Below are 115,343 nucleotides of genomic sequence, written 5' to 3'. Positions count from 1 at the left end.
AGATTAAGTTCTGGGAGTAACTTGCCTTCTAAACCTTTTCTGGTAACTTTGTCCTTTTTCTTTTTAATCTTATAGTCTGTCTCAAACTGAGCCATTTCTTCCTTAGTGTAAGTTTTTTTTTGTTTGTTTTGACTAAAGCTAATATTGATGGTTAAGCCTATGATGAGTACAATAAATAACTGATGTTTTGTCATAAATTATCCGTGTATGGTTTCTGAAGTACCGTAACTCTTAATAAGCTCACCTTCAAAAGCTACAAGTTCCTTCCATCGTTTATTAACGTCAATATCCTGACCATATTTTCTAGCGTAGGTAATAAAAGTAGTGTAATGTCCAGCTTCACTTACCATGAGATCGTAATAGAATTTTGCAAGTTCTTTATCTTTTATTCGTTGAGATAGCAATTTAAAACGTTCGCAACTTCTGGCTTCAATCATCGCTGAAAATAACAGTCTATCTACCATGCTTTGAAGACGATTTCCGCCTTTATTCATAAACTTATAAAGTTGATTAACGTAATGATCTTTTCGTTCTCGGCCTAGGGTATAACCACGCTTTTTAATGATGTCATGAACCATTTGAAAGTGCTCTAATTCCTCTTTAGCCAATTCTAATAAATCGGTCACGAGGTCTTCATATTGGGGATTATGTGTAATAATCGTAATAGCGTTTGTACAGGCTTTTTGTTCGCACCAAGCATGATCTGTTAAGATTTCTTCTATGTTGTTCTCGGCTATTGTTGTCCAACGTGGATCTGTTTCCAATTTAAGATGTAGCATGCTTTACTTTTTTAGTAAAGATACTGTTTAATATGTTTCCCAATTCTTATTTTCAATATTGTAAACCCAAAAATCTGTCAAAGGTTTGTTGGTAGAATTCCATCCACCAAACAGGATGATTTTTTTCAGGGCATCATGATATATTAACCCCGGTTTTCCTGCTCTTGCTAGTGTTTCGTTTGTAGAGTCTAAAGTCCAATTCCTGCCATTCCAAATTTGTGTATCTCCATAATAACCATTGTTATAACCTCCAAATAAAATAACTTTTTCAATGGTGTGATTATAGACCAAGGCGTGATGATCTCTAGCTAGTTCCTTGGTATTAGATTTTAATGTCCAACCCGTTTTATCTAACTCCCAAGTGTCTCCATAAACATGTTTTTCATTTTCAGTGCGGTTAAATCCTCCAAATAAAACTATTTTGTTTTGCGATGCGTCATATGCGGTTTTATGTTGAAGTCGAGGAGGGGGATCTGTTATGAAATTTAATTGTGTCCACATATTGTGTTTCAAAACCCATGTGTCATTTAAAGACGCTTTTTCAATATTAGATCCGCCAAAAATGTAAATACCATGATCCGTAGAATGATAGGTCATGCTATGCGACTGTCTTTTCGGAGGGCCTTTGATTTTTAACTGTGTCCATTTTTTATTTTTCCATTCCCAAGTATCGTTAAGTAATTCTTGGTTGTCATTTTTTCCTCCAAAGAGAATCAAACTTTGATTTTCACTATTGTAAACCATCGTATGGCCACTTCGAGGTTCTGGAGAGGTTGGTGTTTCTATTTGATTCCAATTCTTACCATCATAAGCCCAGAGATCATTGAGTCTTTTTTTATGTGTAGAGCAGTAGCCTCCAAAAAGGTAAATAATATTATCTGTTTTATGATAAGCAATTACAGGTTGATTTCTAGGACAAGGAGTGTCTTTAAGAGTCTTTTCCGTTGTAAATAAAAATGTACTCAGTATTATAATTAAAGCGATTAGTTTTGTATTCATAACGCTGTTTTACAATTGTGTAACTATTTAATTTATGGTTTGTAATAAGGCTTCAGGAAAGTTAATACAATTTTCCAAGTTTCACTAACATCTTCTTTTACGCGATCACTGACCAACATAGATGAACCATGAACACCGTTTATAGCAATATAAGTTTGATGGTTATGTCCTTTTGCTAATTTAAGCTGGTCAATTGAACTTTGCCTTTCCATTTCTCTTTGAGGTCTTAGTAATAAGAGCGGTATTGATATGTTTTTCAAATACGGATTGGGGTGGCAGTTTTTTACTGCATTACCTGTTGATGGAGAAAATGCCAATATCGCCGAAATGTCATTAGAGCGGTTACTGGCAAGTTGCATGCCTAGAGCAGCACTGTAACTACTTCCCCATAAAATTTTATGTCCGATATATTGGTTTTTTATTAAGTAGTCTAATGCGCCTTCTATATCTGGGTAAGCCTCACAATAGTCAAAATCATTCTTTTTTAAGTTGTCGACAGTTCTGTTATGACCGCCATAATATGATGCACCTCCAACTCTTTGATCTATGGCTAAAACATTAAATCCTTCATTAAGTAATTTAGGAATTATGGTTTGATACTCTCCTTTAGCATTAGAACCTCCTTGATGTGTTAAAATTATTGTAGACCATGCTTTGTTTGTTGTGTACATGTCACCATAAACTGTGATGCTGTCTTTTGTGTCAAAGGTTATTTCTGAATGTACTATTTTGTGATAAACCCTCTGATGAGTTAATGCCCATTGTTTACCATAATCTGTTGAGAGATATGAAGAGAATTCAAAATTATTAGAGCTATTTAGAGTAAGTATATATTTAGATTGTACTTTTCTAATGTCTTTGTTTCTGTACCAGTACGTTGTCATTGTGTCGTTTCGTATGGTGCCTTCCAAGTTGGAAAAAGAACCATGCTCTGAATCTAATGCTATCATTTGAACACGTGTAGAGTCTTGACCGGTAATGACAACTTCACGTGCATAGGGATTGTTTCTATATGTACCTCTGTAGGATTCTTTAATTCCACAACCTTCGATAGAATTTGTAATAATCGCTGTACCATGATTGTCTTCATAGTTTCCAGGCGAGGTACGGTCTTTGGTGGTGACAAACCACGTGCCTGTTGTTGATTTTAAGAAATCGTAATTTTTGTTTTTACACGTGAATTGTGGTTGCTGAGAAATGGCAAAGTGAAACCATAATATTATGGCTGCTTGAAAGATGATTTTTATAGTATTTGGCTTCATAGTTTTTAAAGTTTTAGCTTCCATATTTTTACGTTATTTTCAGGGTGGTCGCCTGCGGTAACTAAAATGCCTTTTGCATATGATATACTGCTCACCCAAGATTGATGACCTTGAAAAGAAGAGATTAATTCTCCAGAATGTTTCCAAACTTTAATTAATTTATCTGCACCGCAACTAATAAAGATATTGTCATTTTCAATAAATATTATGGCACTTACCATATCGCTATGAGCGTTTAAGATACGAATCTTGTTACCGTTTAAATCAAATATTGATATTTTCCCGTCCCTATGACCTGCAAGAATTCTATTCTTTTTAATTGAAATTGCAGCCGTTCTTATCCCTTCTCTATGACCTATTATTGTCTTTATGAGTTTTCCATTATAGTCCCATAGTTTTAAGGAGCCGTCCCAACTAGAGGTTAAAATTCTCTTTTCTTGAGGAATAAATTCAATCGAATTCACTTGTTCTTTATGATCATCAAGAGTGAATTTAAGAGAACCATCTCTATGCCATACTTTGGCAGTTTTATCTCTGCTTGCTGTGCCAATGAAAGGACCATTTTGAGTAATATTTATAACGCCATTTGTATGACCGTTAAACCTGGATAAGATATCTCCATTCATATCCCATAAAATGGCTTTATTATCATAAGCACCTGTAAGGATTGTTTTTGTACTGTCATAATAATGAACCGATGACACCGAACTTTCATGACCTGTTAATTTCAAAATTCTTTTCCCTTCAATGGTCCAAACTGTAGCTGTAGAATCTTTTCCAGCCACAAATACTTGCAGAGCGTCATGAGATATTTTAGCCTTATATGGCGTGTTGCCGAAATCAATAGTATGTATGAGTTCCTGACTAAATGTTTTTGATGCTACTAAAAGTGAGAATAGAATTAAAAGATGTTTAGTTTTCATTTTGTGAGTTTCAAATATTTAGAATAAATGACATCTAAAATGAAAGATTAAAAGCCACAATTTTTGAATTGGTGATAAAAAGACATGTTTTTAACGTTTGTATAACACTAGCGTTATGCCGTTAATAGCATGCTGTTTTTGTATTCGGTAGGCGTCATTCCGGTATGTCTTTTAAAAACACGAGTAAACGTGTTTTTGGTGTTGAAACCAACTTCCATAGCAATACCTAAAAAGTTGAGGTGATCAAAATTTTCATTTTTCATCATGCTTTTTGCTGCTTTGATGCGATAAGAATTTACTAAAAATGTCAAACTGCAGTTAAATTCACTATTTATAATATGTGAAAGATACTTCGAATTTAATTCGAGTTTTTTACAGAAAAATTTAGAATCTAAATGGTCATATTTAAAAGCTTCTTCTTGTTCTAATAAATAAATGATTTCATTCTTAATATGATTGATTTTTTCATTGTTAAGTATGGGTTTGTTGTTTGAATTGGAATTTACGCTTGTAAATTTAGATTCTTTAATAGACCAAAAACCAACAAAATGAATAAGTGTTGAAAATACCAGAAATGTACTTAAAAAGACATTAGAGTGATGATACCAAGAGAAGGATAATATAATAAGTGTTATAAAATAACATACTGAAATAGATGAAAAGAGCCATACATAATGTTTTATCCATTTGTGACTATTGTTTTTGTGTGTTCTTTTATCAACATGACCCAATTTGTCATATACTAATAGTGTAGATTTATAGCTGTAAAAAAGTAAGAGCACCCCAAAACACCAATAGTAAAGACCTTTATATGGGAAGTAATGATGGCCTTCTATGTAGATTGCATACTTCTCAACACCTGATTTCAAATAAAACGGTAAAATTAGTAATAGACTGCCAATTGCTGGTAAAAAATGCAAGTAGTTTGCGGTGTTCCATTTGTTGTTTTTATGAACTTCATATTTAATAAAAAAGTAAAATAATGGACCAATTAAAAAGAGAAGCGGTATTAACGAGCCAATAAGGTGAGGCAATGCCTTAATACTAAATTGTTCAATGAGGTACTGATTAAAAAGAAATCCAGAGATGATAATAAGTAGCGCTCCAAGACATGTGTTCTTATCTAGTTTTTTTGAACTATTTAGAAACAAAATAGTGGCCAGCATAAGACCGTTAAAAGCTCCTAAAAGAAAAAGTGTTGAATACAAAGTCATGAGATAAATATATTTCAAGCATTTAGTTATTCTTAGTTTTTATAAAAAATTTAACGAAAGAAATAGGTAAATGTCTCTTAGAATTTTGGATGACTGCTCACTGTTGATTTGAGATTACAATTAATTGTGTCTCGTATTATAAAAATATGTTAATTAACATTAACGCTTATCACTTTAACAAGATTGTAACACAGCTAGACTTCTTTTGTTTTTAACTTCAATTCGAATTTATAACTAATCAAATCATGAAAAACAAAACAATTACTAAATTATTTATGTGTTTAATGCTTTTTATAAGCGCAGATACATTTGCTCAATTAAACACACCAAGGGGCAGTCAACAAGCTACAGTTGCACAGCGCGTAGGTGTGTCTGACGTTTCTATTACGTATTCAAGACCTAGTGTTAAAGGCCGTGAACTTTGGGGTAAGCTCGTACCTTATGGTATGAATAATCTTGGATTTGGAACTGCAACGGCGGCGCCTTGGAGAGCAGGAGCCAATGAGAACACTACTATTACCTTTTCACATGATGCGGAGGTTGAAGGAAAGTCGATTAAAGCAGGAACTTATGGCCTGCATCTAGAGGTTAAACCCGATAATACAGCGACTTTGATTTTATCTAATGATACTGATGCTTGGGGAAGCTATTTCTATGATAAAAATAACGACGCTTTACGCGCAGATATTACTACCACTTCTGTGCCTCATCATGAGCTATTAACGTTTGCGTTCAATGATGTAAAGGCAAATTCTGCCACAGCGTCTTTGGCATGGGGAGAAAAAGCATTCCCTTTTAACGTGTCTTTTGATGTCACTAATATTGTATTAGACGATTTCCGACAAAAATCTAAAGGTCAAGCAGGATTCCAAAGACAAAACTGGGAGCAGGCGGCTAATTTCGCACTTAATAATGGTGGAGATTATAACGAGGCTTTAGGATGGATTAACAAAGCCATTTCTGGACAGTTTTTTAGCCAGAAAACATTTAATAATGTTGCTATTAAAGCGCAATTGCTTAATAAATTAGGAAAAACAGCAGAGTTTGAAGCTGCTTTAGATGAAGCCGCAGCGATAGCTAATTCCAATCAGTTAAATAGAATGGGATATCAAATGCTTAGCTTGAAAGACAATGATAGAGCCATGAAATACTTTAAAAAGGCCGTAGAGATAGATCCGGAAAATCCGAATGTGTATGATAGTTTAGGAGAGGCTTATAAAACGATAGGTGATAAGAAAAAAGCAATCAAGAATTTCAAAAAAGCATTGTCTATGAATCCTTCAGCTAATGTGAAAGCAAATTCTGAAAAGCATCTAAAAGAATTAGGTGCATTATAAAGATTTCATCAATCAATCAAATCAATAAAAAACATGAATTCATGTTTTCAAGCTCAACTTTTTTAAAGAAGTTGAGCTTTTTTTAACTGAAATTTAACGAGACCAGTTCTTAATACGTTTAAGTTTGTTTTAAAAGTTTGACTATTGTACTTTAAAAAATATATACCGAGTCCATTATTTTCAAGGTTTGTTGATTGTTATTTTACAATGAACATGAATCTTCTAGAAACATCCATTCAAGATCTTGTAATTCCAGATGGTACTTTTGGTCTTATTTTTATTGAAAGCGATGATGCTTTAGGAAGAAGTTTAAGTACATCGACTACAAGTTTGCCATTAAAGCATGCTTCAATATTCGGACAAAAAACTCATGCCGTAAATTATGAGTTAAACTCTGTGAATTCAAAAGTATTTGGACTTAAGATAAAGCCTTGTGGAATATCGCTTTTTACAAAGGATATACGTGTATTGCAAAACACGTTTGCGAATATAGATACCTTAAGCGATACAGATTTATTAGATGTGGAGCACAAGATACTCGAAGCTCAGACTGTATTTGATAAGATTAAACTTATAGAGCAGTATATGTATAAAAAACTTAAAGTATTAGAGTTCAATACAAATTTTGAATTAATGGAGGCTATTGTTAGTTTTATCCATGAAAGAAAGGGGAATTTAAGATTTGATCAATTAACAACTCATTTTGGTTTGAACTACAAGAAAATGGAACGCTTGTTTCTTAAATACCTCGGATTAACACCAAAGCAATACCTTAGAATCATAAGATTTAATGCCAGTATTTCATCTACAATGACTTATGCTTCTGAGAACTTAACTCAAATGGCTTATCGCAATGGTTTCTTTGATCAATCTCACTTTATAAAAGAGTTTAAACAGTTTACATCATTAACGCCGAAACAGTTTTTTAATAAAGACCGTAGCCTTTCTGAAGGCGAGTATTTAAATATTATCAATGATCGCTGGTAAAGTTTCTGATGTCTAAAAATTACAATTCTTTTGCTTTTTAATGATTTATGTTTGGTTTTTAAACTAAACTGTATGAAAAATCATGTAACGTTACTTACTATATTGTTATTAGCTGCAATGTCATGTAATGCTCAAATTGAAGCCCCAGAATCTTTAATTACAGATGAAAATGTTGAAAAACATATTAAGGTTCTAGCTTCAGATGCATTCTTAGGAAGGAAGCCAGGAACAATTGGCGAAGAAAAAACAATACATTATATAAAGTCTCAATTGGAAGAATTCAAGGTGCTTCCAGCGAATAAGGGTAGCTATTTTCAAGAATTCAAAATTCAAAAAGTAAAATCTTCTAATTGCAGTAATATGACTATTAATTTCGAAAATGAAACTAGCGATTATAGTTTTCAAAAGGACTTTTATGCCAAAACGACTTACAAATTAGATGAAACTATTGATGTAAAAGGGGTAGAGATGGTGTATGCAGGCTTTGGTATTGTAGCGCCTCAATTTGGTTGGGATGATTATAAAGATATTGATGTAAAAGGTAAGGTTGTTGTCGTTTTGTTTAGTGATCCTGGATATCATTCAAAAGATCCAAAACTTTTTAAAGGGGAAAATCCAACGTATTATGCAGGTGTAAAGTATAAGAAAAAGGAGGCCGCAAAACGCGGAGCAATTGGTCTTGTAATGATTCATGATGACGCCATCGATTGGGAGGCAGTAAAGGATGATTCTGATGCTCCAAATTTTATAGAGGGTCAACCACAGTTGGCTTCAGATAATTTGAAATTCTCTGGTTTGATTTCTAAACGACTAGCTAATGATCTATTTAAAAACTCGGACTATTATTCTAACTATATTGAAAAAGCCCTATCTAAAGCATTTTCTCCATATCCTTTGAAAGCTAAGGTTTCTTTATCGTTAAGTGCAACATATGAGGATGTAATGCGCACTAAGAATGTTGTAGGAATGATAAAAGGAGCAAAGCGACCTGATGAATATGTATTGTATACAGCACATTGGGATCATGTTGGTTTTAGGGCTGGACATATAGGAAACGATTCGATTTTTAATGGTGCCATTGATAATGCTTCTGGTACAGCAATGCAACTTGAAGTGGCAAGGGCGTTTTCAAAATTAGAGAAGAAACCAGAGCGTACTATTTTGTTTTTGTTTACTTCAGCAGAGGAAATGGGATTATTTGGAGCAGAGCATTATGCTAATAACCCATTGTACCCTTTAAACAAAACAGCATGTGTTATTAATGCCGATGCCAGTTTTGCGGTAGATAAAATGCGTATGGTTATTAATGTTATCGAAAGTCATACAGAAATGGATACCATAGTTAATATGGCTGCATCTAAACTTGGAAGGGAAATTGTTCAAACGAAAGGGGAGAAGCTGCCTGGTAACGTTTTTCAGAGATCTGATCATTATCCATTTGTAAAAAAAGGAGTGCCAGCCGTATGGAATGTTGGAAATTTTGACCCATTAAGTGGTGATAAAAAAGAGGAAGAGAAAATAATGACTTTTGTGACAACGCATTATCATAAGGTCACAGATGAATTTTACGACGGATTTAACTGTGCTAATATAACTTTTGATGCTCAGCTTAATTTTTTAACAGGATTAGAATTAGCAAATTCAACTGCTTGGCCTAACTGGAATGAAGGGTCAGAATACAAAATCGTTAGGGATAAAAGCATGTCTAACAATTAATAACTTGTTTAGACCTGACAATTACATGTTAAGAAATATAATTCCAAATGTTCTTGTATTTACTGAGTTCGCGATAGGTTTTAAGGATAGTTGTATGCTCTGGCAAGCCTAAAGAAGGGTCTTGGTTAAGGATCTGTTTAGCATAAAAACGAGCGCTTTGTAAAATATCTTTGTCTTTAATGATGTTGGCTATTTTTAAATTTAAAACACCGCTTTGTTGTGTTCCCATAATGTCTCCTGGGCCGCGAAGTTTAAGATCAACCTCTGCGATTTCAAATCCGTCACTAGTGCGCGTCATGGTTTCTAACCGTGTTTTACTGTCCTCACTTAATTTGTGACTTGTCATTAAAATGCAATAGCTCTTTTCTGCACCACGACCAACACGACCTCTTAACTGATGAAGCTGCGCTAAACCAAAACGTTCGGCGCTTTCAATAATCATAACTGAGGCATTAGGAACGTTAACACCAACTTCTATAACTGTAGTTGCGACCATAATTTGGGTTTCTCCCTTAACAAAGCGTTGCATTTCATAATCTTTGTCGACAGGTTTCATTTTTCCGTGAACTATGGATATTTGATAGTTGGGCTGCGGAAACTCTCTAACAATACTTTCATAACCGTCCATTAGATCTTTATAATCTAAAGCAGAGCTTTCTTGGATCAATGGATATACAACATAAATTTGTCGTCCTTTTTCAATTTCATCACGCATAAATCGCATAACTTTAAGGCGATTTTTATCATAGCGATGAACAGTTTTTATGGCTTGTCTTCCAGGCGGTAATTCATCAATAATTGAGATGTCTAAATCGCCATAAACAGACATCGCTAAAGTCCTTGGAATTGGTGTTGCAGTCATTACTAAAATGTGTGGAGGAGAGGTGTTTTTTTTCCATAATTTCGAACGCTGTGCAACTCCAAATCGATGCTGTTCGTCAATAATTGCGAGCCCTAAATTTTTAAATTTTACCTTATCTTCGAGCAATGCGTGCGTGCCAATTAGAATCTGTAAATCGCCATTTTCGAGTGATTCGTGAATTTTCCTCCTGTCTGAAGTATTAGTTGAGCCAGTTAACAGTTTAATGCTGATATTCAATTCTTTAGATAAGTCAAGTAATCCTTGATAGTGTTGGACTGACAAAATTTCAGTCGGAGCCATTAAGCAGGCTTGAAAACCGTTGTCAAGCGCCATTAACATTGACATGAAGGCGACTATCGTTTTTCCAGAACCTACATCTCCTTGCAATAATCTGTTCATTTGTGCATTGCTACCTAAATCATGTCTAATTTCTTTTAAAACACGTTTTTGCGCATTGGTTAAATCGAAGGGTAAATTGTTTTTGTAAAAGCTGTTAAAATAATCTCCAACAGATTTAAATGGAAAGCCTTTTATTTTTGATTTATGAATAAGATTTTTTAAAATTAACTGCAATTGAATATAGAATAGTTCTTCAAATTTTAGTCTGAATTCTGACCGCGATAATAGCTTTTGACTTTTAGGGAAATGTACATTAAAAAGAGCATCACTTTTGGGTAATAATTTAAGCTCAGAAATAAGGTGGTCTGAAAGTGTTTCAGAGAAGCGTCCTTTAGTTTCTAAAAACAAACTTTGCATGATTTTCGTCAGTACACGATTTGTGATTCCTTTGTTCGCTAATTTTTCTGTTGATGGATAAACGGCTTGCATTGAAGAGCGAAGACTTTTTTTGTGATCACTTAGCAATTCTAATTCGGGATGTGGCATGTTATAGACGCCATTGAACCAATTAATCTTTCCGAAGATAACATAGGGCGTATTGAGTTTTATACTGTCTCTAATCCATTTTTGCCCACGAAACCATACAAGATCAATTTTTCCCGTATCATCCTGAAATGTGCCAATCAGGCGTTTTCCTCGCTTTTGCGCAACTTCTTTGAACCCTGTAATTTTTCCAACAATTTGAACATCAGCACTATTGCGCTGTAATTCGCTGATTTTATGATATTTAGTGCGATCTAAATAGCGATTAGGGAAAAGGTTGATTAAATCTTGATACGTATGAATTCCAAGTTCGCTGCGAAGTAAATCAGCACGATTGGGGCCAACACCTTTAAGATAATCTATTGGAGTTTGTAAATTAACGCTCATCTAGTCAAAATTATCACTTTTTTCTAATGTATTATTATCAATTTTGCTTTTTTGGAGTTATTATAATCTATACATTGTAGAAAAAAATATTTTAAAGATATGAAAGCCGTTTATTTAAAAAAGAGCCTTGCCTTATTTGCAGTGCTAATTATTGTTTTAATTGTTGTTAATTGTAGTAGTGAAGATGGTTCTGATGGAGGAACAACATCGTCAAATATTGTGATTACAGGTTCTATTGGGGCTTTTGGAGAAGTGAATGTGTTGGCGCATTCTGCCTCACAGAGCATAGAAGTAAGCGGAGATAATTTAAGTGCTAATGTGGCGATTTCTTCTACGGCTAATTTTGAAATCTCTTTAGATGATTCTAGTTTTTCAAACCAGTTGACCATTAGTAAGGATGTAGCGAATGCAGGAAATCAAACACTTTTTGTGCGATTTTCGCCTTCTGCTAGTGCATTGGGCCCTGTTTCGGGAGAGTTGTCTTTGCAGAGTAATTCGGCGACAACAAGAACAATAAGTCTCACAGGTGTTGGTTTGAGTACTGCTCCAATAATTAATATTAATGTTTCTAGTTTCAATTTTCAGGACACACCTATAGCTCAGCAATCTGCCGCTTCAGCTCTTTTTGTTGATGGCAATAATCTTAGTGCTGCAATTAATTTGAGTGTTTCTGAAGGCTTTGAGATATCGCTTGATGGTACGAGTTTTTCCGATGTTCAGCAAATAGCATCAGGAACTGTAAATAACCAAACGACGGTGTTTGTGCGTTTTGCACCTACAGAGTTAGGAGACGCTATGGGAGTTTTGAGTTTGGAGAGTGAAGGTGCAGAAACGGCTGAAGTAGCGTTGTCTGGTACAGGGATTCCTATTGTTCATAATTATCTCACATTCGACAAAGAGCGTTTGGCTTTTGGTGGTGGATTTAATCAGTCGGCTACGCAAACCTTTAGTCTTCATGATGATGTGTCCAATATTGAGACGATAAAAATGTATGTGAAATTAACATGTCCAACTGGAGGTTGCGACGAATGGGACGTGTATGCTAATGTTAAAATAAAGGATGATGCATCTGGCGAGTTGTATGAGTTGGGACGTTACATCACGCCTTATTGGAATGATAATAGTCAGTTAGATAGAGGGTTTGAGTTTGATGTCACCGATTTTAAATCGCTGTTGTCTGGATCAGCAGAATTAAGAATTAGAACAGAGTGCTGGAACGCTAGAGGTTATGAGGTAACTGTCGATTTTGATTTCATCGAAGGGACGCCAGATTATCCATATTATGCGATTTCTAGAGTTATTGCTTATGATGATTGGTCTAGCTCTGGTGTGCCTTATGGCACTGTACATAGTATGGATTTGGATAAAACGATATCGATACCAGCAAATGCTGAAAGTACCCACTTAAGAACTGTTATTTCTGGTTGGGGGCAAGCGTCTCCGGCAATTGGAGGAAGAACTTGTGCCGAATGGTGTTTTAGAACTCATGATGTTAGGATTAACGGCGTGAATACGTTTCAGCATGATATGGGGCCTTTAGATTGCGCATCTAACCCTGTTAATAATCAAGAGCCAGGAAATTGGCAGCCAGATCGTGCTGGTTGGTGTCCAGGTATGGTGGTGCCTTATAGAATTGACGATTTTGCAACTAATATGGCTGGAAATACTTTTGGCTTTGAGTATACTTATGAAGGCGGTTGGACGAATGATGGTCAAAACGGAAACGCTTTTTATGCAACCTCTACTTTTGTTGTTGTTAAAAGTAATACGCCAATTACTAAACCTGTAGTGACCGATTAAACTGGTCTCGTTTTTGCTATATAATACGCATGAGAAAAATAATTCAATGTTTGTTTTTGGTTGCCTTCGGAAATATGTTTGCCCAGCAAACTGAGTATGTGGATTTTAAAACTGTCAAGGTTAATTTGTATAGTGTCAATCATGATTTAGATGAGTTTGGCGGTGAGGCAAATTATAGGTTCGAGATACTTAAGGATGTAGATTCAATTTATCTTGATGCTAGGAATTTTCAACAGCATGCCGTTGCATTGGATGGTAAAACGCGACTACATGAATATGACGGAGAACATATAATTGTCAAAAATAAATTTAAAGCCAATACGGTCTATGAGTTGCAAATTAATTGGGTTGCTCATAAACCTAAAAAAGCGATATATGCCTTGGGTGACCAAATTTGGACTCAAGGTCAAGGAAAATATACAAGTAATTGGTTGCCTAGTATTGATGATGTTAACGATAAAGTTGAATTTGATATCACAATAACATTTGAGAATGATTATGAAGTTTTGGCTAATGGAATGTTAGTAAAAAAAGAGGTTGGAGATGTTTCAACCAAATGGCAATACGATATGAAAAACCCAATGTCAAGTTATCTCGTGGCTTTGGTGATTGGTAAATATGATAAAAAAACAGAGACTTCAAAAAGTGGTATACCTCTAGAATACTATTATTATCCTGAAGATTCGCTTAAAGTTGAACCTACTTATCGCTATACGAAGCAAATGTTCGATTTTTTAGAGGAAGAAATAGGTGTAGCTTATCCTTGGCAAAATTACAAACAAGTTCCTGTAAAGGATTTCTTGTATTCTGGTATGGAAAACACAGGGCTTACTATTTTTTCAGATAGTTTTGTAGTAGATTCTACAGCGTTTAATGATAAAAATTACATTACTGTTAATGCACATGAATTAGCGCATCAATGGTTTGGTGATTATGTTACAGCAAAATCTGGAGAGCATCATTGGTTGCAGGAAGGATTTGCAACATACTATGCTTTGTTGGCAGAACGAGATGTTTTTGGGGACAAGCATTATTATTGGCAGTTATTTGAAAATGCTCAAGAGTTAATTGCACAAGAAACAGCAGGACAAAGTACATCACTGTTAGATCCGAAATCTAGCAGTACAACGTTTTATAAGAAAGGAGCTTGGGCTTTGCATGTGTTGCGAGAGCAAGTTGGTGATGAGGCCTTTAGGGTTGCTGTAAAAGCCTATTTGGAAAAGCATCAATTTGCTAATGTTGAGACTTCAGATTTTATTTCTGAAATAGAAAAAGCTAGTGGTTTAGATCTGTCAGAATTTGTTAAAGTATGGCTTGAAGATGAAACGCTTCCAGAAGATGCTATGGTTAAAAGCCTAAATCAGTCTCCATTTATGCAAGAATATTTTATGGTTGACTGTGAGGCTTATACATCAAAATGCAAAGCATATCTAACATCTTATATTTCGGATAAAGCGAAAGTAAAAGTGATTAGTCAAATTCCAGATAAAATAGAACTTAGTGCTTTTCAAAATGATTTAGAAGTGCGTCAGGCTATTGCTAGGCACGTCGATAAGATTCCTCTAGATTTTAAAGAAGCCTACGAATCACTTTTGGATGATAAGTCTTATATTACCGTTGAAAATGCAATGTATCATTTATGGGCTAGTTTTCCTGAGGATCGTGTAAAATACTTACAGAAAACCAAAGAGATTAAGGGGTTTAATGATCTTAATGTAAGATTGCTTTGGTTGGCGTTGCATTTAAATACGCTTGAGTACCAACCCGAAAACAAACAAGAGGTCTTAAATGAACTGATATCATATAGTTTACCTGGGCAACATTTTGAGTTGCGTTTAAACGCCTTTAATTATTTAAAACTACTTGGAGGTTTTGAAAGAAAATCTATAGAAAGTCTTTTAGAGGCTAGTAAACATCATAATTGGAGATTTTCAAAATATGCTAAAAACATGATTGCGGAGCTTGAGGCAAGTGAGCGTTATAAATCGTTAATTAATACAATAAAAACAAACTAATTTGAGAGCATTGGTTATATCTGGAGGAGGAAGCAAAGGAGCGTTTGCTGGAGGAGTTGCTCAATATCTAATGGAAGGCGAGGGTAGAGATTATGATATGTTTTTGGGAACATCTACAGGAAGTTTATTGGTGCCACATTTAGCGGTGAATGACATTGGGAAGTTGTATGATATTTTTACTAACGTTCAGCAGCATGATATTTTTAGTATTAGTCCGTTTGTCCAAAGGAAAAAAGGAGATCGAGAATTTGTTTCGATAGACTTTATAAACTCGCTATGGCAGTTTATACGAATGAAACGTACGTTTGGAGAGAGTAAGGCTTTAAAGCGAAATATAAAGCAAAACTTTACAAGGGCAGAGTTTGATAAAATTATAAGCACCAAGGAGGATGTCGTGGTTACGGTTTCTAATTTATCAATGAATAGAGTGGAGTATAAATCTATAAAGGAGTATACTTATGAAGAGTTTTGTAATTGGATTTGGATTTCCTGTAACTACATACCGTTTATGTCATTGGCTAAAGTTAATGGTTATGAGTATGCAGATGGTGGCTTGGGCTGTGTAGTTCCTATAAGGGAGGCTATTTTACGAGGGGCAACAGAGGTTGATGCTATTGTTTTAGAATCTGAAACTATGGAGCGAACGAAAGTGTTAGGGAAAAATCCATTTTCCTTAATGCTTAATTTATTTGGACATCTTTTGGATCAGGTTGAAAAAAATGATGTTGTTATAGGGAAGCTTGCTGCAAAAAATAAAAATGTAAAGCTCAATCTGTATTATACGCCGACGAGTTTAACTGAAAACTCTTTAATTTTTAGTAAACGTCTCATGGTGAAATGGTGGGCTCAAGGCTATGACTATGCTAAAGAAAAGCATAGTCAAGATAAGTCTTAAGGATTTGATCTTTACCAGAGATTAGATACTTCTTCTTTGATAAAAGATAAGGCAGCGTCGCTAGGAGCTCTTTTGTCAATCATATCAGTTAATAGCACTTCACGCAGCTTATCTGCCGAATTTACTTTGTCTGACAAGGCCACTTTTCTTATCATTTGAATTGTTGCGTTTTTGGCAGTGGAAGTAATGCTCCAACACTGATCAGTGACATAGACTTGTTGCGCTAAATTATGATCAAATTCCTGTTCAATATTTGCTATAAGTAAAGATTCATAATCTTCTTTTGATGAGGATGTTGGGTTGACTCTAACAAGAAGTTTTGCAGGTTTGGTCCTCTCTAAGAACAATGACAGACGTTCGTAGGCTTGAAGACGCATAGGTAATGCATCTTTTTGTAAATCTTTTTGAATTAAATAGTCTCGTCGTCTACTTTCATTTTCCACATGTTCTCTAAAAAATAAATAGGCAACTGCTCCTGTGATTAAAGACGGGATAATGAACATTAATAGATTGACTAGTTGTTGTTCCATAATTGATTTAATTTCGTTTTAATTGTAAACTTAATTGTTTTTAAATTATTGTTTTAACATTTTCCGCCTAAATACATACAATCTTTCAAATCTTGCATGGATGTATAAGGTACTTTAGTTTTATTATACATGTATGTACTGGACAATTCTTTTGATAAGTTATGATCATCTACATTGACTTCAACATCGTCCATTGTAAATTCGCAAGGATGTTCATATCCAGCGGCATGAGTAATCTCTATAAGCTCTTTTCTGAATGTCTTAAAATATTGGGCTAACCGCACCGATTTCAATGTAGGGTCGATTCCATTTTGTAACCATTTGCTTTGTGTCGCTATACCACTTGGACATTTATTTGTATGACAAATTTGCGCCTGAATACAACCAATGCTCATCATAGCTTCACGTGCAACGTTTATGCAATCGGCTCCCATAGCAAATGCCATAGCGGCCTTTGCAGGAAAACCTAACTTACCACTTCCAATAAAGACAATACGTTCTGAAAGTCCTTTTCTTTGAAATAATTTATATAAATCTCCAAACCCATAGACCCAAGGTAGTGAAACGTGATCGGCGAAACTTGGAGGGGCCGCACCTGTGCCTCCTTCGCCACCATCAACTGTTATAAAATCAGGTCCTTTGCCCGTTTTTAGCATAATATCTGCTAGTTCTTTCCATTGGTCTAATTTCCCTATAGCTGCTTTTATTCCAACTGGTAAACCTGTTTCTTCTGCAATAGCTTCAATAAAATCAACCAATTCGGGAACTGTAGAAAATGCTTTGTGATTTGGTGGAGATAATACTGTTTTACCTTCCTCAACGCCTCTAATTTCGGCTATCTCTCTTGTGATTTTAGATCCTGGTAATACACCTCCTTTGCCTGGTTTAGCGCCTTGTGATAATTTTACCTCTATGGCGCGTACGAAAGGATTGTCCTCAACCAGTTTTTTCATTTTTTCCATTGAGAATCCTCCATCATCTGCACGAACACCAAAATAACCTGTTCCAAAATGAAATACGACATCGCCACCATTACTATGGTAAGGGGATAATCCACCTTCGCCTGTATTGTGATAGGCATGAGCTATTTTCACTCCTTTGTTCAAAGACTCCACAGCCTTAGCAGATAGTGAACCAAAACTCATGGCAGAAACATTAATCACAGATGCAGGTCGATAGGGTCGTTTACGCTTGTTGAATGCTCCCATAACTTTTGCACACGGCAAAAACGATTTATCGATGGTGTTTGGATGCTCTGCTCCAATTTTAAAAGGAAACATGGCATTATTTACGAAAATATGTTGATGTGCATAGATATCTCTATCGGTTCCAAAACCTTCATAATTATTTTCATTCTTAGAAGATGCATAAACCCAGCCACGTTCTATACGATTAAAAGGTAATTCTTCTCTATTATTAGCCACAAAGTATTGACGAATTTCTGGACCAATACTTTCAAACCAGTATCGGATGTGTCCAATAACAGGAAAGTTATGTTGTATTGTATGCTTTTTTTGGAATACATCACGAATGGCTATGAATATAATTATAATTAGAATCCACATCCACCACGATATATTTGAAATAAAATTTAGAAAGGTATCCATTGTATTTAATTAAAGGGTAAAGATATTTATTTTAGTCTAAATAGGTGTCTAAAATATTGATGTCGATTATATTTTTACCAACATAACTTGTTGTATGTTCTGTGGTCTTTATATCCTGAAATATGAGTTTACCAAAATCCTTCATTTGTATAAGAGCATGGTCACTTTCATGCTGTGAATCCACAACATATATGTTGAAAAATCGCAAGCGATCTGCTTTACTAGAGTGTTTGTAAATTCCGTTAAAGGCTGAGAGCCCACCATAATCGCTTACATTTAGAAATTTTCCTCTGTAAAAAATAAGAGAATCTCTAGGTGCAACGAATGTTGTTATTTTACTTCGAGGCCTTAAAAGTGTGCAGTGATTATAATTGTTTTTTCTAAACACAATTAATGATTTGTCTCTATCTAAGTTTTCTATAGTGAGTTTGTGTTGGGACGGAGAGTTCACTTCAGGAAATGGTTTATAAAAAGGGAAAAATATAGAATGCGTAAGTTCACTATTGATGTCATATGGGTATTTGTAGGCTTTCAATATGAGCTGACCCTCAATATTTTTTAATACGCCGTTAGCGTCTCTTGTAATATGCGGCCCATATAGCGTATTAAACGAAGTATAAAAATTATTAACATCTTTTAGAGAGTATGGCTCAACGCGTTCTTTTTCATTAAAATGATTAAAGACCGTTGCACCAATTACAGCTACCAATAAAACGGCAATAGTTAGCAATACCTGTGTGCCCCATTCATTTGGCGTTTTTTTGTCAAGAATAACACGGGAAATATGATTATTTATGTGGGATTCTACAAAGTGATTAATGGCCTCATTATCAGGTTTAGCATTATGAATAGCAACCAAACTCTTGTGGTAATGACTTGCTATTTTAGTTCTTGAATGCACGTGCTTTAATTGCTTAACCAGAACTTCAAGGTATTCCTTGGTAATATCGAGCCCATTATTAGAGACGCTATATGCAATTAAAGCACCAAATCCACTGGATTGAGTATACTTTATGGGTTTTACGTGTTGCTTTGTTTTTAAGAGATGAATTGTTGTTGCTATCTTATGTCGGAGTATATTTTGACATTGAAATTTAATACCTTCTGAAAAGAGCCAATCATTTTTAATTTTATCTAAAACATAAAAAAATTGATTAGCGTTAATGGCATTTTTTAGTTTCGGAATTAAAATTGCATTGAGATAAGGATTTATAAATGTTCTAAAAGCGGCATTATCTATATTTACCGACGCTACAATATCTTGGTCTATTGTTAGTGTTTGAGACTCTAAAAGTTTGCCATTTGATAAAAACGACTTCAGCCTTGGATGTTTCTCAATGATATAAATAAATTTTCGCTTTTCGGAATCTCTGAGTGTCGCAATAATACTGTGGTTTTCGTCAGTTTTAAAATGAGCATCATCGAGCATCGTTTGGGACTTAACAATTTTTTCAAACTTGATAATTTTGGCTTCATCGATGTCCAGCAAATCTTCAGCTGAAATTTTCAGCTTGTCTACAATAGATTGGTACATAAATTAAAGAGGTATTGCCTTTATTGGTTTAAATAGTCTATGGCTAAATTAGTCATGGTTTTTACACCTAATAAAAGGCCTTTGTCATCTATTTTAAAATCTGGTGTATGGTGAGGGAATGCTTCTGTATTTCCAGGAGTCATGCCGCCTAAGAAGAAATAAAAACCAGGGATGATTTCTTGAAAATAGGAGAAATCTTCACCTCCAGTTGTCGCTTTTCTTAATACAACATTTTCGGTACCTGCAACATTTTGAAGTGTAGGTAACATTTGGTCTACAAGTTTAGGATCATTAAAAGTGATTGATGTATTATTTTGGAATGTGATTGTGGCTTCTCCGCCATAGGCCTTCGCTATAGTTTCTACCATTTCTTTCATTCGTTTTTCAATATGAGCTCTCATTTTCGGGTCTAATGTTCTAACTGTACCAATCATTTCGGCACTTTCTGGAATAATGTTAAAGCGAGTACCTGCCGTAATTTTTCCAACAGTTATAACGGCTGCTTCATTGGTAAGTTTAGATTCTCTACTAATGATTGTTTGCAGACCGTCAATAATTTTTGCAGATATAAGAATGGGGTCAACGCCAGACCAAGGTTGAGAACCATGGGTTTGTTTTCCTTTTACGGTAATAACAAAACGTTCAACTGATGCCATGATACCGCCAGCCTTATATTTTATAGTGCCTACTGGTGTTTCAGAATTAATGTGCAATCCAAAAATAGCGTCCACCTTTGGGTTGTCTAAAACGCCCTCTTTAATCATTAATTTTGCGCCACCTTCTTCACCAGGAGGAGGACCTTCTTCGGCTGGTTGAAATATAAACTTAACAGTTCCTTTAATTTTGTCTTTATGTTTTGATAAAATTTCAGCCACACCCATGAGTATCGAAATATGAGTATCATGACCACAAGCATGCATGACGCCAGTTTTTGTTCCTAAGAATTCGGTTTGTACTTCACTTTTATAAGGCAAATCATTGCGTTCTGTTACTGGTAGGGCATCGATATCTGCTCTTAAAGCGACTACTTTTCCTGGCTGGTCTCCTTTCAGGATACCAACTACACCTGTCTTTGCAACACCTGTTTGAACTTCAATTCCCAAGGATGTAAGATGTGCTGCAATTTTTTCTGCCGTTTTAAATTCTCTATTTGATAATTCTGGATTTTGATGAAAATGATGGCGCCATTCAATGACCTTAGATTCGATATCTATAAAATCTTTTTCTAATTGATCTTGAGAAAAAGCCACTAAGTTTCCGAAGAAAATACATAAAACAAATAAGGAACGCATATTGAAAAGGTTAAAGATTATGCTTAAAGATATTCAAAAAATAGTTAAGTAAATTTTTGATTCAAATTGTTTATAATTATTTACAAAAACGTTTACTAAAAACATACAGTTTGGTTAATTTCACGACTTAAAAGTTTTTAGAATTGGAGAAGTATTTAAGTCAGTTAAACGATGCACAATTAGCGCCTACTTTGCAAAAAGATGGACCAATGATTGTTATTGCTGGAGCAGGTTCTGGTAAAACTCGTGTGCTGACATATCGCATTGCGTATTTAATGCATCAAGGTGTAGATCCTTTTAATATTTTGTCATTAACATTTACCAATAAAGCGGCTCGTGAGATGAAAGGGAGAATTGCTGATATCGTTGGTGCAAGTGAAGCTAAAAACTTATGGATGGGTACGTTTCACTCTGTCTTTGCGAAAATATTGAGGTTCGAAGCGGATCGCTTGGGATTCCCAAGCAATTTTACCATCTATGACACACAAGATTCTGACCGACTTATATCTTCAATAATTAAAGAAATGGGGTTAGACAAAGATGTCTATAAATACAAGCAAGTTAGATCCCGAATTTCGTCTTATAAAAACAGTTTAATTACGGTTAAAGCATATTTTCAAAACCCAGAACTTATTGAAGCCGATACAGCAGCCAGACGACCACGATTAGGTGATATTTATAAGAATTATGTTGACCGATGTTTTAAGGCAGGCGCCATGGATTTTGATGATTTGTTACTTAAAACCAATGAGTTACTAACGCGTTTTCCAGATGTGTTAGCTAAATATCAAGATCGATTTAGATATATTTTGGTAGATGAGTATCAGGATACCAATCATTCGCAATATTTAATTGTGAGAGCTTTGTCTGACCGTTTTCAGAATATATGTGTTGTAGGTGATGATGCACAAAGTATTTATGCGTTTCGAGGAGCTAATATCAATAACATATTGAATTTTCAACGCGATTATGACGATGTAAAAGTATTTAGGTTAGAACAAAATTATCGTTCGACCAAGAATATTGTTAATGCCGCCAATTCGATTATAGATAAAAATAAAACCAAATTAGATAAAATTGTTTGGACGGCTAATGAAGAAGGGGCTAAAATAAAGGTTAATCGCTTAATGACTGATGGAGATGAAGGTCGTTTTGTAGCCAGTTCTATTTTTGAAAATAAAATGCAAAATCAGCTTAAGGATAGTGATTTTGCTGTATTGTATAGAACAAATGCACAGTCGCGTTCTATTGAAGACGCTTTAAGGAAACGTGATATTCCTTATCGAATTTATGGAGGGCTATCATTCTATCAGAGAAAAGAAATTAAGGATGTTCTATCATATTTGAGGTTAGTTATTAATCCGGCAGATGAAGAGGCTTTAAAGCGTGTTATTAATTTTCCTAAGCGAAGTATAGGGCAAACTACAATAGATAAGCTGGTGGTTGCGGCTAATGGTTACAATCGTTCTATATTCGAGGTAATGAAACACATTGATAAAACTGAAGTCAATGTCAATGCAGGAACAAGAACGAAACTTAAAGATTTCGTGACCATGATAGAGAGTTTTCAGGTGATGAATCAAACGGCAAATGCTTTTGAATTAGCAGAACATATTACTAAAACGACTGGTATTATAAAAGCATTTAATAAAGAAGGTACGCCTGAAGATATTGCTCGACTCGAAAATATTGAAGAACTATTAAATGGTATTAAAGATTTTGTTGAAGGACAGGTTGAGATAGCAGATGCTACAGGAAATATTGCAGAGTTTTTGGAAGATGTCGCATTGGCAACCGATTTAGATAATGATAAAGGTGATGACGATCGTGTGGCTTTAATGACAATACATTTAGCCAAAGGTCTTGAATTTCCATATGTGTATATCGTAGGAATGGAGGAAGATTTATTTCCAAGTGCTATGAGTATGAACACGCGAAGTGAACTAGAGGAGGAGCGACGTTTATTTTACGTGGCTTTAACTAGAGCCGAAAAACAAGCCTATTTAACCTATACGCTGTCACGTTATCGTTGGGGAAAATTGATTGATGCAGAACCTAGTCGTTTTATTGAAGAGATTGACGACCAATATTTAGATATTATAACACCAGTTCATGAGCCAAGACAAAACCCGATGTTAAGTGCTGATATTTTTGGAGATGTTGAGCCTAATCGTATTCGGTTTAAAAAACCTATAAAACGCAAATCTGACGTAAAACCTGCAAAGTTTGTTGCACCTAAAAACCTAAAGCGCGTCTCTAAAAGTTCGCCATCAGATAATACCAATCTCTTTGATGGTAAACTTACCGTTGGAAATATTGTAGAGCATGCGCGTTTTGGGAAAGGTAAAGTGCTTAAGATAGAAGGCAAAGGTGCAGATGTCAAAGCAGAAATCAACTTCGAAGTAGGAGGTATTAAAAAACTACTACTACGGTTTGCAAAGTTAGACGTATTAGGATAATTACTTGACCATAAAAACAGAATTGATGTTTCCTTTGCCATCATATTCTTTTACTGGATTTTCGGGATCTAGAATCCATTTTCCATCAATAATAAATTTATAGTAATGCTTACCAGCTGGTAAAGGTAGACGATATCTCCAATAGCCATTTTCGGTATGCTCCATTCTAACAGCACTTTCGTTCCAGTCATTAAACGATCCTGATAGAATAACACGTTCTGCATTAGGATGTCCTTTAAGTAGAAAGGTTACATATTTTCCAACGTTAATGAGAGAATTAAATTGACCAAACTCGTTCAATGCTTTTGAGGGATTTGAAGGGTCTTCCATCCAGTTGCCATCAACAATAAATTTATATTCATATTCGCCTGGTTTAATCTCCAACTTAAGCTCCCAACCGTCTTTAGTTTTATACATTTTAAATTCATGCTCATCCCATCTATTAAATGATCCAGCAACTATAACTTTACGGGCATCTTCATAACCTCGAAGTCTAAATCTAACATTCCCCTTTTCATCGGGAATTGCGGCTTTTGTAGACATTCTTAGATTATATACATTAAGGTGAGTTCCTTTTTTCTTTGCGAGCTCAACGTTAGCATCAAACTCAGAAGGTTCTGCCCAATATTTATTATTGACAACAAATTTAAATTCCCAAGTAAATTCATCTCTAAAATTATTGATATGCTTTCTCAATTCATAGGTTGTGTTATTAACCTTCTCCATTTTCCAACCATATTTCGACCAATTATTAAACTCTCCAGCAACAACAACATTATCTATTGTTAAATCTTCAAATTTAATCTTGATATCAGAATCATCTTCGGAAAATTTCTCATAATCAAATTTGTTGAATGTAAACACCACATAATTCCCGTCAAAGCGATAACCTTTATCTTCACCTTGAGCAAAAGACAGTGTTGATGCCATTGCAAGAAGGAATATAATGATATGTTGTTTTAGGGTTTTCATTGCTTATTTATAGGGAATTTTATAAAGTAAAGTTTCTCTTTTTTATAGTTTATAATTGTACGCTGTTGTCTAAAAAACTCATAGCCGAGAACACCATCTAAGGAGGTGCCGAAAGCCTCATTCATTTGATTGAGATTGGTTAACATGGTTTCCATTGGAGCAAAGAATATGTTATCAGACAGTTTTACACGATACAACTTTCCTGCCAGAACTTCAATTTTTCGTCCACTCGCTCCAACCAACATTAATCGTTTTGAAGGATAGAAATATTTTAAGACCTTTTTGCTCGTTCTTTTATTAAGCTGATTGTACTCTGCGCCTGTGTCTAAACCAAATTTTAATTTTTGATCATTTACATAGGCCTCTATGACAATAGTATGCTTTTTTAGTTTGAAATCAATGGTATCAACAATTTTTTCTAGATACGCTCTTTGATCTAGCTTTTGTCCTTTAGAATCTACTCGAGAAAGGGTAATTTGATTAAGATACATATCAACAAAAACTTCATAGTCTTTTAAAATATCAAAACCTATAATACCTAAAAGATGAATTTTTTTGCTGCGTTCAATATGCGATAAATCTATAACATCCGAGTTCGTATCCTCAACAATTAAATCTTTAATGATAAATTCTCTTAAGCGTTTTTCTAATGGGTTGTCTATAACATCAATAACGCCAGATGTTTCTTTCTTTTTATTGTAAAATGGCTGTCTTGTTTTAAAGTGAACTTTATTAAGAATTAATGTTTCAGATCCAGTATCTATTATGAAATTCCCTTTACGATCTAAAAGCTCGGCTTCAATTACTATGAGATTATCTATAAGTTTAAACGGTATCCTAGTTGTATGCTCGCTTAAAATTTCGGCCCTAGGAAATGTAATTACCCGAGGTTTATCCTCTGCAAATAACCGAAAAGAGGTAGTTAATATTACTATGAGAATTAGACCGTTTCGCATATCGTATAGACGCTTATTTTTTCTTATTGTTACAGCTCATTATTCTAAATGAGTTTGAGTAAACGCTTTAAGTTTGGTCCATGTGTCCAATAGCTCTAAGCCAATCCAACCATGACCAGCATTAGGATATAGAGTAAACTGATGGGTAACACCTAAACTGGCTAGTTTGGCTTCCATGTCTACACCTTGACTTGTAGGAATAAGAGGGTCTTGACCACCATAAAACAAAATGGTTGGAGGTGCGTCTGCAGTAACTTGATGATACGGACTTACCTCTTCAAGAAATGTGTTGGTGGTATCAATACCAAATGTATCAATTAACTCCTGCAATACCGGATTTTGATTGTTGAGATAAGCTGGATCTGTGAAATTTGTTGGCCCAACAATGCTCGCTACCATTTTGACATCACTATTAGTATCAAAGGCATAACTCCAAAGCATCGATAAGTGTGCACCTGCACTTGTACCTAAGAAACCAATATCATCTGAAATAACGTAATCATTTTGATTGGTTTTTAGCATATTCACTATGGTTGTAATATCCTCAATTTGCATTGGATATGGTGCATTGTTTTCATCTGCCAATCGATAATTAATGTTCACAATAGCAATGTTTGGTAAATCTTGAAGCATTAAATCCTTTAGCGGATTCATATCTTCTTTATCGCCAGAGGTCCACCCACCGCCATGAACTAAAATCATCACCTTAGTGTTTAAGGTTCTATTTGCAGGTAAATACAAATCAAAAACTTGATCGCTATCGCTTCCGTAAGAAACATTTAATTCTTGACGGAAAGTTAATGGCGTTTCATCTGCTGGACTCTCAGAATTGCTGTCATCTGAGCATGAGATGAGACTAATGGATACAAAAATGAGTAGTAAAGCGTATTTAATAGTCTTCATAATGAAATATTTAATTACTTTGTAAACGCATTTGTAAGATACATATTATGGCTGAATTACTAAGAATTTATGAGGATAATCCCAACCCTAAGGAGGTTATGAAGGTTATTGATGTTCTTAAACGTGGCGGATTAATTATTTACCCAACCGATACGGTTTATGGTCTAGGTTGCGATATTACAAATATAAAGGCTTTAGAAAAAATAGCTCGAATTAAAGGAGTTAAACTTGAAAAATCTAATTTTTCTTTTATTTGTGAGGATTTGAGTAACCTCAGTGATTATGTTAAACAAATAGATACGACCACATTTAAAATTTTAAAGCGAGCTCTTCCTGGTCCTTATACATTTATTCTGCCTGGATCTAAGAGTTTACCAAACCCTTTTAAGAAGAGGAAAACTGTTGGTATTCGTGTGCCAGACAATGCTATCGCGTTGGAAATTGTAAAACAACTAGGTAATCCAATTGTATCTACTTCTATTAGAGATGAGGATTATGTGATTGAGTATACAACAGATCCTGAATTAATTCTTGAGAAGTGGGATAATCTTGTTGATATCGTTATTGATGGAGGTTATGGTGGTAATGAAGCCTCTACAGTAATCGACTTGTCTGAAGACCAACCAGTAGTACTAAGAGAAGGGAAAGGAGATTTAGAAATCTTTTAGACGTATGACAATAAAAAAGCCCAATCATTAAAGATTGAGCTTTTTTAAAAATATGTTTTACTTGACTACTCTTCAGCAGATAAGTTTTTCATTTCTTCTTCAATCATTTCATAAAACTGATCGATTTTCGGCAATACAACAACACGTGTACGTCTGTTTTTTGCTCTGTTTTCAGAAGTGTCATTGTCTGCTAAAGGCACATAACTACTACGTCCAGCGGCAATTAACTGACTAGGATTAACGCCTAATTCTTGTAATACACGAATAATAGATGTAGAACGTTTAACACTTAAATCCCAGTTGTCTACAAGAACACCTTTACTATAAGTACGGCTATCTGTGTGCCCTTCAATCATGGCTTCAAAATCAGGTTTACTTTGAATTACTTTAGCTACTTTGGCCAGTACATCTTTTGCTTTACTTGTTACATTGTAACTTCCACTTTTGAATAATAGTTTATCAGCAATAGAAATAAATACAACACCTTTTTCAACGTTAACTTCAATATCTGGATCGTTAATACCAACAGCTTTTTTCAAACTAGTAACGATAGCTAATGTTACACTATCTTTTTTAGTTAATGCATCTTGTAAACGTGATATTTTTAAATCCTTTTCTTTTAGACTTTCTAACGACTTTTCTAAGTTTTCCGCACCTTTCTGAGTTAATGTCGTCAAGTTTCCTTTAGTATCAATTAAATCTTGATTAGCCTTTCTTAAATCGGCTAATTGCTCTTTCATCGCTTCAACACGTGCCATAGAAGCTGCCTTGTCTGACAAACAACTATTTAATTTAACAGTAGCCGTGTTTAATAAATCTTGAGTCTCTTTTTGTTTTGCCTCGAGCGCCATAAATTCTTTCTTGGACACACACGACGTTAAAATTAACATCCCAGCAACACTTAATAGCATTATTTTTTTCATAATAAAGTTTAATAATTAGTTGTTATTCAACGTACCAAAATTATAGAAAAGAATACACGCATTGACAGTATTTAACTATATTTTTAACAGTTTTATGAACAATTAGTAACGATAACGTTGTCGTGCAAAGTATGACCACACGATAGAGGTCGTTTCATAATACTTTTTTTTCTTTGGAAGTTGTTTGCGCTCTTTTAAAAGCCTAGGTAAATGCTTGTAAAAACTAAAATGTGCTTTTATTATAGCTAAGGTATGACTCAATTTGAATTGAAATATAAATTTTAAACCAGCAATACCATCTAGAGTTAGTCTACTAAGTAGTATTCCAGGAAGAAATCCTTGCGCATTTTTTGTTAGTGTAAATAGGCTATTTCTAAAATTGAGATAGGTTTTTCTTGGATTTGCTGCATTTAAGGTAGCGCCTCCAACATGAAAAACTGTCGAATCGCCAACATATATGGTTTGATATCCAGCATTAAAGGCTCTCCAACATAAGTCAATTTCTTCAAAATGGGCAAAGTAGCTTTCGTCAAATCCGTGGAGCGTTTCAAAGGTTGATTTTCTTATAAATAAGCATGCTCCAGATGCCCAAAAAATAGGTGTTCTATCATTATATTGACCTTGATCCTCTTCAATGCTATCAAAAATACGTCCTCTACAATAAGCGTAACCATACTTATCAATAAAACCTCCAGCTGCGCCTGCGTATTCAAAATATGTTTTCCTTTTGAAGTCTAAAATTTTAGGTTGAATAATGGCAGTTTTTGGGTTACTTTCAAATTCAGAAATAATTGGAGCGAGCCAATTAGCCGTAACTTCAATGTCACTGTTAAGCAAACAAAATAGTGATTCGTTCACATGTTGTAAAGCGTCGTTATAGCCCTTAGCGTAACCCCCATTTGTTGCATTTTTGATAAGTTTTACCTGTTTAAAATGTTGGGACACGTAGGCAATAGAATTATCTGTAGATGCATTGTCTACTACGTATATCACGGCGTTTTCAGAATACTTAATCACTGAAGGCAAAAACTGCTCGAGCAGTTGCTTTCCGTTCCAATTTAGTATGACAACAGCTATTTTCATTTGTATTCAGGGATATCTTTCAAGAAATCATAACGTTCACCCTCAATATCCATCACACAATAATAATGATTAATTCCATTAGTAACCATCAAATAACTTGCATTTAAAACTAAATTATAACGGGCTATTTGGTCAAAGGTGGTTTGGTCGATCTTAATTTTATGTGATTTACATTCTACAATGAGGTGAATGCTGCCATCTGGATTAAAAATAACGATATCGTAGCGTTTTGTTAATCCGTTAACTTTGAGCTCTTTTTCAACATTGATAAGGGATTTTGGGTATTTTTTATACTGAATTAAGTACTGAACACAGTGTTGACGCACCCATTCTTCGGGTTGTAAAATGATAAATTTTTTACGAATCTCATCGAAAATAGAAACTTTATTTTCGTTATTTTTGAAACGGAATGAAAACTTCGGAAAATTGAGTTCTTGCATCAAGACGTAAAGAGATTTTTCTCAAAGTTACTCTACTAAAATTGAAAACCAAAGCCCAATTAGTTTTTTTGGAATTTGTAATTAAAATTTGAAATTTTTCAAGATTTGGATGACGTAAAGCAAATAGTTGCTGATATTAAAAACGGAAACATTAAGCCCATTTATTTTTTAATGGGAGAGGAACCTTATTACATTGATGCTATTTCAGATTTTATTGAAAAAAATGTACTTGCCGAAGAAGAGAAAGGTTTTAACCAAATGGTATTGTATGGTCGTGATGTTTCTGTAGATGATATCATTAGTAATGCCAAACGTTATCCAATGATGGCAGAACGTCAAGTGGTTATTGTTAAAGAAGCTCAAGATTTATCAAGAACTATAGAAAAACTGTCCAATTATGCTGAAAATCCACAACCTTCGACGGTTTTGGTGATGAATTACAAGTATAAAAAGATAGATAAACGTAAGGCTTTATATAAAACCATTAAAAAATCGGGTGTTGTTTTTGAAAGCAAAAAACTCTATGAAAATCAGGTAGCAGATTGGATTCGTCGTGTGTTGTCTGGACAAAAATATACTATTTCCCCTAAGGCATCTCAAATGCTTGTTGAGTTTTTAGGCACTGATCTCAGTAAAATTAACAACGAGTTAGAAAAGCTAAAGATTGTACTACCAGAAGGCACTCAAATTTCTGCCGAACATATTGAGGAGAACATTGGTATAAGTAAGGATTATAATAATTTCGAATTACGCAAAGCTATAGGCGAACGTGATAGTGTAAAAGCCTTTAAGATTATCAATTATTTTGCTGATAACCCGAAGGATAACCCAATGGTAGTTACAGTGTCCTTGTTGTTTAATTTCTTTTCTCAACTTTTACATTTTCATGGGTTACATGATAAGAACCCAAGAAATGTAGCTTCAGCCTTAAAAATCAATCCTTATTTTGTAAATGAATACGTCTCTGCGGCGCGCCATTACCCAATGCGAAAAGTAAGTAAAGTAGTGTCTACCTTAAGAGAGTTCGACGTTAGAGGAAAAGGTGTAAATTCTAATGCTGTACCTCAAGGGGATCTACTTAAAGAACTGTTGGTTAGAATATTTAATTAGCCCAATAATTATTTGCTTTAGCTATAGTAGCAAATTCCATAGCCACTGTTTGTCCAATGGCAATTAGCATAGCTGCATCGTTAGCGTATACAGGACGTAACTGTTCTCTTATTTTGGCATCTGGTTGTGTAATTTTAATACTAAGTCTAGCCATCTTTATGGCCAACGCTCTACCTTCTTCAGGCGTATTGGTGATGAGCGAATTTCCAGGTATTAATTGTGTTTGATTTGACATAATGTTCTTTTATTTAGGTTCCAAAATTAACGAGTTGCCTAATTAAAAACTGTAACATTAGTCACTTTACAGGACTTTTATTTTTCTACCTATTTGAACAACACTATTAGCTGTTCTTAGTTTTTTTAATACTCTAGAAATAACTTCTCTCGAGGTCCCTAAGTCGTTGGCTATGGTTTTATGTGAGATACTTAAAATATTCGATTTTTCCATTTTACACTTTTGTCTGAGGTAATCTAACAAACGTTGGTCTAAATTATAACAAGTAATCTGTTTTGTAGTTTGTAGCAAGTCGTTATAATGTCTTTGATAATCAGATAGTATTAAATTTCCAAAAGATGGATAGGTGTTTAGCCACTGTTTTACCTTAGCTATCGGCAACATTAGTAACTCACTATTGGTTTCGGCTATCGCCGAAAATTCGGCAGGCTGATTATTAAATGTGTGAGCAAAACTATAGATGCACGATTCGCCAGATGAGATATAATATAGTAAAAACTCAAATGCATCTTCATGGCTATATACTTTCACATTTCCTTTAAGTACTATAGGCAAAAATTTAATGTATTTGCCTTGCTCCACAATATGTTCGTTAACATCGAAATATGCTACAGTTGAGTGTTTTTCAATATCTTCGAGTAGCTCTTTTTCAAGAACGGGAAAGCACTCGGCTAAAAAGGAAGTTTTCATAATCTATATAAACACAGTTAAGTTCTAAGTTGAGGCGCATACTTGATTACAATTTAATCTTAACTGTTTTGTCTATTATTTTCATCATTTCTTTAGATTCTGTAGATGCAGTGCCATCGTCATTTTTGGTGTCTTGAAATGATATGAAATGTGTTTTTCCATCATTGGTGTTTAATTCGTAGATGTCATAACTTAGAAGCGTACCAATTAAGCTAATATCTATACGCTTACCTTTAAGCCTAAGTTTGCCCAGCTGCGTATTTTTATCAGATACTTTACAATTATCTTCACCAAAACGCTGTACCATGGCTTCAATAAAAAGATTAAGAGCGATATTTTCTTCATATTCAAAATACATGAATATAAAATCATTACCATCTAATGTCCAGTTTCTATAGCCTAAATCTTTTTCAAATTCATAGGCATAATGTTTTGGGTAATCAAAGGTTAGAGCACCAAAATCAAATGATAGATAGTCCGATGTCTTTGCAGTAATCGTTTTTCCGTCAACCTTGATGGATCCACCATCTTCCACTTGATATTTTTCTCCATTGACTTCAATATCAATTTTGATTGAAGGCGCCTTACTGTCTTGAGCAGTGATACATAGGCTAAAAGCCAATATGCATAAGATGGTTAGTGTGTTTTTGTACATAAGATTTTAAGTTTTAGAGTGTATTATTATGACTTAAGCAATATACTAAATATGCGAGAATTTTGAATGAAGAAAGAAAAGGATTGTACTATGGCTTTTGGTGACACTCATTCACACTCATACCTTTATGTTCAAATATCAATTCTTCGATAGTTATTAAACCGGTATCTTCTTTAAATTTTAAGCCTTTAACTTTTTTAGGAAACGTTTTTGGAATTGTCCATTCTAGGCAAGATTTAAGTTCTGGATCATCAACCTGAATTTTGAGTGTAGCCTTATTTTCCTCTTTTAGGATTTTGTCAATTATCTCCTTTTCAGTTTCAGAAAACGTGTATTTAAAAGTGCCTCCTTTTATGTAAATATAGAGGTAAGGTGTTAAGCCAAGAAGCCTTTTTTTATGAAACTCATTGTCTGCGCCATTTCTATATTCTAAATGACTATCTTCAAATTTTAAGCCTGATACTTCTTCGCCATAAAAATCTAAATCAGAAAAATCAATTCTAATTCTTGGTAAGGTAATAGGACTTCTGGAGGGTTGTGACGGATTCATATGTTCTTTAAAAAAGTTTAACGTCTTATATTATAATTGTTTAGAGTTAGTTTTGCAAGAGAAATAAGTTTTTTAATTATCTCAATGCTAAGTTTGAGAGAAACGTTTGTATTCAAAAGATGACTTAGCAACTCGACATTTATTTTTCAAAAAACTGAATGCGATTTCCGTCTGGGTCTTTAACAATGACCATTCTTTTTCCAGATGTTTTATTGGTTACAACCGTACCATGAAACGCTACTTTTTTTAATTTTAAGTGCTTTATCCAAGCATCGAAATTGTTCATAGAAAAACCAATTTTAAAAAAACCTTCAATACGTGTTTTCGAAGTATAGTTGGGAATAGCATCTTCAACAGCTTGAGCTTTGTCGAGTTCAATGAGTTCAATTAAAATATTTCCGAGCTTTAAGTTGGCTTGTTTAAAACCTGCGTCTGGAGATTCCTGCGTATTTAATATTTCTAGCCCGATAACGTCTGTATACCAAGCTAGTGATACGTCCATGTCATTTACGATTAAGGCAGAAAAGTAGGCTTCAAGAACAGGTGTTTTATCATCTTGAGCAAGACTTAATGCTGGGAGAATACTAATAGCTAAGGTTATAATCAATAGCTTTATAGGTTTGATTCCTAATGCATTTTTGAAGTGTTTTGAATTTATCATTTTATAATGTTTCAATGTCATCAACCATAACGCTATAGTCATACTGAAGGTCTTCATGGAGGTTAAGTATTTTTTTCTTGATCGCAACCATATTGCGTTCATAAATATTACAAAGCGTTGTGTTTCGTTTTATGGAAGGACGCATCGTTTTTAATTTTTTGCAAACGTAAAGCAGGAGTTCTACTTCGGTTTCTTTATTAAGTGAATATCTAATGTATTTTTTTGTATTTCGTAAAATTTTACGAACACTTTTCTTGATATAAAAGTAGCTGTTGGTGTTTATGAGTTCAAACTGTTCGTCTATTTCAGCTTTAACGGTTTCAATATAACCTTCTTCACTATCAGATTCAAAGAGTAAATAGGTGAGGAGTTCTTTGTTTTCTTTTTTGAAACGTGATAAACGAAGACACAATTCTGCTAATTCCTCGTTGGATTTATATTTAAGTTCTTTTCTTATGGTGACAACGGAAACAGCTTTCATGAATTAATATTTGTCGCATTTGTTTGATAGGTCAAGATACTAAAAAAAGGCTACCATTTTGGTAGCCTTTTTTTAGTTTATCTAATACATACAACTATTTACAAGTTGCATATTCATTAATAATTGTTTTAAGGTTTTCGAGATTACTCAAGTCAAACTCGTTGTTATTTAAATCTTCTGAAAGTGATTTACAATTGGATATAAATTTAGCCAAAGCTGCAGAGATTTTCTCGTTTTTACGTTCATCAATCATAAAACCGACCTTTTTGTCGGTAAATTTTAAAACATAAGTATTTGGTTCTCCAGGTTTTGACAGTACCATGTGGCCATTAGAATCGTAGATGATTTCATAGAAATATGAGTTGTCAAAACCTAAACTACCTGCATTAGATAATTTCTTAAGGGCATTTCCTTTGGTTTTCATTCCCATAAAGCACTTCTCTACACCATCATCGCTAGCACAAAATTTAATATTATTTCTGGCAGCAAATTTTTTAGTACGTGGTCTACCTTTATCATTTTTGTATTTAACGCTTACAAATTTTCCAAATTTATCTATGGAATTCATGTCGTATAGGTCACTTTCTTGCTGAGTAGGATCTAGTTGAAGTTTTTCAAAAATCATATAAACCGTTCCAGTATATTTTTTCCCATCATCATCAATTACTGTTCCTGGAACACCATATAGGTTAACGCTATTTTCTTTAGCAACTTTTACTTTTTCTTTATGTAAACGTGCTTTATAGGCTTTAGCCTCACGACCAAGTTTATAGTCTCTTCCCAAGAGTTCCTCAACAAATATTTGTCCGAATGATCTCGAAAAACGTCCAGTCATCATAGTTCTTGAGCCATAATCAAACTCAAACTCTTCATCCGTAAATGTTTTAGCTTTTACGGTTGTACACGTTGAACACCCTTTTGCTGTTCCAACGGTTATGCCATCTAAGTCAATTACGCTGTAAGTATTGTTTCCATAAGACACACGTCCCATGATTTTCGAACCTGTTGAACCTCCAAAAACAATGGTTCCATCGTCTTTTACAAAAGCGTTATATCGTCCAATTTTGGCTTTGCGTTCGGCTTGATCTGCCTTTGCTGAGACCACATTTTTCATGTATTTATCGCTAAGAACTTCACGCTCCTGTGCAAAAAAATCGTCTACTTGTGCCATGTCAATTCCGTTTGAAGTAATCAAGCCGTATTTGGCACTAAGGAGCTTAATAATGAGTTTGGTAGAGCTAAAAGAAGTCATTAAAACCTCATAAGGAATTTCGGTTTTTTGCCCACTGGCAGAAGTTAATTCTAGCCATTGAAATCCTTCTGTATTAGAGGCAGATAATCCTTTAAAAACAACATCAAAGGCCTTCTCTCCAGAAAGTGTTGAAAATAAATAATTGTCGCGTAGTTCTGTATTTACTTTAGCGACTTCTTTGCCATCAAAAGTGACAACCCCTTTTTTGACTTTAATTTTTTGAGCATAAGTTACCATAGGGATGACCATTAAGGCCATTAGGATAATTTTTTTCATAATAGAATTCATTGATTTAAGTAGTGTCTTCTGAAGTGTTCAGAAGATACAGCAGACGAAAATACAATAATTACGCCACAATGATATAGTAATGAGTTTTTTACAAAATCTATTATAAGTTATAATGCTTTCTAATAGTTCTTCTAACCTTAAATAATCTATAGATTCCTATGAACAATAGAATGGCAGACACAATTATTAATATAACGCCATACGACCTTAAGTCTGAAAAAAACTTAAGTTTTAGAATAGTAACTCCGGTTCCCAAAAAAACGAGGAATGTTCTAAAGTAGGCAAGAAAAGTACGTTCGTTGGCGAGTTTGGTACGTTCTATAGCTAACCAATCGCGCGTGACAAGTGTTTTGTTTTCTTCCATTATTTTCTTAATCCGTCTAAAGCGTGTTTACCAGAACCTGCTAAAAATAAAACCAGAAATGCTACCATGTAAAGTATAGCAAGTTCTTTAGTTGCTAAATCATCTTTACCATGAACGATAAAGGCGGCTATCAGCATGGTTAGCGCAGCTGGTATGGCTGCCAATTTTGTTTTATAACCTACAATAATTAGAATAGGCGCAATAACTTCACCAATAAGACATAAAATTAAGGATATTGTAGATCCCAAATGTAATGGATCTGGAAAACCAGAGGGATCAGAGAGCATTTTCAATTTTGGAATACCATGAGTTAGCATAAATCCACCAAAACCTAGTCTTAACAATAGTAAAGCTAAATCTGTATAATTTTTTTTCATAGTTATAATGGTTTGGTTAATTACCTTTTAATAGATTGACACTTACAGTAGCCAGTTCATTGTTTGGGAATTTTGAAGCATAATTTTCATCAGGATATAAACCAGCCTCTTTAGCAACTCGATTGAATACATCAACTTCAAGAATATATTGGTCGCTATAACCATGCGTTGCATCATATGCTGTTGCTGCAGTTTTTCCAATATGACTTGCTACAAGATCAGGTTTTACTGTATGTAATTCAATCATTAATAAACCGAAACGTTCCACATAAGGTTTCCATTTATTGAGATGCTCTAATAACGAATCTTCAACCAAGTTATTAGGTATTCTTTGGCCTGAAGTAGCATAGGCTCCTGTTGAATTGCTTACACGACTTGTTGAATGTTTTGGTGCTTCCCAAATACGATTATGATCCAAGAATGTCCTAACATTAAGTAAGTCTCTAAGTTCAATGTTATAATCTTCTTTTAAATCTTTAGCTAATATATCAGGTCTTCCAATATCGCCCCAAATTACCTTTGCCCAGATATCGGCTTTTATCAAGTTAGCACGAGTTACTTTTAAAGCGGCCTGATTAAAATCTGCACCAACTAAAAGTAATGGGTGCTCATCCAGCATTTTTCCTCTTAATGTTTGATATTCTATAACATCAAATATATGCTGAATAAATGCTCCATTGCCACAGCCCATATCCAAAATACCCTTCGGTTGTTCATCAATTGGTTTATTAAAAAGTTTAATAATGACGCTATCAATAACTTTAAAATAGGTAGAGTGTGCTCCGCCGCTTCCCCAAACATTCATTTCGCGATGAACGTGTTTTTCGGTATCATCTGGAGATTCGGTTTTCAAGATGTTTGCATTTCCGAAGATAAGATCATCCAAATGGATAAATGTTGGTAAATATGAAACAGTAACACCATAAGCACTAGCTCGTTTTGCAAAGAATAAACCTTCGTCTGTAAATTGGTAGGTGTTCTTTTTTTTATTGAACCATCCTAAGTGCGCAAAAAAATCGAGTATTTTTTTAAAACTTTCGGGGTCTTTATGGTATTCTTCGGCAGTAAATGATGCTTCCATAAAATATTTATGAAATAGTCCATTAACACCTAAGAGTACAATAATTGGACCTACAATGCAGCCTTCAATGTGCTTTAAAATTTGATGTTCTACTGAAGTTTCACTGGGACTATTAATTCCGAATTGACGCTCGAACGACTGAAATACTTTTTCTAAGGCGCTAAAGGCATCTGGTCCTATACGTTCTTCCGGGAATCTAACAGAGTAGTGAAGTAAATTAACGGCCTCTTCATATAATGGAACATATTTAAAAGCCTGTTCACTTAGATCGTTTGTTTCAAAAAAGACTTCATTTTTTTCAATGCTTAAATGTTGTGTTAACCAACCTTGTGAGGCTAAAATCCGTAGAGCCACGTTTAGATATCCTTCGTTCGCATTAAATGCTGATGTGAGCGTGCTAAGTTGCACTTTTTTATGTTGAATGATATAATCTAGAACACCTTTTTTATTGAGTGCAAATGCCGAAGTTGCAGTTGCAATACCATCAAGATGTCTGAAAATTGTACCTCTTAGTTGTTCTTTATTTTGTTTTGAAAGCATAGGTTAGTCTCTTTCGTATAAATATAAAAAATCCATTACGAGTGCAATGAATTTTAAACATGTTTTTCCTAGAGTTTCAAACTGTTTTTAGGACCATAATAGAATTTAAGGACTCAGAGGCTCTATTAGCATCAATCATTAAACGGATTACTCCATTTGTTGTTAGTGTAAATGTCACTACCTGCCAATGTTTGAATGAATGCAATTACGGCATCACGTTCATCTTGAGTTAAGTTCAGTTGTTGGCCTATTCCGTTAGGTCTTAATCTAGGATCTAGGTTGTTATTTCCTGCCAAATTAATGTTATCGTAATGATTAAGAACAGTAACTAGGTTACTACTTACTCCAATATGCATAAATTGTCCGTTTGCTGTGCCGTTAGATTTTACCACATCTCTCAAACTAGGAGAACGTGTTACTAATACATCTGCACCAGAATTATCGGCAGAACCAATTACGCCATTGTTAAGTGAGTTTGGGTCAATGCTAAACTCTGGAGCTTGGTGGCATCCTGCACAACCAATACCGCCATCAATTCTTTGGCTTTGATTATTAAAAACTGGAGCTTGCATAAACAACTGTTTACCTAAATTTTCTTGTTGCGTGTAATTGGGAAATGGAGTTCCATTATTATTAACCAAAGATCTGCCTTCATCAAACCTGCTATCAAATGATTGAATACTTCGAATGAATTGTGCTAGAGCCAGTTGGATTTTATCTTCTGATATTGTCGTATCACCAAAGGCCAAATTGAATAGGGCAGGGTAGTAATTGGTGCTTTCTAGTCTGCTAATAAGATCACCAAAATTTAAGTCTCCATTTTCACCACTAAAACCCATTTCTACATGATCTTGAATTGGCATTGTTGATTGCACTTCTAAAGTTTCTGCGCGCTCATCCCAAAAGAATCGGGTTTCATCCGAAAATCGGGCATTTACCAAACGCATAGAATGCCTTCCTGTGACCCCATTTACACCATTACTCACTTGTAGATTATCACTAAATGCAAATTCTTGTTTATGGCAACTAGCACAAGAGACTGTATTATTTGAAGATAGTTGTTTATCATAAAATAATACGCGACCTAGAGTTGCAGCTTCATCTGTAATATTAGAACCGAACGTGGTATTGTCTTTTGTGATATAAGACGGAATAACTTGGTTGCTGTAGTTTGGTAAATTTTCAAAATCTATGGATAAGATATCCGAAAAATTTAAAACGTCGTTTTCTGTAATGGATACCAAATTATCATCATTGCTACATGACAATAGGCATAAGCAAATTATAAGTAGGAGTACTGTTCGCATAAATTAGTTTTGATATTAGACCTTTTTTAGATGAAAAGGTTTAATCAAGACTCTAATTTATTACCCTATATTATCGCAATTCAGGAAAATCAGTTGGATTTACTTCATGCATCACTCCATAAACGGCTTCAAAAATATCTTCTGCTGAAGGTTTTGAGAAATAGTCCCCATCAGTACCATATGCAGGACGATGTGATTGTGCTGCTAATGTTTTTGGTTGACTATCTAAATATTGAAAAGCATTTTGAGTATTTACGATTTCGTTCAAGATATAGGCAGAAGCTCCTCCAGGAACGTCCTCGTCGATGACCATTAAACGATTTGTTTTAGCAACGCTTTTTACAATGTCGTGATTAATATCAAATGGCAACAATGATTGTATATCAATAACTTCGGCGTCTATACCAACTTCCAATAGTTCTTTTGCAGTTTGCTCAACAATTCTTAGGGTAGAACCATACGATACTAATGTAATATCTGTTCCTTCTTTAATCGTTTCTACTACACCAATTGGCGTTTTGAATTCACCTATGTTAGATGGCATTTTTTCTTTTAAACGGTACCCATTCAAACACTCGATGATTAGTGCTGGTTCGTCACATCCTAAAAGCGTGTTATAAAAACCTGCAGCTTTTGTCATGTTTCGTGGTACTAGGACATGAATTCCTCTAACCAGGTTAATAATACCTCCCAATTGAGAACCAGAATGCCAAATTCCTTCTAATCTATGGCCTCGAGTTCTAACAATTAGCGGTGCTTTTTGTTTTCCTTTTGTTCTATATTGTAAAGTTGCTAAGTCATCACTCATAATCTGGAGAGCGTACAGAATATAGTCTAGATATTGAATTTCGGCAATTGGTCTTAATCCTCTCATAGCCATTCCTATACCTTGTCCAAGTATGGTGGCTTCTCTAATTCCAGCATCTGCCACTCGCAATTCGCCATATTTCTCTTGTAAACCTTCAAGACCCTGATTAACATCACCAATATTTCCAGAATCTTCTCCAAAGATTAAGGCTTCAGGATAAGTATTGAAAATGGCATCGAAATTATCTCTCAAGATTAAGCGCGCATCAACTAACTCTGAATCGTCCGAATAGGTTGGTTCGATTTCCGAAGCATTTAAAACAGATTTTTTGGATTCACTATATAAGTGTGAACTATATTTTGGTTGTACAGTTTCGATATAAGCATTGATCCAATTTTGAAGCGCCACTTTTTCAGTAGATGTTTCACCAACAAGATAACGTAATGTTTTTCTAGCTGCAGAAAGAATGTCTTTTCTACCTGGCTCGCTTATGTCCTTTAAATCGTTTATGATTTTTGAAATAAACACTTTGTTAGCACTAGACTCTGCAACAGAAGTAATTAATGTAATCGCTTGTGATTGTTCATCTAAAATTGGTTCAAGATAAGCATTCCAAGCGGCTTTTTTTCCATCTCTAACTTGTTTCTTAATGGTTTTATCTAAGGCGTCTAATTCGTCTTCAGTTGCAATATTGTTGCTTATCATCCACTGGCGCATTTGAACGATACAATCGTATTGCCTTTCCCATTCTAAGCGTTCTTTGCTTTTATAACGTTCGTGAGATCCTGATGTTGAATGGCCTTGAGGTTGAGTGAGTTCTACTACATGAATCATGACTGGTACATGTTCTTCTCGAGCAATTTTCTCGGCTTGTTGGTAGGTGTCGATTAAAGCAGAATAGTCCCAGCCGTTTACTTTGAGAATTTCATAACCTTTATTGTCTTTATCTCTTTGAAGACCTTTTAAAATTTCTGAGATATTTTCTTTAGTTGTTTGATGTTTAGCATGAACAGAAATACCATATTCATCATCCCAAATGCTAATCACCATTGGTACCTGTAAAACGCCGGCTGCATTAATTGTTTCAAAAAACAATCCTTCGCTAGTACTTGCATTACCAATAGTTCCCCATGCTATTTCATTTCCTTCTTTTGAAAATTTTGTAGTGTCAATACCATCTACGTTTCTATAAATTTTTGAAGCTTGTGCTAAACCTAAGAGTCTTGGCATTTGACCAGCAGTTGGAGAGATATCTGCGCTCGAATTTTTTTGCTCAGTTAAATTTTTCCATTCACCATTGTCATCAAGACTATGAGTTCCAAAGTGACCTCCCATTTGTCGTCCCGCACTCATTGGATCGGCTTCAATAGAAGTATGCGCGTATAACCCTGCAAAAAATTGTTGGATATTAAGTTTGTCTATAGCCATCATAAAGGTTTGATCGCGATAGTATCCCGAACGAAAATCCCCATTTTTAAATACTTTGGCCCATGCTAATTGCGGTATTTCTTTACCATCTCCGAAGATTCCAAATTTTGCCTTACCCGTAAGTACTTCACGACGACCTAACAAACTACATTCTCTACTTGTAGTTGCGATTTTATAATCGTTTAAGACTTCATCTTTGAAGTCTTCAAAAGTCATATCGGTAGTAGCTTTCGTTTTTGTAGACATAGTTGTGAATTATTTTTGCGAGATGCGTGTTTTCTTCTGAAGACAGCATTGCAAATTTAGCTATTTTTTGCTTATGTTACAACATTGGATATTGTTATATTATTAAAGATTTGTCAAAAAAATGATGCTTTTTTTATAATATTTTTAAAAAAGCTCAAAAAAAGACATTCTAGCTAAGAATATGTTAATACCATTTTCTTCTAAAAAGACCCAATAAAGCTTGAGGGTCTACTGTAAATTTGATTCTAATTTTCTGATCGTAATTAGGTTGTCCAATTTCCCAACCTAAATTAGAATAGATAGGAAAGTATAATTCAAAATAATCGGTAACGAGGTCTAGTTTGATTCCGGAGTCATATACGAAAGCAGGACTAACGCCTTTGTTTTTAACCAAACCAACATCACCATAGGCTTCTATATATTTCCAAATGGTTGTACTTACATTAGCAGTAGTCATCCATTGATTGGCAAAAGGCGTTTCTAATTTAGATTTAAAACCACCTTCTGCAATAATAATTTGCTGACTGAAAATTCCAGAGGCTTCAGACCTACCTAAATAATTATAATCAAAGAGATAATCTGTTGGTCTGTCTAGAGCAAAGCTAAAATAGTCTGAGTTCGTATCGGTTCTGTTGTATAAAAATGTTCCTGCAAATAACCGTACGTTAAATTGCCTATTTGACTCTGATAACTTCCTGTATTCGTAATTTAGAGATACCTTTCCAAATTTCTTTGCAAACTGAACGTCGTAGTACCATTTGTTGAAATTTACCAGTCCTGGATTTGAGCTAATGTATCTTATATTAAATACACTATAATCAGGTTCTAATAGATCATCAATGATAGCATTCTCACCAACGTCTCGAGAAATGCTGAGGTATCTTAAATTTAAAAATTTTGATTTATCAGACCTAAAATCGTTGTTATCCCTAAAGAATAAGGTTAAACTAGGCGTTAAAATCGTTACAAACGAATCTTCGGCAAAAGAGTTGTATTTGGCAAATATGCCATAAGTAATATTATATAAGTCTGTATCTTCTAAAAAGTGAGTGTAAAAAATATTACTACTACCAGTTATCGATTTTGATTTTGTAGCATAAACAGGAGATATTTTATAATTCAATTTTTTTCTGAGTACCGTTTTGTTGTAAAATTTGGCACCTAATGTTAGTCCGTCATAAATATTCCTAAACTCTACTTGAGGCATGATAAAGACTTGGTTGTAATTTGGGTCTTCTACGTCTTTGATAAGCCTAAACTGAAAAGGTTTGTTGTTAAAAAAGAAACCTTTTAATGATTTGTAATTATCTCTTAAATTAAACTCGGGAATTGTATTATCATAGTTGAGAACCAACTTGTTAGTGCTATCTCGAGGAATGGTTAAGGTTTTTAGGCCGCCAACATTTTCAATCCAGGATTTAGAAAGGACAGAATCATTATTCAGTGCGAATAAAGATATAGGCATTGTGTTTTTTCTCTTATTTTTAATAGTAAGTGTTATAGAATCTTGGGTCTTTTCGACATCTTTTATTTTAAAATCAATTTTTGTTCTTGAGTCAACATAATCTTTAAAAAACCAATTGATATCTTTTGGAGTTTTAGATGTGATGAGGTTTTGGAAATATTCTGAATTCGTAATTTTTAACTGATTGGTCTTTAAATATTCTGAAATACTTTGTTCCATGATATCCTCGTTAATGAAATCATCTAAATAGCGTAAACCAATACCCGCTTTATATTTTCCAGCAATGTTGGCGTTAAATTTCAATAAGGAGTCTTTGGATGTCGTAAGTGGTTGGTCACGATTAGTTCTGGCCATTTGCATAAAAAATAGTTTGAACTGGTCGTTATAATCCAAATCAGAGGCATGGAAAGAACGTATGCCCCAAATGTTTGCTAATGTTCCCAACAATTTTGTGTCAGGATAGTACGTTTCGACATATTTCATCAAGAAATAAATTTGAATACCATCACGCAGCCAATAATCCTTTCTTGGGTTTATTAATAAGGTATTCTCTAAATAATTATTTAAAGCAGTTTTTAAAAGTTTTAGTTCATACTGAAAGTTATCTGGAAAAGGTCTGATAAAATCTGGAAGCTGATTTAATCCGTATAATGGATCTTTTTTGTAATCCCCTTTGGTTATTAATAAACGTTCATGCGGATACTTTCCTAAATGTTCCGTAATAAAACGTGTAACCTTATCTGTAATCAATGCCTTTTCTTCGGAAGGGACACCTTCATTAGATAAATTAGAGAAAATAGTGAAATCATCAGTTTGTACAAATTTGAAATCTGAAAACTTTGTTAGTATCAACTGGGTATTTACTCTATTTTTTCCGTAGAGATAAAACGTTTGATAATCTTTAGTTTGTTTAATATCAATAGTGTTGAGTTCGGAAATGAGTTGATAGTTCAAAGGGAACTCAATTTGAAACGTTAAATCTGCAGCAGGAATATATAAATCGTCAAGGTTTTTGTTGCTATAGTATTGCCATTGCCCATCGTAAACAGCCGGAGTGATGTACCAATATTTAAGGTTAAAGTCTTTTTCTGGAGTAATACCGTAACCTGTAAAACTATCATCGGGTAAGACAACATTATAACTCAGGGTAATATCATACGATTGATTAGGTAGTATAGGGGTTTTAAGGTTTACCTTTAAAATATCTGGATGTGCTTTAAGTGATGAAAATGTTAAGGTTTGATTGGCGTTATCTTCTAATTTAGTAATTAGTGTAAAGCCACGTTGTTCACTTTTTGCAAAATGAAATTTATCATTAAATTCTTCGGTAAAACGTTTGGCTAAAGGTGTTGTTTTGGTTGAATAAGCATTATTCCAATTGTTTAAATAAATAGATCTTAACGTATCATTGCTTTCATTGTGATATACAATACGCTGATCAATTTTTATGGTTTTAGTGTATACATCTATAGCAGCCTTCAGGTCGATTTTGTTTTGACCAGTAGCAAGCGTACTCCATAAAAGAAGACCAATAAATAAAACCCGATTTAGTTTCAATGCGCGACTATAAATTTTAAAGGTTCAAACTGAAATTTAGAGCTTGTTATATAATATATGCCAGCAGCAAGCTGCGAAGCGTCTATTTGTATTAACGTATTATCTACGTTAATGGTTTTTACGGCCTGTCCTAAGCTATTAAATATCGATAATGATATTTGTTGCTGCAAGCTCCCTTTGATTTTAAGTTTTAGAGTTTCATCAACAACGTTTGTGCCAACAATAGAGATGGTATCTTCAACCAAATTATCACTAACACTTAGCGATTGATTGGTTTGGAGTTCTAATGTAACGGGAAGATGATCACTAAAATTGTATAAGGCATCTCTAATGTTAAATGAAAAGTCTGTGCCAGAACAATCAGAAGAGTTAATTTCTTGGTTATAGCATGTTGGATTTTCATTGTTTCCATAAACATCATAAGTCCCATCTACATATGATAATTCTGGGTTGCTGCTCATTATTGAAGAGGTCATTATAAAATCAAATCGATCATCAAAACCACCAGTAGAACCGCCTAAGCCTGTTTGAGTTCTTGTAGACTGTGTCATAACATCAATATAATTAGAGTTATTATGCCAACTCCCAATGCGATTTGCAGGGTCAATAAATTTTATAGTATTATTATTGGCTGTATCAATAATCTCTTGAAATGCAGGCTCTGAACTGGTATATACATTAAAATCTCCAGCTAACACAACATTACTATTTGCTGGAAATGAATTGAGATAAGCTGTCAAATCATTTACCATTTGCAAACGTAAATTTTGATTATCAACACCTTGAGAGGCCTTTAAGTGGCACACGATAACATCTAATATGACAGGGTTAGAACCTTGATTTATCGAGTTAAGTTTTAGCCTATAATGGTTGAAATCTCTAAAAATAGTAGTAACTGCATTCTGACTTTCCAAAATGAATTTTGAGCTATCGTAATAAAGCAACTGTTGTAAGTCATTTTGATTACTTCCAGTGTCGTCTGAGGTATTAAGTTCAAAAGTTGCACTTTGGTAATCTGAATTTATAAATTGCAATGAACTTAAAATAGTGTTCGCTCCGTTTAAATTATTCAATTCACAAACCATAAATATGTCGGGCCTATAATCGTCGAGTACCAATTCTAGGTATTGTAAACGATTAGGAACTGCATTTCCAAGCGGAAAATTTAATACGTTATAAAACATAAGTTTAAAGTTTTCCTGCGCATTAAGTGATTGAAACATTAAGGCACACGAAAAAACAGTAAGACATAATTTCTTAATCATAGCGGTAATCTTGAAATTTTGTAGTTGTCTATTTAGAAATTAGGACTCAGGCCATACTCTTTATAGAATTTATCGAGTATGCTAATCACTTCATCTCCTGTATCTACAACATGAATTAAATCTAAATCTTTAGCACTAATATTATTATGTGCCTCAAGTAAGGTTTGTTTAACCCAATCCATTAAGCCGTTCCAAAACTCGGTACCGACAAGGATAATTGGGAATTTTTCAATTTTATTTGTTTGAATTAAGGTAATCGCTTCAAAAAGTTCATCAAGTGTTCCAAAGCCTCCTGGCATAACAACAAAACCTTGTGAGTATTTAACAAACATTACTTTTCTCACAAAGAAATAATCAAAATCTAAACTCTTATCATTATCAATGTATGGATTGTCATGTTGTTCAAAAGGTAATTCTATGTTTAACCCAACCGACGTTCCGCCAGCAATATGAGCCCCTTTGTTACCAGCTTCCATGATACCTGGTCCACCACCAGTAATAACACCATAGCCATGTTCTACTATTTTTGAGGCAACTTCTTCTGCTAATTTATAATACTTATGATCTGGCTTTGTTCTAGCCGAACCAAAAATAGAGACACATGGTCCAATTTTACTAAGTTTTTCGTAACCATTTACGAATTCACCCATGATTTTAAAAATTGCCCAAGAGTCATTTGTTTTAATCTCATTCCAACCTTTGTGATGTTGTTCTTTTCTCATATATATACTTTGTCTTTATTTTTAAACTTAAGTCAACCTGCTAATTTAGTTCTTTTTTAAGAAACTTCGCAGTGTAACTCTTTTTATCTTTTATAATTTCTTCGGGTGTTCCTTTAGCGACTACATTTCCACCGCCTTGACCACCTTCATAACCAATATCAATAATATGATCTGCCATTTTAATGACGTCTAGATTGTGTTCAATAATTAAAATCGTATTGCCCTTATCTACCAATTTATTGAGCACAAGCATTAAAACGCGTATATCTTCAAAATGCAAACCTGTTGTTGGTTCGTCGAGTATGTAAAAGGTATTACCTGTGTCACGTTTGCTTAATTCTGTAGCTAATTTAATACGTTGCGCTTCTCCACCAGAAAGTGTTGTGCTTTGTTGACCAAGTGTAATGTAACCTAATCCGACGTCTTTTATCGTTTTGAGTTTTTTATAAATTTTCGGAATGTGTTCAAAAAAATCTACAGCCTCGGAAATGGTCATATTCAAAACATCACTTATTGATTTTCCCTTATAGCGAATTTCTAAGGTTTCTCTGTTAAAACGTTTTCCTTGACATGTCTCGCATTCAACATAGACATCTGGAAGGAAATTCATTTCGATAACGCGTAGTCCACCACCTTGGCAGGTTTCACAACGACCTCCTTTAACATTAAAGCTGAAACGTCCTGGTTTATAACCACGTATCATGGCTTCAGGGATTTTGGCAAATAAACTTCGTATTTCACTAAATGTTCCTGTGTAAGTAGCAGGATTACTGCGAGGTGTACGACCAATAGGAGATTGGTTGATATCTATAACCTTATCACAATGTTCCAATCCTTTAATGCTCTTATAAGGCATAGGTTTTCTAACACCATTAAAATAATAGGCGTTCATAATAGGGTAGAGGGTCTCATTAATAAGTGTTGATTTGCCACTTCCTGAAACTCCAGTAACTCCAATCATTTTTCCTAAAGGAAATTTCACCGAAACGTTTTTAAGATTATTTCCTGTGCAACCTTTTAGCTCTATAGTTTTACCATTGCCTTTTCGACGTTTCTTAGGAACAGGAATCTCTTTCGTTCCGTTAAGGTAATCTGCTGTTAAGGTGTTATGTGTTAATAATTCCTTCGGGCCACCAATACTTATAATTTCACCACCATATTTTCCTGCTTTAGGTCCAATATCAATGACATAATCTGCGCGTTCTATCATATCCTTGTCATGTTCAACAACGATGACTGAGTTTCCAATATCTCTAAGTGCTACCAGTGAATTGATGAGTTTTTCATTATCGCGTTGGTGTAATCCAATACTAGGCTCATCCAAAATATAAAGCACACCTACCAATTGTGACCCAATTTGGGTTGCTAATCTAATACGCTGAGCTTCACCACCAGATAACGATTTTGAACTTCTATTAAGTGATAAATAGTTTAAACCAACGTCTAATAAAAATTGCAATCGCGCTTTAATTTCTTTAATTATTTCTTCTGCAATCTTGAATTGTTTATCCGTTAAATTTTCATGTATGGTATTAAACCAATCTGCTAAATCAACAATATCTTTATGCGCTAATTCGGCAATATTTAAATTGTTAACTTTAAAATATAAGGATTCTTTTCTCAAACGTGACCCCTCGCAAGTTGGACATTTTACCTTGTCCATATAATCTTTTGCCCAACGTTTTAAAGACGTTGTTTCGGCATTTTTATATTGACTTTCGATAAAATTGGCAACACCTTCAAAATCTATTTTGTATTCACGAGTAACGCCCAAGGTTTTACTTTCAACTGAGAATTTATCGTTGCCACCATACAAAATCATTTGTTTGGCTTCTTCAGGAATGTCTTTAAAGGCATCACTTAGATTAAAATTGAAGCGTTGAGCGATGGTTTCGAACTGTTTAAATATCCAGCTGTTTTTTTGTGGTCCATGCGGAGCTAAAGCACCTGCTTTAATAGATATGGCCTCGTCTGGTACAATTTTATTCTCATTAACTTGGTACAAAGTACCTATACCATTACAGGTGGCACATGCGCCCTTTGGAGAGTTAAAAGAGAAATTATTTGGCTCCGGATTCGGGTAAGAAACACCAGAGGACGGACACATTAAATTTCTACTAAAATAGCGCGTTTCATTAGTGTCATGGTCAAGAACCATAAGCACATCATCACCATGATACATGGCTGTGTTTATTGTTTCGGTAAGGCGCTTGTCATTGTCGTCAGTATCATCAATTTTTAGACGATCAATAACAATTTCGATATCGTGTGTTTTGTAACGATCTAGTTTCATTCCTTTAACAAGATCCCGAATTTCGCCATCTGTTCTAACCTTGACAAACCCTTGCTTTGCAATCTGTTCGAAAAGTTCACGATAATGACCTTTACGAGAACGCACAATAGGAGATAATACGTTAATGCGTTTTCCTTTGTAACTATCTTTAATAAGTTCCTTGATTTGTTCGTCACTATAACTCACCATTTTTTCTCCAGTATTGTAGCTATAGGCATCGCTAGCTCTAGCATAGAGCAAACGCAGGAAATCGTAAATTTCGGTGATGGTTCCCACAGTAGAACGTGGAGATTTACTTGTTGTTTTTTGCTCAATGGCAATAACAGGTGAAAGGCCGTCAATCTTATCAACATCTGGACGTTCTAACCCTCCTAAAAACTGACGTGCATAAGCTGAGAAGGTTTCAATATAACGACGTTGACCTTCGGCATAAATAGTATCAAATGCGAGCGATGATTTTCCACTACCAGATAGACCAGTAATCACGACCAATTGCTCACGAGGAATTGTAACATCAATGTTTTTTAGGTTATGTACTCTGGCTCCTTTTACCTCAATAGCGTCGTCAAACTTGGTCATAAATGATATTGAAATTGTTTGTTTAAATAGCAAAGTTGCAAAGGTACTGATTTTAGGCTTAAAAAGTAAGCCTGAGTCATTTAGGGTTTTGTTAAAAGTTTGTTCTAAATTTTAGACACTTTATGGTTAAAAATTTGTGCTTTTTATTACCTTGGTTTCTGTAATTTTCAATAGAAAACTAGTATGGGATTATTCGATTTTTTCAATAAAAAAAACAGCAAAAACACACCAAATAACAAGACAGAACATACTTCTGAAAATGAATTATTTAAACCGTTAGAACCTTATTATGCTTATTTGATGTGTTATACAGGAATGCAACAGCAGGGTAATTATGCTCCAATTTCAGCATATGAAAAGCCTAATGGAGAGCTTGTTGGTTTCTTATATGTTTTTGATGAGAGTGGTGCTTATTCACTTAATTCGGACGTTGTTGTAGAACTCATGAAAGAACGTTTTGAAAAAGAATTAGCGACAGGTCAAATTAAATCGTATGCTATTTTATATCACTCTGAGTTTGATTCAGAAAATAAAAGTCATGATGTGGCACTTCAAGACAACGAATTTAAATCTATTTCAATTGCCTATGGTTTTAGTCATCTTGAAAAAGGGCATATTGCTATGCCTTACACTTTTGATGAAGAGGGCATCAATTATCACGGACTATTTGGATATTCTCACGAAGAAAATAATGCGGTTTTTAAAACACAACTCGAAGAGAAGGATTATTTCCAGGATAGAGTTACTATGGAAATCCCAGCGGTTACTAATGATATCGGACTTACAATAACTAAATCTAATGCACATGGTTTAAATAATACTTGGAGCGGAATTTTTGGTTTTGACAGGTTTAATAATAAAGACGGAAGTCAAATACTAAAAGAGTATTTTGCCTTGGCGATGGTTGGAGTAGACGATGATGAGAACTCTGGGATTGTGACATCTAATGTGAGTTTTGATGATGTGGATTTTAAAGGCGTATTAAAAGCAGGAGATCCTATAACACTAATGCCTGTGATTAAAACACAATACGTTGTTGATGTTGAACATCGTGATATTCAAGAATGGGAAAATGTCGACAATTTAGAAGCTATTGTTTCGGGTAAGGCAAGAGATACCTTTGGGATTTGGTATTATGCAACCGATTATGCTGAACATAGAAGTAGGTATCTTACCGAGAAAAACTTGGATATTCATATTAGCGGTATTGCATTCGTATTAGATATTCATACTAATGATAAGTCTGGTGAAGTGTCATATAGTGATGAGTTTACAGGATATTTTCCTAGTAAAGACATCCCAAATTTTGGGTGCTTTGATTTTATAGGAGACGTTGAAGATTTTAGAGAGACCAGTCTATTAGATGATCATAGTTTAAAAGCTTATATCATGACTGTTAGGCTAATCACCAATGACGAGATTAAAGACTTTTTTACTATTGATATGTACGTTACTCCAGAAAACATGAGATTCGAAACCTTAACAAAAGGAATGAAAGTCACAGGAATGTTTCAGATGCAAGGATGTATTTCAGATTCTTAAATAATTTATCTAGTTAAATACAATTGGTTGTGACGATTTTGTACAAGAATCGTCTACCTTTTGCATAGGATTGTTTAGGAACGTTCGAGCCATTTGAAAGAAGCAACTATTCATAGGACAGTGGCCATCTGATGGGAAAACGACATGGCTAGAATTTTTTAATGATTTAGCGGCTTTATCGGCGTTTGAAGGCGGTGTTATTGGGTCCCACGCTCCACTTATCAGAAATGTTGGAATATCTGAAACCACAGGAAGCATTTTGGTATTTGAATTTCGTTTTGAAGGCCAAAGTTCTAAAACCTCTGGGTCTGAAGCAAAAAGGCTAATACCATTGGCTAGACTTGGATGTTTCTTTTCGTCTTTAGCAATGAATTTTTGATTTTTAAACGCCCCTTCGTCTTTTACATTTACAGACCAATATGTCGCAACATTGATAACGCCTAAACGTGATGCAAAGGCTTGAACTGACCTGATAATTGATGAGGTGTCATTGGTTTTAAATGCTGTAATAAATGATGGGACTTGCCCAATTGTTTGTCTGTCATACAACAGTTGTTGGGTAAGTAACAAGAAATCTTGTTTATTCAAAATAAGTTCGTCCCCATTAATCATAAACGATTGTCCTTTGTCGTCTAATTGCTTACAAACAGTTTCAAATGTTTCTTTTAAATTTGGGTATTTGCTGGCACAATTGCTATCATTTGCACAAGTATCAAAGAGTTTTTGTAGCGACCTATTTAAATTGGTATATATGTACTGGTAGAGTCTTATTTCAGGAGGAAACAGGCCAGACAGAATAGATGATCTGATACTTTTAGGATATAACTCCATGTATTTTAATCCTAACCGCGTTCCGTATGAACCGCCAAATAAATTAACTTGCTTATAGCCTAAATGCTGTCTTAAAGCCTCTAAATCTTTTGCGCTTTGAGTTGTGCCAAACGCCATTTTGAAGTTTGGATCCTTTAGAGATTTCATGCAGTCCGAACTCACGCTTAGCAGAGTTTCATCTTCTTTGTCTAAACTGATATCAGCAGACATAACTTCTAAAAAGGTCGCACTTAAGTTAGGGCAAATTTCATCTGAAAACCCAATACCACGTTGATCGTACATAATAAAGTCGCGATCAGGATCAAGTGCTAATCCGCTGAAAACGTTTGCATACGGTAAAACACTACCACCTGGACCACCTTGAATAAAAACTAAAGGATCGTCTTTACGGTTTTCAGATGTTGATGCAATAACGATATAAGCTATTTTTGTCGTCCCATCCTTTTTGTTGTCCCAATTATTAGGAACATCAACATAGCCACAGCGATCATGATTTACGTTAATTTGTTGCTCGAAAGAACAGACGTGTTGCTCTTGAGATTGACAGTTAAAAATAATAAGGCCAAATACAGAAAAGAAGAGATGTTTTAATTTCATTTGAGATAGAATTTCAATTAGTAAAGGTCATAAGTAGATTTTAGAGACAACCTTATAAAATTAGTAAATCTTATGCTTTATTAGTATCATTGTTATACAAAAATTAACAGGAAAAAATTAGAATACAAATGCAATTATTAGGAATAGGATCAAGAATCAACCATAATGAGTACGGAAAAGGAGTTGTAACCAATGTGACATCAAAACACTACTGGGTAACCTTTATTGATAACGGATTAGAGACTATTGATATCGACAGTGATTTTGAGGTGATAGAGTTGTGCGAAGATGATGTGGATACGATTAGTTTTGCTGAAGTAGAAAGTAGTCTTGTTCATATATTAAAACGTTGGAGTGATGTTTCTGAGGTGGTACCTATAGCAGATAAATGGAGAGGAGGAAAGCTCGTAATGGAACCAGGAGATACAAGTTTGCAAGGAAAGGAACTGCCTATCAATCAGTTTTTTCATAAGATTACTATGGTTCGTGATCGCTTACGTGTTATGGAACAAAAAATTAACTCTAGTAAAAATCTAGATGAGCAAGAAAAGATTGACTTGCAACAATATATTACTCGTAGTTATGGGAGTTTAACCACATTTAATGTTTTGTTTAAACTGAAATCGCAACAGTTTGTAGGGCAGAAAAGTAAATGATTTAGATCTTACTTTTTTTAAAATACGCCTTTCTAATCAAAATAATATAAATAATACATGGTATCAGTAAACAGATAATTACTGAGGACGTTATGTAATTACTTCCTATGCCATCAAAACGCCTCAGAAAATTTGCGGAGACTTCGAATAGTGTATTGGAGAATTCTTGAAAATCTTTAGTGAAGATTAGAACAACTGTTGTAATTAAAGCGAAGCCTATTTTAAAATAATGCTTCTCTCTTATTTTATCTATAAGGAACGCCCAAGAAAATGGGATAACAATAAACCAAACTATGATGTTAATCTCTTTATAACTAAAGCCTGTTAATCGAGATAGAAACATGAGAAATCTATAGGTAAGATCAAAGATTTCTTTCATTCTTAATTTATTAAATGAATTGGTTCAATATTAGCAGGTGGTGGCGGTGGTGCCGGAAAATCGGTGATGAAATATTTACGAAAATCTATAAACAATGACAACGAATCGTTTTGCTCTTTATTAATTTGATTAAATGTTTTAAGCAAATTAATAAGTACAGACTTTGTTTGCGTTATTGGAGTTAAAGAGTCTTGGCTAATTTGCACAACTACAACATTCTTACTCATAGAGAATTTAGGGTCTTTGCCTTTATTGGTGGCTTGAATATGGAGATACTTATATAGGCTATCTAGAGGTTTATCATTAATTGCCGCATGTCTTAAGGTCTCATTTTTAATTTGAAGAATATTTCTGTATTTGTGGCATATAACTACGTTACAGTTATAATTAGCCATTACTTTAAAGTTGTAGGCCTCATTTTTAAAATTAAGTATGGTTTCTTTTTCGTTTTTACAGTTCGCTGAAAGACGGTCAATAAGTCCATTGAAATTGTCTAAAGAATCCAAGCTGACGTCTAATTTTGATGTTTCTTCTTCAATAAAGTTTTTATAAGGATAATAATAAGTTGTTTTGACTTCAGGAGTTGTTTTAATATCATCAATTTCTAGACCTATAACTAATAGTTTATGAAACGTAGGAAGTTGGGCTTCAGTTTGTGTTGTTGTCCAATTAGACCACGACGCTTTGAGTCCGTTAATAGGTAAAATGTCTACCCACATTTGATAACTTTTAGGTTTTCCGTTATCGTCAAAATGCCATAAATAAGAATCTCCTGGTGTAGAACCTCCATTAGTATAAGTCACTAAAAGTGCATCTTTACCGTTATTTGTTTTTATCAATCTACGCTCTACACCTTCGTCAAACACTTTGTAAGGCGCTACCAGCCAGAATGTATCATTATTAAATAAATCTTCGGCTTTGTGAATAAACTCATGTAGATCCTCACCATAATAAGGTTCTTCAGAAACAAAAACTTCAGAATTATCATGATTGGCTAAATCTAGATTCACCTTTATATTTTTCCAATACACTTCGCATCTGTTTTCAGTTTTATACCATTTGAAATGATGACGCTTTTTAAAAGTAAACTCTATATAATCTGTAGCTTGGTAAGCCTCGTAATTAAGTGCGTTAAGCATTCTAACGGCAAGTTGATCTGCAGCTTTTCCTTGCGCGCCTGTTGGCAAATCTTCATCATATTTCAGATACATAAAAGCAAAGAATAGGAGTGTAGGTAATGTAAAGAAAATGATAACACCTCCAATAATTTTAAAGATTTTTTTAGGTTTAGGCACTTTGAAATTGTTTTTACAAATGTATTGAATAATGAATCTTAATTCTAATTAGGTTTTGAATACAAATTCAGGTTAACACCTCAATCTAATTTTTCTTTAATCCCTTTGGCCAACATCATAGCTGATGGTTTATGGCGTCTAAACCACAGTTCGGGTTCTATAAGTTCTAACTCTGAAAGCGCAATACGTCCTTGATTATCCTCAAAGATATCAACACGAGCATAAATAGGTTGTTCTAAACACGCTCTCACACAAGCCTCTGCAAAGGCAATTTCTTCTGAAGAAGCGGTATAATCTTCAATACTGCCACCAAAATCGTCTTGTACTCTAAAGTCTCCATCTTTTGCTTTTTTCAAGATGGCATGTGTAAATGTGCCATTAAAAACCATCATAGAGACTTCTCCTTTAGATACAATGTTGTATTGAAAAGGTTGTAACATCATAGCCTCGTTTTTAATGAGTTCTTGAAAGAGGCTTTCATGCTCGGCTAAGTTAGCCCGATTTAACTTGTAAGTATGTCTAGCTGCACCAGAAACACAAGGCTTTAGAACAGTTTCTTTCCAGTTAAGAATATCGTGAAGTTGGGTCAAGGAGACTTGAGCACCTTGCTCTATAAAATGACTTTCGGCAATATGGATACCGTTATTTTGTAGATCGAGCAAGTAATGTTTATCAATGTTCCAACGGATAATCGCTTCCGAATTTAAAAGTGTTGTTTGTTTTGTAACCTTTTCTAGCCATACTGAAAACTCATCAAAACGGTCAAAATAATCCCAAGTTGTACGAAATAGGACTGCCTTAGTTGTAGACCAGTCAAAAAACATATCATCCCAAGCAAGACGTAAGGTTTTTAAGCCAAGTTGCTCTAGGGCATGATACACCAAACGGTCTTCATAGTAGACATTATGTTTGTAAGTGTCGGTTTTAGAATCGTTAAGGTAGCGATTATCTGTTAGGATAACCACATCATATAATGTATTCAAATTAGTTATCGTTTTTATATCCTTTAGGACGTTTAGACCTTATAGGAGCCTTAGGTTCTGGCATTAATTCAAATTCGTTGTTTTTTAGTAATCTCATGGCCTCCTGAACGGCACGTTCTAATTGTGGGTCTTTGCCTTGAAGAACTAATTTAGGGTCTTGAATAACTTCAATATCAGGAGCAATTCCTTCACCTTCAACAGCCCAGTTTCCATTGATATCATAAAAGCCACCACGAGGAGCAACCATACGACCTCCGTCAATAAAACGTGGTGTGTCCCAAGTTCCTACGAGACCACCCCAAGTTCGAGTACCAACTAGCGGACCAATATTTGCCATTTTGAACATATAAGGTAAGAGGTCACCACCAGACCCTGCACGTTCATTAATAATCATCACTTTTGGACCCCAAATTCCTGCCATTGGAGTTGTCCATGGTCTATTACTTTCGGTTTTACTATTGAAATATCCAAAAAGTTGACGATTCATAATATCTATCATATAATCTGCTGCCGATCCACCACCATTATTACGCTCATCAATTATGGCTCCTTTTTTATCTTGCTGTGAGAAGTAATAACGGTTAAACGATGTAAAACCTCCACCGCCAGTATTAGGCACATAGACATATGCCAATTTTCCGTTTGAAAGCTCATCTACTTTACGACGGTTGTTTTCAACCCAATCTACATATCTTAAATTTCGTTCGCTTCTAACAGGTTTAATAAGATAAGTTTGAGCGCCATCCATAGAAGGTTTACTGTTAATAGTGATATTAATTTCGCGACCAGCCGTTTGTTCTAATAGCTGATACGGATTTACAGTTGCAGATGTTTTAACTCCATTAATTTCGAGAATATAATCACCTTCATTGATATTTATACCAGGTTGAGCTAAAGGACCTTGAGTTCCAGGGTTCCAACGTTCACCAGAATAGATTTTTGTAATTTGATAGTTGTCATTTACAGCCTTAATATCTGCACCTAATAAACCAACAGGAACTACAGCCACATTTGGCAAATCTCCACCAGATACATAAGAATGCCCAACGGCCACCTCACCACTCATAATATCTACAACATAATTTAAATCAGTTCTATGTCTAACGTGTTCTATCCATGGCGCATACCATTTATAGACATCATCCCATGGTGCGCCATGGACATTATCTACATAAAGAAAATCTCGCATAAAGCGCCATCCCTCTTTAAATATTTGCTTGTATTCATCTTTTGGATTGACCTTTATTTTTAGGTTTGTATCTATTTTGTCTTTTGAAAAATTAGGTTTGCCTTTAGTACCAGAAATGGTCCATTGTCCAGCTTTATTAAGTAGTATTGAATTTCGATCTTCGGAAACTACCAATTGCTGGATACCATCGGCAAAATCATTGGCTTTGTCTTTTTCAGTATCAAAACTGTGAATTTTGACACCATTGCCACCATCTATGGCTTCGGCAACAAAAACGAATCCTTTAGGTGCTTTTGCCAAAGCTACATAGTTTCCGTTAGGAAGATTAAGGGCTACTGCTCGATCAAACAGGCCGATGGTGTCTATAGTAACAGAAACTCCTGAGTTAGCACTGTCTTTTTTATTCTCATTAGATTCATCATCTGTATTATCGTCCTTTTTAGTAACAGTTTCTTCGTCTGTTTTAATATGGTTTGGCGCTTTATCTGAAGCACTTAAAACAACTGCATATAAACTACGTGTCGTTTCTGGATCGTAAGAACTCATATCTAACCATCCGGTCGCTAGCCCATAATTTGTGCTTGCAAGAGTATATAGGTACTTTCCAGAAGCATCCCAAACAGGGCTGATAGCATCTGCAATTGGATCGGTAATTGGAATGACTTTTTTAGTGTCTATGTTGTAGGCGTAAATAGATTTGAAATTACTTTCATTTTGTTTCGCATAGGCAATCCATTTACTATCAGGTGACCAAACGGGGTTCATAGATCGGTTAGGATGAGCATAACCTTCAGTATCTGCTTTTACAACTTTTTTTGATTCTAAGTTGATCACCCAGATGTTGAAATCGGTGTCAGTGTAAGCAATATATTTACCATCTGGAGACCAGTCTGGTTGGAAATAAAATGTGCTATTTGGGAGTTTTATAACGGATTGGTTTTGACCATCTTGATCTGCAATTGTCATTTGGTATTCTCCAGTTTTATCTGAGAACCATACAATTTTATCACCTTTCGGCGACCAAATAGGAGCGCGATCTGCTACTCCAGACGAATTGGTTAAGTTGCGCCATGTTCCATTTTCTTTAGGGATTGTAAAAATATCACCTCTATGTTCAAAAACAGCTCGTTTCCCATTAGGGGAGATATTAGGGTTAGACAATTGTCTGCCAGTTACATTTTCCCATCTTGGACGAGAGAAATTTAAATCGGCTTTTACATCGATGTTAAGGGTTTTGGTATTTCCTGATACAGGGTCTAGTAAGTGTAATCTACCACCTTGCTCATAAACAATTTTATCTGCACTTGCATCGAGGCTCTTAACATCAAACTTTTTATGAAACGTTAATTGTTTTTCAGTTTTAGTTGCAGGATCGAAAGACCATATATTGCTAGTATAATCACGCTCAGATAAATAATACACCATATTGTTTATCCAAACAGGGTATAAGTGACGTTCTTTATCTAATTGAGGCGTTGTAGTAAGTTCTTTTGTTTTTAGGTTAACAATCCAAATGGGCATGGCTTGACCACCACGATAGTTCCGCCATTCCGGATCCCATGATGTTATTGGCGTATAAGCAATGTGTTTACCATCTGGAGCTATTTCTCCAAAAGCTGCTCTAGGAATATCGACCGCTTTTGGAAGTCCGCCTTTAGTAGAAACAGTAAAAAACTTATTAGTTTGAGTAGGACGGCCTTCACGACTCGATCGAAATAGAACCTCTCCATCTGGTGTCCAACCTTCAACAAAATCGCCAGCAGAATGATAGGTAAGACGTTTAGGTTCCCCGCCTTCGCTTGGGATTATAAATACATCAAAATTCCCATCATATTGAGCAGAAAAAGCAACCCACTTTCCATCATTTGAAAAATGCGGGCTCAATTCATAGCCATCATCACTAGTGAGTCTAATGGCTGTGCCACCATTTACAGATGCTTTCCAAAGATCGTTGGCATAAATGAAGACAACGTCGTCATTGTGTAAGGTTGGTTGACGTAATAACTTGGTTTGGGCAGATGCAGTAATAGTGCATACACCTAGAAAGGTGAGTAGTAATCGTTTCATGTTGTGGTTGATTTTAAGATGTTAACTTAAGCACCTAAAGATACGAAAATGAGAAGAGGGTTAGGGAGTGGAAGTGTTAAAAAAGACGAGTGTATTATGTATGTATCTCATTTTTTAATGCAAGTCTAAATCCGAAAACAGCCAAATCGGCCTGCATAAAATCCAAATCATGAGCTCTTTTAAAGCCTAAGTTTTCGTACATTTTCCAAGCTAATTTCATGGCGTTTGTTGTATGAATTATCATGGTTTGGCTATTGCTACGTTTTGCTTTGTCAATGCAGTAGAGGGTTAGTGCTTTTCCTAATCCTAAGCCTCTAGATTTTGGGTCTACACCTAACAATCGGAATCCACAGGCATTTTTTTCTTGTGTAGCCGTGCCTCCAGAGCCATAATCTTTCATATCATGATAATAAACTACTGCACCTCCAATGTCATGCTGCTTAGACACAGCAACTAATAATTCTATATTAGGGTTTTTAGTTAATTCTCCAACCTTTCTAAGCATATCGTAATAATGAGGCTGTTCCTTAATTTTTGGAAAGCCATTTAGTTGAGAATATACCGTGACCAGAAGTTTTCCAACTCTCGCAAATTCTTCTTTTTTTGCATTTCTAATTTTATAATTGAAATTATATTCAGGAACCATGTTTTCCAAGAATTAACGCTTTAGTTCATTATTATACTCTAATCGAAACTGAAAAAGAAAAAGAGTACTGCCGCCCATTCTTTTTTTACACCTTTTGCATATCCAATAGTAGAATAACTGCTATTTTGAACAGTCCCGTCGTCTTTGATGTAGCCAATTGTAGAATAACTGTTGTTCTGAACTGTCCCATCCTTTTTTACATAGCCTACTGCAGAATAACTATTGTTTTGAATGGTTCCATTACTTTTAATATAGCCAATGGTAGCATAACTACTATTTTGGATTGTCCCATTTTTTTTAATGTAGCCTATGGTTGAATAACTACTATTTTGGATTGTGCCATCACTTTTTATATACCCAGTTGTGCCGTAACTACTGTTTTGAATTGTTTGAGCCTCAAGTGTGCTACATGTAAATATTAAAAAAGATAAAATAAATATGGTTTTCATTGTTTTAAAAGATCGTGTTATGTATGTCTATGTGATTTAGAACCAAGTTAATAAAAAAGGAAAGATTTAAGGGCTTTTGCTAGACTTTTGTAATTGTTTTGAATTCATGACTAGGAAATTTTTAATAGCTTGCTTATAAGAATTTCCTCCTTTTTGACTCAAATCAAAATGACCACCATTTTTTACGGCAATAAACTTTTTGTTGGTCGATTTTAAATTTTCAAATAATAATTTTCCATATTCAAATTTTATGTTTTCATCATGGTCTCCATGTGCAATTAACATGGGCTGTTCAATATGTTTGACCGATGATATTGGCGACACTTGATCTGGCTTAAACTGTCCGAGTTCACCTGCTTCATTTAAGGCAATGTTGCATAAAAAACTTAAACCAATACCATATGTCTTTGCTTTTTGATAATCATAAACAATATCATTAAGAGTTGTGAATGTACTTTCTACGATTCCAAATTCAATACGAGAATCATGTTCAAGAGCTTGAATGGCAATGGCGCCACCCATTGAATTTCCCCATATACCAATTGGAATTGAGTCATTTTTGTTTTTTATGTAGTTAACAATACTTGAAATATCTTCTTTTTCCTTATACCCATAAGTACAAAATTGACCTTCGCTTTTTCCATGAGCTCTGCTATCCATTATTATGGATTCTATACCTATTTCAGTGAGGTTTTTTGATAGATCTAAAAAGTGCTCTTTACAACCTCCAATGCCATGTACGAAGATCACTATTGATTTTGGTGGTATAGAGTCTGTTTTTATCCAATACCCTTTAAGTTTGATCGAATCCTTTGTTAATATATCCAATTCTGAATAATTTAATTTTAAATCAGAAGGAGTGATGTCTAAAGAGACTTTAGGTGGTTGAATAATGGCATATGGTAAAACATACTTTGAAATTAAGACACTCCCTATTCCAAGAATGATAAGTACAATTAATAATGTATATATAATTTTTTTCTTCATTTTTATGAATAAATCACAACGAAATGCGGCTTATAATGTTTCTTAAATGAAGAAATCTATAAATTGCTTTTGAAGCTGAATTATTGGTTTAATAGATTTGGTCCAGTCAGAAAACTGTAAGGAATATTTTGTTGTTACATTAAATATGTCCTCATTATTAGCGCCTATAATCGATGGTTCGAACACTGTGCTTTCTGAAATTTGACTCAAGGTTTTAAAGGCACTACTTTGTTTAAAAAAAGAACTTACAAGAGCACTTTTAGTGTCTAGTCTTATCCTGTCAATTTTAGTTGTAAAAAGACTTATGAAGTGACTTCTAACGGAGATTTCAAATTCTAAGTTTTCCATTTTCTTAGGGAAATTGGACACGACGATACCATAAAATTCGGTTCCCGTTTTATTTACAAAATGTATGGTGCAACCTTTATAAGGGATATACATTTTATAAATTAAATGCGGACTCCTAGAGCCATCAGAATAGGAAACAACGTCTTCAACTATCTCGAGATCTGCGTTTTCTTCTTGTGCTATGTTCTTAAAAATTGTATTCAACATATAAATACTCTGGAGGTTTCATATTGACTAATATCGTTATAACATTAAAATCCTATAGCTGTATCATCCCCGCGACTATCCGCACCTCCTTCTAAGGTTCCGTTATCTAAAACAAGAATAGCGTCTACCTTCCCAATTACGGGAGTACGCTCTTCGTTTATTGTATAGCCTTTTGCTTTGAGTTGTTCTAGAAGTTTAGGATCAAAACGGTTAGGTTCCATTCTAATTTCTTCGGGTAACCACTGGTGATGAAAACGCGGAGCATTAACAGCATCGTGCATTGTCATTCCAAATTCATGAACGTTTAGTATAGTTTGAAATACAGACGTAATTATAGTAGATCCTCCAGGCGTTCCAACAACCATATATAGTTCACCATCTTTTTCTACAATAGTTGGTGTCATAGCACTGAGCATACGTTTTTGAGGCGCAATGGCATTGGCCTTTCCGCCAAGAAGTCCATAAACATTAGGTACACCTGGTTTACTGCTAAAATCATCCATTTCATTATTTAGAAAAAAACCTAAGTTATCGATATAGAGCTTTGAGCCATACGCACCATTAAGTGTTGTTGTTACTGCAATGGCATTTCCAAATTGATCAACAATAGAGTAATGTGTAGTTTCTTCATGTTCCTGATATGGTATGGTTTCTCTAATTTCCATTGTATAATTTGGTAACGTGCCATAAGTAATACTATTTGAAGGTGTGCTTTTTTCAAAAGAGAAATTAGTCATACGATTTTTTAGATAGTTATCTTCCAAAAGTTGGTCTATAGGAATGTTGACAAAGTCTGGATCGCCTAAATAATAGCTACGATCCGCATACGCCTGCTTTTCGGCTTCAACCATTACTTGAATTGCCTCTAAGCTGTTTTGATCATACTGACTCACATCATAAGGTTCGGCCATTTTCATAATTTGCGCGAGGCAAAGTCCGCCACTTGAAGGAGGAGACATGGAAATGATATTTAAATTATCATATGTAAATTGAATAGGATCGCGCCATTGTGCTTCATAAAGCGCTAAATCTTCAGCTGTGATAATTCCTCCTTTTTGATTAAGAAACCGAACGATTTGGTCTGCAGTTTCTCCTTTGTAAAACTCATCTCTGCCATTTTTTGAGATACGTCTCAGGGTTTCAGCTAATGCAACATTTTTGAAGATAGTATGTGCCGAAACGTTTTTATTAATTGGTGTTTGTTTGCCATTAACAGCCGTAATTATACTGTCATATTTGATAAAGCGTTTATGCTGTTTTTGGGTAACTGTAAATCCATTTTCGGCCAATGCAATTACTGGTTTTAGAAGTGTTTCTATAGGTAGGCTTCCAAATTTTTCATGTGCTGCAAAAATACCAGCTATGGTTCCTGGAACGCCAACAGCATAGGCACCAACAGTACTTTTATCGGGAATGACATTTCCGAGAGAATCCAAATACATATCCCTGCTTGCTGCCAATGGTGCTTTTTCGCGATAGTCGAGGGCGCCTATCTCACCATTGTTAAGTCGATATATCATAAAACCGCCTCCGCCAAGATTTCCAGCGTAAGGGTAAGTCACTGCTAAAGCCATTTCGGTCGCAAACATAGCGTCAAAAGCATTACCACCTTGTTCTAGAATATCACTTCCAATTTTAGAGGCTTCGGCTCTGGCCGATACAACCATAGCTTTTTGGGTTATTAATCCTTGTGTTGGTGTAACATCTTGATTGCAGGATAAAACAATGATAGATGCAATTACGATAACTAGTTTAATTCTCATGTGATAACTGCTTTTCAATATCCTCTAATGTGTTTTTAGCAAATAGACGTAGCTCTTCAAAAAAGGAAGTGAACTCACGTTCAAATTCGCTATAAAAAGCCTTTAGCTCTTCGGTGGCTGTATTCATGCCCGATTTGTTTTGTGTTCTTCGGTTCATACCATCCAATACTTTTTGGATACCATCAATTGTAGCATAACTCAATAACCAATTGCCAGCAATCATATGCGGCATCATTTTTTGAATACGAGCTGGTAGTATTTCGAAATGAGTTCCCATGAGATCATAGAAGTTTTCGACATAATTGTCTAAGGGAATGTTAGAATATGTGCTCCAATTTTTGGCTAAAAAATGATCATATAGAATATCTACAATCACGCCACTGTAATGTCCGTAATTTTTATGAAGACGTTTAGTACTTTGTCTTACTGTTGGATGCGCATCTGTAAAGGTGTCAATTTGCCTGTGTAATAGAATTCCTTTTTGAATTTCGATTGGAAACTTTTTATAACGTTTTCCACGAATACCATCTGCAATAAAGTTACCAATAGTGATTAAATCATCGTTGTTAGATAGATAAATATGGGCTAGAAAATTCATTCAATAAATATATGTATTTTTGAGTTCTAAATGTTTATTCTTGGACAGATTACCTAATTTAGATCCCTTACGTTTTATCTTGGCGTCGTTGGTGATGATTTTTCACATTCCGCATCTGAGTAGAAATCAAGGACTCCCATATTTTTCTGAAGCGGCCATATTTAATCGTGGTACTGAGGCCGTTTATATGTTTTTCGTTTTGAGTGGTTTTTTGATTATTAGATTGATTTATCGATATAAACAGCGTGATGCATTTTCGATTAAGAAATTTTACATAAGACGGATGCTGAGGATATTTCCATTGTATTATCTCATTGTTATTTTTGGCTTTCTGTTTTACTGGATGATTTTACCTGCTTTGAATATTCCTTTTGAGAATAACTACAACCTGAAAGATGGCGTGTTGTTAACCACTTTTTTCTTACCAAATGTCTTTGGAAAATTGTATGAACCAGGTGGGATTTTAGAAGTACTTTGGTCTATTGGAATTGAGGAGCAGTTTTATTTAATGATTGCTCCATTACTGTTCTTTTTAAGAAAAACACGACTATTGATTGCTCTGGTAATACTAACGATTGGTTATTTCGTTATATTTCATTTAGATATTTTTTACGTATTAGTTAAATTCAAGTTTGTTTACTTTTTTCTGTTCTCTGGTGGTGTCGTAGCTATTTTGGAAGAAAAGAATAGGTTAGAATTTTTAAAGCGCTTTATGGTTATTCCAATGCTAGTAATTGGCTCAACAATACTCTATTTTACAACCAATATATTTCAGTTTGACGAACGTTGGGTCACAAATTTAGTGACCATGGTCTTATTCTGTTTATTCGTGCATACTTTAGCACATAATAACCTTGGAGTTATTATTAAAAGTAAATTCTTAAACCATTTAGGGCATATATCATATGGGATATATATGTTTCATGTGATAGCAATGAATTTTGTGGTGTTTTTTATATTGAAAGTTGAAGAGCACAAAATTTTTAATGATACAATAACAATAGTTTTAATTAATATATTGACTTTTGCATTAACGATACTTTTTGCGCATTTGTCCTACAAGTATTTTGAAACCTATTTTTTAAAACTGAAAACAAAATTTAGATAATGACACTTATAAAATCAATCTCTGGAATACGTGGTACTATTGGCGGAAATGTTGGTGATAACCTGACGCCAATTGATGCTGTGAAATTTGCTTCTGCATATGGCACATGGATTAAACAACAAAGGAATAAAGAAAATTATCGTGTTGTAGTTGGTAGAGATGCTCGCATTTCTGGAGAGATGATTCAAAACTTAGTAATGAATACTTTGGTAGGACTTGGTATACACGTGATTGATCTAGGTTTATCTACAACACCAACAGTTGAGGTTGCCGTACCTATGGAGCATGCCGATGGTGGTATAATTTTAACGGCCAGTCATAACCCGAAGCAATGGAACGCTCTTAAACTTTTAGATGCTAAAGGAGAGTTTTTAAATGGAGTAGAAGGTGCTAAAATTTTAGAATTAGCTGAACATAACGATATGTCTTTTGCTGATGTTGATAATTTGGGTAAAATAACTACTAATGATGCTTACATTGATATGCACATCGACGAAGTGTTAGCTATGGATTTAGTGAATAAAGAAGCCATTGAAAAATCTAACTTTAAAGTGGTTGTAGATGGAGTAAATTCAACTGGAGGTATAGCTATTCCTTTGCTATTAGAGCGCTTAGGGGTACACCCAATAAAATTGTATTGTGAGCCTAATGGCCATTTTCCTCATAATCCAGAGCCTTTAAAAGAACACTTAACAGACTTATCTGAAGCCGTTGTAAAAGAAAATGCTGACTTCGGGATTGTGGTAGATCCAGATGTTGATCGCTTGGCATTTATGGATGAGAAAGGGGACATGTTTGGTGAAGAATATACCTTAGTGGCTTGTGCAGATTATGTACTAAGTAAGACACCTGGAAATACTGTGAGTAATATGAGCTCAACTAGGGCACTTCGTGATATTACAGAAAAACATGGCGGATCTTATGAAGCTAGTGCTGTTGGCGAAGTAAATGTTGTAAGTCTAATGAAGAAAAATAATGCAATTATTGGTGGAGAAGGAAATGGAGGTATTATTTATCCTGAATTACATTATGGTAGAGATGCACTTGTTGGAGTTGCTCTATTTTTGAGTTTATTAGCTGAAGGAAACATGACTGTTAGTGAACTAAGGGCGTCATACCCAAATTACTTTATGAGTAAGAAAAAAATTCAATTAACTCCAGAATTAGACGTTGATGGTTTGCTAAACGCTATGGAAAGTAAATACCGTCATGAAAATTTGACAACCATTGACGGCGTGAAAATTGACTTCAGTGATTCTTGGGTACATTTAAGAAAAAGTAATACAGAGCCGATTATTAGAATATATACGGAAGCGCCTAGTCAGCAAGATGCTGATGATTTAGCCGATCGTATTATAAATGAAATTAAGGCAATAGCAAATATTTAGTATCTTTAACCAAAGTTTTTTAATATGATTTCTACGGAAGTTACACAGGAGAAACCTTCAAGATTGGAGCAGTATTTTAATCAATTCAGACAGCATATTATAGGTGTAGATCAAGAATTTGAATCGCCTTTTGGAATGCAGAAGATTATTTACACAGATTGGACGGCTTCAGGACGTCTATATCGACCAATAGAGGAAAAACTGTGTAATGAGTTTGGACCATTTGTGGCCAATACACATACCGAAACAACAGTTTCCGGTACTGCAATGACCAAAGCGTATCACGAGGCCAAAAATATTATAAAAAGCCATGTGAATTGTAATGATGATGACGTTCTTATTGTTTCAGGTAATGGGATGACTGGAGTGGTAAACAAATTTCAACGTATTCTGGGATTAAAAGTACCTGAAAATTTAAGAAAATATACTTCCGTTCCAGATGAAATTCGACCAGTGGTTTTTGTTACTCATATGGAACATCACTCGAATCAAACGTCTTGGTTAGAAACGATTGCCAAAGTAGAGGTTATTCCTCCAGATGAACAGGGACTATTCAGTTTGAAAAACTTAGAAATACTGTTAGATAAGTATAAGGAATGCACGTTAAAGATTGCTTCTGTAATTGGCGGTTCTAATGTAACAGGCATACAAACGCCTTATCATGATATTGCCGAATTAATGCATAAACATGGTGGCGTGTGTTTCGTAGATTTTGCATGTTCAGCACCTTATGTTGATATTGATATGCATCCCGAAAATGAACTTCGAAATTTAGATGCAATTTTCTTTTCACCTCACAAGTTTTTGGGAGGACCAGGAACATCAGGTGTTTTAATTTTCAATAAGAAATTATATAAAAATATGATTCCCGATTGCCCAGGAGGAGGTACAGTGAGTTGGACTAATCCTTGGGGAGAGCATAAGTATATTGACAATATTGAAGATCGCGAAGATGGTGGTACACCAGGTTTTTTGCAAACCATAAAAACGGCTTTGGCGATCAAGTTAAAAGAACAAATGGGTGTTGAAAATATTCTAGAACGCGAGCATGAATTAGTTAGTAAAGTGTTTAGTGAGTTATCTCCCGAAGAAAACTTACACATTCTTGCAGCGCAACATGAAGATCGCTTAGGAGTGATTTCATTTTATATAGATGACCTACATTATAATTTAGGCGTAAAACTCTTAAATGATCGTTTTGGAATTCAAACCAGAGGCGGATGCAGCTGTGCAGGAACCTATGGCCATTTTTTACTTCATGTAGATCAACAAACTAGTAACGAGTTGACTAACGAAATCTCTATTGGTGATTTAGTCCGTAAGCCGGGTTGGATTCGCATGTCTATTCACCCTACGACTACCAATGAAGAAATGAATTTTGTTTGCGAGAGTATTAAATCTTTAGCTAGACATCATAAAGATTGGTCAGAAGATTATGAATATCAAGGGCAAACCAATGAATTTATTCACAAGTCTGTCGCTTCTGAAAAATCTACAGATAACAACGTAATTAATGCTTGGTTTAAACTGTAGCCTTTTGTTTTAGCTATACACTTGTACAATTTGCTGTTAAAAAACCAAATAACACCTATACATTACCACAACATTCCTGGTTTTTTGATGACATCATCTTTTATATTGACACCTTTATTTGCATTTATGATATTCAAAAGGCTTGTTTTTTAGGGATTTCTTAAAATACTATGATTTTTTTTGAATTGTATATTTTTTGTATAGGCTTATTTTGTTGAATTGTCAATTACCTCTTGTAAGTTTACGTCATAACAATCAATTATATGACAACAAAACTATTTTCCTTAGTATTTTTACTGTTCTCAGCTTTGGCATTTGGCCAAAATGTAACAGTAAAAGGTACAGTTGTAGATCAAGCAACCGGACAACCAATACCAGGAGTTAATATTCTGGTCAAAGACACTTCCAAAGGCGCATCAACAGATTTCGATGGGAATTTTACAATTCCAGATGTATCTATTAATGCTACCTTAGTATTTACCTATTTAGGATATAAGAATCAGGAAGTTGTTGTAGTTAATGCTAATCCCTTAGTTATTTCTTTAGTTGAAGATGCAGAATCATTAAATGAAGTTGTAGTTATAGGTTATGGGACACAGAAAAAGAAAGAAACAACAGGAGCTGTGTCTGTTGTTAGTGCAGAAACCATTGAAAAACTCAAACCAACAAGAGTAGAACAGGCCTTACAAGGACAAGTAGCCGGAGTGAATGTTTCATCAAACTCTGGATCACCTGGTGCGGCATCAACAATTAGTATAAGGGGTATTTCCACTAATGGAGATTCTAGACCATTAATATTAGTTGATGGTAATGTTATAGAAGATTTAAGCACAATCAACCCGAGTGATATTGAAAGCGTTAATGTTCTTAAGGATGCTACTGCTGGTATATATGGTGTTAGAGCCGCTAATGGTGTGATTCTTATTACCACGAAGACAGGAAGAAAGGAAATGCCATTAACCGTTGAATATAGTGCTTATGGTGGTGTACAAGAAACCACGCGAAGAATACCCGTATTAAACGCTACGGAATATGCACTTTTGGTTAATGAAGCATTTGTAGCTGGTGGTCAGGATCCTCAATTTACAGATATTTCTAATCTAGGAATTGGAACAGATTGGCAAGATGAAGTTTTTGAGAGTGCTCCTATATTTAATAATTCTATCACGATTAAAGGCGGAAAAGAAAAGTCGACTTATGCATTCGGGTCTTCATTTTTGTCTCAAGATGGTATTGTTGGTGGCGATAAATCAAACTTTACACGTTTTACGAAAAGAGGAAATTATAGTGTGGACTTTCTAGAGAATTTTAAGTTTAATGCAGGCTTGATATATACGCATACTAATAAAAGAAATTTAAGTGAATCAGCCCTTGGGTCAATATTGTTCAATGCATTGAATATGGATCCTACAAGGGGTGTAAGGGATGTTTCAGGAGCTTTTTCAATAGCTGAAGGATTAGGGAATGAGGTTATTAACCCTATAGCGCAATTGGACGGAACATATGATAGAACTCAAATTAATAAGTTGAGTGGTAATGCAAGTTTATCCTATAACTTTTTAGAGCATTTTACAGTTCAAACTAATATTCAAGCAAATTATGCAGAGGTCAAAGGAAAAGTATTTAGACCTATTGCAAACTTTGGTAGTGGTAAAGTATTTAATATTGATAGAAGTGAAGTCGTAGAAACCTCAAATATATTTAGGGACTATACTTTTGATGCGTTTCTAACTTATGAACGCAATTTTGACGATACGCACGACCTTAAAGTTCTATTGGGAACTTCAATCTTTCAGACTACAGGAATATTTACAGGAAATAGAGGTTTTGATATTCCAGGAAACAGTATTGAAAACGCAAATATATCACAGGCACAAGAAGTGCAAAGTATAAACCAAGAACTCGGGTTCGATCCAAGATTTGATTCTAGGTTGTTATCATATTTTGCAAGAGTACAATATGGTTATAAAGGTAAATATCTATTTTCAGGTGTTATTCGTCGAGATGGTTCGACAAAATTTGGACCAGAAAATAGATTTGGTTATTTCCCATCTGGATCTGTTGGGTGGATTATTTCAGATGAAGACTTTTTAAGTGATAGCAGTGTTATCGATTTTCTAAAATTAAGAGCATCGTATGGTATACTGGGTAACGATAGAATTGCAGATTTTGGTTTTGTATCGCTGTTGGATGGAGAAGGAACTTATGTTTTTAATGATGGTATTATTTCTGGAGCGGCTTTAGGACCAGTTGCTAACCCAGAAATTAGATGGGAAAAGCAAAAAACATTTGATATTGGTATTGATTTAAGATTTTTAGATAATAAATTCGATGTGACTGCAGATTACTTCAAGCGTAACACTGAAGATTTATTAGTTACTCCTCAGGTATCAGGAATTTTAGGTGTGGGTGCTCCCGGAGCTGCACCTCCAGTAGTTAATGGAGGAGAAGTAGAGAACTCAGGATTTGAATTAGCCATTGGCTATACCAATAGAGTCTCTGATGATTTCAAATTTAGTGTGAGATATAATGTGACAACTATTAATAATGAAGTACTTTCTGTAAATACAGAGGGAGGATTTATCGTAGGAGGTGTATTTGGAGTTGGTCAAGATCCACCATCTCGAATGGAAGCAGGTTTTCCTATCGGATATTTTCGAGGGTTTAAAACAGACGGAATATACCAAACACAAGCAGAAGTTGATGCATCAACAACAATCAATGATCAAGTTCGTCCAGGTGATTTAAGATTTGTAGATATCAATAACGATGGTGTTATTGATGATAATGATAAAACTTATATTGGTGACCCAATACCAGATGCAACGATGGGACTTAACGTATCGATAGATTTCAAAAGTTTCGATTTTTCCGCTTATGCTTTTGCTTCAATAGGAAATGAGATTGTAAGAAACTATGAGCGTAATCAACCTTTGACAAATAGAAGTGTAACGTTTTTGGATCGTTGGACAGGACCTGGAACAAGTAATACCGATCCTCGTGTAACTACTGGCCCAACATCTAATGGATTGTTTTCAGACTATTTTGTTGAAGACGGATCTTTTGTTCGCTTACAAAATGTACAGTTAGGTTATACGTTTGATAAACTACTTGAAAATTCAAAATTAGACAACCTACGCGTTTATGTTTCTGCAAGTAATCTGTTTACATTAACAGAGTATAGAGGTTATGACCCAACAGCTTCAACAGGAGCACCAATTGGAGGAGGGATAGATCAAGGATTTTATCCTAGCCCAAGAACATATTTACTAGGAGTTAACTTAAAATTTTAAAACACTATGAAACAGATAAAAATAAAAAGCATAGTAGTCTTAGCATTAATATTGTTCTCTTCTTGTGGAGATGACTTTATCGATGTTGATCCCCAAAATGCTAGTTCTGATACATTTTTCAATACAGAAGATGATTATCAATCGGCATTAATTGCAGCATATGACCCTTTACATTCAACTTATTTAAATGTAATGCTAGGAGAAATTGCTTCAGATAATACATTGGCCGGTGGCGAAAGCGCAACCGATGTGCCAGGTATTCAAGAAATAGATGATATGATCCACACACCAACCAACCAGCAACTAAGAGATATTTGGAGTTGGATGTATGGTGGTATTAATAGAACGAACTTCATTATGGAATTTCAAGATAAAATTGATTTTCCGAATAAAAATTCAGTCCTAGCTCAAACTAGATTTTTAAGAGCGTATTACTATTTTGAATTGGTAAAATGGTTTGGTGATGTTCCTTTTGCTGTAGATGTAAGAATAAACTTTGGAGATCAATTTGGAATAGAGAGAACACCAAAAGCTGAAATATATGCACAGATGGAGGCCGATTTAATTTTTGCTGCTGATAATTTAACATATACAGCTTCAGAAACTGGCAGAGTCACAAAAGGTGCGGCGCAGGCATTACTTGGAAAAGTATATCTGTACCAAGATAAATTTGCTGAAGCAGCAACGGTATTAGGCGACTTAATTGCCAGTGGACCTTATGATTTGCTAGCAGATTATTCAACAATGTTTGAAAATGATAATGAAAATAATATAGAATCTGTTTTTGAAGTACAATACTCAGATGCAGAAGGAGCAGGGTTTGGTTGCTTGCAATGTAGCGAAGGAAATGTTGCTGTTGGATTTAATGGTATTCGAAACTATAACGGACCAGTATTTGAATCGGGATTCAGTTTTAATGTCCCAGTTCAAGAGGTTGTAGATGCCTTTGAAGATGGTGACCTTCGTAAGGATGTGGCTATTCTTGATATTGATGCCTGGGCTGCTGATACAGGAGCCACCTTTGCAACTGGTTTTGAACATACAGGATATTTTAATAGAAAGTATATATCACGTCAAGGCGATTTAAATACAGGTGATGCTAACCTGACTAATCCAAATAACTATAGAGCCATTAGGTTTGCTGATGTCTTATTGATGGCTGCAGAAGCCTTAAATCGTGGTGGTATTAATGATATGCAAGCACAACAGCATCTAAATAGAGTTCGTAATAGAGCTGGATTGGCCGATGTTGGATTTACAGGAACTAATTTAACAGATGCTATTTATAACGAACGTCGTGTAGAATTAGTTGGCGAAGGACATCGTTTCTTTGACTTGGTTAGAACTGGAAGGGCTGCTATGGAAATTGATGGATTTCAGGCAGGAAAACATGAATTATTTCCAATTCCTTTAATCGAAATACAACTTGCAGGTGATACATGGGAACAAAATCCTGGATACTAAAAAAAAATGATATTATGAAAACAATAAAATACATACTCGGTCTTTTTGTAGCGGTAGGTTTGTTCACTGGCTGCCAAAATGATGACGACAATTTAGATGCTCTGAATGATATAACAGCACCATCTGAGGTGTCTGCAGTATTTAATATATCTCAGGATAATACAGGAACAGTTATTATTACGCCTAATGCAGTTGGCGCCGTAAATTATAATATTACGCTTGGCGATGGGACAGCAGAGGCTGTATCTGTGGCTCAAGGAGAAAACACAACACATATTTATGAAGAAGGTACTTATACAGTAACGATTGAGGCGGTTAGTATTAACGGATTAACTACAGAAGCAACGCAACAATTGGTCGTATCCTTTCGCGCACCAGAAAATTTGGTCATAACTGCTGAAGTTGACGCTTCCAACCCATTTCAAGTAAATGTGTCTGCTGTAGCAGATTATGCTGCGTCTTTTGAAGTTTATTTCGATACATCCAATGTAGACGAAGAAGCAACACCACTAGCTTTAGATGGTACAGTGAGTTTTGAATATGATTTAGTTGGTGATTACACAATTAGAGTGGTTGCACTTAGTGGAGGGGTTGAATCATCTGAAGATACAGTAATGGTAACAATAACAACTCCAACGGAATTACCTATAGATTTTGAAATTTTTGATTCTACCGTATTCTTCGGATTTGGAGGGGCTTCTGGTGAAGTTATTGATAATCCGGATACCAATGGAAATGAGTCGGCCAAAGTTGCTCAAATAATTAAAGGGGCTCCAGAGGTGTGGGCAGGTAACGTAATTGAATTGTCAGCTCCTATCGATTTTAGTACTAAGAAAGTTATGAAGTTTGATGTTTGGTCACCAAGACCAGGTGGAACATTTACTTTGAAATTAGAAAACCTTACAGATCCAAATATTTTTATTGAGGTTGGAGTTCCGTTAGTTGGAAATAGTCAATGGGAAGAAGTTTCAATTGATCTTAGTGAATTTGCCAATTTAGAAACAGATTCATTTCAAAAAATAGTTTGGTTCTTTGATCTCGGAACTGCTGGTGATGGTAGTGCAGATTGGACATTTTACTTAGACAATATTAGACAAGATTTTGCAGGTGTTGTTGTATCACAAATTGTGGAAGATTTTGAAGGTGTAGTTCCAACATTTACAGTATTTGGAAATATTGCTGATACACAAGTTGTTACAAACCCAGACATGTCTGGAATCAATACGAGTGCTAATGTTGCACAATTAACAAAAACAGCAGGCTCTGAAGTATGGGCAGGAACATTTTTTGAATTAGATGCGCCATTAGATTTGGCATCTTTCGGACAAATGAATGTGAAAACATGGTCTCCTACAGCTGGAATTACAGTGAAGTTTAAACTAGAAAATGCAGATGCCAGCATAACTTACGAAGGCGATGTTGTTACTACTGTTGCCAATGAATGGGAAAACCTGCTATATGATTTTACAGCAGCGCCTATGGCAGATTATATAAGGTTAGTCATATTCTTTGATTTTGGTAATCCTGGTGATGATTCGTTGTACTATTATGACGATATAGAACTGGTAGGAACGCAACAAGATTTTTCTTTCCAAGATTTTGAGGGAACGGCACCAACATTTACAGTATTCGGAAATATCGCAGATACACAGGTTGTAGCTAATCCAGATATGTCTGGAATCAATACCACTGCTAATGTTGCTCAATTAACAAAGACGGCTGGCTCTGAAGTATGGGCAGGTACATTTTTTGAAACCGATCCTTTAGATTTAAATACATATAATCAAATTAGTGTGAAGACCTGGTCTCCAACAAGTGGAATTACAATTAAATTGAAACTTGAAAATGCAGATGCGAGTATCACACATGAGAAAGATATTACAAACGCTGTTGCTAATGGTTGGGAAGAATTAGTATATGATTTTTCAGATGCTCCTGCAGCAGATTATGTTAGAGTAGTCATATTCTTTGATTTTGGAAACAATGGAGATGATTCGGTGTACTATTTTGATGAATACACACTTACCAATTAATTTGAAACATAACTTTATTATGAAACATTTAAAATATTTAATAATCTTTTCTTTTGTATTGGGATCGTTTTATACGTGCCAAGATGAAGACCAAGAAATAGGTAACTTAATAGCACCATCAAACATTCAAATAGAAGTCGATAAAGTAGGTGCTGATGTTAACAATCCAAATGGAGATGGTAGCGGAACTGTTAATTTCACGGCAACGGCCGATAATGCAATTACATTTCATTATGTCATTCAAAACCAAACAAAACTAGCGGTAGGAGGAAGTGTGTCTCATGATTTTACATTACTTGGAGAGAACTCATATACTGTAACTGTAATTGCTTATGGCACAGGAGGCTTGTCTACAAGTAAGAGTATTTTAGTTGACGTGTTGTCTCTTTATGAACCGCCTGAAGATTTATTAGAAATGCTATATGGATCTGGATCTAGAGTATGGCGTATAAAATCTGATGCTCCTGGTCATTTTGGATTAGGTCCTGCAGGTGGCGATCCCTTTAGTTTCTTTGCAGCTCCTCCAGAATCTAAAGCAGGAGTAGGGATGTATGATGACCGTTATATTTTCAATGAAGATGGAACATTTACGCATATAACAGATGGTACAAATGATGATCCTGTAGAAGATACGAGCGGAACAGTGTTTGGACGCGAAGTATTAATTGATGAATTAGGAGGAACTGGTGGTGAAGCTGATGGTGCCGATATTATAAATTTAGAATATAGCGATTATGCTGAACAATGGTCTTTATCTGCTCCAGGAGGCGTTGAAACGATAAGTTTATCGGGATTAGCTTTTATGGGATATTACATTGGAGGTGATCATAAATATATCATCTTAGATAGATCAGCAAATCAAATGACCATAAAGTCTACCGACGGAAATGGAGAGTTTGATTGGGGATTTATACTAACAGCTGAATAGAATTTTATTACAAATATTGTTTGATAGATTGGTTTAAAAAGACTAATAACCTTTATGTTATTGGTCTTTTTATTTTGGGGCTATAAGCATGAGGTAATTTATCTAATCTTTGATTTTTGGCTTATAATCCTCAGGAGATTTGTCTTTGTGTTTCCAGCGTTTATGTGTCCACAAATAATATTGAGGAGCTTCATAGATCTGTTGCTCAACAAGTTTTAAAAATTGGTCTGTAATCTCATAATCTTTATAATCTCTAGGATGCTCAGCCAAAGTCTTAAATGTAGTCTCATAATGACCTCGTTTTAGACGTTTCACTTTAAAAAACACAACAGACATATCTAAGCGTTTAGCCAACATTTCGGCGCCAGTATGAACAGGAACCCTAATATTCATAAACTCAGTCCAATGAAATGCTTTTTGAGGTTTCGGACTTTGATCAGAAACGAACCCGTTAATTGTGCAAATACCATCGTTTTTTAATCTAAGAAGTTCTGGTATAATCTCTTTGGTCGTAATTAAATGACTGTTGTACTTCGCTCTAATACGCTTTACTAATCTGTCAAAATATTTATTCTGTATACGCTTGTAAACAGCGTTTCCTCTTGATTTAACATAGGTTTGAAGAATAAAAATCCATTCCCAGCTGCCATAATGCGCGCACATAAGAACAATGCTTCTATCTAGATTTTCTAAACCTTGCATCAACTCCACATTGGAGAAGGTGAATCGCTTTTTCATCTCTGCTTCTGAAATCGTTAAAGATTTGATAGCTTCAACAATCATATCACATAAATGATGATAGAATTTTTTTGTGATAGTATTGATTTCTTTTGCATCCTTTTCAGGAAAAACGAGCCTTAAATTATCCTGTACTGTTTTTTTTCTATATCCAAAAATACGATAGATAAAAAGGTATAACATATCAGAGAATGCGTATAACAATCTAAATGGAAGAATAGATATTAACCATAAAAATGGATAAACTAAAATGTAGATAATAAATTGCATTAATATATGTTAGATTTGCAGTGGCAAATATATGTAATAAAAGTCTATGGGTGATTTAAGTTTGTTTACAATTATCATTATTGCAGCAAATGTAATAATATCGTATAAGGGGTTCGAAGATTTTAGCTTTTTTGAACGCTATAAATTCAACGTTGGTAGCATAAGACGTGGTGAACAGTTTAGAATGTTTAGCTCTGGCTTTTTACATGGAGATACCACGCATTTGTTGTTTAATATGATGACCTTATATTTTTTCGCAGATACTGTTATTGGTGGGTTGGGTCAACTTGGCTTTTTAGTTGTATATATTGGAAGTTTAGGCTTAGGGAGTCTCATTTCTCTTTATTTTCATAAAGATGAATATCATTATAGTGCTATTGGTGCCAGTGGAGCGGTTATGGGTGTGTTATATGCGGCGATTTTATTAGATCCACATAGAGGTATTGGTATGTTTTTTATACCGTTTTATATTCCAGGCTATATCTTTGGAATTATATACCTCTTGTTTTCGATATATGGTATGAAAAAACGTATTGGAAATATTGGTCATGATGCCCATTTTGGAGGTGCAGTAGGTGGTTATATACTAACACTTATCTTGCGACCTACATTGTTAGAAACAGATTTGCAAATGGTTGGTTTGTTAGCCATTCCTATTGTCATATTATTCGTGCTGCATAAGACGGGAAAGATCTAAATCAAAAAGCCTTCAATCTTTAAGATTAAAGGCTTAAATATAATTTAGAAAGTTTACTAATTAAGTAACTCTGCTATTTTCGCTTCTAAGGCTGGGCCTCTTAAGTTTTTGGCTACGATGGTTCCATTTTCATCTAAAATAAATGTCGCAGGAATCGATCTAATATTATATGCTCTTGCTACAGGATCGTTAAAATAGTTAAGACTAGATACATGATTCCAAGTTAATTTATCTTGCTCGATAGCTTTCAACCAAGCCTCTTTAGGATCTTTCTGCCTTGAAGTCCCATCAAGAGATACTCCAATAATTTCTAATCCTTTGTCATGGTATTTATTATAAACCTTAACAACGTTTGGGTTTTCACGTCGGCAAGGACCACACCAAGCCGCCCAAAAATCAATAATAGTTACTTTTCCCATAGCATCTTTTAACGCTAATTTACTGCCATCTGGTCTTGTAGATGAGAAATCTGGCGCAGGTTTTCCTATTTCAGTAGCACTTAAAAGCGCTCTTTGTTTTAGTAACTGATCTAATCTTGTTTTAATGCTTTCACCCAGTTTTGTGTTTTTAATAGTATCATCGAGTCCATTAAAAAGCGAAGAAATATTATCTAAATCAGGTTGTTTGGTTTTAAATAAGTTGTCTATAACAACTAAAGAGTAGAGGCTATTTTTATTGTCTTTAGCGTAGGCTATTGGCAATGCTTTCATTTCTCTTGTTAGTGCTGTGTATTCTTGGGCAAGCTCACTTTTTATCGTATTATCACTAGTTGCTCTAATTTGTTCATTTAATTTTGAAGCCTTTGTATTTAACACTTCAATGTTTTCATTTAAAGACATCAAATCGGCATTTGCTTTAGTCCCTGTAATTTTTGACTTTGATAGATTCGTATTATCCACAGCAATGCTAATTGCTTTGTTTTCTACAATTAGAGGTAGGTTTCCTTTAATGCTATTAATGTTTAAATTCCACATTTGAGGTGTATCAACTTTACCTTCAAATACAAAACGCTCATTCATTACAATAGCAGTATCGACATTAATCTTTCTTCCACGTGGGTCTGTGGTTTGGAGATGTGCTCTAATGCCATTATAAACGCCTGGTGCTTCACCTGTAATCAAATACGTATCTCTTAGTACTTCTTCGGTTGAGCCAGAGCCTTCTGTTTTACATGCAAAGAGTAAAAGGCTTAGGCATAACAGTGTAACTATTTTTTTCATTGCTTAAAAATTTTGGTATTACAAATATAATAAGTTCAGTAAAAGAAAATCAACCATAACTACTAATAAAAACTTAAAGAACAGGATAAAATTATTCTATAAAAGTAAAATTGCAATACTTTTGTAAAAAACTATAGAATGACTCATCAAGATACAATTGTTGCATTAGCTACGGCCTCAGGAAGCGGAGCCATTGCTGTAATACGGCTTTCGGGGAGCGATGCCATTGACATTGTAGATGCCTGTTTTAAGTCGGTTATAAGTCATAAAACCTTAAAAAGGCAAGCGACGCATACCATTCATTTGGGTCATATAATAGAAGATAAACGCGTATTTGATGAGGTGCTAGTTTCTGTATTTAAAAACCCCAATTCGTACACAGGTGAAGATATTGTTGAAATATCATGTCATGGAAGTTTATACATTCAGCAAGAAATAATACAATTGTTTTTACGGAAAGGTTGCCGAATGGCAAATGCTGGGGAGTTTACATTACGCGCATTTCTAAACGGAAAATTAGATTTGTCGCAAGCTGAAGCTGTAGCCGATTTGATTGCTAGTGATAATGAGGCATCACATCAAGTGGCTATGCAACAAATGCGTGGTGGTTTTTCTTCGGAAATAGCTAAGCTCCGAGAAGAGCTGCTTAATTTTGCTTCTCTGATAGAGCTAGAACTAGATTTTGCGGAAGAAGATGTAGAGTTTGCCGATCGTTCTCAATTTAAGGAACTTATCGACAGAATTACTTTTGTTTTAAAAGGTCTCATCGATTCGTTCGCCGTTGGAAATGTTATAAAAAATGGAATTCCAGTTGCGATAGTAGGTGAGCCTAACGTTGGAAAATCTACGCTTCTAAATGCACTTTTAAATGAAGAGCGTGCTATTGTTTCTGAAATCGCTGGTACGACACGAGATACCATTGAGGATGAAATTTCTATTGGAGGTATTGGGTTTAGATTTATTGATACAGCAGGTATTAGAGATACCAAAGATGTAGTTGAAAGTATTGGTATTAAGAAAACCTTTGAAAAAATCGATCAGGCACAAGTAGTCATTTATTTGTTTGATAGCTCGAAGTCTATTGCCAATTTAAAAACGATTCAGGTAGAAATTGAAAAGATAAAAAATAAGTATCCACAAAAACCGCTGTTGATTATTGCTAATAAAATAGACCAATTAGACCATAATGAACGTGCTAATCTTAAAAGCGAGATTGAGCAAATACGATTACTTTCTGCTAAAACAGGAGATGGTGTAGAGGGGTTAACAGATGCACTTTTAGAGTTAATCAACACAGGAGCACTTCGTAATAATGAAACTATTGTTACCAATTCTAGACATTATGATGCCTTACTAAAGGCTTTTGAAGAGGTTCAAAAAGTAAAACATGGTTTAGAAACAGGGCTCTCAGGAGATTTACTAGCCATAGATATTCGCCAAGCGCTATTTCACTTTGGAGAAATTACAGGCGAAATTACCAATGATGACTTATTGGGTAATATTTTTGCTAATTTCTGTATTGGGAAGTAGGCTAGTCCTTTAAGAATAAATGTTGAATAAATTGCCCCAATTCTTGCTTTCTTTCTAACCCAAGTTTCTTTCTAATACGGTGTCTTGATGCTTTTATTGAACCCATTGTAACATTACGAATAACCATAATTTCTTTAAGGCTTAAATTCATTCGCATTAAGGCACAGATTTCTCTTTCAGATTTTGTGAGATCTGGATATAATTTCCATAAATTTTTGTTGAATTCTTCATCAATTAATTCAATATTATCACCAATTGAGTCAAATTTACTCTCAGTATGAATTTGTGCGGTTAGGTCTGCTATTAAAGTCTGAACATCTGAATTGTCGATGCTACGAGTATGCTGCTTTATGCTTTTTAATTTAGCTAGAAATTCCTGTTTAAAGTGCAAACGCATTTTATTATCTGCAATTAACTGTTTGGTTTGGTATGTAGTATGTTTTAGTTTTTCGTCTAGTAACTCTTTTTCCAATTGTTCTTTTTCAAAACGTTCAGTAGTAAGTTTTTTCCTGTTTTTCATTATCACTAATAGCGCTATTATACCTATGCTTGCTAGAATAAGTAATACAGTATAGAAGTCGTTCTTTGCTTTTTCTGTTTCAGACTTCAATTGAATCTCTTGTTTTTCAATTGCAAATTGGAGACTATCTGCGAGTTTCTCTTTTTGAAATTTATGATTCAATTCAAGGGTAGTAATCTTCTTGGCATTTTTGACATTAAAAATCGAATCGTAGTAATATTTGTGGGTTTTATAATAACCAAGTGCATTTTTATAATTACCCATCTGCTCATAAATATGACTCCTTAATTGATAAATAATAGGAAATTTAGAGGTGTTACCTTGTTTTTTAGCATAATCGAGAGCTTCATCCATATAGGACAAAGATTCTTGATATTTACCTAAATCCGAATGAATTTTGGCAAGGTGCATTAATGTATTAGAAACGAAATTATAATCTTTTGTTGATTTAAAAATATCAATAGTTTCTTCATATAAAGCAATGGCTTTTCCATACTTGCCTGTGGTATAATAGATAGTTGCTATATTATCATTCGACTTTGCTTTATCTTTAAGTGTTGGAGAATAATTTTTAGATAATTGATAGTAATGCATAGCAGAATCATTCTGCTTGGTATAATAATATATAACTCCCAGCATATTATAGGTGCGAGCCAATTGAGAACTATCCAGATTTTTTTCTTGTAAGGATATAGATTTTAAAAAATAAGATTTTGACTTATCATATTCTTTTTGATATCTAAATATCATAGCGATGCTATGATAACTCCTTGCAATTTCAAAAGAATCTTGCAATTCCTCCCTGATTTTTAAAGCCTGTAATCTGAAATCCAGAGAGTTTTTATAATTGGTTTGCCTGGATTCATATTTTCCCAACACATCCAAAACACGTGCTTTTTGTTTTAAAAAGTGATCAGAAGGAGGTGAAATGCTGTCAATAAACTGCAGAGTTCGGTTCATCAAATCCCTTCCTTGATCTATGCTGTATTGCTCTACTATCTGACTAAGTTCGAAGAGATAATGCACTTTTAGAGAATCATTGGTTGCATCGTTAACCTTTTGTCTTAATTCAATTTCTAAAGAGTCTTGTTTTACTTGACTAGATACAGGAAGTAAACAGAATAAAAATATGATAAAAAATATAATTCTCATCGGTTATATATACGATAAATAGAGTACTGCAAATATAGAAATATTGATTCGAAACTAGACGTAATTAACAAATTGTAATCATTCGTAAAGGCTTATAAATGCTAGGATGAAACTTTTTGTAACTATAAAACAAAGACAAATATGAAAATTGATTTGTACTATCGCATAACCAAAATTTTATAATAAGCCTTAACCTACATACACATGAGAAAATTTTTACTTACCAAAGTGCTATTGTTAGTTTATGTTTTTTCTTTTGGGAATGAGCATAAAAGTATCAAAACATTACTTTCAAAAACCATATATGTTCCACAAATTTCTGTAACAGGACCAGACACAATGACCACCATTACTAATGGAGATACTACACCAGATATGTTGGATGGGACACTATTTATGGATACTGCTACTGGCCAATCTAATCCTTCTTTTTTTCATATTATTAATAATGGGTCTTTAGATCTTAATATTTCTAACATTACAATAACTGGCGCTGATGCAAGTGAGTTTAGTATGGACGGAATTCCTCCAACAATTGTAGCTTCAGGTGCTCAAGAAGGACTGTTTATTCTATTTGCACCGCAAACTGAAGGTATAAAAACTGCAACAATTACTATTGAAAGTGATGATCCAAGCACACCATCCTATAGTTTTGCTATTCAAGGAACTGCTATTCAGGGAGGAACAGGATTGCATTTTGACGGAATCGATGATTATGTCGATTTTCCTAATGGAAATTACATCATCTCTTCAAACTTTAGTCTAGAATTATGGATACAACCCCAAATTTCTTTAACTACAGATCATTATATCCTAGATACAATAGATGGTGCTTCGGGACACGCAATCTTAATTAATACAACAGGAAACTTGGTATTCACCTTCTTCACTTCAAACGGAGTTCAAACATTAATAAGTAATTCGGTTTTAACCAACCAGTGGCAACATCTTACAATTACTTACGATGGTGCAACCTATAAGATGTATTTCGATGGAAATTTAGACGCTACACTTGATTCGACTGATGCTGTTTTAGACAGTATTGACAATTTGAAGTTAGGAGATATAGCTCAAGGAAGCGGTTTTGCTTACGAGGGTATTATAGATGAATTACGCGTTTGGGATAAAGCAATTGGTATTTGTGGAATACAAAACAATAGGCTATGTGAACTAGCTGGGAACGAAATAGATTTAGCGGCTTATTATGATTTTAATAATGGAGAGGCTAATGGGAATAACTTCCCTATGAACAATATCTTACGATTTAATCATACCATTAGTGCTGGAGCTCCTCCAGATGGTATATTGATGAATTTTGCTTTGAATGGAACGACTTCTAACTGGATAAATGCTACATCCAATATGGTTTTAGGTAGTTGTAGTACTTATCCTGAGTTATCTGTAAGTGGCGCAGGAATTACAATAACTAATGGGGACACTACACCAAGTGGAATTGATGCTACAGATTTTGGACTTCAAGACATTAATGCTTCTCCAGCTGATAATACCTATAACGTATCAAATATTGGAACAGGGGATGCTACTATTACTGATGTTACTATAACTGGAACTAATGCTTCAGATTTTGCAATATTGACTTCTCCAGTTGGCGTAAACACCTCTGGGAGTTCAAGTAATTTAATAATTGGGTTTGTTCCAAGTTCAGTAGGTGCTAAGACTGCTACAGTTACGGTAGTTAGCGATGATTGTGATGGTTCATATACCTTCGATGTTCGAGGAGAGGCCTTTTTGTCTGGAACTGGATTAAATTTTGATGGAACTGATGATCGTATTGAAGTTAGCAATGATTCAGCATTTAATGTCAATACTTTTACAATAGAAGCATACTTTAAAACAACATCTACAGCAGGAGGGCAAGCTATTATAAGTAAGTACGATGCCACAGGTATTAATGGATTCTCTTTGTTCTTAAACAGTTCTGGAAGGATGAGATTTGAGTACGCAGTATCAAATATTGAAGAAACTATTAATTCTATTACTTCTGGGCTTAATGATGGTAACTGGCACCATATAGCTTTAGCATTCGGAAATGGCGAACTTAAATATTATATAGATGGTGTTTTAGACAATGAAATTACATTCAATAATGTTCCCAATGCACCAACAAACACAGAATCACTTTTTATAGGATATTCTGCGTTTAATAACGTTCATTTTAATGGTGATTTAGATGAAGTCCGATTTTGGTCGAGAACTCTATGTTTAGATGAAATCAGTGCACAAAAAGATTGTGAGCTAAGTAATAGCGTGTCAGGTTTAGTGGCAAAATATAGTTTTAATCAAGGAGCAGTTGATAGTGATAATTTTTCTGAGACCATTGCTTCAGATAGTTCAACAAATAATTTCTTTGGAACACTATACAATTTTGATTTAGCCGGAGGTGCTTCCAACTGGACAGATACTACAGCCAATGGAATTTCAGAAACTTGTTCGGTTGCTTTTCCAGAAATCAATGTTCAAGGAGATGGTATAGATATACTCTCGGGAGACGATACCCCAAATACTAGTGATAATACAGATGCAGAGATTGTGGAAGTTGGAAACACAAAGGATATGACCTTTTTTGTACGCAATACAGATGGCACGGGCAATTTACAGGTAAGTAGTGTAACGTTAACTGGAGATACAAATGATTTTACCATAACACAAAACCCTAGTGGAAATGCTATTCTGGCGGGACAGTCAGCAACTTTAAGGTTTACTTTTAATCCTACAACATCTGGAACAAAAACAGCAATTGTTATGGTTAATAGTAATGACTGTGATGAACCAGCTTACACCTTTACAATCCAAGGCTATGGAGCAGGGCAAGGTTCTGGTTTAGACTTTGATGGTACAGACGATATTGTTACGATTCCTCATGATATTTCACAAAACAACTTGAACTTTTCGGTAGATTTTTGGATAAAAACTACAGACGGAATAGGAGGGGTTATAAATAAATTTACACCTAATGGAGATAATGGATGGCGTATTAATTTAGATGGAGGAAGAATTGAATTTTATTACTATGCTAGTGGCTCAAATTATATTACCAGGCTATTAAGCCCAGATACTTATGTGGCAGATGATAACTGGCATCATGTTGCTGTAACACTTAATTCTGGTAATGCCAGATGCTATATAGACGGAACACTTGCCCGCTCTACCGGATGGGATGGAACCGCAACCGCAGCTTCTACAACCGCAGACATACAAATAGGCTATGCAGCAACAGATACTCCAACAGGAGATAGTGGAGGCTATTTTGATGGACAATTAGACGAGTTACGTTTTTGGACTAAAACACTAACGGCTTTTGAAGTAGAAAATCTTAACGGTTGTAGCGCAGATATGGCACAAAATGATTTATTATTAAGTTATAACTTTAATCAAGGTATTGCAACCTTAAATAATAGTACAGTAACCACATTAACAGATAATTCGGGTAATAATACTAACGGAACACTGGCTAACTTTGCTCTAAATGGAAGTGCCAGTAACTGGATAGATGCTTCAGATAACAATGTATCTCAAGCCTGCGATTGTGTGGTTGCAGGAGGTGTAACGTTAACGACACAAGCAGAAGTCGACACTTATACCACAGCTTTAGGAACTTGTGGTGTTATTGAAGGTAATGTTATTATAAACGGTACAATTACAGACCTTTCTGGCTTTTCTAACATTCACACCATTTCTGGAGATTTATACCTAGAAGGTGATATAGTGGACGACTTATCTGGTTTTTCTAGTTTAACAACTATAGGAGACGACTTTACTTTAAAGAATATGATCAATACAACGAGTATTGCTTCATTTTCTAATATCACGAGTTTAGGCGGAGGTTTTGAAGTAAACAACTTAGATGCATTAACAGACATTTCTATTTTAGACCAATTAAATAGTATTGATAGCATAACAATTACAGGTAATACACTTTTAAATACCATTTCGTTTAATCAGTTGCAAACCTTAACAGGGAATTTTGTAATTAATTTTAGTTCATTAAGTTCAGTTTCATTACCTCAATTAACACAAGTGTCAGGAGAAGTACGTATGAATAATATTGGTTCAGGATTATCTAGTATAGCCTTTCCACTTTTACAAAATTGCGGAAACTTTATCATAACAGACCTTACAGGTATAACGACTATTAATGCCCCCGAATTGCTAAGTAGTTCAGGTAGAGTATTAATAGGAGGTTGCGCTAATTTAACGGCTATTAATTTGCCAAATTTAACGAGTATTGATAATGATTTTTCTATAGATAATTGCCCGTTAGTAAATACCATAACAGTAACGGTTTTAGATACTATTGGTACAGATGCAGAATTTGATACAATTGCAATGATTAATTTAGATTTTCTTCAAAGTGTTACTAGTATAGGGAACAGGCTTTCTTTAACAGATTTAACCCAGCTAACTTCTATCCAAGGAATGGATAACTTAACCAGTTTAGGGGGGTTTAATTTAACAAATTGTGACAGCGTGACTAATCTTGAAGGATTTCCTAATTTAAATATTACGTCACTTGGATCTTTAAACATTTCAGGAAATGAAGAAATAACATCTTTAAGTAATTCGTTTTTAGAGTCGTTAACTACTCTAGTTTCTTTAGGAATCAGTTTTAACGGGAATTTAATTGAGATTGATGCTTTACAAAATCTAACAGCACTAACAGGCTCAAGTTTTTCTACTATTAGAAATAATAATGCGTTAGAAAGTATGAATCTATTTGCGTTAAATAATGTTACGGATACATTCATTATTCAAAACCAGCCAAATATAACAAGTTTATGTGGTTTATATAATTATATGACTGCTGGTAACGGAGCAACAACCTTATCGTTTACAGGTATAAACGCAACAGAATGGGACAGTGTACAAGATATATTAGATAATTGTAATACAGGGTTAAATGCAAAAACTTATTTACAAGGCGCGGCCTTAAACCCTAATACAGGAGAAGAAAGCCTTATGCGCGACGATTTAAGAGTTAATGATATAATACCGACAACAAGTCCATATTCAGACGGGATGACATGTAGTGAATTGCTATTCGTTAAAGAAGGGGCCGATGCGATTGTAGACTGGATTTGGTTAGAATTAAGAGCTAGTTCAGATAATACAACAATTATCGCTTCTCGTTCGGCTTTATTACAAAGAGATGGAGATATAGTACATGTTGATGGAAATTCGCCAGTATACTTTAACGCAACTGTAGCAGGGAATTATTATGTTACTGTGAAACACCGTAATCACCTTGGTGTTATGACGGCCAGTACAGTAGCGTTATCTAATACGGCTACAGCAGTGAATTATACAGATGCTAATAATGAAATTACGTTTGGAACAAATGCTCAAACGATTTTTGGTATGCCAAATGGTGTAACAGCGTTATGGGCTGGAGATGTTGATGGAGATGGCAGAACTCAGTATTCAGGAACTACACCTGACAGTCCTTCTATATTATCAACCGTGCTTAACGACCCAGGAAATTTTTTAAATTTTCCTACCTATATAGTACCAGGATATAGTGTATATGATGTTAACATGGACGGAAACACACAATATTCAGGAGTCACACCAGACACTCCTTTTGTTTTACAAAATGTTTTAGCTCACCCTAGTAATTTTTTAAATTTTAGTACTTACGCTATAGAGGAGCAATTACCAGAAAATTAAATAATAAACCAAAAACAAAAATCATGAAAAAAATTACCCAAATTCTTTTAGTTACATTACTGTTTATGCTTTGTACAAGTAAATTAAATGCACAAGATGGTTATACCTACACTTTGCAGCATAATGGGAGTTATAGTTTTACAATTCAGGCTGTTCCAAATACAAGTACTAATAATTTTCTTACTTCAGTACAAAGTTATGGATTCACCATTATCCTTCCAGATGGAGTAACAATTACACCAGACACTTCTTTAGGATCGGGAGCTTCTTCAACTTTCTTTGATGGAGTTAATGTAGCACAACCTACTATTGATGGTTATTTGATTACAGAGACCTTAGGGAGTCCGATTTCATTATCAGCCCCATCATCGGGAATGAATTCAGACATGTATACGTTTACAGTAAATGGTGTTCCAACATCAGGAGTTATGTATATATTAGAGAACAATTCATCTTTAGCTAATACAGTTACGCCATTAAAATCTTTTATGCAGGCAGATATGGTTGATAACGGTATGGCAGAGTTTGCGAATGTTGTCGACCCTAATGGAGCAGGAGTGTCAGGAATGAGCAGCTTTAATTTTGTAACGTTGAGTGAAGAGGAAAAAGAGGTTTTAGACTTTCAGGTGTTTCCAAATCCAACAAGAGATATATTAAACATAAAGGGGCTTTCAAACAACACTATTGAAGATTTAAAGATTAGAGATGTCAATGGTAGATTGGTTCAAATGTCTGAAGCAAAAGAGCAATTAGATGTGAGTCAGTTAAATAGCGGAGTTTACTTTCTAGAAATACAAACAGTAATAGGAAAACAGAACTTAAGATTTATCAAACATTAATGGATTAATAGCGAAAACCTAAAAGATACTCTAAATAGTACGTTTTCCCATACTTATTTGATTAAGCATAAAAGCCTCAGATTAATAATTTCTGAGGCTTTTCTATGCTCAATATTTTAATCTATTTTGATTTTGAATTGTAACGAATTTGTCTCTTTGGACTTTAAAGTACTATCAATAATGATAAGTCACTTTCTGTATTGGAAAATAAGACCGAAGTTTCAGCAAAGAAATAATTGATAAAACTTCTTAGAGGTTTAGCTAATTGTTCGTTCCTGAATCTCTTTCTGATAAGCTCTTGGAGACATGTTTGTTTCCTTTTTAAACGCATTATAAAAGGTAGAAGCCGTATTAAACCCAACATCATAAGCTAAATCTTCAATTTTTTCGTTGGCAAATTCTGGTTGAGATAATTTTTGTTTTATAGTGCTAATTCTAAAACTATTTATAACCTCAGGAAAGCTCTTATTATATAAGGACTTGGTAGCTTTTGAAACCAAATACGTAGGAACGTCTATAGCCTCGGCAAATTGAGATAAAGATATTGCAGGTTGCATAAAGATTTTATCTTCTTCTATAGCAACCTTGATTTTTTGTAATAACTCATGAGGTAAGGACTTGGGGTTTGATTTTTTTACCAATCCTGGTGATTGCAGTGCATAAAAGAATAAAAAGTACATCACTAGAGACGATAATCCAATGCCAATGGCATAATCGTTAATAGTTTCACCTAGTAACTGATAAATTAGAATTCCAGTTAATCCAATTAAAGACACAAAAAGCGCTTTGTGCCATTTAGATAATTCCGGAGATTTAGATGATATCACAAATTGATTTGCAATAAACCCTAAATAAGCTGCTAAACTAATGTTGGCTAATAGATATAAATCATAAGCATAATCACTGTTTGCTACAATAATAATAAAACCCAAAACAGGAAAAATAAGGTGGAAATAATGAATAAGTTTTAGATTAAAAGCGCTAGAATTATTGATTGAAAAATAGACTAGTGCTAACGGACCAATACATGCAAAGCCAAAAAAACCTATACCAACTCCAATGGCAGATATTTCAGGTAAGGCATAATAAAAAATAGACTTCGAAATCCTTAATGCTATGGCTATAAAAAGCAAACCTAATGTTACATCCTTAACTTTATGTTCATTTTTTATGAATAAAAAATAGCTTGCCAAAAACCCACAAGACGTTACTGCTACACCTGAAAACATAATTAGTACAATGGCTGAATTCATGTTTTATATCCTTTCTACAAATATAGGAGTTAAACAAGGTTCACTTTTGTTAAAATGCTCTTAAATCTATCTCTATATTTCACGAATTAGGAGATTTCATAGAGAATATGCTGGTAGTTTTGCCTGTAGAAATCAATAAAATATACAACATGTTTAAAAAGTACTACACAACTTCAGTTTTACTATTAGTATCGGTTTTTGCCTTTGCACAATTTCATACACTAAGCATTCCGCAAGCAAGTCCTGAAGTTCAAGAAACCCAAAAATTAGGTGTTACTAATATCACTATTAAATATAGTAGTCCATCTGTAAGAGGGAGAGATGTTTGGAGTAATACGAATATTATTCCTCAAGACGGAAACCCTATTCCTTGGAGAGCAGGTGCTAATATGAATACAACTATTGAATTTAATACAGATGTGTTAATTGAGGGCCAATTATTAAAACCGGGAATTTATGGATTTCATGTCATTCCAAAAAAGGATGTTTATACTTTATTATTTGCACATAATAATAATCAATGGGGAAGTTATTATCTCGATATAAAAGATGATGTCAGCTTAAGTGTTGATGTGTCCTCTGTAAAATCTCCGTTTTCAGAACAACTGGATTATGAGTTCTTAGATCGCACTGAGAATTCATTGATCATTGGTTTAGAGTGGGCAAATCGAAGACTTCCCTTTAAGGTTGAAGTAGATCTAAATTCAACTACGATTGAAAGTTTTAGAAGTGAACTACGAGGAATAAATACTTACCATTGGCAAGCCTGGAATGATGCTGCAAATTGGTGTCTAAATCATGACACCAATTTAGAAGAAGCTTTAGATTGGGTAAATCGGTCTATAAATGGAGGTTATGGAGGTTTCGCTGCCGATAAAAACCTTACTAATCTCGGAACTAAAATTAAATTATTAAAAAAGCTGAATAAAACTACAGATATGGAAGAAGCAATTAAAGAGGCTAAATCTCTTTTTGCTTCAGCAAATGAAGCCAATGCGTTTGGTATATTTTTATTGCGCAATGGATTTTACCAAGATGCTTATGATTATAATAATTCAAAATTTGAGCAATATCCAGAGTATTGGTCTTTACAATTAAATAGAGGTCTAAGTCAATACTTTTTAGGAAACATAAAAAAATCGGTAAAAGACATCAAAAAAGTAAAAGAAACGGCTCCAGAACGCTTTCATAACAGGCTGGACGAAATTATATCAGAAGTAGAAACAGGAACTTACAAACTATAATTAAAATATTATATGAAGTCAATTACATACATATCTATTGCGATCGCATTACTATTTGTTCATCAAATTTCAGAAGCTCAAATCCTCAAAAGAAAAGGAATGTTGGGTATTATGATGCAAACATTAAACGATAGTATTGCCAATGAACATAATTTAAAACTAAATTCTGGAGTGTACATTACTACAGTAATGCCGAATTCAACATTCTCAAATTTAGGAGTAAAGCAAGGTGATGTACTCACAACATTAAATAATAGACCAGTAAATACAATTCAAGATGTTTTAGCTATTACAAGTGAACTATATGAAGGAGATATTTTAAAGGCAGAATACTTTTCTAATGAAAAGAAACAAACTAATTCGAGTACGTTAAAAGGCAGACCCATTGAAGTATTCGAAAATGGTAGTGTTACTTATGGTGAAGTCGTTTATAAAGACAATGTGTTAAGGAGTATTTTGGTAACTCCAAAAAATAAGCAAAATGCTCCAGTGGTTTACTTTCTTCAAGGATATACCTGCGGTTCTGTAGAAACGGTTTCTAATGATAATCCGATGAAAAAACTATTAAGTGATTGGGTTAATGCTGGATTTGCTGTATATCGAATAGAAAAGCCAGGTGTTGGAGACAGTCAAAGTAAAAAAACGTGTTCTGAAATAAGCTTTACTGAAGAACTTTTAGCGTTTAAAGAAGGCTATAAAGATTTATTAAAGCAAAAATCGATTGATACGAATAACATTTTTATGTTTGGGCACTCCATGGGAGGTGTAATTGCACCTTTATTAAATGAATTTCAAGAACCAAGAGGTATTTTAACTTATGGTAGTATTGCGCAAAACTGGTACGACTATATGATAGATTTATACACCATTCAACCAAAACATTTTGGCGTGTCTGAAGCTCAAATTAAAGAGGATAGTAAAGTAAGTTTACAGTTCAATGATGATTTTTTAATTAAAAAGCTATCAGGTGAAGACATGCTGAAAAACAAAAGCTATGTGGAGGTTTTCAATGCATCAGATTTTGAAAGAAACCAATATATAGGACGTCATTTTAAGTTTTGGCAAAATTTAGCAGATATTAATATTCCTAAAGCGTGGTCAAAGGTTAAAACTAATGTATTTGCCATGCATGGAGAATTTGATATACAAGCAATACATCCTGCTGGTGCACAAAAGATTGCAGATATTGTGAACAAAAATGGAGGTAAAGCCAATTTTATCCTGATTGAAAACGCAGATCATGGGTTTGTAAACTTTAATTCTATGCAGCATAATGTTGAAACGCTAGGTAATGGAAGCTATATGGTACATGCACGTGATAATTATAGTACTACATTAGGTAAGGAAAGTACTAACTGGATGTTTTTAAATCTTAAATAATTATGAAAATTGAGATTATTGCATTATTAATTGGTTTTGTTTTTTCTTGTTCAGGAAGCGCTCAAGAGGTTAATTTTAATATTGATCAAAGCTCATGGGAAGAAGACTTCGTTTTCTTGAAAAAGAAAGTGGAGAAAATGGTGCCTCAATATAAAAATGATACAAACAAAAAAGCGTTTGACAATATTTATGAAATTATTAGTTCATCAGAAATGGGTAATCAAAAAGAAGAGGTTGTTTTTGCTTTACAAAGATTATTGAATACGTTAAATGATGAAGGATGTAATGTGCCATTGTTTCAAAAAGGTGTTGACTTAAAGATTCTACCTATAAAAACATATTGGTTTAATGATGGGCTATATATTCTTGATGCAAGTAACGGTTATAAAGAAATAATTGATAAACAAATTGTAAAAATAAATAACATCAATATTCAAGACGTATTCAATACTATAAAACCAGTTTTAAATGCAGATAATGATTATTATAAGAAATATTTATTTCAGGCATATGGATTAATACCATCTCTTTTAAAAACTGTTGATTTAGGGACTAGCAATGATGAAGTGACTTTGGAGTTTGCTTCAGGAGAGATTAAAACAATTGAAAGTGGTTCCATAGAATCATATTCGGCACTATCTAGAGGGTTAGCTAATGACGAGTTTTTTAGTGCTTCAAATACAACCCACGTCAAAGAAAACTATTGGTTTGAGTACATTCCTAAAACTAAAACACTATTTGTACAATTACAACACATATCTAATAACGATTCTGGTGATTCTTTTTCTGATTTTGTAAAAAGTATTGAAACGATTCTAGCAAAAAATAAAACCACTAAAGTTATTGTAGATGTAAGGTATGGAGGTGGAGGTAATGGTTTTAAGTTAAAGCCTTTAACAGATGCCTTGAGAGATTCAAAAAACATTAATCAGAGAGGAAGGCTATTTGTTCTAACAAGTAATGCTACTCGTGGTACGTTATTAGAATTAGCTTCAATTTTAAAACAAAACACTAAAGCAGTTATTGTAGGAGAACCAACTGCTGAAGGCGCAAATACTGTTGGAGATATAAAATATATCACATTACCTAATTCAGGTTTAAAGGTTTCCTTAACACATAAACTTTGGCCTACAAGTTGGAATGAAAACTCAAGTACTGTTTTGTTACCTGATGAGAAGGTTGTTTATAATTATACGGACAGACGCAAGCATAAAGATCCATGGTTGTTTTTAGTTGATAATTATACAGTAACAAAAGAACAAAATGCTATTTCAGATGACTTAAAAAGCAAACTAATTGGCACCTATAAAATTGAAGATAGAAAAGTAAGCATAGTAGAAAATAATGGACGTTTGTTTTTAACTATGAAGAGAAGAATGAAGAGTTTCTTTGAGATTTCTACCGAATTGTATTTTTTATCTGAAGGCACACTTTCCACAGATATTAATGATGTGTTTCTTAAATATAACATGGAAGATTCTAATCAATTAAAGCTAACAGCATTAAAATGGAAAGATCTTAACTTAAAGGTCCAATAGGACATTTCAATAAAAAAAGAAAACAAAATGTTTTTTGAATCGGCTTCATTGAATTATTTTATAGAGACAATTAATAATTAAAGAAATGAAAAAAACTAAATTTAAACTATTAATCTTATGTGTAATAATGATTCAATCATGTTTTTCGCAAAGCGATGATTTTGATGATTTGAGCGCGTATTTTTTGGAAACATATTTAGGTCTGGGTATTCCAAATTTACAAGTTAATTATGTCCAGAATTTAAACGCTATAAAATCAGCTGAAAGTATTAAATCGCAGGAAGCATTCTTTAAGAATGTTAAACACCAATTAAGTAATATAAATAAAAATGATCTCAATAAATATCAACGTTTAGATTATGATATTATGATCTATGAAGTTGGTTTAAATTTAGAACGTTTATCCTTAGAAAAGGAATGGGATTATACCACAGTACTTAATGATTCTTTAAGTATTTATTCTATTGAAAATGGAAAGGAATGGTATGTTTATTTATTGAAACGTTGGGTAGATGCCGAAGTTAATCCGGATGATATGTTTCAGTTTGGATTAAATGAAATAGAGACTGTCAAGACCGAAATGGAAAAATTACAGCAACTATCAAAATTACCTAAGGAAGCATTTAATCTTCATTTAACAGACTCTTCGTTTTATTACTATAACCTGAAAGACATTGAAAAAGCCTTTAATAATGTCAAATTGCAGGTTGCAAAATCATCTTCATATGTTTTTCCACATATAAAGGATATCTCAGATTTAAAGATTGCTAAAGGCTCTAACGCTTCACTAGCACAAGTGCCAGCGTATTATAATAATAGCACATTTTACTTCAATTATTTTGAGGCACCATTTAATAAACGACAAATAGACTGGATTTATATTCATGAAGGTATCCCTGGTCACCATTATCAAATTATGGTTAACAATATTGTGAAGCGGACAGAGATTCAACAACTTTTTTGGTATCCTGGATTTGTAGAAGGATGGGGAGCTTATGTAGAATATCTTGGAAAAGATCTCGGTATATACAAAACCATATATGATGAATATGGAAAATGGGAATGGGATTTAATACGATCTGTAAGGGTGGCTTTAGATGTTGGACTTAATTTTTATGGTTGGTCCGATGATAAAGCAATGGCTTTCTGGAAAAAACACATCGCTAATCAAGATGATATTGCTAGGCGTGAAATTGCACGAATGAAACGTTGGCCTGCACAGGTTGTAACATATAAATATGGTGCAAATCAGTTTACGGATATGTTGAGTTTAGCAAAACAAAAAGAAAATTTCAACTATAAGAAGTTTCATTTAGAATTATTAAGTCATGGCGACATACCATTGTCAATTGTAAATATTAAAGATCTTATTTTTTGAGTTCATTTAACTGTGTTACGAGTTCTACTATGAGTATGTATTACCTTGATTAGTATTCAGTTATTATATAATTTTTGCGCCTAATTTATCTCTTTGGACTTTAAAGTACTATTAATAATGATAAGTCACTTTCTGTATTGGAAAGTAACTAGCACAAACTGTATCAAACAAAGTTATAGATGAGATTAAATGACGCGAATTTACTTATTATCTACTTGATTAGAGTTTTTGGTTTCCCGAATATATTCTGAAGGGGTCATTTTTGTAATCTCTTTAAAAGCCTTATAAAAGGTAGACTTTGAATTGAATCCAACATCTAGTGCAATAGAAATTAAAGTCAATTCTTTATGATTATTGTTATCAATTCTTTCTAGGAAATCTTTAACCCTATATTCATTAACCAGTTCGTAAAACGTTTTTTTATAAATATTATTTAGAACCCATGATAATTTATTAGTTGTAGTATTAATGTCGTTAGCTAAAATTGATAAACTTAATTCTGGTCGGCAATATCCTTTCTTTTCTTCTAAGAAGATATCAACTAGATTTTGAATCTTACTTATTTCATTGTCGTCAAGTCTATTTTTTCTTTTAGGGATATTTTCATTCTTAGAGGGAAAACGAATTTTAAATATTTCTGGATGTTTTAAATTATAAAAAGCCACGATGTAAATTTGTATACCAAAGAGTAAACACGATATATCCCAGATCATTCTAATATCGATTGGTAATTTAATAACAAAGCGTTCAACAATGCCTAGCAACCAAAAAAACATATAAACCATCAAGCAAATGAGCATAATCTTTATATACTTTATAATAGTTTGATTGAAGGATAGTTCTTCTTCTTCATTTTTCTTATAGTAATTCAATAGTCTATTAGATTTGAATAAATATGCCGAGATAAAAACAAAAAACATGACGTCGTTACAAAACAATAAAGTGTTAAAATAGCTGCTAGGATCTTTTATTGAATCATAAATATAAATATGATAAAAACAGTATACTAAATACAATATCCCTGGTAAATAGTGATAGTATGCTAACTGATAGTTTCCATTTTTATAAAAAAGTAACCGCCTAATATAAGTATAAACTAAAGGTCCGATAAAAAGATAAAAGACATTAATGATATTACCATATCGTCTCAAAAAGTCTCTTTCAAATTCATGGCCTACAGCTCTTTCGAATAAAAAAAAGCAATAAATAGCCAATAAGTACTGTATTGTCCTGTTTGCTCCTGTATGTTTTTTAGGGATATACTGAATGGCAAAAATCAAAAAAATACACTGACCAATAACCAATACCAGAAAAAGCTCATATAGCGATATACTCATCTACTTAAAATTTTAATATTGTCATATTTTAATTTAACATGAAAATAAGTTTATTATTTTTTATCATTTCATTAGTTAGAATTTGATCTTTATTTATGTATGGACTAAAAAATAGTCTGATACTATAGTTTAGGACATCTAATAACTACAATTGTTACATCTGATGACAAAAAAAAGTTTTCTTTACATAAAAATCACAAACATGAAATCAAATCATTTTTTAGTACTTATTGTATGTATATTAATATCGTGCAAGAATAATAGTCAATCAGAATCAAGCAATACACTAGCAAACGAAATTGGGAACGTATACTTTTCAACAGTAGACTTTACAAAAGCTAAAATTTCCTCAGAAGCATATTCAAAAAACTTCAATTTACATAACGACAACTACCTTAGTATTGTTTTTAACTTAGATAAACCATTGATACAAAGCCTTCAAGGGTTAGCTCCAACCTTATCTGAAGATGAATTATTAAACAAAGGAAATTTTCAATTTTCATATATAGTCGATGAGAAAATAATTTATGTAGAGAACTTAAACACCGGAGCAGGACCAAAAACACGTAAAACAGAAAAACTCAGACAAGTAATACCATTAGTAACACCAGAACAAATAGGTTTTTGGGGTTGGTTTATGTGGCAACGATTTATTAAAATTAATGGCGGACAAGATGCGCTTACCGAAGGGAGTCACACCTTAAGTATTGAAATAAGACCTTATTTAAGAGAGGGTACATTAAAAGTTGGCCCTCTTTTGGCAAAAGGAAGTATTGCTGTAGAAGTCCCTAAAATAGTGATAGATGAAAATTTAGTTCCTGTTCAAAAAATACGACCAAATAGTGGTTGGGAAATTTCTAAAGCTAATTTTAATAACAACAAAATTGAAGCACTCAATAGGAAAATTGCAGAAGGTAGGTATGAAGATATTAACGGAATTGTGGTAATAAAAGAAGATAAACTCCTAATAGAGGAATATTTTAATGGCGCAACAAGAGACAGTTTACACAACCCTATGTCGGTGGGAAAATCATTTGCTTCTACACTACTAGGAATTGCCATTAAAGAAAAATTTATAAAAGACGAAAATACGTTATTAAAAGACTTTTACGATTTAAAGTCATATAAGAATTATAGCACTAAAAAAGATTCTGTAACACTGAAATCACTTTTAACAATGAGTTCTGGGTTTGTTGGTGATGACCGTGACAATGACAGTCCTGGGACTGAATATAAAATGCAATCTTCTGATAATTGGGTGAAATTCACTTTAGATTTACCCATGCATAAAGATAAAATAATAGGTAAAGACTATAACTACTTTACTGCTGGTTCTAATTTGTTAGGGGATATCGTTCATAAATCTGTTCCAAATGGATTGGTTTCTTATGCTGATAAAAAATTATTTACGCCGTTAGGAATTACCAATTATGAGTGGTTTTATACCCCTCAAAATATTGCATATACTGGTGGTGGAATACAACTTCGAGCTATTGATTTTGCAAAATACGGACAACTTTATAAAAACAAAGGAACATGGAAGGGCAAACAAATTCTCACAGAAGAATGGGTAGAAAAAAGTTTAGCCAAACAAGTATCACAGGATTATGGAGGAATAAAAGGTTTACATTATGGTTATCTTTTTTGGAATAAAACATATACAATAGATGATAAAGATTATGAAGTAGCTTTTTCTGCTGGGAATGGAGGTAATAAAATCTTTATCTTTAAAGACATTCCTTTTGTAGTGGTTATCACTACTTCAGCATATGGTAAACCAGGCACTCATGCCAGTGTTGATAAAATGATGACTGATTATATATTACCAGCGATATTAACTAAGAAGTAACAAAACCGAAAGTATATGCGTTTAACAATTAATTATTTTTTGTGTTTATTAATTCCTATGATAAGCTATTCTCAGGAAATAGGTGACCATCTTAAATATCTTAAGCAAAAGCCGCCATCTATAAAACCAAAGATATTTGCCCCTGATCTTATCTCTAAAAAGGGAGTATATGAGTTTGGATCGGTTTTTAATAAGGATGCAACAGAGTTTTTTTATGGAGTAAATGTTAAAGGGAAAGAAGAGATTCGATTTTCAAAGCTCGTTGGAGATAGTTGGAGTACTCCAAAAACTATTCTTAAACATGAGCGATATGGTTATAATGACCCCTTTCTTTCTCCTGATGAGAATCGATTATACTTTATCTCCCAGAGAACTTTAGATGGTCTTGGAGATTCAAAAGATTATGATATATGGTATGTAGAGAAAATGGATGATAAATGGTCAGATCCTATCAATGCAGGACCAAATATTAATACCGAAGGAGATGAATATTATATTTCTTTTACCAATGATGGAACTATGTATTTTTCTTCAAACAAAAATGGATCTAACTTTGATATTTACGCTTCAAAATTTATTGATGGAGAATTTCAAAAACCAGTAGCCTTAAGCGATTCTATTAATACAAATAACTATGAAGCAGATGTTTTTGTTGATCCAAATGAATCCTATATTATTTTTTGTGCCAATCGCCCTGTAGGACTAGGAAGAGGCGATCTTTATATTAGTTTCAAAAATAATGATGGAACATGGACCAAATCCATTAACATGGGAGAGAAAATAAATACAAAAGGCCATGAACTCTGTCCTTTTGTATCTAAAGATGGCAAATATTTATTTTATACAAGTAATCAAGATATTTACTGGGTAAGCGCTGAAATTATTAATTCACTAAAAAACAAAGGCAATTAAGAGGAAGGCCAAGAACTAATTGGAACATATACGCAAGGGATAGGAGCAAGGATTAAAGTGTTCAAAAAGAAGGATGCTTTTGTTATGAGCGTTGACGGAGGGCCTAGTTATGAGCATGTATTACCTTGATTAGTATTCAATTATTTATATAATTTTTGTTCAAAATTGTATCTTCAATCTTTAATATTTTATAGGCAATGTAGCTTTACTTTATCTATCGGAAAGTAACTGACGTAAACTTTATAAAATTCTATCGTTAATTGTCAAATTGTCTTGATGGTAAATTCTTTGTTTTTAGGGGTTTATATGTATACGTACCGCTACGTATAAAACACGTACTGATACGTATAATATGTTTTTGTGTTTTATTGTAAATTTGTTAATAGGTTGAGCGCTAAAAACGATGGCCTTGATGTTTAAATACTGTAAACATAAGAGATTAGAGAATTATGAATTGATCCTATACAATCTCATAGTAATTTTGAAAAAGCACTCTCAATGATTAATGATATTATTTTAACAAAAAATAAAAACAGTTATCATTTTGTATCTTCAAAAGCATGGAAGACGGCCTCACTTTAATTTAATAATACAATGAAATCACCTATAAGTTTTGTTTTGATTTTAGCGTTTTTATCTGTGCATTTAGGATATGGGCAAACGACTTTACTTGATGATTATGAAGATGTTAATACCTTTTTTAGTACAAATGTTATTTATAACTATAGAGATATCCATTCTTCTGAAAAAGAAGATATTTATACTTTAGAAGATACTTTTATACGCTACTATAGAGGATTGGAGTTGTTAGATAAGGTAGAAGACACACTAAAACTTAAATTTTATGATGATTTCTCTTTAAGGCTGAGTAAATCGAGGTTATTCGATGAATCAAATTATCTATGTAAGAAAGGAATTGAACTAGGAAGACAAGTGCCTGATTATATAGATGTTAGGTTTTTCTATAATCAATTGGCAAATAATTATTTAGAGCTAAAGAAGCACGATAGCGTAACCTGGGCGTTTAAAGAAGTTATTAAAATAAATAAGATAAAACCTACAAACTTTTCAGGATTAGGTAGTTATAATGATTTAGGTTATCACTATTACCTCAACCTTAAAAAATATGATTCGGCATTATATTATTTTAATAAGCGAGATGGGTATCCAGATTCAGTATTTAATGGAACACTTACCTTAGATTCTAGCATCAAAGATAATATAGCTCTGGTATATATGGAGCAAGGCAAATACGCAGAAGCTGGAACGCTTTTTAAAAAGAATTATGAGTATTTTTCAAAACTTAGAAAAGGCTATCAATGGAGAGAACGATGGCTTCGAGCGGGTTTGCAATATGCTGATGTAGAAATATTATTAGGAAATTATACAAAAGCAAGAAGCTTACTGTCAGAAATTGAAAACCATTTTAATAACTTAACAAATTATAAGGAAACCCCTGAGGAATATTTCAAATCAAAATTATTATTACTTAAGATACAGCAACGATATGCATATGCTACACGTCAATTTGATATAGCTAGTACTTTAGTAAAAACTCATTTTAAACTTCAGGACAGTTTAAATTCTAACAGATCAGCACAATTACTTGAAGATGCTTTTTTACTTCGGAAAATAGGTCTTCAAAACGCAAAGAATACGCTTAAGCAAGAGAAAGCTATAAGTGCTATTGAAAAAGAAAACCTGGCATTAGATTTAAAAAGAAAATCGGCAAGGATTTATTGGTCTATCGTAATAGGGGTTTTAATTGCAATTATCATTTTTGGATACTTTCATTTTAAAAAGATGCGAAAGCACAATGAACTCAAAAATCAGATGCAGGAGGAATATTCACATAACCTTATTAAGACTCAAGAAAAAGAACGCTCTAGACTGGCTCGTGAATTACATGATAGTGTTGGTCAAAAGCTCATGTTGCTATCTAAGACCACAAAAACTCTTGGCAGTATAGATGCCGAAAATTTAGCGAGTTCTACATTAGAAGAAATACGGAGTATTTCAAGAGGCTTACATCCTTCCAACCTTGAACGCTTGGGCTTAACAGAATCTATTAATGCATTAGTGTATAGTATTAATGTAAATACAGATTTGTTTTTTACTGATGAGATAGATAATATTGATGATGTACTTTCCAAAGAATCCGAATTACATCTTTACCGGATTATTCAAGAAACGTTAAGTAATGTTGTAAAGCATTCAGAAGCGAAAGCCGTTAAAATGAAAGTTGATAATACTGCTGAAAGTTTAATTGTTGTTATAAGTGATAATGGTAAAGGTTTTGATTTTGAGTCTAAATATAAAAGTATGGCTTTAGGGTTAAAAACCTTATTTGAACGTGCAAAAATGATAGGAGGGCAAATGAATTTTAATAGCAACAAAGGAAAAGGAACAGAAATGACATTAACCATTCCAATTTAAGATGAATAAAAACGAGATTACTATAGTAACTGCAGATGACCATCCAATGCTTTTAAAAGGTTTGAATGATGAGCTACTATCAAATGGCTATAATATTATTGGTCAGGCTAGTAATGGAATTCAAGCCTTAGAAGTTATTCTAAAACTGCAACCTCAAATAGCATTTTTGGATATTGATATGCCCATACTTACTGGTTTTGAAGTCATAAAAATGGCACGAGAAAAAGGGGCTAAAACAAAATTTATTATTTTGTCATTTCACAAAGAGTCTTACTATATTGTTCAAGCCAAAACATTTCAAATTGATGGGTATTTGCTTAAAGAAGATACATTTTTTGAAATCGAACACTGTATAAATGAAGTCTTAAATGGTCATATATATTTCAGTAAATCTATTGATGAGCAACCCATTAATTTGGCAACCGAAGAACTCAAGCGTTTAAAATTATTAACCCTTTCAGAGTCAAAAATATTAAAACTTATAGCTCAAGAGATTTCTAATCAAGATATAGCAGACTCTTTATCACTATCTATCAGAACTATTGAAAAACATCGCAGTAATATTATAGACAAATTAAATCTTAAAAAGGAAAATAATACACTAACAAACTGGGCTTTAGTGAATAGAAGTATTATTCTATCCCAATAATATAAGTAGTAATACGTAATAATTACGTGTTAGCACTTATACCAAAAGAGCCATCCTCATATTATATTGCAGTTCTTTCCAATTATGATAGATAAGAATATGCAAATTGTACTAGCGCATAGCAATAAAAAATATACGAATAAATTAAAAAATGGGATTCTAAAAAAACATCTAAAAAATGTTCAAGTATTTGATGACGGTTTTAAGGCGTTAGCATACATCATTCAAAACTATAGTGAGCTTATAATAGTTGAAGAAGATCTACCCAATTTAAGCGCAGAAGACATTCAAAACGCATTGATTTTTAAAGGTATAAAGTCTAAACTTTTGATACTGAAAAATAACAAACAAGACTTTCATAAAATAGAATTTACATTATCTCAAAATTATACCATTTCCTAAGATATGTCTAATTGAAAACTTTGTTTATTCCAGTGATTGAGTATACATAATTAGCAATAAACAGTTTTTACCCATACGTACTGGTACGTAATATTTACGAGCCGTCTCGTATTTTATAAAGCTAATACCCAATCTAACTTGCACATGATTTAAATAAAATAATCATGAAAGCAAAAACCCCTTTAATTACATCGGCCTTATTCATTCTCATTTCTTTTTTTAGCCCACAAAATGTTAAAGCACAATGTGGTCCGGTACATGATATTGTACAGTCAGGTGCCAATGATCGTGATGAGGTCATCGATATAATGGGAAATTCATTTATAGCAACTTGTGATGGAGAAATTGAAGCATTTTCCTTTTGGACTCATGAAGTTCTACAAGGACAAAATGATGTAACAGTAGAGATGTACAAAAACCCTTTTAGTAATAATCCTGAGTTATTGGCAACCGGAACAAGAAACATCAGCACCCATTCTGCTTCTAATCAAGGAGTAGAACAATATGTTTTATTTGATAATCCTTCAGAAGTAGAATCCGGGACAGAGTATGGAATTAGAATCATAAAAGATAGTCCTAATAGTCATATAGATATAAAACATGATGATAGTAACCCATATGCACAAGGAAATATGTTTATTTTTTCTGATTTTAGAGTGCCAAATGCTTGGATACCCAGAGATTTGAAGTTTCATATACATTATAAAGATGAACCTCCAATAGCTCGTTGTAGAGACCTTACAGTAATATTAGATGCTAATGGTGAGGCAAGTATAAATGCATCTGATGTTAACAATGGTTCTACTACTCAAGGTGGCTTTATAATCTATAACGGAAATATTAATTTTGATTGTTCTAACCTTGGAAGTAATAATTTTATTGATTTAAGCATTAGTTCTAACGGTCTTACTGATAGTTGTACTGCAACAATAACAGTTATTAGCGGTAACTATGCAGACCTACAATGTAGCGATTATATTGTTGGTAACGATCCTGGTCAAAGTTTTACCACTATTCTTCCGGCAGACTTTGATGGGAGTAACATAACCATTAATGATAATGCGCCTTGCCCTAGTGATACATTCACAGACGCATATAGTCCCACTGGTTTTGGTTTTACATATTTTATAGGTCAACCAAGACAAGTTACTTATACGTACACTAATAATTACGGAGAAGAACAATCGTGTACCTTCAATGTCATTGTAAATGATACAGAAGCACCTGTACTTGGCGGATGTCCAACTACAGATGTTGTGTTACTAGAAGGCGAAACATTACAAGAACCTAGTCTTACTGGTAGTAGTGATAATTATGATGCTAACAGTCAATTGGTTATAGAACGAGTAGATGCTGGTCCTGCTTTTGGTACAGTGCCTACTTCAGATTTTACAGTACAATATCGTATCGTAGATACTAGCGGAAATGAAAGTAGTATTTGTAGTTATAATGTAGTTATTGACAACCCACCTGTAATTACTTGTCAATCACCTTCTGTTATAGTCGATGAAAATATAAGCGTATATGAGTTTACACTAAATGAACTTGCAAATGCTACCAACGATTTATCAGCAACTGCTAATCTTGCTTTTGGTACAGGAACAGAAGTTCCGGTTGTATTAGATAATAATAGCCCTACAGATCAAATTCTTAATTCACCAACAGGTTTTCATTATCAGTTATTTGAGTTAATACCGCCAACTACAGGAAGTTATACGTTTACTTTGTCTGGTAATAATTCGAGTAATTTATTTATTTGGGAAGATAGTTTTAATCCAAACACAGGAGATTTTGCTTTAAGACCAGGTTATGTGGGGTTTGCGAGTTTTAATGCAAATGGATCGCTAGCTCAAGGAAGTAACAACAATACCTTTAGCTTACAGCAAGATAAGACCTATTACATGTCTGTGGTAGAAGATGGAGAAGATCTATTTTTTACAGGAACACTAGCTTTTAGCTCAGAATTAATTTATGTAAATGGGCCTTCTTCAATTACCTTAGATTTAGATTGTTCTGATGCCGGAACTATTATACCAACTAATAGTGTGTATGCATATGAAGATAATGGGCAAAATACTAGTTGTATACCAAGTATAAATGTTACCGAGACAGTAGCGCCAGAATTTATAGATTGCCCTACAGATATTACTGTTGATATAGATCCAAACAGTACAGGTGCTATTGTTAATTTTACGCTTAATGCTACTGATAATTGTACAGCAACAGAAGATTTACAAATCTCTCAAACCAGTGGATTGGGTAGTGGAGAATTGTTCCCAACTGGTGAGACCATCCAAACCTTTACAGTTACAGATGCTGCTGGAAATACAAATGAATGTACATTTACTATAACTGTAGAAGATACAGAAGGACCAACAATTAGTTGTCAAGATGTTACTCTTCCACAACTCCCAACAACAGATATTGGATATATCATTTTACCTTCAGATTTTGACAATGGCTCTACCGATAATTCTAGTCAATTAGATTTTTTAGTAGAGTATGATCAATTTTACGTTAATATAGACAACACAAGTCCTGTACATTCAAACTTATACCATCAATCTTCAATCTTCATGGTACCATCTAATGGAGCGTATACGTTTGATTTTAACCTTACCAAAAACGATGGAGGTGTAGGGACGTTTGTGCCTCAATTTAGATATAGTATATGGGATATTCCGCCTACAGAAAATGGAGATGGTCTTATAGCCGATACAACAATTGATATTGCTACAGGTCAAGTTGTAAGTGGAAATACAACCACGACCTTAAGTGCAGGTGTAAAATACTATATGCACATATATGCAGCATCAAGTACAAGTACAACTTTTGAGAATTTAACAGGAACAATGTCTGTAGACACAAGCATAAGTTCGTCTTTACCAATGTTTATTAATTGTAGCACTGTAAATATTGATGATGTTACAATTACTGCTATTGATGGAGGTGGTAATACAGATACTTGTACGGCATCAGTATCTGTATCTAATATTAGTTGCCCAATAGAATTAATTATATCACCTACAGCAAACCAGGATTTTCAGTTGCCATTTATGCCATATACGGGTGAAACATATACTGTAGATTGGGGAGATGGAACATCTACAACAGGACATACAGGATATACTAACCATAATTACGCTCTTGCAGAAGAGTATACTATAAAAGTATATGGAAATATTTCCTATTTCAGATTCTCAGATGTAGATCTAAATGATGCAAATGCTCCAATATTAAAAAGTGTAGTAAGTTGGGGAGATAATGTTTGGGAAACCATGTTAGAGGCATTTAATGGGTGTAGTAACCTAGAATCTTTGCCAGTCACGCCACCAAACTTGTCTAACGTTACAAATATGAATCATATGTTCGCTAGGGCAAGTATATTCAATCAAAATATAAGTAACTGGGATGTATCTAATGTGACTGATATGGAAGGGGTTTTTTCTGCCACAATATTTAATCAACCTTTAAATGGCTGGAACGTATCTAATGTAACTACTATGGAAGGAATGTTTTTATCCGCCACAGAATTTAATCAACCTCTTAATAACTGGAATGTATCTAATGTAATTAACATGACTGGAATGTTTTTAGATGCATATGCGTTTAATGGAGATGTTACTACTTGGAATACATCAAATTTAGTTAATGCTAATGGTATGTTTGCTAGTGCATCATCATTTAATCAGAATCTTGGAGCTTGGGATATCAGCTCATTAAATAATGCTTTTGCAATGTTTAGTAATACTAGCTTATCAACTACTAATTATGATAATTTATTAATAGGTTGGGCAAATTTAGATGCAGGAGAAACGCAGATACCTACAGGTTCAGCTTTTGATGCACCTCAGAGTCTCTATTGTAATGGGGAAGCTGCAAGAACCGAATTAATGAGCACATACGGTTGGGCTATTAGCGATGGTGGCCGAGATCCATTTTGTGGTGTTACTGAAGAAGAATTATTTATTACCGAATGGAATGCAAATGGTAATAGAATTATAGAAATACCTACAAATGGAAATGGCTATAATTATCAAGTAGATTGGGGTGACGGTGCTTTTAGTTATAATCAAACAGGTAATGTTTCTCATGAGTATACTTCTACTGGACAATATGATGTGAAAATATATGGAGATTTCCCAAGAATTCATTTTGGAAGCTCAACATCTACAAATAGAGCTAAAATAAGAGAAGTTAAACAATGGGGCGCTATAGAGTGGTCTTCAATGGAAGGTGCTTTTTTAGAATGTAGTAATTTAAAAGTTACAGCTACTGACATACCAAATTTATCTAATGTTACAAATACGTCATCTATGTTTAAAGATTGTACTTCTTTAACAGAAAATGATATGTTTAATAATTGGGATATGTCTAATGTTTCAAACATGAATAATATGTTTGAATCAGCAACTAATCTCGATCAAAACGTTGGTAATTGGGATATTACAAGTTTAGTTACCGCCAATAATATGTTTACAGATACAGCACTCTCTTATGATAATTATGATGCGCTCTTAATTGGTTGGTCAACACAAGAAGCAGGAGAAGGTTCAATACCAAATAGCGTTTCATTCATTGCCAATGGCTATACATATTGTAATGGTGAAAATGCTAGATTAAATTTATTGTTTAATCATTTTTGGAACATTTTTGGTGATGGTCCAGATGACTTTTGTGGTTTAGGAAGGCCTTTTATTACCGAATGGCAACTTACAGGTGATTTTCCAACTATAGAAATACCAACAACTGGTAGCGGATATGATTATGTAATAGATTGGGGTGATGGTAGCGATTTAGCAGATGCTACTGTAGAATATGATCAAACGGGTGATGCTTCTCATCAGTATGACATACCAGGTACATACGTAATTAAAATTTATGGCGATTTTCCAAGAATAGATTTCAGTAGTTCTACTGGAGCAAATAAAAGTAAAATAAGAAAAGTTACCCAATGGGGAGATATACAGTGGTCTACTATGCTAAATGCTTTTACAGAGTGTAATAATTTAAGTGTAACCGCTTCTGACACGCCAGATTTGTCTAATGTAACCAGCTTACAAGGCATGTTTAATTCATGTACATTTCTAGTAGGAAATGATTCGTTTAACAATTGGGATGTCTCAAATGTCTCTAATATGATAAACATGTTTAATAATGCAATCTCTTTTAACCAAAATATAGATAATTGGGATATCACAAGTTTAGATAATGCTTCTAGTATGTTTGGAGGTGTAACACTTTCAACAGAAAATTACGATGCTTTGTTAATAGGTTGGTCTACTCAAGAAGCAGGAGAAGGCCCAATACCAAGTAACGTTAATTTCAATGCAGGAAATAGTCGTTATTGTAATGGAGAAATTGAAAGGGCTCGTTTAATAACAAATTTTAGTTGGTCTATTGATGATGGTCAACAAGACCCAACATGTGTTAATCCTGAACCCTTTATAACAACTTGGAATACAGATGTTTCTGGGACATCTAACTCTTCTTCAATTATAATACCAACATTTCCTGGAGAAGTTTATAATTATACGGTTCTTTGGGGAGACGGTACTTTAGACGAAGGCTTAACCGGTAACGCCTTTCATGAGTATGCTACACCAGGTGTTTACGAAGTGAAAATTTATGGTGATTTTCCTAGAATTTATTTTGAGGCTTTTCTCGATCCATCTGGTCCAGAAAAAATACTTGAGGTGAACCAATGGGGAAATATACAGTGGTCTTCTATGCATTATGCTTTTTCTAAATGTAAAAACTTAACAGTAAACGCAACAGATGCACCAGATTTATCTAATGTTGATAACATGTCTTATATGTTTAATGAAGCCGAATTATTTAATACTGATATCAATTCATGGGATGTGTCTAATGTAACCTATATGGATGGAGTGTTTTTAGGAGCAACATCATTTAATCAAGATATTAGTTCTTGGGATGTATCTAATGTAACCCATATGAGTGTAATGTTTTATGAAGCAGAATCATTTAATCAAGATATTAATTCTTGGGATGTATCTAATGTAACCTATATGAGTTATATGTTTTTTGGCGCTACTTCTTTTGATCAAAATCTAGGCGATTGGGATATTACAAGTTTAGATATTATAAATAATATGTTTGCTGGTGTAACACTCTCTACAGAAAACTATGATGCTTTATTAATAGGATGGGCAACTCAAGACGCAGGAGAAGGACCAATACCAACAGGTTTAGAATTCAATGGTGGTGGTAGTCAATACTGTGATGGAGAAGCTGCAAGAATCGAATTAGAGAACACCTATGGTTGGACTATTAACGATGGTAACCAAGAACCACTCTGTGGTTTTGAACCTTTTATTACCAAATGGAACGTAGAAGCTGGAGAAAGTATAACCATTCCTACCACAGGTGGTGGATATAATTATACAGTAGATTGGGGAGATGGTACTATTGACCAAGGCATAACTGGCGATACATCTCATACGTTTGCCTCTGCAAATGAATATGAAGTAAAGGTTTTTGGCAATTTTCCAAGAATAGATTTTAGTAGTTCTTCACAAGCAAATAAAGCCAAAATAAAAGAAGTTACCCAATGGGGAGATATACAATGGTCTACTATGCTAAATGCTTTTACAGGTTGTGGCAATTTAAATGTAACCGCTTCTGACACGCCAGATTTGTCTAATGTAACCAACTTACAAAACATGTTTAATTCATGTGCATCGCTAGTAGGAAATGATTCGTTCAATAACTGGGATGTATCTAATGTTACAAATATGAGTATTATGTTTATAGATGCTGTAAAATTTAATAGTGATATTTCTGGGTGGAATGTTAGCAGTGTAACAGAAATGGCAGGAATGTTTTCTCGTTGTACAGACTTTAATCAACCCTTAAATAATTGGGATGTATCTAATGTTAATGCTATGGCTTTTATGTTTGATAGCGCAACTTCTTTTGATCAAAATCTAGGAGATTGGGATATCACAAGTTTAGTGAATGCTGCAGGTATGCTAAACAATGTAGCACTCTCTACCGAAAACTATGATGCCTTGTTAATAGGTTGGGCAGACGATACTAGTCCTTTAATAGATGATGGAATTGATGATATCCCATCAGGTGCTACTTTGGGCGCATATGGTTTAATATACTGTTTATCAGAAAATGATAGACAAACACTTATAGATGACCATGGTTGGACAATTAATGGTGATAGTCTTTGTAATACAATTGTAATAACATGTGAATCGCCAACAGTTACCTTATCTGCTGATGGTACATATGATTTAACACCTGCTGAACTTGCAAGTGCTACTAGTGATTTATCAACACCTACCCTTGCTTTTGGTACAGGTTTAGAAATTCCTGTTAATATTGATGATGAAAACCCAAGTGACGCTCTTACTGCTGGCTCATCTTACTTTTACGAGTTGTTTGAGTTAAAACCACCTACTACAGGAGACTATACATTCAATATAATATCAGAATTTGGTCAATCATTTGTTATTATTTGGGAAGGAGAGTTTAATGAAAATGGAGGTAATTTTGATACGCGTCCTGGTTATTTAGGTATTGCTATTTTTAATCAGGATGGAACTGTTTCTAACGGATCAGGTTCAAATACATTTACTTTAGAGAGTGATAAAACATATTATTTAACTGCTGCTAATACAGTTTCAAATAGTTTTCTTGATGGAACGCTAACTTTTAGTTCCGAAATGATTTATATAAATAAACCTTTATTAATAGTAGATTCCTCTGATGTTGGTACTACAATTCCAATTAATGTATTTGCATATGAAGATAATGGTAATTCTTCTAGTTGTTTGTCTAATGTTACTGTAGAAGAACCTATTAAACTTTCCCCAAAAGTCTATTTACAAGGTACAAGTTTAAATCCAAATGCAGGAGAAGAACACTTAATGCGTGATGATTTACGCGTTGCTGGATTAATACCTACCACAAGTCCGTATGCAGATAACTCAATTTGTGAAGCTTCGGTATTTAATACAGGTGGAACTTCTGGTTCTGGTGTTATTGATAATGATATCGTAGATTGGATATGGGTAGAATTAAGAGATAAAAATGACAATACAATAGTTGTTGATAGCCAATCCGCCTTATTACAACGTGATGGTGATATGGTAGATGTAGATGGTATTTCAGCATTGGTCTTTGAACAACCAGAAGATGATTATTATATAACAATCAAACATCGTAATCATCTGGGGATTATGAGTAGTAGTGCTATTGCTTTAAGTAGTACATCAACAATAGTAGATTTTACAGATGGTAGTGTAGCAACTTATGGCAGCAATGCCCAGACTACATTTGGTATGCCTACAGGTATTGTTGGTATGTGGGCTGGTGATGCCAATGGTGATGGTATTGTCCAGTATTCAGGAGGTTTTCCAGACAATCCAAGCATTTTATCTTATGTGCTTAATGATGGTACTAACTTTTTAGGTTTACCTACGCATCAATCAAGCGGATATTCCAATAGAGATGTCAATATGGATGGTATTATTCAATATGCAGGAGGTAATTCCGAACTCCCATTTATACTCCAAAATGTAATTAGCTACCCTGGTAATTTCTTAGGCTTAAGCACTTGGCCTATCAATGCCCAGTTACCATCAGGTAGTATGGCAAGATACATGCAGCGCAGAAATGAATTTGAGAATAATAAATACTAGGTCCAATGAACATTCAATTGATATATAATAACACTTTAAATTATTTAAAAATGAAAACAATTACCCCTTTAAAAATGGTAGTTATACTAGTAATGAGTATGCTGTCGACAAAAAGTATATCACAAAATTATGATTTTACGTTGATACAGAACAGTGATTATAGTTTTACAGTAGCTGCAGTATCACAATTTGATTCAGGAGGTTTTGCACCAATTACTCAGTCTTATGGCTTTGTATTAGTTTTGCCTGATGGTGTTACTATAACCATAGATCAAGTATTTCCAGCAGGAACAAGTGAAACAATAACTCCTATACCAGGGGCAAATGTAGCAGGACTTGACCCAAGTATGGCAGATAAAGACTTGTTTTTAATTACAACTGATACTTCAGGGGGAACATTAAGCGCTCATGGAAGTGGCGAAGTGATTCCTTTGGTGAGTATTACCGTAAACGGAACACCGACTTCAGGAGAAATTAGGTTATTAGAAAATGATTCCAACTTGGCAAGTCATCCAGCGATTAATGGATCTTTGGATGCTTTTATGCAGGTTGATATTACAGATGATTCGATGGTAAACTTTACCAATGAGTTTAATATTATAAGTGGTACAAAATCATATAGTTTTGATACTTTGTCAACAGAGGAGGTAGAAGCTCAGGTACTAGATGTTAGTTTGTACCCAAATCCAGCACAAGATGAGGTTTTCCTTAGAGGAAACATCAATGCGTTAATCGGTATTGAGATTTATGATATTAATGGAAAACGTATGCTATCACAAATAGAATCGTTTGAGCGTATAGATGTTAGTCAGTTAGAAGCTGCAGTGTATTTATTGAAACTTGAAAGTAATACTGGATCAATTACTACGATTAAGCTCGTAAAGGAATAAAGTAATGGAAACTTATTTGAAACAGTATAAGTTAGAATTATTCCTAATGATATTTTACATGCTAATCGGTTATATAGTCTATTTAATTTTTGGCTAAAAATAAGAACTGTACAATGAACATGCATTAGGCTTAATAGTGAAAAATCTCTTTATTTTGAGGCAAGAGGTTTTGATAGACCCATGGCTGAAAGGTTGTGGGTTTTTTTTGATAATAAAATAAGTCGTTGGGATTATAAAAGGGGTAACCCAGCGACTGTGCCAGGCCTCCTTATTTTTTAAATAAGGAGGTTGTTTTTAAGAACCCATAGTACGGGAAGACTATGGGTTCTGTTTTGCGAAATTAGAGACATCAAAATTGTATCTTCAATTTTTAGGCTTTTATAAAATCTATAATCTCATTTTCTGTATTGGGAAGTAACAGTCTCTAGCTAAAGTTAATGTTTTCATTGTCAATTTTGCTAGATTCAGAAAATTATGATAGTTATTTTACTAAATATTTATGTTGAATTATTTCCGCAACGGGCTTGTTTTCAATCTTACTTTCTAACCAAGAAATAATGTCTAAATATAAAAAAGCTCTACGCTCAAAAGGATGGTCTTCATAAATTTTGAGTCGCTCTAATAAATTTTTAAAGGCATTTTTTAAATCATGAGGGTAAATATCTTGTAGATTTCTAATGAACTTAATCATTTCTTTTTGTACTTCGTGTAGATCGTTCATTTTTATTAAGAACTTATATGTGCTTCTTAAAAGTGTTTCTAAATGATAATCTATACCAGCTTCATAATGAGCAACAAGGTTTAAAACTCTAGAGAAACAAAGAAGATCCTCACGCATAGAGAGCGATTTGTTAGAAATTATTTTATCTAAATATGTAATACAAGCCTTATTGTTACCAGCTCCAAAATGTAAACTAGCAAACTTGTAATAAAAAATCATTTTATGATGAGGGTCAATTCTACTATCAAAAAGCACTAGTGATTTTTCGATTTTTGGAATCAATTTTAGTCCTTCTTCAAAACTGCCATCAATAAAATGTTGATTGATGCTATGAAAATTAGTGTACAAAAAAATTAAAGTAGAAACGTTTCCGTCTTTATTAAATCTCGGACTGTCTACAGTTGTTTTAAAATGCTCTAATTTTTTTACAAATTTGGGTTTATTATTAATGAAATAAAGAGATTCTAATAAGTAGTTATTTCCTTTTAAATAGAATACAGGGTTAAGGTTAATCATACTAGGATTCTGATGAAATAGGTCAACCCATTTTGCAGCATACCTATAGCAATTTAAGAAATCTTGACGTAAAAAATTATACCATAAATGGGCCTTGTAATACCACAGTTTCTCTCTAAACCCTAGCTTGTCCCAAGTAATTTCTGGAAGCCTATCGGTAAAATACTGTGTCACTATTTTATATTCATCTTCGTTTTTAACATAACCAGTTTTTAAGATAATGCTGTAAAGTTGTAATGATAAATTAGAGAGTTTACTGGTAATTACATTTTGCGCACTCAAATCGCGTGCTTGAATTGCCAGTTCATCTGCACGAGAACTGATACTTCTTGTAATGTATTGAGACTCTATTATTTTTTCGAGTTCAACGATTTCAAAGGCCATGTTTTTTTCTTCATTAGCTATGGCCAAATCTTTGACTTTGTTAAGAATTCTTAAACTTTGTTTGTATAAACCCTTATGATATAAAATGGAAGCGAAATCCAGTTGCTCTCTTATTTGTGAGCGTATATTTTGGTGTGCTGGGTTTAATTTAAGACTAATTAAAATCTGCTTGTATAAATGCGCTTTTACATTAGCAAGTTGCTGTTTTTTTACAATGCCAGTTTTTATAATGGCTGCCTCATTATATGTTTTTGTTTTGTCTAATAGGTTAAATAAATTCAAAAACTTGGAATCAGAATTCACGCCAAGCCTTCCTACATAAAGTTTAAACTGTCGTTTCTCAGACTTTGTTAGAGACTTTACAAGTGAAAATAAATAATCTTTTTGATCTTTAGTTGTCAAAATAATAATAAGTTATTTAATTGATAATCAAAACATTGCTGTTAAAGTTTGCTTTTGAACATCGTATAAACGAAGAAAGTCTTAAGTATTTAAATAAACCCAAAACTTAAATTCGTAAGACAATACTAAACTATATTTTGATAAATGTCAAATAACAATATTCAAATCTTCGATACAACACTTCGCGATGGAGAGCAAGTTCCAGGTTGCAAACTCAATACAGATCAGAAAAGTGTAATTGCCGAACAGTTAGATAGGCTTGGTGTAGATGTTATTGAGGCAGGTTTTCCTGTTTCTAGTCCAGGTGATTTTAAATCCGTTGAAGCAATTTCAAAAATTGTAAAAAATGCAACGGTTTGTGGCTTAACACGATCAGTACAAAATGATATTAAAGTGGCCGCAGAAGCGTTGAAATATGCAGTTAAACCAAGAATCCATACAGGAATCGGAACTTCTGAATCACATATCGTTCATAAGTTTAAAACGACTCAAGAAGATATTTTAAGGCGTGCTTTTGATGCTGTAAAATATGCCAAATCGTTTGTAGAAGATGTAGAATTTTATGCTGAAGATGCAGGTAGAACGGATAACGAGTATTTAGCAAAAGTATGCGAAGTAGCTATCAAAGCAGGTGCCACTGTTTTAAATATTCCAGATACAACCGGTTATTGTTTGCCAAGTGAATATGGCGCTAAGATTAAGTATTTAAAAGAAAATGTAAAGGGTATAGAAAAGGCAATCTTATCATGCCATTGTCATAATGATTTGGGATTAGCAACAGCAAATTCAATAGAAGGCGTTATAAATGGAGCGCGCCAAATTGAATGTACGATTAACGGTATTGGTGAGCGAGCAGGAAATACTGCTCTAGAAGAAGTGGTGATGGTGCTAAAACAACATCCCTACCTAAATTTAGATACAAACATTAATACGTCAATGCTTTATGGAATGAGCCAATTGGTGAGTGATAGTATGGGAATTTACACACAACCTAATAAAGCAATTGTTGGTGCAAATGCTTTTGCACATAGTTCAGGAATTCATCAAGATGGAGTGATTA

84 protein-coding genes (2 of these 84 running past the window's edge) are annotated in these 115,343 nt (G+C 34.0%); 34 read left to right on the top strand and 50 right to left on the bottom strand.

Annotated features, from left to right (window positions below; all coding sequences use genetic code 11):
- From Q0787_RS12305 to Q0787_RS12280, 6 genes are all read right to left on the bottom strand, one after another.
- Positions 1–194, bottom strand: the beginning of a protein-coding gene (locus Q0787_RS12305) for a peroxiredoxin (protein WP_298903027.1). It extends 388 nt beyond the left edge of the window; 194 of the gene's 582 nt are visible here — the first part of the coding sequence; it begins with the start codon at positions 192–194; its stop codon lies off the left edge, out of view.
- Between the two features lie 3 nt (positions 195–197).
- Positions 198–779: a tRNA-(ms[2]io[6]A)-hydroxylase gene (locus Q0787_RS12300; RefSeq protein ID WP_298903026.1), complete on the bottom strand. Its 582-nt coding sequence runs from the start codon at positions 777–779 to the stop codon at positions 198–200.
- A gap of 27 nt (positions 780–806) precedes the next feature.
- Positions 807–1,778, bottom strand: coding sequence for a kelch repeat-containing protein (locus Q0787_RS12295; protein ID WP_298903024.1), 972 nt, complete (start codon positions 1,776–1,778; stop codon positions 807–809).
- Positions 1,779–1,810: 32 nt separating this feature from the next.
- The gene (locus Q0787_RS12290) at positions 1,811–3,040 is read right to left on the bottom strand and encodes a hypothetical protein (protein ID WP_298903023.1); all 1,230 of its coding nucleotides are present in this window, start codon (positions 3,038–3,040) and stop codon (positions 1,811–1,813) included.
- Positions 3,041–3,045: 5 nt separating this feature from the next.
- Positions 3,046–3,963: a WD40 repeat domain-containing protein gene (locus tag Q0787_RS12285; protein WP_298903022.1), complete on the bottom strand. Its 918-nt coding sequence runs from the start codon at positions 3,961–3,963 to the stop codon at positions 3,046–3,048.
- Between the two features lie 113 nt (positions 3,964–4,076).
- Complete coding sequence (locus Q0787_RS12280) at positions 4,077–5,177, bottom strand: AraC family transcriptional regulator (RefSeq protein WP_298903021.1); 1,101 nt, start codon at positions 5,175–5,177, stop codon at positions 4,077–4,079.
- Positions 5,178–5,422: 245 nt separating this feature from the next.
- Here Q0787_RS12280 and Q0787_RS12275 point away from each other — a divergent pair, with 245 nt between their 5' ends.
- From Q0787_RS12275 to Q0787_RS12265, 3 genes are all read left to right on the top strand, one after another.
- Entirely contained in the window at positions 5,423–6,514 is a 1,092-nt protein-coding gene (locus tag Q0787_RS12275; protein WP_298903019.1) for a DUF2911 domain-containing protein, read from the top strand.
- 144 nt (positions 6,515–6,658) lie between these two features.
- Positions 6,659–7,501 carry a helix-turn-helix domain-containing protein gene (locus Q0787_RS12270; RefSeq protein WP_366915893.1) on the top strand — a complete coding sequence of 281 codons (843 nt, stop codon included), beginning with the start codon at positions 6,659–6,661 and terminating at the stop codon, positions 7,499–7,501.
- 72 nt (positions 7,502–7,573) lie between these two features.
- Positions 7,574–9,217, top strand: a complete 1,644-nt coding sequence (locus Q0787_RS12265; RefSeq protein WP_298903017.1) for a M20/M25/M40 family metallo-hydrolase — start codon at positions 7,574–7,576, stop codon at positions 9,215–9,217.
- Positions 9,218–9,245: 28 nt separating this feature from the next.
- Here Q0787_RS12265 and recG read toward each other — a convergent pair whose 3' ends face one another.
- Positions 9,246–11,348 carry an ATP-dependent DNA helicase RecG gene (recG, locus tag Q0787_RS12260; RefSeq protein WP_298903016.1) on the bottom strand — a complete coding sequence of 701 codons (2,103 nt, stop codon included), beginning with the start codon at positions 11,346–11,348 and terminating at the stop codon, positions 9,246–9,248.
- A gap of 99 nt (positions 11,349–11,447) precedes the next feature.
- Here recG and Q0787_RS12255 point away from each other — a divergent pair, with 99 nt between their 5' ends.
- From Q0787_RS12255 to Q0787_RS12245, 3 genes are read left to right on the top strand one after another with little or no spacing between them, the layout of a single operon-like run.
- Positions 11,448–13,148 (top strand): peptide-N-glycosidase F-related protein, encoded by a 1,701-nt coding sequence (locus Q0787_RS12255; protein WP_298903014.1) that lies wholly within the window; start codon positions 11,448–11,450, stop codon positions 13,146–13,148.
- A 29-nt stretch (positions 13,149–13,177) separates the two neighbouring features.
- Positions 13,178–15,163: a M1 family metallopeptidase gene (locus tag Q0787_RS12250; protein ID WP_298903013.1), complete on the top strand. Its 1,986-nt coding sequence runs from the start codon at positions 13,178–13,180 to the stop codon at positions 15,161–15,163.
- Position 15,164: 1 nt separating this feature from the next.
- Positions 15,165–16,058, top strand: a complete 894-nt coding sequence (locus Q0787_RS12245) for a patatin-like phospholipase family protein (protein ID WP_298903012.1) — start codon at positions 15,165–15,167, stop codon at positions 16,056–16,058.
- Between the two features lie 11 nt (positions 16,059–16,069).
- Here the strand turns inward: Q0787_RS12245 and Q0787_RS12240 are convergent, their stop codons facing one another.
- Genes Q0787_RS12240 through Q0787_RS12225 form a run of 4 tightly spaced genes read right to left on the bottom strand, consistent with a single transcriptional unit; the run spans position 16,070 to position 21,021 of the window.
- A complete protein-coding gene (locus Q0787_RS12240) occupies positions 16,070–16,588 on the bottom strand; it encodes a hypothetical protein (RefSeq protein ID WP_298903011.1) in 519 nt (172 codons plus the stop codon).
- 53 nt (positions 16,589–16,641) lie between these two features.
- Positions 16,642–18,195, bottom strand: a complete 1,554-nt coding sequence (locus Q0787_RS12235) for an FMN-binding glutamate synthase family protein (RefSeq protein WP_298903010.1) — start codon at positions 18,193–18,195, stop codon at positions 16,642–16,644.
- A 31-nt stretch (positions 18,196–18,226) separates the two neighbouring features.
- Positions 18,227–19,729, bottom strand: coding sequence for a hypothetical protein (locus tag Q0787_RS12230; RefSeq protein ID WP_298903009.1), 1,503 nt, complete (start codon positions 19,727–19,729; stop codon positions 18,227–18,229).
- A 20-nt stretch (positions 19,730–19,749) separates the two neighbouring features.
- Entirely contained in the window at positions 19,750–21,021 is a 1,272-nt protein-coding gene (locus Q0787_RS12225; RefSeq protein WP_298903008.1) for an amidohydrolase, read from the bottom strand.
- Between the two features lie 143 nt (positions 21,022–21,164).
- On the opposite strand from Q0787_RS12225, the gene Q0787_RS12220 reads away from it, so the two are divergent.
- A complete protein-coding gene (locus Q0787_RS12220; protein ID WP_298903006.1) occupies positions 21,165–23,480 on the top strand; it encodes an ATP-dependent helicase in 2,316 nt (771 codons plus the stop codon).
- Here Q0787_RS12220 and Q0787_RS12215 read toward each other — a convergent pair whose 3' ends face one another.
- Genes Q0787_RS12215 through Q0787_RS12205 form a run of 3 tightly spaced genes read right to left on the bottom strand, consistent with a single transcriptional unit; the run spans position 23,481 to position 26,326 of the window.
- The gene (locus Q0787_RS12215) at positions 23,481–24,452 is read right to left on the bottom strand and encodes a glycogen-binding domain-containing protein (RefSeq protein ID WP_298903005.1); all 972 of its coding nucleotides are present in this window, start codon (positions 24,450–24,452) and stop codon (positions 23,481–23,483) included.
- On the bottom strand, positions 24,449–25,408 hold the full coding sequence (locus tag Q0787_RS12210; RefSeq protein ID WP_298903004.1) for an aspartyl protease family protein: 960 nt from the start codon (positions 25,406–25,408) through the stop codon (positions 24,449–24,451). The genes Q0787_RS12215 and Q0787_RS12210 overlap by 4 nt, the downstream gene beginning before the upstream one ends.
- A 39-nt stretch (positions 25,409–25,447) precedes the next feature.
- Positions 25,448–26,326: an alpha/beta hydrolase gene (locus Q0787_RS12205; protein WP_298903091.1), complete on the bottom strand. Its 879-nt coding sequence runs from the start codon at positions 26,324–26,326 to the stop codon at positions 25,448–25,450.
- A gap of 32 nt (positions 26,327–26,358) precedes the next feature.
- Between Q0787_RS12205 and Q0787_RS12200 the strand changes: the two genes are divergently transcribed.
- The gene (locus tag Q0787_RS12200; RefSeq protein WP_298903003.1) at positions 26,359–26,979 is read left to right on the top strand and encodes an L-threonylcarbamoyladenylate synthase; all 621 of its coding nucleotides are present in this window, start codon (positions 26,359–26,361) and stop codon (positions 26,977–26,979) included.
- A gap of 65 nt (positions 26,980–27,044) precedes the next feature.
- Here the strand turns inward: Q0787_RS12200 and Q0787_RS12195 are convergent, their stop codons facing one another.
- From Q0787_RS12195 to Q0787_RS12185, 3 genes are all read right to left on the bottom strand, one after another.
- A complete protein-coding gene (locus Q0787_RS12195; protein WP_298903002.1) occupies positions 27,045–27,902 on the bottom strand; it encodes an OmpA family protein in 858 nt (285 codons plus the stop codon).
- A gap of 102 nt (positions 27,903–28,004) precedes the next feature.
- Complete coding sequence (locus Q0787_RS12190; protein ID WP_298903001.1) at positions 28,005–28,985, bottom strand: glycosyltransferase family 2 protein; 981 nt, start codon at positions 28,983–28,985, stop codon at positions 28,005–28,007.
- Positions 28,982–29,425 carry a type I restriction enzyme HsdR N-terminal domain-containing protein gene (locus Q0787_RS12185; RefSeq protein ID WP_298903000.1) on the bottom strand — a complete coding sequence of 148 codons (444 nt, stop codon included), beginning with the start codon at positions 29,423–29,425 and terminating at the stop codon, positions 28,982–28,984. The genes Q0787_RS12190 and Q0787_RS12185 overlap by 4 nt, the downstream gene beginning before the upstream one ends.
- A 105-nt stretch (positions 29,426–29,530) precedes the next feature.
- On the opposite strand from Q0787_RS12185, the gene holA reads away from it, so the two are divergent.
- Positions 29,531–30,535: a DNA polymerase III subunit delta gene (gene holA / locus Q0787_RS12180; protein WP_298902999.1), complete on the top strand. Its 1,005-nt coding sequence runs from the start codon at positions 29,531–29,533 to the stop codon at positions 30,533–30,535.
- Here the strand turns inward: holA and Q0787_RS12175 are convergent.
- From Q0787_RS12175 to uvrA, 16 genes are all read right to left on the bottom strand, one after another.
- A complete protein-coding gene (locus Q0787_RS12175; RefSeq protein WP_298902998.1) occupies positions 30,528–30,770 on the bottom strand; it encodes a hexameric tyrosine-coordinated heme protein in 243 nt (80 codons plus the stop codon). The two genes, holA and Q0787_RS12175, sit on opposite strands and share 8 nt — an antisense overlap.
- A gap of 66 nt (positions 30,771–30,836) precedes the next feature.
- Positions 30,837–31,460, bottom strand: coding sequence for a Crp/Fnr family transcriptional regulator (locus Q0787_RS12170; protein ID WP_298902997.1), 624 nt, complete (start codon positions 31,458–31,460; stop codon positions 30,837–30,839).
- Between the two features lie 46 nt (positions 31,461–31,506).
- Positions 31,507–32,115: a hypothetical protein gene (locus Q0787_RS12165; RefSeq protein WP_298902996.1), complete on the bottom strand. Its 609-nt coding sequence runs from the start codon at positions 32,113–32,115 to the stop codon at positions 31,507–31,509.
- A gap of 88 nt (positions 32,116–32,203) precedes the next feature.
- Positions 32,204–32,665 carry a phage tail protein gene (locus tag Q0787_RS12160; protein WP_298902995.1) on the bottom strand — a complete coding sequence of 154 codons (462 nt, stop codon included), beginning with the start codon at positions 32,663–32,665 and terminating at the stop codon, positions 32,204–32,206.
- Between the two features lie 139 nt (positions 32,666–32,804).
- Positions 32,805–33,326, bottom strand: a complete 522-nt coding sequence (locus Q0787_RS12155; RefSeq protein WP_298902994.1) for a VOC family protein — start codon at positions 33,324–33,326, stop codon at positions 32,805–32,807.
- A 1-nt stretch (position 33,327) separates the two neighbouring features.
- Positions 33,328–33,807: a hypothetical protein gene (locus tag Q0787_RS12150; protein ID WP_298902993.1), complete on the bottom strand. Its 480-nt coding sequence runs from the start codon at positions 33,805–33,807 to the stop codon at positions 33,328–33,330.
- Between the two features lie 94 nt (positions 33,808–33,901).
- Entirely contained in the window at positions 33,902–35,335 is a 1,434-nt protein-coding gene (locus Q0787_RS12145) for a hypothetical protein (RefSeq protein WP_298902992.1), read from the bottom strand.
- A gap of 112 nt (positions 35,336–35,447) precedes the next feature.
- Complete coding sequence (locus Q0787_RS12140) at positions 35,448–35,711, bottom strand: DUF202 domain-containing protein (protein ID WP_298902991.1); 264 nt, start codon at positions 35,709–35,711, stop codon at positions 35,448–35,450.
- The gene (locus Q0787_RS12135) at positions 35,711–36,088 is read right to left on the bottom strand and encodes a DoxX family protein (protein ID WP_298902989.1); all 378 of its coding nucleotides are present in this window, start codon (positions 36,086–36,088) and stop codon (positions 35,711–35,713) included. Before Q0787_RS12135 ends, Q0787_RS12140 begins: the two co-directional genes overlap by 1 nt.
- A gap of 16 nt (positions 36,089–36,104) precedes the next feature.
- On the bottom strand, positions 36,105–37,709 hold the full coding sequence (locus Q0787_RS12130) for a class I SAM-dependent methyltransferase (RefSeq protein ID WP_298902988.1): 1,605 nt from the start codon (positions 37,707–37,709) through the stop codon (positions 36,105–36,107).
- 131 nt (positions 37,710–37,840) lie between these two features.
- On the bottom strand, positions 37,841–39,016 hold the full coding sequence (locus Q0787_RS12125; RefSeq protein ID WP_298902987.1) for a cytochrome c peroxidase: 1,176 nt from the start codon (positions 39,014–39,016) through the stop codon (positions 37,841–37,843).
- Between the two features lie 70 nt (positions 39,017–39,086).
- Positions 39,087–41,498 (bottom strand): thiamine pyrophosphate-dependent enzyme, encoded by a 2,412-nt coding sequence (locus Q0787_RS12120; protein ID WP_298902986.1) that lies wholly within the window; start codon positions 41,496–41,498, stop codon positions 39,087–39,089.
- A 184-nt stretch (positions 41,499–41,682) separates the two neighbouring features.
- Positions 41,683–44,520: a metalloprotease gene (locus Q0787_RS12115; protein WP_298902984.1), complete on the bottom strand. Its 2,838-nt coding sequence runs from the start codon at positions 44,518–44,520 to the stop codon at positions 41,683–41,685.
- Positions 44,517–45,785: a T9SS type A sorting domain-containing protein gene (locus Q0787_RS12110; protein ID WP_298902982.1), complete on the bottom strand. Its 1,269-nt coding sequence runs from the start codon at positions 45,783–45,785 to the stop codon at positions 44,517–44,519. The genes Q0787_RS12115 and Q0787_RS12110 overlap by 4 nt, the downstream gene beginning before the upstream one ends.
- A gap of 32 nt (positions 45,786–45,817) precedes the next feature.
- On the bottom strand, positions 45,818–46,507 hold the full coding sequence (locus Q0787_RS12105; protein WP_298902980.1) for a TIGR00730 family Rossman fold protein: 690 nt from the start codon (positions 46,505–46,507) through the stop codon (positions 45,818–45,820).
- A gap of 40 nt (positions 46,508–46,547) precedes the next feature.
- Positions 46,548–49,379, bottom strand: a complete 2,832-nt coding sequence (gene uvrA / locus Q0787_RS12100; protein WP_298902979.1) for an excinuclease ABC subunit UvrA — start codon at positions 49,377–49,379, stop codon at positions 46,548–46,550.
- A gap of 183 nt (positions 49,380–49,562) precedes the next feature.
- Between uvrA and Q0787_RS12095 the strand changes: the two genes are divergently transcribed.
- Positions 49,563–50,921: a hypothetical protein gene (locus Q0787_RS12095; RefSeq protein WP_298902977.1), complete on the top strand. Its 1,359-nt coding sequence runs from the start codon at positions 49,563–49,565 to the stop codon at positions 50,919–50,921.
- Positions 50,922–50,930: 9 nt separating this feature from the next.
- Here Q0787_RS12095 and Q0787_RS12090 read toward each other — a convergent pair whose 3' ends face one another.
- The gene (locus tag Q0787_RS12090; protein WP_298902975.1) at positions 50,931–52,349 is read right to left on the bottom strand and encodes an alpha/beta fold hydrolase; all 1,419 of its coding nucleotides are present in this window, start codon (positions 52,347–52,349) and stop codon (positions 50,931–50,933) included.
- Positions 52,350–52,477: 128 nt separating this feature from the next.
- Here Q0787_RS12090 and Q0787_RS12085 point away from each other — a divergent pair, with 128 nt between their 5' ends.
- The gene (locus Q0787_RS12085; protein ID WP_298902973.1) at positions 52,478–53,005 is read left to right on the top strand and encodes a hypothetical protein; all 528 of its coding nucleotides are present in this window, start codon (positions 52,478–52,480) and stop codon (positions 53,003–53,005) included.
- A 1-nt stretch (position 53,006) separates the two neighbouring features.
- Here Q0787_RS12085 and Q0787_RS12080 read toward each other — a convergent pair whose 3' ends face one another.
- From Q0787_RS12080 to Q0787_RS12035, 10 genes are all read right to left on the bottom strand, one after another.
- Positions 53,007–53,384, bottom strand: a complete 378-nt coding sequence (locus tag Q0787_RS12080) for a hypothetical protein (protein WP_298902972.1) — start codon at positions 53,382–53,384, stop codon at positions 53,007–53,009.
- 2 nt (positions 53,385–53,386) lie between these two features.
- On the bottom strand, positions 53,387–54,679 hold the full coding sequence (locus tag Q0787_RS12075) for a hypothetical protein (RefSeq protein WP_298902970.1): 1,293 nt from the start codon (positions 54,677–54,679) through the stop codon (positions 53,387–53,389).
- A gap of 80 nt (positions 54,680–54,759) precedes the next feature.
- The gene (locus Q0787_RS12070; RefSeq protein WP_298902968.1) at positions 54,760–55,662 is read right to left on the bottom strand and encodes a hypothetical protein; all 903 of its coding nucleotides are present in this window, start codon (positions 55,660–55,662) and stop codon (positions 54,760–54,762) included.
- 1 nt (position 55,663) lies between these two features.
- Positions 55,664–58,918 carry a S41 family peptidase gene (locus Q0787_RS12065; RefSeq protein WP_298902967.1) on the bottom strand — a complete coding sequence of 1,085 codons (3,255 nt, stop codon included), beginning with the start codon at positions 58,916–58,918 and terminating at the stop codon, positions 55,664–55,666.
- 94 nt (positions 58,919–59,012) lie between these two features.
- A complete protein-coding gene (locus Q0787_RS12060; RefSeq protein ID WP_298903090.1) occupies positions 59,013–59,564 on the bottom strand; it encodes a GNAT family N-acetyltransferase in 552 nt (183 codons plus the stop codon).
- A 38-nt stretch (positions 59,565–59,602) separates the two neighbouring features.
- Positions 59,603–60,013: a 5-fold beta-flower protein gene (locus tag Q0787_RS12055; protein WP_298902965.1), complete on the bottom strand. Its 411-nt coding sequence runs from the start codon at positions 60,011–60,013 to the stop codon at positions 59,603–59,605.
- A gap of 66 nt (positions 60,014–60,079) precedes the next feature.
- Entirely contained in the window at positions 60,080–61,000 is a 921-nt protein-coding gene (locus Q0787_RS12050; RefSeq protein ID WP_298902964.1) for an alpha/beta fold hydrolase, read from the bottom strand.
- 42 nt (positions 61,001–61,042) lie between these two features.
- Positions 61,043–61,555: a hypothetical protein gene (locus tag Q0787_RS12045; protein ID WP_298902963.1), complete on the bottom strand. Its 513-nt coding sequence runs from the start codon at positions 61,553–61,555 to the stop codon at positions 61,043–61,045.
- A 44-nt stretch (positions 61,556–61,599) separates the two neighbouring features.
- Positions 61,600–63,318: a gamma-glutamyltransferase gene (gene ggt / locus Q0787_RS12040; protein ID WP_298902962.1), complete on the bottom strand. Its 1,719-nt coding sequence runs from the start codon at positions 63,316–63,318 to the stop codon at positions 61,600–61,602.
- Positions 63,308–63,916: an acyl carrier protein phosphodiesterase gene (locus Q0787_RS12035; RefSeq protein ID WP_298902961.1), complete on the bottom strand. Its 609-nt coding sequence runs from the start codon at positions 63,914–63,916 to the stop codon at positions 63,308–63,310. Before Q0787_RS12035 ends, ggt begins: the two co-directional genes overlap by 11 nt.
- A 40-nt stretch (positions 63,917–63,956) precedes the next feature.
- On the opposite strand from Q0787_RS12035, the gene Q0787_RS12030 reads away from it, so the two are divergent.
- From Q0787_RS12030 to Q0787_RS12000, 7 genes are all read left to right on the top strand, one after another.
- Positions 63,957–65,024, top strand: coding sequence for an acyltransferase (locus tag Q0787_RS12030; RefSeq protein ID WP_298902960.1), 1,068 nt, complete (start codon positions 63,957–63,959; stop codon positions 65,022–65,024).
- Positions 65,024–66,412, top strand: coding sequence for a phosphoglucosamine mutase (gene glmM, locus Q0787_RS12025; protein WP_298902959.1), 1,389 nt, complete (start codon positions 65,024–65,026; stop codon positions 66,410–66,412). The genes Q0787_RS12030 and glmM overlap by 1 nt, the downstream gene beginning before the upstream one ends.
- A 24-nt stretch (positions 66,413–66,436) precedes the next feature.
- Positions 66,437–67,945: an aminotransferase class V-fold PLP-dependent enzyme gene (locus Q0787_RS12020; RefSeq protein ID WP_298902958.1), complete on the top strand. Its 1,509-nt coding sequence runs from the start codon at positions 66,437–66,439 to the stop codon at positions 67,943–67,945.
- Positions 67,946–68,208: 263 nt separating this feature from the next.
- A complete protein-coding gene (locus Q0787_RS12015) occupies positions 68,209–71,238 on the top strand; it encodes a TonB-dependent receptor (protein ID WP_298902957.1) in 3,030 nt (1,009 codons plus the stop codon).
- Between the two features lie 6 nt (positions 71,239–71,244).
- The gene (locus tag Q0787_RS12010) at positions 71,245–72,702 is read left to right on the top strand and encodes a RagB/SusD family nutrient uptake outer membrane protein (protein WP_298902956.1); all 1,458 of its coding nucleotides are present in this window, start codon (positions 71,245–71,247) and stop codon (positions 72,700–72,702) included.
- A 14-nt stretch (positions 72,703–72,716) separates the two neighbouring features.
- On the top strand, positions 72,717–74,735 hold the full coding sequence (locus Q0787_RS12005) for a hypothetical protein (RefSeq protein ID WP_298902955.1): 2,019 nt from the start codon (positions 72,717–72,719) through the stop codon (positions 74,733–74,735).
- A gap of 19 nt (positions 74,736–74,754) precedes the next feature.
- The gene (locus Q0787_RS12000; RefSeq protein WP_298902954.1) at positions 74,755–75,663 is read left to right on the top strand and encodes a glucan endo-1,3-beta-D-glucosidase; all 909 of its coding nucleotides are present in this window, start codon (positions 74,755–74,757) and stop codon (positions 75,661–75,663) included.
- A gap of 102 nt (positions 75,664–75,765) precedes the next feature.
- Here the strand turns inward: Q0787_RS12000 and Q0787_RS11995 are convergent, their stop codons facing one another.
- Positions 75,766–76,671, bottom strand: coding sequence for a lysophospholipid acyltransferase family protein (locus tag Q0787_RS11995; RefSeq protein WP_298902952.1), 906 nt, complete (start codon positions 76,669–76,671; stop codon positions 75,766–75,768).
- A 46-nt stretch (positions 76,672–76,717) separates the two neighbouring features.
- Between Q0787_RS11995 and Q0787_RS11990 the strand changes: the two genes are divergently transcribed.
- The gene (locus Q0787_RS11990) at positions 76,718–77,368 is read left to right on the top strand and encodes a rhomboid family intramembrane serine protease (RefSeq protein ID WP_298902951.1); all 651 of its coding nucleotides are present in this window, start codon (positions 76,718–76,720) and stop codon (positions 77,366–77,368) included.
- Positions 77,369–77,424: 56 nt separating this feature from the next.
- Here Q0787_RS11990 and Q0787_RS11985 read toward each other — a convergent pair whose 3' ends face one another.
- A complete protein-coding gene (locus Q0787_RS11985) occupies positions 77,425–78,588 on the bottom strand; it encodes a TlpA disulfide reductase family protein (protein WP_298902950.1) in 1,164 nt (387 codons plus the stop codon).
- A 138-nt stretch (positions 78,589–78,726) separates the two neighbouring features.
- Between Q0787_RS11985 and mnmE the strand changes: the two genes are divergently transcribed.
- Positions 78,727–80,118 carry a tRNA uridine-5-carboxymethylaminomethyl(34) synthesis GTPase MnmE gene (gene mnmE, locus Q0787_RS11980; protein ID WP_298902948.1) on the top strand — a complete coding sequence of 464 codons (1,392 nt, stop codon included), beginning with the start codon at positions 78,727–78,729 and terminating at the stop codon, positions 80,116–80,118.
- 1 nt (position 80,119) lies between these two features.
- Here the strand turns inward: mnmE and Q0787_RS11975 are convergent, their stop codons facing one another.
- Positions 80,120–81,790, bottom strand: coding sequence for a tetratricopeptide repeat protein (locus Q0787_RS11975; RefSeq protein WP_298902947.1), 1,671 nt, complete (start codon positions 81,788–81,790; stop codon positions 80,120–80,122).
- 204 nt (positions 81,791–81,994) lie between these two features.
- On the opposite strand from Q0787_RS11975, the gene Q0787_RS11970 reads away from it, so the two are divergent.
- Together Q0787_RS11970 and Q0787_RS11965 are read left to right on the top strand one after the other, a co-directional pair.
- Positions 81,995–87,475 (top strand): LamG-like jellyroll fold domain-containing protein, encoded by a 5,481-nt coding sequence (locus tag Q0787_RS11970; RefSeq protein WP_298902946.1) that lies wholly within the window; start codon positions 81,995–81,997, stop codon positions 87,473–87,475.
- Between the two features lie 23 nt (positions 87,476–87,498).
- On the top strand, positions 87,499–88,314 hold the full coding sequence (locus Q0787_RS11965; RefSeq protein ID WP_298902945.1) for a T9SS type A sorting domain-containing protein: 816 nt from the start codon (positions 87,499–87,501) through the stop codon (positions 88,312–88,314).
- Positions 88,315–88,571: 257 nt separating this feature from the next.
- Here Q0787_RS11965 and Q0787_RS11960 read toward each other — a convergent pair whose 3' ends face one another.
- Entirely contained in the window at positions 88,572–89,567 is a 996-nt protein-coding gene (locus Q0787_RS11960) for a helix-turn-helix transcriptional regulator (protein ID WP_298902944.1), read from the bottom strand.
- A gap of 149 nt (positions 89,568–89,716) precedes the next feature.
- On the opposite strand from Q0787_RS11960, the gene Q0787_RS11955 reads away from it, so the two are divergent.
- The 4 genes from Q0787_RS11955 (at position 89,717) to Q0787_RS11940 (ending at position 95,107) form a co-directional block, all read left to right on the top strand.
- Positions 89,717–90,811, top strand: coding sequence for a DUF2911 domain-containing protein (locus Q0787_RS11955; protein WP_298902942.1), 1,095 nt, complete (start codon positions 89,717–89,719; stop codon positions 90,809–90,811).
- Between the two features lie 12 nt (positions 90,812–90,823).
- The gene (locus Q0787_RS11950) at positions 90,824–92,191 is read left to right on the top strand and encodes a CocE/NonD family hydrolase (protein ID WP_298902940.1); all 1,368 of its coding nucleotides are present in this window, start codon (positions 90,824–90,826) and stop codon (positions 92,189–92,191) included.
- Between the two features lie 2 nt (positions 92,192–92,193).
- Entirely contained in the window at positions 92,194–93,729 is a 1,536-nt protein-coding gene (locus Q0787_RS11945) for a hypothetical protein (RefSeq protein WP_298902938.1), read from the top strand.
- 85 nt (positions 93,730–93,814) lie between these two features.
- Entirely contained in the window at positions 93,815–95,107 is a 1,293-nt protein-coding gene (locus tag Q0787_RS11940) for a DUF885 domain-containing protein (RefSeq protein WP_298902937.1), read from the top strand.
- A 200-nt stretch (positions 95,108–95,307) separates the two neighbouring features.
- Here Q0787_RS11940 and Q0787_RS11935 read toward each other — a convergent pair whose 3' ends face one another.
- Positions 95,308–96,444 carry an AraC family transcriptional regulator gene (locus Q0787_RS11935; RefSeq protein WP_298902935.1) on the bottom strand — a complete coding sequence of 379 codons (1,137 nt, stop codon included), beginning with the start codon at positions 96,442–96,444 and terminating at the stop codon, positions 95,308–95,310.
- A gap of 202 nt (positions 96,445–96,646) precedes the next feature.
- Between Q0787_RS11935 and Q0787_RS11930 the strand changes: the two genes are divergently transcribed.
- From Q0787_RS11930 to Q0787_RS11900, 7 genes are all read left to right on the top strand, one after another.
- Positions 96,647–98,293, top strand: a complete 1,647-nt coding sequence (locus Q0787_RS11930) for a serine hydrolase (protein WP_298902934.1) — start codon at positions 96,647–96,649, stop codon at positions 98,291–98,293.
- A gap of 15 nt (positions 98,294–98,308) precedes the next feature.
- Complete coding sequence (locus Q0787_RS11925; RefSeq protein ID WP_298902933.1) at positions 98,309–99,205, top strand: hypothetical protein; 897 nt, start codon at positions 98,309–98,311, stop codon at positions 99,203–99,205.
- 594 nt (positions 99,206–99,799) lie between these two features.
- Positions 99,800–101,641, top strand: a complete 1,842-nt coding sequence (locus Q0787_RS11920) for a sensor histidine kinase (RefSeq protein ID WP_298902932.1) — start codon at positions 99,800–99,802, stop codon at positions 101,639–101,641.
- A gap of 1 nt (position 101,642) precedes the next feature.
- A complete protein-coding gene (locus Q0787_RS11915; protein ID WP_298902931.1) occupies positions 101,643–102,290 on the top strand; it encodes a response regulator transcription factor in 648 nt (215 codons plus the stop codon).
- A gap of 84 nt (positions 102,291–102,374) precedes the next feature.
- Entirely contained in the window at positions 102,375–102,692 is a 318-nt protein-coding gene (locus tag Q0787_RS11910) for a hypothetical protein (RefSeq protein ID WP_298902930.1), read from the top strand.
- 164 nt (positions 102,693–102,856) lie between these two features.
- Positions 102,857–111,370 (top strand): BspA family leucine-rich repeat surface protein, encoded by an 8,514-nt coding sequence (locus Q0787_RS11905; protein ID WP_298902929.1) that lies wholly within the window; start codon positions 102,857–102,859, stop codon positions 111,368–111,370.
- Positions 111,371–111,420: 50 nt separating this feature from the next.
- A complete protein-coding gene (locus Q0787_RS11900) occupies positions 111,421–112,260 on the top strand; it encodes a T9SS type A sorting domain-containing protein (RefSeq protein ID WP_298902927.1) in 840 nt (279 codons plus the stop codon).
- 481 nt (positions 112,261–112,741) lie between these two features.
- Here the strand turns inward: Q0787_RS11900 and Q0787_RS11895 are convergent, their stop codons facing one another.
- Positions 112,742–114,283: a hypothetical protein gene (locus tag Q0787_RS11895; RefSeq protein WP_298902926.1), complete on the bottom strand. Its 1,542-nt coding sequence runs from the start codon at positions 114,281–114,283 to the stop codon at positions 112,742–112,744.
- A 144-nt stretch (positions 114,284–114,427) separates the two neighbouring features.
- Here Q0787_RS11895 and Q0787_RS11890 point away from each other — a divergent pair, with 144 nt between their 5' ends.
- Positions 114,428–115,343: the 5' portion of a 2-isopropylmalate synthase gene (locus tag Q0787_RS11890; RefSeq protein ID WP_298902925.1), read on the top strand. 260 nt of this gene lie beyond the right edge of the window; only the first 916 of its 1,176 coding nucleotides appear in the window; it begins with the start codon at positions 114,428–114,430; its stop codon lies off the right edge, out of view.

It is taken from the genome of uncultured Psychroserpens sp., from assembly GCF_947492715.1.
Lineage (GTDB): Bacteria > Bacteroidota > Bacteroidia > Flavobacteriales > Flavobacteriaceae > Psychroserpens.
This window is presented reverse-complemented; position numbering and strand designations above follow the sequence as displayed.

Excerpts from the sequence above, each read along its gene's own strand:
- Q0787_RS12130 (WP_298902988.1), bottom strand. The coding sequence starts at position 37,709 with ATGCTTTCAAAACAAAATAAAGAACAACTAAGAGGTACAATTTTCAGA.
- Q0787_RS11935 (WP_298902935.1), bottom strand. The coding sequence starts at position 96,444 with ATGAGTATATCGCTATATGAGCTTTTTCTGGTATTGGTTATTGGTCAG.
- Q0787_RS11965 (WP_298902945.1), top strand. The coding sequence starts at position 87,499 with ATGAAAAAAATTACCCAAATTCTTTTAGTTACATTACTGTTTATGCTT.
- Q0787_RS12005 (WP_298902955.1), top strand. The coding sequence starts at position 72,717 with ATGAAAACAATAAAATACATACTCGGTCTTTTTGTAGCGGTAGGTTTG.
- Q0787_RS12275 (WP_298903019.1), top strand. The coding sequence starts at position 5,423 with ATGAAAAACAAAACAATTACTAAATTATTTATGTGTTTAATGCTTTTT.
- Q0787_RS11985 (WP_298902950.1), bottom strand. The coding sequence starts at position 78,588 with ATGAAAAAAATAGTTACACTGTTATGCCTAAGCCTTTTACTCTTTGCA.
- Q0787_RS12230 (WP_298903009.1), bottom strand. The coding sequence starts at position 19,729 with ATGTACCAATCTATTGTAGACAAGCTGAAAATTTCAGCTGAAGATTTG.
- Q0787_RS11920 (WP_298902932.1), top strand. The coding sequence starts at position 99,800 with ATGAAATCACCTATAAGTTTTGTTTTGATTTTAGCGTTTTTATCTGTG.
- Q0787_RS12280 (WP_298903021.1), bottom strand. The coding sequence starts at position 5,177 with ATGACTTTGTATTCAACACTTTTTCTTTTAGGAGCTTTTAACGGTCTT.
- Q0787_RS12020 (WP_298902958.1), top strand. The coding sequence starts at position 66,437 with ATGATTTCTACGGAAGTTACACAGGAGAAACCTTCAAGATTGGAGCAG.
- Q0787_RS12055 (WP_298902965.1), bottom strand. The coding sequence starts at position 60,013 with ATGAAAACCATATTTATTTTATCTTTTTTAATATTTACATGTAGCACA.
- Q0787_RS12145 (WP_298902992.1), bottom strand. The coding sequence starts at position 35,335 with ATGAAAAAAATTATCCTAATGGCCTTAATGGTCATCCCTATGGTAACT.
- Q0787_RS12110 (WP_298902982.1), bottom strand. The coding sequence starts at position 45,785 with ATGATTAAGAAATTATGTCTTACTGTTTTTTCGTGTGCCTTAATGTTT.
- Q0787_RS12160 (WP_298902995.1), bottom strand. The coding sequence starts at position 32,665 with ATGAATCCGTCACAACCCTCCAGAAGTCCTATTACCTTACCAAGAATT.
- Q0787_RS12255 (WP_298903014.1), top strand. The coding sequence starts at position 11,448 with ATGAAAGCCGTTTATTTAAAAAAGAGCCTTGCCTTATTTGCAGTGCTA.
- Q0787_RS12290 (WP_298903023.1), bottom strand. The coding sequence starts at position 3,040 with ATGAAGCCAAATACTATAAAAATCATCTTTCAAGCAGCCATAATATTA.
- Q0787_RS12010 (WP_298902956.1), top strand. The coding sequence starts at position 71,245 with ATGAAACAGATAAAAATAAAAAGCATAGTAGTCTTAGCATTAATATTG.
- Q0787_RS11925 (WP_298902933.1), top strand. The coding sequence starts at position 98,309 with ATGCGTTTAACAATTAATTATTTTTTGTGTTTATTAATTCCTATGATA.
- Q0787_RS11905 (WP_298902929.1), top strand. The coding sequence starts at position 102,857 with ATGAAAGCAAAAACCCCTTTAATTACATCGGCCTTATTCATTCTCATT.
- Q0787_RS11975 (WP_298902947.1), bottom strand. The coding sequence starts at position 81,790 with ATGAGAATTATATTTTTTATCATATTTTTATTCTGTTTACTTCCTGTA.
- recG (WP_298903016.1), bottom strand. The coding sequence starts at position 11,348 with ATGAGCGTTAATTTACAAACTCCAATAGATTATCTTAAAGGTGTTGGC.
- Q0787_RS12295 (WP_298903024.1), bottom strand. The coding sequence starts at position 1,778 with ATGAATACAAAACTAATCGCTTTAATTATAATACTGAGTACATTTTTA.
- Q0787_RS12150 (WP_298902993.1), bottom strand. The coding sequence starts at position 33,807 with ATGAAAGCTGTTTCCGTTGTCACCATAAGAAAAGAACTTAAATATAAA.
- Q0787_RS12265 (WP_298903017.1), top strand. The coding sequence starts at position 7,574 with ATGAAAAATCATGTAACGTTACTTACTATATTGTTATTAGCTGCAATG.
- Q0787_RS12170 (WP_298902997.1), bottom strand. The coding sequence starts at position 31,460 with ATGAAAACTTCCTTTTTAGCCGAGTGCTTTCCCGTTCTTGAAAAAGAG.
- mnmE (WP_298902948.1), top strand. The coding sequence starts at position 78,727 with ATGACTCATCAAGATACAATTGTTGCATTAGCTACGGCCTCAGGAAGC.
- Q0787_RS11940 (WP_298902937.1), top strand. The coding sequence starts at position 93,815 with ATGAAAAAAACTAAATTTAAACTATTAATCTTATGTGTAATAATGATT.
- Q0787_RS12200 (WP_298903003.1), top strand. The coding sequence starts at position 26,359 with ATGGCTGAATTACTAAGAATTTATGAGGATAATCCCAACCCTAAGGAG.
- Q0787_RS12045 (WP_298902963.1), bottom strand. The coding sequence starts at position 61,555 with ATGTTGAATACAATTTTTAAGAACATAGCACAAGAAGAAAACGCAGAT.
- Q0787_RS11995 (WP_298902952.1), bottom strand. The coding sequence starts at position 76,671 with ATGCAATTTATTATCTACATTTTAGTTTATCCATTTTTATGGTTAATA.
- Q0787_RS12015 (WP_298902957.1), top strand. The coding sequence starts at position 68,209 with ATGACAACAAAACTATTTTCCTTAGTATTTTTACTGTTCTCAGCTTTG.
- Q0787_RS12195 (WP_298903002.1), bottom strand. The coding sequence starts at position 27,902 with ATGAAAAAAATAATGCTATTAAGTGTTGCTGGGATGTTAATTTTAACG.
- Q0787_RS11950 (WP_298902940.1), top strand. The coding sequence starts at position 90,824 with ATGAAGTCAATTACATACATATCTATTGCGATCGCATTACTATTTGTT.
- Q0787_RS12235 (WP_298903010.1), bottom strand. The coding sequence starts at position 18,195 with ATGGATACCTTTCTAAATTTTATTTCAAATATATCGTGGTGGATGTGG.
- Q0787_RS12155 (WP_298902994.1), bottom strand. The coding sequence starts at position 33,326 with ATGATAAATTCAAAACACTTCAAAAATGCATTAGGAATCAAACCTATA.
- ggt (WP_298902962.1), bottom strand. The coding sequence starts at position 63,318 with ATGAGAATTAAACTAGTTATCGTAATTGCATCTATCATTGTTTTATCC.
- Q0787_RS12095 (WP_298902977.1), top strand. The coding sequence starts at position 49,563 with ATGGGATTATTCGATTTTTTCAATAAAAAAAACAGCAAAAACACACCA.
- Q0787_RS12135 (WP_298902989.1), bottom strand. The coding sequence starts at position 36,088 with ATGAAAAAAAATTATACAGATTTAGCTTTACTATTGTTAAGACTAGGT.
- Q0787_RS12285 (WP_298903022.1), bottom strand. The coding sequence starts at position 3,963 with ATGAAAACTAAACATCTTTTAATTCTATTCTCACTTTTAGTAGCATCA.
- Q0787_RS12185 (WP_298903000.1), bottom strand. The coding sequence starts at position 29,425 with ATGCAAGAACTCAATTTTCCGAAGTTTTCATTCCGTTTCAAAAATAAC.
- Q0787_RS12300 (WP_298903026.1), bottom strand. The coding sequence starts at position 779 with ATGCTACATCTTAAATTGGAAACAGATCCACGTTGGACAACAATAGCC.
- Q0787_RS11955 (WP_298902942.1), top strand. The coding sequence starts at position 89,717 with ATGTTTAAAAAGTACTACACAACTTCAGTTTTACTATTAGTATCGGTT.
- Q0787_RS11990 (WP_298902951.1), top strand. The coding sequence starts at position 76,718 with ATGGGTGATTTAAGTTTGTTTACAATTATCATTATTGCAGCAAATGTA.
- Q0787_RS12240 (WP_298903011.1), bottom strand. The coding sequence starts at position 16,588 with ATGGAACAACAACTAGTCAATCTATTAATGTTCATTATCCCGTCTTTA.
- Q0787_RS12105 (WP_298902980.1), bottom strand. The coding sequence starts at position 46,507 with ATGAGAAAAGAACAACATCACAAAGGTTGGAATGAGATTAAAACAAAT.
- Q0787_RS12210 (WP_298903004.1), bottom strand. The coding sequence starts at position 25,408 with ATGCGAAACGGTCTAATTCTCATAGTAATATTAACTACCTCTTTTCGG.
- Q0787_RS12035 (WP_298902961.1), bottom strand. The coding sequence starts at position 63,916 with ATGAATTTTCTAGCCCATATTTATCTATCTAACAACGATGATTTAATC.
- Q0787_RS12090 (WP_298902975.1), bottom strand. The coding sequence starts at position 52,349 with ATGAAATTAAAACATCTCTTCTTTTCTGTATTTGGCCTTATTATTTTT.
- Q0787_RS11960 (WP_298902944.1), bottom strand. The coding sequence starts at position 89,567 with ATGAATTCAGCCATTGTACTAATTATGTTTTCAGGTGTAGCAGTAACG.
- Q0787_RS11945 (WP_298902938.1), top strand. The coding sequence starts at position 92,194 with ATGAAAATTGAGATTATTGCATTATTAATTGGTTTTGTTTTTTCTTGT.
- Q0787_RS12085 (WP_298902973.1), top strand. The coding sequence starts at position 52,478 with ATGCAATTATTAGGAATAGGATCAAGAATCAACCATAATGAGTACGGA.
- Q0787_RS12165 (WP_298902996.1), bottom strand. The coding sequence starts at position 32,115 with ATGTACAAAAACACACTAACCATCTTATGCATATTGGCTTTTAGCCTA.
- Q0787_RS12060 (WP_298903090.1), bottom strand. The coding sequence starts at position 59,564 with ATGGTTCCTGAATATAATTTCAATTATAAAATTAGAAATGCAAAAAAA.
- Q0787_RS12225 (WP_298903008.1), bottom strand. The coding sequence starts at position 21,021 with ATGCGTTCCTTATTTGTTTTATGTATTTTCTTCGGAAACTTAGTGGCT.
- Q0787_RS12215 (WP_298903005.1), bottom strand. The coding sequence starts at position 24,452 with ATGAAAACCCTAAAACAACATATCATTATATTCCTTCTTGCAATGGCA.
- Q0787_RS11900 (WP_298902927.1), top strand. The coding sequence starts at position 111,421 with ATGAAAACAATTACCCCTTTAAAAATGGTAGTTATACTAGTAATGAGT.
- Q0787_RS11910 (WP_298902930.1), top strand. The coding sequence starts at position 102,375 with ATGATAGATAAGAATATGCAAATTGTACTAGCGCATAGCAATAAAAAA.
- Q0787_RS12050 (WP_298902964.1), bottom strand. The coding sequence starts at position 61,000 with ATGAAGAAAAAAATTATATATACATTATTAATTGTACTTATCATTCTT.
- Q0787_RS12065 (WP_298902967.1), bottom strand. The coding sequence starts at position 58,918 with ATGAAACGATTACTACTCACCTTTCTAGGTGTATGCACTATTACTGCA.
- Q0787_RS12250 (WP_298903013.1), top strand. The coding sequence starts at position 13,178 with ATGAGAAAAATAATTCAATGTTTGTTTTTGGTTGCCTTCGGAAATATG.
- Q0787_RS12125 (WP_298902987.1), bottom strand. The coding sequence starts at position 39,016 with ATGCGAACAGTACTCCTACTTATAATTTGCTTATGCCTATTGTCATGT.
- Q0787_RS12000 (WP_298902954.1), top strand. The coding sequence starts at position 74,755 with ATGAAACATTTAAAATATTTAATAATCTTTTCTTTTGTATTGGGATCG.
- Q0787_RS11915 (WP_298902931.1), top strand. The coding sequence starts at position 101,643 with ATGAATAAAAACGAGATTACTATAGTAACTGCAGATGACCATCCAATG.
- Q0787_RS12175 (WP_298902998.1), bottom strand. The coding sequence starts at position 30,770 with ATGTCAAATCAAACACAATTAATACCTGGAAATTCGCTCATCACCAAT.
- Q0787_RS12140 (WP_298902991.1), bottom strand. The coding sequence starts at position 35,711 with ATGGAAGAAAACAAAACACTTGTCACGCGCGATTGGTTAGCTATAGAA.
- Q0787_RS12080 (WP_298902972.1), bottom strand. The coding sequence starts at position 53,384 with ATGAAAGAAATCTTTGATCTTACCTATAGATTTCTCATGTTTCTATCT.
- uvrA (WP_298902979.1), bottom strand. The coding sequence starts at position 49,379 with ATGACCAAGTTTGACGACGCTATTGAGGTAAAAGGAGCCAGAGTACAT.
- Q0787_RS11930 (WP_298902934.1), top strand. The coding sequence starts at position 96,647 with ATGAAATCAAATCATTTTTTAGTACTTATTGTATGTATATTAATATCG.
- Q0787_RS12120 (WP_298902986.1), bottom strand. The coding sequence starts at position 41,498 with ATGTCTACAAAAACGAAAGCTACTACCGATATGACTTTTGAAGACTTC.
- Q0787_RS12190 (WP_298903001.1), bottom strand. The coding sequence starts at position 28,985 with ATGAAAATAGCTGTTGTCATACTAAATTGGAACGGAAAGCAACTGCTC.
- Q0787_RS11970 (WP_298902946.1), top strand. The coding sequence starts at position 81,995 with ATGAGAAAATTTTTACTTACCAAAGTGCTATTGTTAGTTTATGTTTTT.
- glmM (WP_298902959.1), top strand. The coding sequence starts at position 65,024 with ATGACACTTATAAAATCAATCTCTGGAATACGTGGTACTATTGGCGGA.